The organism is Clostridium sp. DJ247, from assembly GCF_014231265.1.
In genome coordinates this window covers 1-84,905 of sequence record NZ_JABAIW010000015.1, presented here as the reverse complement: position 1 = coordinate 84,905, position 84,905 = coordinate 1, and the positions used below count along the sequence as shown (strand labels likewise).

The following is an 84,905-nucleotide window of genomic DNA, read 5'->3' as shown; positions in this document are numbered from 1 at the left end:
ACTGATAAAAAAGTTTTTAAATGTGCTTCAGTTTTGTCAACATATTCCTACGTATAAGTTAAGTTTCGAGCTAGGAAACCTATAAATATAGATTTTAATATTCATAAAGGGGTGTAAATGCTATATGACTAGTAACATAAATGAACTGATTTCTAAAAACGTTGAAAGTATAGAAATATCAGGAATAAGAAAGTTTTTTAATAAAGTAGTAAAATACCCAAATGCCATATCCTTAACTTTAGGGCAGCCTGACTTTAATGTTCCAGAGGAAATAAAGTCAGCTATGATTAAAGCTATAGAGGATAACAAAACTACATATACATCAAATGCTGGTATTTTAGAACTTAGAAGAGAAATATCAAATTACTTGAAAACTCAGCAAATAACATATAGTGAAGATGAAATATGCATTACAGTAGGCGGCAGCGAGGGGCTAATGGATGTATTTACAGCATTATTAAACCCTAATGATAAGGTGCTTATACCTACACCAGCTTACCCAGCCTATGAAAGTTGTGTAAAATTATTAGGCGGTGAAGTAGTAAATTATAAATTAAATAATGACTTTTCCATTGATTTTAATGAACTACAAGAGGTTATAAAAAGAGAAAATCCAAAAGTACTTGTAGTATCATATCCATCCAATCCAACAGGAGCAGTACTTTCAAAAGAAGATAGTGAAAAGCTCCACAACATAGTTAAAGAAAGCAATGTAATTGTTATTTCAGATGAAATGTATAGCGCTCTTTGCTTTGAAGCTAACTATTATTCTATAGGACAATATGAAGATATAAGAGACAGAGTAATACTAGTAGGTGGATTCTCTAAAATGTTTTCTATGACTGGACTTAGAATTGGATATGTATGTGCAAATAATTTATTCATGAATGCTGTTATGAAGGTACATCAATACAACGTATCCTGTGCACCTTCTATTGTACAATGGGGAGCTTATGAGGGACTAAGAAGCTGCATGAAAGATGTAGAACTAATGAAGAAAGAATTCATAGCTAGAAGGGATTACCTTTATAACAGACTTATAAATATGGGATTCAAATCTAACTTGCCCATGGGAGCTTTTTATATATTTCCTTCCATAGAAAGCTTTAACATGAAAAGTGAAGAATTCTGTGAAAGACTGCTAAAAGAAGCAGGCGTAGCAGCAGTACCAGGAGATGCCTTTGGAGTAGGTGGAGAAGGCTACATAAGAATATCCTATGCCTACAGCATGGAGCAACTAAAAGAAGCAGCTGATAGAATAGAAAAGTGGATAAAAACATTGTAATATGTTTCTAGGGATTCGGAGAGAGAATTCAACTTATACTCCAGGAGATGTTGCCAAACTTCAGCACGTTAAAAACTTTTAATCAGTCTAAAGTTCGTGTTTAAGCAGAGAGCCAAAATCTGTGATTTTGTGCGAATCGCTTACTACTCTGACGAAAGGAAGAGTAGTTTCATAATAGATTTAAAAGAACCTTATATAAACTCGCTACGCTCAAACATATATAAGGCTCTAAGATTTTCTAAAACACTTCACTAAGACTGATAAAAAAGTTTTTAAATGTGCTTTCAGTTTTGGCAACATCTCCCTACGTATAAGTTGAATTCCCTCTCTAGAACTCTACAATATAGGATAAAAAGTGGAAACTTAACTTATGTTAGAAATATGCTAGTTTACAATGAAGAATCCTATATAGATACCAACAGCTTAAATTTAACTTATGCGTAGGGATATATTACCAATGCTGAAGTCACATTTAAATATTTTTTATTAGTCTTAGCGAAAATTTGATAAAAAATCTTAGAACTTTTGATATGTTTGAGGTACGAGTTTATCAAAGTTCTTAGATTTTTATCAAATTTGAGCTTTAGACTAATTAAAAATATTTAACGTGACGAAGCATGGTAATATATACCGGAGTATAAGTTAAATTTCGGGCATGGTTATCTATATTACTTAAGTACGTCATCCATTGTGTAAAGACCATTTTCTTTTTTATACATAAACTCGGCAGCTCTAAGTGATCCTACTGCAAAGACTTCTCTGGATATTGCAGAGTGTCTGATTTCTATAACTTCACCTTGACCAGCAAAAATAACATCGTGATCACCAACTATGCCGCCGCCTCTTACAGCGTGTATACCTATTTCCTTAGAATCTCTTTTTGCTATTCCTTCTCTGCCATAAACAAATTCAGTTTCTTCAGCAATTGAATCCTTTATAGTATTTGCTAAAAGAAGAGCGGTACCACTTGGTGAATCTACTTTTTGATTATGGTGCTTTTCTACTATTTCTATATCAAAATCCTTATATAATAAAGCACTTATATTTCTTAGAATCTTATTTACTATGTTTATACCAATTGACAAGTTTGCTGTACGGAATACAGGTAATTCTTTTGAAGCATCATGGATCTTTTCTAATTGTTCCTTTGTATATCCAGTTGTACATAAAACAATGCCTAGATTTTTTTCTTTTGCATAGCTTAGCAAGCTTTCTAGGATATCTGGTCTTGAAAAGTCTATAATTACATCTGCATTAACAGTACATTCACTAATACTTGAGAATACAGGAAAACCAGATTGCTCAGTATTTCTATCTATACCAGCAACAATACTTAAGTTAGGGAAGTTTGATGAGATGCTTGAAATAACCTTCCCCATTTTGCCGTTACATCCGCTTAATATAACTCTAACCATTACTAATACCTCCTATAGGTAAAATTTATATTAATTATATACAGAAGGGTGTTTTAAGTTCAAGCAGTCAGAAGTCTATAATTCCAGTACATAGACTTCTGATACTTAAATCTGACAAACACCCTTAACATTAGTACTCATTCATAAATATATTATATAGCTATTTTAAAAGACCATAATTTATCAATTCTTGTTTTAGAACTTCTAAGTTTTCCACACTCATATCACATAGAGGAAGTCTTAGATTTCCAACTTTCATTCCAAGAAGATTCATAGCTGTTTTTAATGGTATAGGATTTGTTTCAATAAATAGTGCATTAGTTAAAGCTAAGGATTCTAGTTGTAGTTTTAAAGCTTCTTTAACTTTTCCAGATAGGAATAATTCACATATATCATGAATATCCTTTGGGATAATATTTGCAACTACAGATATAACTCCTATGCCTCCTAAAGAAAGTATTGGAATTATTTGATCATCATTACCAGAATAAATATCAAGTCTGTCACCACATAAAGCTTTTATCTGTGCTATCTGACTTATATTTCCACTAGCTTCTTTTACAGCTACTATATTGTCAAGTTCACATAACTGTTTTAAGGTCTTTGGTAGAATATTCATACCAGTTCTTCCAGGAACATTGTATACAACTATAGGAGTCTTTACGTTTGTTGCTATAGCCTTAAAATGTTCTATAAGTCCTCTTTGTGTAGTTTTATTGTAATAAGGAGTTATTATTAAAAGTCCATCAACACCTATGCTTTCAGCCCATTTGCTCATATTTATAGAAGCTGCGGTATTATTAGTTCCAGTACCGGCTATTACAGGAATTCTTTTATTTATTTTATCTACTGTAAATTTAATTGTATCTTTTTTCTCTTGTTCTGTCATAGTAGATGCTTCGCCGGTGGTTCCGCATACTATAATGGCGTTTGTTCCAGATTTTATGTGCCACTCAAGTAATTCTTCTAATTTTTCAAAGTCTATTCCTTGTTCATTAAATGGGGTAACGATAGCAACTCCTGAACCTTTAAATAAGCTCATAGAAACACCTCATTTTATATTTTTATTTTAAATAGCTAGCATATAGATAACTATTTATTTTTTATAATATATTCTGCAATCTGGATTGCATTTGAAGCAGCACCTTTTCTTATATTGTCTGCAACAACCCATAGGTTTAGACCATTGTCTAAGCTGAAGTCTCTTCTAATTCTTCCAACATAAACTTCATCATGTCCAGCTGCATCTATAGGAAGTGGATATACAAGATTCTTAGTATCATCTTTTAGAATTACTCCTTCAGCATTTTCGTATAACTTAAATATATCGTCTATTTCAAAAGAATTTTTAAGCTCTACGTTTATGCTTTCACTATGTCCATATACTACAGGAACTCTAACTGTAGTAGCTGTAACTCTTAAGTCATTGTCGTGTAATATTTTTCTAGTTTCTTTAATCATTTTTTCTTCTTCTTTTGTATAGCCATTTTCTAAGAAAACATCTATATGAGGTAATACGTTCCCTGCAATTGCATAAGGGAATTTTTTAGGTGCATTACCCTTATATCCTTCTATTAAGTCATCATATCCACTCATACCAGCACCGGATACCGCTTGATATGTGGAATATACTATTCTATTTACTCCGTACTTGTCGTATAAAGGTTTTAGAGCAACTACAGCTTGAATTGTAGAGCAGTTAGGATTTGCTATTATACCTTTGTTCCATTCAATATCCTCAGGATTTACTTCAGGAACAACTAGTGGTACTTCAGGATCCATTCTCCAAGCACTACTGTTATCTATAACTGTTGCTCCATATCTTGCAAAAATAGGAGCGTATTCCTTACTTACATCTCCACCAGCGGAAAATAAAGCAAAGTCAATTTTTTTATCTTTTATGTTATCCTCTTTCAATTCTTCTACTACAAAATCAGCATTTTTAAATTTTAATGTTGTACCAGCAGATCTTGCAGATGCATAAAAATAGATGTTATCAACAGGAAAATTTCTTTGCTCTAACACCTCAATAAACTTTCTTCCAACCATTCCAGTACAGCCAACTACTGCCACATTATAATTCATTTCAATCCCTCCAAAAAATATTCTTATTATATTATATAGCTGTACAACATAAAAGTATATACTTTTTTTGAAATGTATAAATAATGCATATATATGTTGAATAAAAAATAATTATACAAATTAACGTAAAAAATTGTAGATTAAGAAGTCTAATTATATTTTGTTATAGTTATTTAAAGTAGCCTATAAAGTGTATGTATTTTGTTTTATAATATCTATATTAACATTATATGCATAAGTTTCATTATTGAACAAAATTTAGTATAAAAGATAAAAATATTTATGTGTGGAAAATATGGTAAAATAATATTTATATAATTGTAGAAATATTATCTAATTTTTGTAGGGGGTTTTTTCATGAAAAGCAAGAAATTTATAGGTATATTGTCAATGCTTTTCTTAAGTTGTTCTGTATTTTTATCAGCATGTAGCGAAAGTGAGCAAAAAAAAGTAACTGTTGAAGATGATAAACAACAATATTTAAATATAATCTTAGATGGAGAGCCTCAAACTCTAGATCAGTCTAAAGCAGTAGATTCTTATTCAACACAGGTTTTAGCTGAAGTAAATGAAGCCTTGACAAGAATAGAGCAAGACGGTAAAGGCAAGGATATAGTCAAGCCAGCAGGGGCAGAAAAATGGGATATTTCTGAAGATGGATTAAAGTGGACATTCTATTTAAGAGATAATCAATGGTCTGATGGAAAAAAAGTAACAGCTGAAGATTATGTATATGGAATAAAAAGAACACTTGACCCAAAAGTTCAATCTCAATATGCATTTTTATTGTATCCTATAAAGGGAGCTAAAGAATATAATAGTTCAAAAAATAATATAGGAAAAAAATTATCTTCAGATATATTAGGTGTAAAAGCTTTAGATGATAGAACTCTAGAAATAACTCTGGAAAGCCCTTGTTCATATTTTCTAAATTTAACAAGCTTTAAGGCAATGCAGCCACAGAGAAAAGATTTAGTAGAGAAATATGCAGATAAGTATGGGACAGACGCGTCAACTATGTTATATTGTGGCCCTTTCATAATAAAACAATGGATACATAACAATAAAGTAGAGCTGGTTAAAAATGATAATTACTGGGATTCTAAATCTGTTAAGCTTGAAAAAGTAAATATGAAAATACAAAAATCTGATTCAACAATATTGAACAGACTTAAGAATGGATCAGTAGATATAGTTAAGGTTGTAAAACCTGAATGGAAGGATAAGATTGATAAGTCTGAAAAGTTAAATGTAGTTAGAATACCAGAACCAGCTACTAATTTTCAATTCTATAATCAGAAGAACCGCTTATTTAGTAATGATAAGGTAAGAAAGGCATTTTCTTTAGCCATTGATAGAGAGGAAGTATCTAAAACTTTATGGAAGGGGTTATATACTCCTGCCTATGGATGGGTACCACCCTCATTGCAGATTGATGGTGAAGATTTCAGGGAGAAACTAAACTTTGAACCTATAAAAAAGCTGAAGGATGACTATCCAAATCCAAAGGTACTCTTAGTAGAGGGTTTAAAAGAGTTAGGAATGTACACTGATCCCAGCAAGGTTACAGTTAACTACTTGCAGCCAGGTACAGATTCAGATCAGAAAGAAATAGCTGAATATTTTCAGAATATGTATTATAGAAATCTTGGAGTACATATAAAAATAGATTATGTAGACTATACAACATACGTAAATAGGATACAATCAGGGGACTATCAAATGTCATCTTCAGTATGGTCAGCTGATTATAATGATCCTATGACAGAATTTGATCTTTGGGTAACTGGCGTTAACCTAATAAATACTGGATGGTCAAATAAAACATATGATTCGCTTATAGGGGAAGTATCTACCCTAGGAGTAGATAAAAAAGAAGAAAGGTTTCAGATTTTTAAAGAGGTCGAAACTATTTTAATTGAAGAAGATGCAGTAATAGCGCCAACTGTATACAGAAATAAGCAAATTTATAAACATGATTATGTTAAAGGTGTAATGATTCCATTATTTGGACCACAGTTAGAATTAAAATATGCATATACCCAAGGAAGATAGAGTTGGATTTTATCCCTCTATGATAAGCCAAATACACAAGTTGTTTAGCTATAGATACCCACAGCTTAAATTTAACTTATACGTAGGCATATGTTGCCAAAACTGAAGCACATTTAAAAACTTTTTTATCAGTCTTAGTGAAGTGTTTTAGAAAATCTTAGAACCTTATATACGTTTGAGTGCAGCGAGTTTATATAAGGCTCTTAGATTTTCTTAAACACGAACTTTAGACTGATTAAAAGTTTTTAACGTGCTGAAGTTTGGCAACATATGCGGTCGTATAAGTTAAATTTCGGGCGTGGTTATCTATATAGTTAGGACTATAGCTAATATATAAAAAGATTTATTATTAGGAGTTAGTAAAACTTCTATAATAGATCTTTTTTTATTTTAGCTTGTTTTTTAACAATATAAAAAGAAGTAATAGGTATAATTAATTCCTTTAGTGTAAAAAATAACATATAGAAAACGGGAGGGTAATGCATATGGGAAAGACACCATTAAAGAAAGTGATAAAAGCTAAGTTAAAATCACATAGAGAGCTAACGGATGCGGAAAAACTAAGAGAAAGACTTAAGTATGAAATAGCTGAAGAATTAGGGCTCAGAGATAAGGTAGATAAACTTGGATGGAGTGGTCTTACTGCCGAAGAAACTGGAAGAATAGGTGGAATAATGACCAAAAGAAAAAAAGAGCTTAATTTACCTAAAAATGAGGTTATACTAAATAATCAAAAGATATTTTAAAGGAATATAATCATATAGACAAGAACTTTTTCTATATTAATATATATTATTGACTTATATATTAAAAGTATATAATATTAATTGATGAATAAATAGGATAATTAAGTACTTAAGATTTGAGAGGAAGTCAATATGGAGTGTTATAAAGAATTTGCTCACATTTATGATGAACTTATAAACAGTGATATAGACTATAATAAATGGGGAAAAGTAGTATTAGATATATGTAATGAATTTAATGTGAATCAAGTAGATTATCTTGATCTTTGTTGTGGTACAGGTAATATTACTACAGAAATAGCGCCGAGCTTCACTAACTCTTGGGCAGTAGATTTGTCTTATGAAATGCTTACAAAAGCAGAGCAGAAGCTTCGTAGTAAAGGCTTAAAGGTAAAATTCGTCTGTCAAAATATGTGTGAGTTAAACTTAAATAAAAAATTTGATCTTATAACCTGCTGTTTAGATTCTACAAATTACATAATTGAAACTAGTGATATTAAAAAGTATTTTTTAGCTATAAATAATCATCTTAAAGATAACGGTATTTTTATATTTGATATTAACTCTTATCATAAGTTAGCAAATATTTTAGGAAATAATGTATATAATTATGATGATGAAAATGTAACTTATATATGGGAAAATACCTTTGAAAATAGAATTGTAGACATGTATCTTACTTTTTTTGTTAAGCAAGGAGAACTATATAGAAGATTCGATGAAGAACACAGAGAGAGGGCTTATGAACATAAAGAAATTGAAGTGTTATTAAAAGAGTCATCACTTCAAATTGTAAAAGTTATGGACAACTATGAAACTAATATAATAAGTAATGACACTGAGAGAATAGTTTATGTAGTTAAAAAGAAAGATATATAGGTAAATTAATATTTTTATTATAGATTCAGGGAGGAATATTATTGTGAAAGATAAATTAGTTCATGCTACAGCACAAAATGGAGAAATTAGGATAGTAGCGGCTATAACTACTGAGCTAGTAGATGAAGGAGTTAGAATTCATCAATGCGCGCCAACAGCAGCTGCAGCTCTTGGTAGAATGCTTACAGCAGGAAGCCTTATGGGAGCTATGTTGAAATCTCCGAAAGACGTAATTACCTTGCAGATTTCAGGAGGTGGATTGGCAAAAGGAGTAGTAGTAACAGCGTATGCCGATGCAAGTGTAAAAGGATATATAGGTAATCCAACTGTAGATTTGCCTGAAAATGATAAGGGAAAACTTGATGTTGGAGGAGCTATAGGTAAGAATGGAAATCTAGTGATTATAAGGGATATGGGATTAAGAGAGCCTTATGTTGGTCAGGTTCCTATTTATACAGGAGAAATAGGAGATGATTTAGCATATTATTTTACTGTATCAGAACAGACTCCTTCAGCTGTGGGGTTAGGTGTTCTTGTAGATACAGATTTGAGTATTAAAGCAGCAGGTGGTTTTATAGTACAAATGATGCCAGGAGCTAATGAGCTTGTAGCAGATCTTTTAACCTACAGATTAAATGAAATACCTTCAATTACAGACATGATAACAAAAGGCATGAGTATAGAAGAAATTCTTAACTATATATTTGAAGATATGGATTTAAAGATATTAGAGGATACAACACCTAATTATAAATGTGATTGTACAAGGGAAAAGGTTGAGAGAGCTTTATTAAGTATAGGACAAAAGGATTTACAAGAGTTATATGATGAAGGAAAAGAAGAAGAACTAAAATGTCATTTTTGTAATAAATCCTATATGTTTACTAATGATGATATAGGAGAAATGATTGCATATAGTAAAAATAATAAATAGATGATATAGATAACCATGCCCGAAATTTAACTTATACGACCGCATATGTTACCATACTTCGTCACGTTAAATATTTTATTAGCAAGTCTTGGCCTCAAATTAGTAGAAAAGCTTAGCACTTTGATACTGTTTGAGCGTAAGCGAGTTTATCAAAGTCCTTAGCTTTTCTGCTAATTTGAGGCTTAGACTTGCTTAAACTATTTATTAGTGGCATAATCTAGTAATATGCTATGTGGAATAAATTAAATTTAAAAGTTTCACATCTATATAAGGAAATTACAGTATTATATAGAAACTAGAAGTTGTGTTAAAATAAATTCGCTTAATGGCGTGTTATAGTCTTGACTACTGAGTGTTTTTTTTATATTATATTCTGCGTGGAGACAATAACTTTCACTGAAAAATAATTTTGTGAAAATGAGAAAAATAAATGTTGACAATATTGAATCTAACGTTTATAATATTAATTGTCTTTGCGACATGCATTTGGGCGCATAGCTCAGCTGGGAGAGCATCTGCCTTACAAGCAGAGGGTCACAGGTTCGAGCCCTGTTGTGCCCACCAAATGCGGCCCAGTGGCTCAGTTGGTTAGAGTGCCGGCCTGTCACGCCGGAGGTCGAGGGTTCGAGTCCCTTCTGGGTCGCCACATGGCCAGATAGCTCAGTCGGTAGAGCAGAGGACTGAAAATCCTCGTGTCCCTGGTTCGATTCCTGGTCTGGCCACCAGGTATGCGGGAGTGGCTCAGTGGTAGAGCGTCACCTTGCCAAGGTGAACGTCGTGGGTTCGAATCCCATCTTCCGCTCCAATATGGCGCTATAGCCAAGTGGTAAGGCAGAGGTCTGCAAAACCTTTATCCCCAGTTCAAATCTGGGTGGCGCCTCCATAAAAAAGAATTGCTTTTAAGCAATTCTTTTTTATTTTTATTTTTATTCACACTTCAATTATAAATAAACTCCCTCTATCTATTAATTTTCCTTGTCGTAAAAAGACTGGTTTTACACTATGTTTTTTCAAAAAATTAATAACATCATTTCCGTATTTATAATAATTAAGATCTCCATAGAATGCTAAAGTGTTTCTATCTAATAAGCCGCAGCATCCTCCAATAAATCCATAGTTTAAACCAGGAAGCAGTATATCTCCAGAAGGAAGCAACAACACATCTATATTTTCTTTGCCAAGAGCAGATGCTATTGTGTTATCGCTAGTTATAACTGCATTCTCATTAACTATTGCAGTAGAACATTTTGTATATCCTTGCTTTACAGATATAAGTTTTTTATATGATACATAACGTAGTAGCTTAGGATCAGTAAACTTCAAATTATGTACAAATAAATTAGAAAAATTTAAACTGTTCAGCATAATATCGTAGGGATAGTTGGATTTTAAGCTGTGTTTAGACAAAATTACATTTAAATTTAATGAGCGTAATGACTCAATAAACTCTTTATTCATATCCTTATGCACTATTATATTTTTGTTATCAATTATGTGTAGAAGTATATCGGGGTGTCCACAAATAGCATCATAAAGTAAATTGGATGGTGGACAAACTAATACCTGACATCCTAATTGCTGTAGCATTTTTTTTTCTTCAACATCTATTCTAAAATCCACTATAGCATATTTCATGATACCATCCTTTCATATTTACATTCTCTGTAATATTTTATAGCCTTAATCCTTAAGTTTCAACTAGAGTTTTAGATATAAGTTTTACATGCATACATTAGTTAAAATCTTCCTATATCTTACTTTAGATATAAAGGTGGCAAATTGACATTATGATAAACTAATTTTTAGGGTTAATTATCTATAACCACAGCTTAAATTTAACTTATGCGTAGGTATATATTACCAATGTTGAAGTCACATTTAAATATTTTTTTATTAGTCTTAGCGAAAATTTGAGAAAGACCTTAGAACTTTAGATATGTTTGAGGTACGAGTTTATCAAAGTTCTTAGGTATTTCTCAAATTTGAGCTTTAGACTAATTAAAAATATTTAACGTGACGAAACATGGTAATATATACCGTAGTATAAGTTAAATTTCGGTCAGGGAGTTCATAATGTATTGTCGACATTTGACAAAAAGAATTTGCATATACAATCCATTTAAACACATACTATTTTAAGAAGGGAGTGTGAATAATGCTATTGTTAACTGTGGTATACGACAATGATAGAGAAGATGTAATAAGTGGAATAAGTAATACAAGAGAGTATTTTAAAAATAAAAATGTAATTATAGGAATTTCAGAAAGCATAGAAAATAATACTCACTTCGTAAAGATTTTTTGTGATGAAACAATTAGTGAAAGACTACACAATCTATTTAACTTACATGTAGCCAATATACTGTACAGCGTAGTTATTGATGAATTTTACAAGAAAGACATGGTTAACTTTTTATCTGATACATACTTTTTTTTGAAACATGATGAAATTAGTGAAATTAAAAATGTAGTATTAGAGGTTTTAAGAGGAAAAGACGCTTTAATTGATGAAGGTTCAATATATTGTATGAATAAAAAGAATACTATTATAGATAAAATAGTTAAATGTATAAATGAAAATAAAGAAATAAATATAAATGGATTTATAACTTTTAGAATGAAAGAAATTAAGGAAGATTTAGAAAGTATAATTGACAAAGTCGTAGAGAGATACATGGTGGAAAAAGAATATAATGAATTTATTAAACTACTAAAATATTTTGTAGAAGTACAAGAAAGTAAGATTGACTTGGTAAATATAGTAGTTAACAATGATGGAACTTATTTAATACAAGATAAGGAAGGTAGAGATATATCTAAAGAATTATTTAGCGATTTAAATGATTTAAAATATAAAGATAACACAAATACAGAAGATATGCTTATCAGTGTATTAATTACTAATGCTCCTGAAAAAATAGTTATTCATTGTGTTGATAACTGCAAAAATGTAGAATTGATAGATACGGTTAAAAAAGTGTTTACTGATAGAGTGAATTTTTGTGAAGATTGCAAAACTTGTAAAAAAATAAAACATAGCATACATAAAGTATGAATATAAATATAGTGATTAATATAAATTACTAAATATATGGTCATCTACAGCATAGTATATGAACAATGATATATAAGGCATATAAGTATTAAATTTGTATATTGACATATATATATATAAATAATATAATGAAATCTATAGAAGAAAGATGATGACAAGGAAGAGTAAATAACAGGCTGCTCTAAGAGAGAAGAACCCATTGGCTGTAAAGTTCTTCGAGTAAGTATTATTGAAAACCACCTTTGAGTTGTATACTGAACTATAGTAAGTATTTCCGTTAGCCGCGTTAAGGTCTCAGAGATAACAGTAATTATATTTGTTGTGATATTAATTAAGTATTACAATATTATTATATATTAACTGTTGAATTTGGGTGGAACCACGATAACTACTCGTCCCATGTATGGGAGGGGTTTTTTGTTTTTATATTAAAATATAAAATAATAAAAATTATGACAAGGAAGAGTAAATAATAGGCTATTCTAAGAGAGAAGAACTCGTTGGCTGTAAAGTTCTTTGAGTAAGCATTATTGAAAACCACCTTTGAGTTGTATACTGAACTATAGTAAGTATTTCCGTTAGCCGCGTTAAGGTCTCAGAGATAACAGTAAATATATTTGTTGTAATATTAATTAAACATTACAATATTATTATATATTAACTGTTGAATTTGGGTGGAACCACGATAACTACTCGTCCCATATACGGGAGGGGTTTTTTGTTTTTACAAATAATTAATTTTCAATAAAGATTATATAATTATAGGAGGAGAGTACTATGTTAAAGATCACTTTAAAAGATGGAAATGTAATTGAAGTGGAAAAAGGAACAAAAGTTGTAGAAGTTGCAGCTAAACTAAGTAAATCCTTAGCTAAAAAGGCCTTAGGTGCTAAAGTAAATGGTGAAACAGTAGAACTAATGCAAGAAATTAATGATGATTGTAAGCTTGAAATATTAACTTTTGAAGATGAAGACGGAAGAAAAATATTAAGGCATACGTCATCTCACATACTAGCTCAAGCAGTAAAAAAACTATATCCAAAGGTTAAGTTAGCTATAGGACCAGCAATAGACACAGGATTTTATTATGATTTTGATGCTGATTTTTCATTTACACCAGAAATGCTTGAAAAAATAGAAGCAGAAATGAATAAGATAGTAAAAGAAGATTTAAAACTAGAAAAATTTGAGTTATCAAGAGAAGAAGCTTTAAAATTGATGGAGGAAAAAGGTGAGTCCTATAAAGTTGAATTAATAAATGACTTGCCAGAAGATGAAATTATTTCTTTCTATAAGCAAGGCGATTTTGTAGACTTATGTGCAGGTCCTCATGTACCTTCCACTGGAAAATCTAAAGCTATGAAGTTGTTATCAATAGCTGGTGCATATTGGAGAGGCGATGAAAAGAATAAAATGCTTCAAAGAATATATGGTACTTCCTTTGAAAAAAAAGCTGAGCTAGAAGAATATATTCATATGATGGAAGAAGCAAAAAGAAGAGATCATAGAAAGCTAGGTAAGGAATTAGATCTATTTAGTATCCATGAAGAAGGTCCGGGATTTCCATTCTTCCACCCAAAAGGAATGGTAGTAAGAAACACACTTCAAAACTTCTGGAGAGAAATGCATAGAAAAGCTGGATATGATGAGATAATGACACCTATTATACTAAACGAAGCATTATGGCATCAATCAGGACACTGGGACCATTATAAAGAGAATATGTATTTTACTAAAATTGATGAGGGAGACTATGCTATAAAGCCTATGAATTGTCCTGGATCAATACTTGTTTATAGAAACCAAATTCACTCATATAGGGAGCTTCCTTTAAGATATGCTGAAATGGGAGTTGTTCACAGACATGAGAAATCAGGTGCGTTACATGGTTTAATGAGAGTGAGATGTTTTACTCAAGATGATGCTCATATATTTATGGCTAGAGAAAACACAAAAGACGAAATATTGAATGTTATAAGACTTATAGATAGTTTCTACAAGGTATTTGGATTTGAATATTCTGTTGAACTTTCAACAAGACCAGAGGATTCCATGGGAAGTGATGAAGATTGGGATATAGCAACTAATGGATTAAGAGATGCATTGGAAGCTATTGGACTTAAATACAAAGTTAATGAAGGTGATGGTGCCTTCTACGGTCCTAAGATAGATTTCCACTTAAAAGATTGCATAGGAAGAACATGGCAGTGTGGAACTATACAACTTGATTTTCAATTGCCAGAAAGGTTTGATTTAAATTATATAGGTGCAGATGGAGAAAAGCACAGACCTGTTATGGTTCACAGAGTTGTGTTTGGTTCTGTAGAAAGATTTATAGGAATATTAACTGAGCATTATGCAGGGGCCTTCCCAGCTTGGCTTGCACCAGTACAGATTAAAATTATGAATATAACTGATGCGCAAATAGATTACGTAAACAAAATTGCAGGTGAACTAAAGGAAAATGATATAAGAGTAGAAATAGATGTAAGAAATGAAAAAATCGGATACAAGATTAGAGAAGCTCAACTTCAAAAGGTTCCTTATATGCTAGTTATTGGTGATAAGGAAGCAAAGGATGGAAATGTAGCTGTTAGAAGCAGAAAACAAGGTGATCTTGGAACTATGAGTTTAGAGGAATTTATTTCAAAAATTAGTGATGAAATTAGTAAAAAAATAAGTTATGTTGATTAAATAAATAGTTGACAATATATTATATAGGTGGTAAAATATCATTTGTTAAGAAGAAACAGCCGTTTCTCACCTTACAGCAAAGCTAGTAAGGTATTAGAATTTACTGTAGTATTGTATTCTAAGGACGGCTTATGCCGTCCTTTTTTATGTATATAGAAATATATATTGTTAAATCCACCTAGGAGGTGAAAATCATAAATAAAGATTTTCTTGTAAATGAGGAAATAAGAGAAAAAGAGTTAAGAGTTATTGGAGACGACGGTTCACAATTAGGGGTAATATCGTCTAGAGAAGCTCTAAGAATTGCTGAAGAAAAAGAATTAGATTTGGTTATGATATCTCCAAATGCTAATCCACCCGTATGTAAAATAATGGACTTTGGCAAGTTTATTTATGAGCAATCTAAGAAAGATAAAGAAGCTAAAAAGAAACAAAAAGTTGTTAACATAAAAGAAGTTAGACTAAGCCCTACAATTGAAGAGCATGATGTTTCCATTAAAGCAAACAATGCAAGAAAGTTTTTACTTGCAGGTGATAAGGTTAAAGTAACAGTTAGATTTAGAGGAAGAGAAGCTGATTACTCATTTACTGGTAAGAAGATACTAGATGCTTTTTTTACCAAGTTAGAAGATGTTTGTATAAAGGAAAAAGAAGCAAAACTAGAAGGAAAAAATATGACAATGGTTTTATCACCAAAGAAAGCATAGTTGAGAGGAGGAATTTATTATGCCAAAAATGAAAACTAAAAAAAGTGTAGCAAAAAGATTTAAAGTTACAGGTACAGGTAAACTTAAAAGAGCAAAAGCTTTCAAAAGCCATATATTAACAAAGAAGAGCGCAAAGACTAAGAGAAATCTTAGAAAGACAGCATACGTTTCAGAAACTCAAGAAAAAGTAATGAAGAAATTAATGCCTTATGTATAATATACTGGCGATAGAAGGAGGTTTTTTTAGATGGCAAGAGTAAAAAGAGCTGTAAACGCTCGTAAATATCATAAAAAAATATTAAAGCTTGCAAAAGGCTACTATGGTGGAAAGAGCAAGTTATTCAAGACTGCTAATGAAACAGTTATAAGAGCATTAAGAAATGCTTACGTAGGAAGAAGATTAAAGAAAAGAGATTTCAGAAAGCTTTGGATAGCAAGAATAAATGCTGCTTCAAGATTAAGTGGACTTTCATATTCAAGATTCATGAATGGAATCAAGAATGCAGGTATTGATATCAATAGAAAAATGCTTTCAGAAATAGCTATAAATGATCCAAAAGCATTCGCTGAATTAGTTGAAGTAGCTAAGAAACAATTGAACGCTTAATATAGATTTCATAAAAAATGCAGCGGCTTAGCTGCATTTTTTCTATTATGTATATTTTAAAATTAGTTCTTATAAATAATTAATTTTAAAATATACATAATATATGATAAATTAATATATTATAGATAAAATGAAACTTGATTATAAGCTACTAAAGTAGAGGAGGCTTTTAGATGCAATTAAGAGTTAACAGGTGGTTTAAAATTAATGAAATTCAAGTGTTAACATTGGGATTTGTTATAATCATCTTAATTGGGGCAGTGTTGCTTTGGCTACCTATATCCTCAAATAATGGACAATATACAAATTTTATAGATTGTATATTTATATCGACCTCAGCAACCTGCGTTACTGGTCTTGTAACCTTAGATACAGGTACTCACTGGAATAGATTTGGACAAATTGTAATCTTATTCCTTATACAAATTGGTGGTCTAGGGTTTATGTCTATATCTACTTTGTTTGCACTAATTATGGGTAGAAGGGTAACACTTAAAGAAAGGTTAGTTATACAGCAAGCACTAAATTCATCTAAATTACAGGGACTTGTAGCACTGTCTAAGTATTTGTTAATATTTACATTTTTAACAGAAGCTATAGGTGCCATACTATTATCAACACAGTTTATTCCGCAGTTTGGTTTGAAAAAAGGTATATTCTACAGTATTTTTCACTCAATATCAGCTTTTTGTAATGCTGGTATAGATATAATTGGTGGATTTAGAAGTTTAACTCCTTATCACGGAAATACCATAATAATAATGACAATAAGTATGCTTATTGTTGTTGGGGGATTAGGTTTTTTTGTTTGGCAAGAGATATATTACTTTAGACAAAGAAAGAGAATATCTTTACATTCTAAAATAGTAATTGTTTCTACAGTATTTTTAATTTTTATAGGAGCAATTTTAATGTTTTTATTCGAAATGAATAATCAGAGTACCATAGGACCTATGTCAATAAAGGATAAAGTGGTATCATCGCTATTTGCTTCTATTGTTCCAAGAACTGCGGGATTCAATTCTATTTCTACTTCAGATATGACTGGAGAGGGAAAGCTCTTAACTATTATATTTATGTTTATAGGAGGATCTCCAGGTTCAACTGCTGGTGGAATAAAGACTACTACTGCAGCGTTGCTTATTATAACAGTTATATCAGTTATAAGAGGTAGAGAGGAAACAGAAATATATGAGAGGAGAATAGGGAAAGATCTTGTATATAGGGCATTAGCTATTACTGTTATGGGAATGGGCATTGTAGTATTAGCAACATTTATATTATGTATCACTGAGGCACAAGATTCTTTAGAATATATACTCTATGAGGTAGTATCAGCTTTTGGAACTGTAGGATTAAGCCTTGGATTAACACCAAATTTAAGTACTTTAGGAAAGATAATCTTATGTTTTATCATGTATTGTGGAAGACTTGGTCCTTTAACAGTAGCTTTGGCTCTTGCAAAAAAGACTGTTCCCAGCTCTATAAGATATCCTGAAGATAAGATTTTAATTGGATAGGAGTTGAACTTTATGGATAACAAACAATTTATTGTAATTGGATTAGGTCGATTTGGAACCGCTGTTGCAAAAACTTTGTATCAGTTAGGTAATGATGTATTAGCGGTGGATACTGATGAAAAAAGGGTTCAGGAAATATCAGAATATGTAACACATGCAGTTCATACAAATGCTACAGATGAGGAAAACTTAAAATCTCTAGGAATAAATAATTTTGATGTAGCAATTATAGGAATAGGTGTAAATATGGAAGATAGTATAATGATAACTCTTCTAGCAAAGGAGTTAGGAGTAAAGTATGTAATTGCTAAGGCTAATACTGAAATTCATGCAAGAATATTATATAAAACAGGAGCGGATAAAGTGGTTTTTCCTGAAAGAGATACAGGTGCACGAGTAGCTCATGATATTGTATCAAGAAGTGTGCTAGACTACATAGAGTTGTCATCAGAATATAGTATTTCAGAAATTATGGCTGATAAAGAATGGCATAACAAAACACTGGGACAATTGGATATGAGAGCAAAGTATGGAATCAATGTAGTAGCAGTTAAGAGAAAAGATAATATAGATATATCGCCTAATTCTGAATATAAAATTCTTAAAGGAGATATAATCGTAGCTATTGGTAAAGATAAGCACATAAATAAATTTGAGACTACAGAAGTGTAAGGATGAGATATAAGTGGAAAGTATTCAAAGTAAGGATAACTCCTTTATTAAAGATATAAAAAAATTAAAAGATAAGAAATATAGAACAGAGAATAATAAGTTTTTGATTGAAGGATTTAGATTTGTTAGTGAGGCTTTGCAGTCTAATTTTAATGTTTCTTTTATTTTTATAAGTGATAAGGCTTTAGATAAGTATGATAACTTTCATATTAAAAATAAACTTCAAAAAAACACACAGGTATATAAAGTAACGGAACAAATACTAAAGGGTATAAGCAGTACTGATACTCCACAAGGGATTGTAGCTGTTGTAGATAACAAAAATATTAAGATAGAAAACAAACAAGGATTTTATGTACTAGTTGACAAAGTGCAAGATCCAGGAAATATGGGCACAATAATAAGAACTGCTCATGCTGCTGGGTCTTTAGGTATTATAGTAACTAAAGGAACTGTGGACATATATAACGAAAAAACACTTAGATCTACTATGGGATCTATATTTCATATTCCAATAATACAAGATGATAACTTAGAAAAACTAGAAGTTCTGAAAACTAATGGATTTAAATTAGTAGTAAGTTCATTAGATACAGAAAATAATTTTTTTGATGTAAATTTAAAAGATAGAGTAATAATAGCTGTTGGAAATGAAGGAAATGGTGTAAGTGAGGAAATTTTTCATAGAGCTGATTATAAGATAAAAATACCTATGCCGGGTGATGCAGAGTCTCTGAATGTATCTATTGCAGCTGCAGTTATGATGTTTGAAGTGGTAAGGCAAAGTACATTATAAATAAACACGTGCGAAATTTAACTTATACTCCGGAATATGCTGCCAAACTTCGGCACGTTAAAAACTTTTAATCAGTCTAAAGCTCGTGTTTTTAAAAATCTAAGAAGCTTTGATAAACTCGTACCTCAAACATATCAAAGCTCCTAAGATTTTTTAAAAACACTTCACTAAGACTGACAAAAAAGTTTTTAAATGTGCCTTCAGTTTTGGCATCATATTCCTACGTATAAGTTAAATTTTCAGTTTTGAACCATAAAGGATATAAAATTATCACAGTTTAACATTGACAATTTAGAATTGTATATGTAAAATTATAAAATGTGAAAGTAAAACTGCATATTGATACTTTGATGGAGAGAGTAAATATATAAGATTTTTGAAGAGAGAGAGGGTCAGGGCTGTAAGCCTTCTTAAAAGTTTGTATGTTGAAGTTCGCTCTGGAGTTCTAGCTGTGAAAGATATAGTAGCGGTTGGCGGGTAAAACCGATAAGTTTGCAAAGAGAATATTACTTAATATTTTAGTAATATTAATTTGGGTGGTAACGCGGATATAAGTTCGTCCCTTGTGAAGGGATGGACTTTTTTGTTTATTAGTATATTAATAGTAGATGAAAGGAGTAAGCAATATGAAAGAAAAACTAGAAGCTATAAAAAATGAAGCTATTGCAGAGTTAGAAAAGATTAAAACTAGCTCCGACATAGAGAATATCAGGGTAAAATATTTAGGAAAAAAAGGTGAGCTAACACAAATATTAAGGGGGATGGGAGCCTTATCTTCTGAAGAAAGACCTGTAGTAGGTAAACTTGCTAACGAAGTAAGAGCTGCTGTAGAAAATGCTATTGAGGAAGCTTCTCAAGATATAAAAAATAAAGAAAAGAAACTACGTCTTGAAAGTGAAGTAATAGATATATCAATGCCAGGTGTAAAGCAAACTTTAGGAAAGAGACACCCACTTGAACAAACATTAGATAAAATGAAAGAAATTTTTATATCTATGGGATTCACAATTGAAGAAGGTCCAGAAGTAGAACTTGATTATTATAATTTTGAAGCATTAAATATACCTAAAAATCATCCGGCTAGAGGAGAGCAAGACACTTTTTATGTAAATGATAGTTTAGTTTTAAGAACTCAAACATCACCTATTCAAATAAGAACTATGGAAAATCAAGAACCTCCAATAAAGATGATTGCTCCAGGAAAAGTTTATCGTTCTGATGCAGTTGATGCTACGCATTCACCAATATTCTATCAGATGGAAGGTTTGGTTGTAGATAAAGGCATAACTTTTGCTGATTTAAAAGGAACTCTGGAGTTATTTGCAAAGAAAATGTTTGGAGATGAACTAAAGACAAAATTTAGACCACACCATTTCCCATTTACTGAGCCTTCAGCAGAAATGGATGCTACTTGTTTCGTATGTAATGGAGAAGGCTGTAGAGTATGTAAGGGTGAAGGTTGGATTGAGCTTTTAGGCTGCGGTATGGTTCATCCTCAGGTTTTAAGAAACTGTGGAATAGATCCAGAAGTATATAGTGGATTTGCTTTTGGATTTGGAGTAGATAGAATGGTTATGCTAAAGTATGGATTAGATGATATCAGACAATTATATGAGAGTGATATGAGATTTTTAAAGCAATTTTAATAATTATATTGCCCGGAAACTTAACTTATACCACCGAATATGTTGCCAAACTTCAGCACGTTAAAAACTTTTAATCAGTCTAAAGTTCGTGTTTTAAGCAGAGAGCCAAAATCTGTGATTTTGTGCGAATCGCTTACTCATCTGACGTTAGGAAGATGAGTTTCCTAATAAAATAAGAACCTTATATAAACTCGTTGCACTCAAACATATATAAGATTCTAAGATTTTCTAAAACACTTCACTAAGACTGATAAAAAAGTTTTTAAATGTGCCTTCAGTTTTGACAACATATTCCTACATATAAGTTAAGTTTCAAGTCTGAAACCTTATAAAAAATTAATTAAGAATAAAATGATTAAAAGTCAAGGAGGAATACCTATGAAGGTTCCAGTTAAATGGTTAAAAGATTATGTTGATATAGATATTGCACCAAAAGAACTAGGAGATAGGTTGACGCTAAGTGGATCTAAAGTTGAGGAAGTTATAACTACTGGTGATGAAATAGAAAATGTTGTTACAGGAAAATTAGTTAAGATAGAACAACATCCTGATGCTGATAAACTTTCTGTTTGTCAAGCTGATATAGGAGAAAAAGAACTTCTACAAATTGTTACAGGTGCTAATAATATGAAAGAACAAGATATTGTACCTGTGGCACTTCATGGCTCAACAATTAATGGTGGAGTGAAGATAAAGAAGGGTAAGCTAAGAGGAGTTGTATCTAATGGAATGTTCTGTTCAGAAGAAGAACTTGGAATAGCAGGAGATGAACCAGTACATGGTCTTATGATACTACCTGAGAATACGCCAATAGGTAAAGATATAAAAGAAGTATTAAACATGACAAGTTCAATAATAGACTTAGAAATAACTTCAAATAGACCAGATTGCTTAAGTGTAATAGGAATAGCAAGAGAAACAGCTGCAACCTTAGATAAAACTTACAAAATGCCACCTTTAGATTTTAAAGTAACATGCAAAGATAATATAAAAGAAGAGTTAAAAGTAGAATTAAAAGACAAACTTTGTAGAAGATATATGGCTAGAGGTATAAAGAATATAAAAATACAACCATCACCTGCATGGATTCAAGATAGATTATTAGAAGCAGGGGTTAGACCTATAAACAATATTGTAGACATAACAAACTTTGTTATGTTAGAGCTTGGTCAACCAATGCATGCTTTTGATGTAAGAGAAATAACTTCAAAAACTATAGTGGTAGAAAGAGCAAAGAATGGAGAGAAATTCACTACTCTAGATGGGACAGAAAGAACTTTAACTTCAGATGCACTTAATATAAAGGATGGAGAGAAAACCATTGGTCTTGCTGGTATAATGGGAGGACTAAATTCGGAAGTAAAAGAAGATACTACATACATAATTTTTGAGTGTGCTAACTTTGATGGTACAAATATAAGAGTTTCTTCTCAAAAGTTAGGGTTAAGAACTGAAGCTTCTTCAAGATTTGAAAAAGATTTAGATCCTAATTTAATTGACATTGCTATGGACAGAGCCTGCCATCTAGCAGAAGAGTTAGGTGTAGGAGAAATCATGGAAGGTACTATAGACATATATCCTGAAAAACTTGAAGCTCATAGTGTAGAAGTAGATTATAATTGGGTAAATAAATTCTTAGGAACAGAACTTTCTAAAGAAGAAATGAAAAATTATTTAGATAGACTGGATTTAACTACTGAATTAAAAGATGACACATTAGTTGTAAAGGTACCTACTTTTAGATGCGATGTAAATATAAAAGAAGATATAGCTGAAGAAATAGCAAGAATATATGGATATGACAAAATTCCCACTACATTAATAAAAAGTGTAAGTACAAGGGGAGGAAAAAATAAGAAACAACATCTAGATGATAAAGTAATAGAGGCTTTGATAGCTAGCGGACTTAATCAGTCTATAAGTTACTCATTTGTCAGCCCTAAGGTATTTGATAAAATACTTTTACCACAGGATAGTAGTTTAAGAAAAGTTGTAACTATTAAAAATCCTTTAGGTGAAGATTATAGCATAATGAGAACTACTACAATTCCATCTATGATGGAGGCTCTTGCTAGAAACTATGCAAGAAACAATGAATATGCAGCCTTATTTGAAATTGGTAAAGTATATTTACCAAATGAGGACACTAATAAGCTTCCAAAGGAAAGAAACCTAGTAACAATAGGTTTATATGGTGATGTTAGTTATTTCCACTTAAAAGGAATTATTGAAAATATATTAGAAACATTAGGAATAGATAAATTCTCATTTAAGAGAGAAAGCGAAAATCCAAGCTTCCATCCAGGAAAAACTGCAGTACTTAATATCAAAAAAGATGAAGTGGGAGTTCTTGGAGAAATGCATCCAGATGTAGCAGATAACTATGGAGTAGAAGAAAGATGCTATATTGCGGAATTGAATTTAGATGTATTGTATAGTTATGCTAATTTAGATAGAAAATATAAAGCTCTTCCTAAATTTCCAGCAGTAACAAGAGATATGGCCATATTAGTAGATGATGAAATACTTGTACAGGATATAGAAGAAATAATGTGGAAGCAGGGTGGAAATATACTAGAAAGTATTAAGTTATTTGACGTTTATAAAGGAGAACAAATACCTTCCGGTAAAAAGAGCATAGCTTATGCTATAGTTTATAGAGCTGAAAATAAGACGTTAAAAGATGAAGATGTAAATAAGGTACATGATAAGATAGTTAGAACACTTGAAAATAGACTTGGAGCACAGCTTAGATAAAGTGAAACTTGAATCAGATGGGGTTTTGATCCCACATGATTCTTAGTTGAACGAATCTAGGGACGTAGCCGCTCTTTACTCCCAGTTAAGCAGAGAGCCAAAATCTGTGATTTTGTGCGAATCGCTTACTCCTCTGAAGAGGAGTTTCCTATAAAGATGGGAGTATTAGAGCGGGTAGTCATCGGATAAAAAATCTATGAGCAGCATGGTGATGCGTAAAATCACTATGCTGCTTTTATAATATACTTTACTAAAATAAAGTATTTAATATATACCAATTTTATGGTAGAATAGTCATATGGAAGCTGAAATAGAGTAATTATCTAAGAGGGTGTTTATATGAATAGAGTAACAGTTAAGATAAATGGTATTGAATACAATCTTAAAGGGGAAGAACACGAAGAATATTTACATAAAGTAGCAGGTTATGTTGATAAAAAGGTAAAAAACATACTTGACAATAATACAATGTTAAGTACTTCCTCAGCAGCTATCCTCTCTGCTGTAAACATAGTAGATGATATGTTTAAAAAACAAATACAATTTGAAGAAACATTGAAGAAAGTTGAACAACTTGAAAAAAGACAAGCCATTTACGAAGAACAGATAGAATCTTTAAAAAACCAGCTTAAACATATGGAAGCATATAACTCAGAGCTTCAAGAGAAGCTAAAAAATAATATAAACATACAGGAACTACAGAAGAAAGAAGAAGAGACTAAAAACTTGCTTAATCAGATGGTAGCAATGAAAGATGAAGCTGAAAGATATATGAGAGAAAACTCAGAACTTAAATCTATAAACAAGGAAATGAAGTTCCAACTTCAATCTGCTAAATATAAAGCAATGGACTTACAGAATAAGCTAATGGAAAATCAGATTAATTTAGCAAAAGAGAGAAAACAAAATAACCCATTCTTAAGGGAGAAAAAGTAGAAAACCGAACTAATTTGAAAGACAAATTAGTTCGGTTTTTGTTGTAGACAAACCTCATCTGATTCAAGTTTTATTTTATGTAGTACTTTACTGTATAGCTGCATAACAATAGTAGTATGATAAAATAATTTCTCTAGGAGGAAATTAAATGATATATTTAGATAATGCTGCTACCTCTTTTCCAAAGCCTAGCGAAGTTTATGATGAAGTTATGCAGTGTATGAAGAATTATGCTGCTAATCCAGGAAGAGCATCTCATGTTATGGCACTGCAAGCCTCATCTAAGATAATGGAGACTCGTCAATGTATAGGTAAGCTATTTAATATTGGAAACCCCCTTAATATCATTTTCACTAGCAATGCTACAGAGGGACTTAATGTAGGAATAAAAGGAGTACTGAAAATTGGAGATCATGTTATAAGTACAAGTATCGAACACAATTCTGTATTAAGACCTTTAAATTATTTATCAAATATAGGAGTTGAAGTTACATTATTAGGAGTAGACCAAAATGGATATATAAATATTGAAGATTTAAAAAAGGAAATTAGAAAGAATACAAAAGCATTTATAATAAACCATGCATCTAACGTGTTAGGTACAGTTCAACATATTAAAGAAATAGGCTATATAGCTAGAAAATTAGGTATATTATTTATAGTAGATGCTTCCCAAAGTGCAGGAAGTATACCTATAGATGTAGAGGAAGATAATATTGATATTTTAGTATTTCCAGGGCATAAGGGATTACTTGGTCCCCAAGGTACAGGCGCAGTGTATATAAGAGATGGTATAGAGTTAAGTGAATTTAAGCAGGGTGGTACTGGTAGTAACTCTAACTCAATGAGCCAGCCAGATTTTTTGCCTGATAAATTTGAAAGCGGCACTTTAAATACACCAGGAATTGCCGGGCTATGTGCTGGATTAAAGTTTATAGAGAAAATAGGTATAAAAAATATACAAAAACATGAAGAAGAACTAATAGGTCACTTAATCACAGATTTAAAAAAATTTAGTTTTGTAAAAATATATGGGGTAGATAACCAAGAAAATAGAAGTGCAGTAGTATCTATAAATATAGAAAATGTAGATAGTTCACAAGTTGGATATTTACTAAATAAAAAAGGTATTGCAGTCAGAACTGGATTTCATTGTGCACCTCTAATTCATAAAATAATAGAGACCTCTAAGACAGGTACTGTTAGAATAAGTCCTGGGTATTTTAATACTCATGAGGATATTAATAATATAGTTAAAGCTATAGAGGAAATAGAGAATAATAAGTAGTCTAAGAAAGAGTATGGATTCGATTTATATGTCTGAGTCCATATTTTTTATAAAATAATATATGAAATAAACATAATATTTAAAAAAAGACTATATATTTAGAATAAAGTTAGTACTCATAAAATGGAGGAGAAGATATGTCTTACAATAAAAAAAGGTATATTGTAAGAGATTCTAAAAATAATTTTTATAAAATATGTATAAATGAAAATAAACTAATATTAGAAAATAATAATATTGGACAACTTGTTTTTAAAGAAAATATATTAGAATATTCAATAGACATAGATAAAAATGATAGAATCCATATAACTTACTTTACTAATAGAGGTGAGTTAAGTTATGCTACTTATTTTAAAAAAGAGTTTGAGGAAAAAAATATACTTTTAGTAAGTGGTGAATACATATTAAAATCGTTAAATATAAAAATTATTAGTTCAAAAGTACACGTATTTTATCAAATTGAAAACCTGCAAAAGAAAAGCAAATTTATATATCATAACTATTTTTGTAAAGGTCGGTGGATAGATACTAAAATATGTGAAATAGATTGTCCTATATATGTATCTGCTTATTGTATAGATTATTATAATAATGATATATATGTTTTTTATCCTACAGATTATGAGCTTGGAGAGTACAATATAAAGAAACTTGATACTAAAAGTAATATATGGGAGAATTTTGATAACAGTATAATTATAAAAGGAGCTACTAATGTAGATTTTTTTATCACACCTAATAATACTGCAATAGTTTGTTTTAATAAACTTATCAAAAGTAATCTTCAAGTTATAGTTGGATACAAAGATTTTAATATATCGAACCCATTATGGAATTTTGATATAAATTTATCTGATAATAATATAAATAATTTTAAGCCAATAGTTTTCTATAGAAAAGATAATATTTATGTAATGTGGAAGCAGGGAAATGGTATTGTATATAAAAAATCTAGTGATATGTTGCACTGGAGTGAGGCATATGTGTTAGATATAAAGTCAGAAGATGTATATAATTCTTTATATTTAAGTAGTAATTTTAAGGATTTAGATTTTAAAATTAATAGTATCTATATAACTTCAACTGAATTTCTATACTCAATGATAGATTTTAAATCAGATTGTTCTTATGAGAGCTTAAGTATAGATGATGCAAACAATAATATTTGTTGTGAAGCAAATGTTTATTTAAATAATGAGTCTATGTCTTCCCAACGAATAAATTATAATAAAATTATTGAAGAGAAAGACGATTATATAACAATGCTTCTTAATCAAATAGTATCAAAAGATGCAACAATAGATTATCTTAATGAAGTAAATTTACATTTAAGAGAGGATATAAACATTCTTAAAAATTTGGTTAACGAGTATGAGGATAAATTACAAAATATTAAAATTGAACAAATTTTAGATAGACAAAAGTGTTCGGAAACTATTTATAAGTTTCAAAATGAAATAAGAGATTTAGAAGAAGAAAAGAATAAATTATCCTTAGATATAAATGGAAAGGTAGAATCTCTGTTGAAAATTATAGAAGAGAAGGAGAATATAATACAAAAATTATATGAGGTATTAAAGAGTAAGATTTAAAAAATAATAAAACTGTGATGCATTGAAAATAGTACATCACAATTTTTGCATTGCTAGCTTATTAAGTTACTTAGATGGTATTGCTAGAATTTGTTCAACATATATAAGATCTGCAGGCGTATCATTATAGTCTTTAGTGTCAATTGTCCATAGTATTGTCCAAGAGTATCCCATAGAACCAACAACATCTAATACAGTAGAGTTATAATCCTTATAGCTTTTGAGCTTACAGTTAGATTATTTAAAAACCCAGTACTAAAATAAGTTGTACTGGGTTAAATTATATCTTTTATCTTCTTTAAAAGTATTTACTGTAGATTATTCTTATATTGTTACAAAGGGGATAAAATTTGTTGTAGCTAGAAATTTATCACAGAAACTCCTAATGTCCTGTGAGTGTACTCTCCAGGTATGCTCTTGTAAATCTTTATGCCTGATACAAACATAATTAAATTTATCAGCAGCAAATATTTTAATTCCCGCCATACCACAATCTATTAAAAATTGAGTGTCTTCACCAAGAGAAAAATTTTTGAATTTTACTTTTTCAAAGACTTCTTTCTTTGCTAAAATAGTACTACCTGTTATAACGTCTACATATTTATATTGATTATAGTGATCTCTAATATATAAAGTATTGTTATCTTCAAAATATACAAATGAAGAAGCCTTACCCACAACCTTAGCATCAGTATATTTAAATGCATTCATAAGATCAAGAAGATAATTAGGTCCATAATAATCGTCATCATCTATTTTAGATATATAATTATACCTTGATTGTTCTATTCCAAAGTTTAAACATTCACCGAGGGTGCAGCTCTCATCTAATTGAAATATTCGCACATCTTTTAGGTTGCTAGCTCTTATTTTATAATCATTTATATCTAAATTATTATTGTTTAAGATAACTATTAATTCTTTATAAGGGTAGCTTAATTTTATATAATTCATAAATATATTATCTATATACTTCAGTTTATTAGTAGAAATAATTACAGAGACTTCTGGCTGAGAAGTTTTGTTACATTTTTCTCTAATCTTTTTTAGCAAAACTCGTTCTTTTGCTATTTGTTCCAGCATACTTTACCTCCAATCAAATTCTCTAATTATGATATATCATATAAAATTTAAAGTTTCTCAGTCACTAAGTTGGTAACAATGGTATCATTGTATCAATGAAATATACTTAATATGATTAAACTAAAATTTGCATGAATTACTGCCATATTTTAGTTTAATATATTCATATAAATACTTATTGTGATAAAAAGTAAAGTTAACAATTTAAAAGATCATCCCATATACTAGATTAGTGTAAGTTTAAATATCAAATATAAAAAGGAGCAAATATGAGAGATGCATTTAAAACAAAAAGTTCAATAGATGTTTCTGTAGTTATCCCATGTAAAAATGAGATAACTACTTTGAAATCAACAGTAAATTCTATAATAGAATCTACTAATGATCTAAATTATGAAATTATTATAGTAGATGATGCTTCAGAAGATCTAAGTACAGAGTTTTTAAAATATGATTTAAACAGAGAAATTTATAAAGATATTATATTAGTAAAAACGAATAACTTGGGTGTTGCAGGATCAAGAAATGCTGGCGCTAAAGCTTCCAAGGGAAAGTACTTATTTTTTTGTGATGCTCATATAAAAGTACCAGATCGATGGCTGAATAACTTAGTGAATACATTAAAAGAGGCAGATGCTGATATAGTTGCTCCTTGTATTGTTAATATGTCAGATATTTCAGCAGCAGGTTATGGTATGACATGGGATGAGCAACTTAAACCTATATGGTTAGTGAATCGGCCTAATGGAGTAGTTGAAATTCCTTTTGTCAGTGGATGTACTTTTGGAATAACTAATGAACTATTTAAAAAAGTGAATGGCTTTGATCACTTTTTTCAAGTTTATGGCAGTGAAGATTTTGAAATATGCCTTAAAGCCTGGCTTTACGGTTATAGAGTTGTACTCAATCCACACGTTAAAGTGCAACATCTTTTCAAAACAGTACATTCATATAGAATAAATACATCTAATGTTATCTTTAATATACTATGTCTTGCGTATTCACACTTTGGAAAAGAACGTCTTTCTAAAACTATTAATATTTTAAAAAATGAATACTCTTTTTCTACTGCAGCGTCAGATATAAAGTTAAATTCAGAATTAATATTAAAGCAAAGGGAAAAGTATTTTAATGAGCGTATATATAATGATGATTTTTTCTTTAAAAAATTTAATATTCCTTTCTAAATTATTTAGAAAGGAATATTATATAATTTTTAAGTCTATAATTCTTAGAATTATAGACTTTATTTTTCACAGTTATCCAATAAAGCCTAACTATATGTTATACAAATCATTCTAATTTAATGCATTTTGATGAATCATTGTTTTAATAAAGATAGCAAATTTATAAGTTAATCATATACTGAATTAGTATAGAGTAAAAATATGAAGAGGAGAATGTGATCCTATGAGAAAGATCAATGAAATTTTGAACTCTAATAATTTATTTAGACAAAAAATAGAAACTGATACTAATAAAATGGAAGAAAATCGATTTCTAAAAGAAACAAAAGCTGAATCTAAAACAATAGATTCAATTGATGTTTCTGTTATTATTCCTTGTAAGAACGAAGTAACTACATTGAAAGAAACAGTGGACTCTATAATGAAGTCTGACAACTCTCTCAGCTTTGAAATCATAGTAGTAGATGATGGTTCCACAGATTTAAGTATTGAATTTTTGTTATCAAATCTAGACAAAGATGTTTACAAGGATGTTGTTTTAGTAAGAACCAACAATATAGGAGCTGCACAGGCAAGAAACTCTGGTGCAAGAATTGCTAAGGGAAAATACCTATTTTTTTGTGATGCCCACGTAAAGGTGCCAGATAGATGGTTAGATGATTTGGTAAGTACATTAAAAAGTTTTGGTGGACACTTAGTTGCACCTTGCATAACAGATATGTTTAATGTTGCAGCAGCTGGATACGGTCAGACTTGGGATGACCATCTTAAAATTACTTGGTTAACCAACAAGCCTAAAGATATTGTTGAAATTCCTATTGCATGTGGATGTGCTTTCGGTATTACCAAAGAGGCATTTGAAAAGGTAAATGGATTTGATAACTTTTTTCAGGTATGGGGTAAAGAAGATGAGGAACTATGTTTTAAGGCATGGTCTTATGGTTACAAAATCTTAGTTAACCCAGAGGTAAAAGTACAACATCTTTTTAGAGCTAGTCATCCATATAAAGTTACTGCCGCTAATGTCACTTATAATATGTTATGTCTTGCATATTCTCATTTTGGAAGGAAACGTATATATAATACAATCCAAATTGCAAAAAATGATTTGTTTTTTTCTACTGCAGTAGAAAATATAAAATCAAATTCGGATTTAATCTTTAAGCAAAGGGAAAAGTATCTTAGAGAACGTATATATAATGACGATTTTTTCTTTGATAAATTTTCTATTTCATTTTAATTTAATATTAAATTTTAAACTAATATTTATATTGATGTGTAAAAGTTTGTATAGCATACAAGAATGTATTCAAAATATTGAATTATACAAAGCTATTAAATAAAAAAACTATGTATAGGAAAAACCATACATAGTTTTGAGAGCAAGGGAATGAAGTTTTCATTCCCTAACTCAACATACTTTACAATATCTATTGTATACATTCTTCACAGGTAAATGTAAGGGTTCCGGTAATTTGCCATACTTGTTGACGGCCGCCGCAAGCTGTATCTATCTTGGTAGCACTTAAATTCATGATATTAAACTTAATCTTATCTGCATCAGGTAAACCGCAACATACAATATTTTTTTTGCATAAACATACGAAATCTGTGCAACATACAAAACTTCGATTTCCGCATCTATCCATAACACCTAAACTTAGAAATACTTCAGCGCAGCCGTTTATTTTTGCTTTGTCTAATGTTATTACACAGTTACCAATGGTAAAGTTAAATTTACCATCAGGTTCAACAGTCAAATCCTTTGGTACTACAGCAGCATGCACTTGATTAGTTAAAACTGTAAGATCCTTCGGGAAAGCAACTACACAACAAAATGATTGAGTAGGACATGGTGTAGGTGTTGGTGTAGGTGTAGGTGTTGGCGTAGGTGTAGGTGTTGGTGTTGGCGTAGGTGTAGGTGTAGGTGTTGGTGTTGGCGTAGGTGTAGGCGTTATACCAACAGGATCATCATCGCAATCTGCAACAGGAATATTAATTAAATTAAGTAGTTCTTCTTTTTCATCATCACTTAAATCAGCAGATATTTGTTCCTTAGTTAAATTACCCATTTCCATCATTATTTCTTGAATATCTTTCATTTATTACCCCCCTTTATAAAAGGATATTTTTTTTTCTACAATAATATTTTATGTAAAGAAGTAGAAAGTGTTACAGTAAAAAAATTTTTGTTATAATATTTAGACTGTTAATCATATTTTATATAAAGAATAATTCTTCAGAGAGGAATATGGAAGTTGTGTTAAATGAAAGAGATTATTATGTTATAAAACAGTCCAATGGTGTTATATGGAACTTTACTTATGAAGAGGATAAGGGAATCATATATAGATATCTAAAGGAAGGAAAATGGTGTGATAACCACGTACTTACGGATAAGGGGAATAAAAATTTTTCAGCGGCTTTATTTCCAAACGATAACATATGTATTTTATATCAAGATGCGAAGGGACATATAAACTTAAGTAATTATGATGGAAATGAATGGCGTGAACAACAAATTCTTAAAAATGAAAAGAGTGAAATCTTTCATATATGTTTCAAAGCAGTAGTTTTCGAAAAACAAATTCATGTTGTTTATAGCATTCTGGATAAAACAACAGGTATTACAACACTTTTTCATCAAACTCTTGATGAAAAAAATAATCTATCTAGCCCAATGAAAATAAATATAATTAAATTTCACTATCAAATTCCTTTTAACCTTTACTCTATAGGTAACGAAGAATTATGCATCATGTATCAGAATTTAACATATAATCATCAACTTGGTTATAAAGTATTTAGTAAGGATACCAATAATTGGTCAAATTTTTATTTAGTAGATATTAGCGAATATCCTTTCAAGGATTATTCTATACTTATGCTTAAAGGTAAAATTTATACCTCATATATAAAGAGTGAAGAAAACATAAATAGTTTAATTCATGCATATGGCAATAACAGCAATCTTAAATACAATAAACTATGTGAAGGTATTAATATAGATTCATGTTCACTTTCTATATTGTTTAATCAAGTGTGGTGTTTCTGGATACAAGATAATAGATTATATAGCAGTTTTTCAATGGATAACGGTAATAACTTTGTTAACCCTCCTCACTGTAAACCATTGACATCATCAAGTATAACTAAGTCTATATATAGATCTAATTATGATAAAGATATAAAATACCTAGTTGCTAATGAAGTATATGTTATAAATGAAAATTGTTTAGAGTATTTAATCATTTCCAAAATTTATTCTAACATTACTGGTAGCGAAAATAATAACTATGGTTCGTCCTATATAATATATTTCATAGATAAACTTTGTGAAAAAGTTTCACTTTATGAAATAATGCTTAAGCAGAAAGAGCAATTTATTACTCAAATAAAAAACATGCATGGAGAACAAGAAATAAAATCTCTATCTTATGAAAGAAAATTAAAAGAGATAAATGAATTATATGCTAAATTTAGAGAAGGAAAAGAAATGTTAAATAAAAACATAGATTTCCTTCAAAAAAGTTTGATTGATAGGGAAAAAAAAATTAATGATATAGAAAACATCAACATAGAAAAAGAAAATGAAATTTACTATCTTAGAAATGAAATTAAAAGCTTAAAAGAGCAAATAGAAGGGTTAAATTTACAGCTAACTTTAGCTAACTCAAAAATGAACAAATCTCTCTTTAGACGAATATTTAGTAATAAATAAAAGTTCTTGAATATACATTTTAGGAACTATACACTTTAACGGTCTATTACTCATAGTATATACTAAATAAGATCATAGCTCTACAAAATTATACTTAGTTATTTTGTATGTAGTACCTGTATGAATTTAGGGGTGATATTATGAGTCATAGAGAGAACAGCTATATTATAGTTTTTGAGTCATATAATCAAGCTATTCTTTTATACAATGAGCTTTTAAAAAAAGGTTGTAGTGTAGAATTAGTTTCAACACCATGTAGTATTTCTAAGGGATGTAGTCAATCAATAATATTTAGATCAAGAGATAGTAAAGAAATTATAAAAGAGTCGAAAAATAATAAGATTATAATTAAAGGTATCTATAGAATAATTCACAATGATGGTATTCACGCTTATATTCATATTTAAAAAAGAATTTAAATAGTAGAGAAGTGGTGAATTTAAATTATATAATATAAGATTATTATTATGAAAAGTGCATAATAACAAGTGTTTGAAAGCAATGTAAAAATAGAAGTAGTATATGTACTATTTAAGTATATAAATCAGGTAGCCTGAACTAGAGGGGTGCCTGATTTTTTGTACTCAAAGATAAATTAATAAAAAATAATGATATAAGTCAATAGTAAAATAGAAGGCAATTAAAATGAGTTTACAAACAATAAAAGAAATAACGGTTACCTTTAATATATTCTCTCATATAATGCAGTGAAAAGATTTAAGGGGGGAACTTTATGAAGGTTTTTGCTTTATGTAGCACAGATTTAATATATACTTTACCTTTAGGATTTAAGGAAGCTGGGCATGAGGTTATGAAATCAGGTCCAATTTCAGAAGATAAAATCACAAGACAAATTAAACAATTTAAACCGGACTTAATTATAAGTATGGGGTGGAATGCGGATCAATTTCTAGAACCACAATTAATAACTAGAAGAGTAGTAGAAGCTTCAGGAATACCTCATGTTTATTGGTCTATTGAAGATCCTTCTTTTACAGAAGAGTTTTGTATACCTTTTATGGAAAGAGTTAAACCAGATTTTGTATTTAGTATTTGTCCTGAAACAGTAGAGCAATATAAAAGAATGGGAATTAAATGTGCTCATTTAGATTTTGGATACAGTGATTTAATACATCATCCTGTTCCAAAAAAAGAGGATTATAAGTATTATATATCTGTAGTTGCGAACCTTTATCCTAAAGGACTTTTTAACAATGAAAAATTTAAAAGATACGATTCCATTGAAACACTAATACTTCCTTTATTAAAAGAAAACATTAGAATAGATTTCTGGGGAAGAGATTGGGTACAATCAAAGATTTTTTTAGGGTATGATATACCTAAAAAATGGATTCATGGATATTTACCTTATTTAGAAACAAATGACGTTTATAATTCATCACTTATTAATATTGGATTACAAAATACGGATCATTTACTCACTATAAGGACGTATGAGATTTTAGCCGCAGGAGGTTTTCTTTTAACCAAAGCTACAACTAGAGTAAAAAATTCTTTTAAGTTAGGTGAACAATTAGTAGCATCATCTTCGCCGGAGGAAACTTTAAAACTTGTTAAATATTATTTGAGTCACCCTGAAGAACGTAGAAAAATAGCTATGCAAGCACCTACTGCTACAGTAGGGAGGACTTACAAGGAAAGAGCTGAATATGCAATCGAAGTATTACGCAGAGAAGGGATACTAAAAAATGCAATTTATTAAGATTTTAAGGAGGAGCACAATGAAAGTTTTTGTTTTATGTAGTACTGATTGGATATACACGTTGCCATTAGGTTTTAAAGAAGCTGGACATGAAGTAAGGAAATCAGGGGTAATTTCGGAAGAAGGAATTACAAATCAAATAGCTCGTTTCAAACCAGATTTTATTCTAAGTCTTGGATGGACTGAAGATCAAAGCATAGAAAGACAATTAGCAGCTAGAAGAGTGGTAGAGAAGTTTGGAATACCACATGTTTATTGGAATGTTGAAGATCCAGCATATACTTTGAGATTTTCATTACCCTTTATAGAAAGAGTTAAACCAGATTTTATATTTACTATTTGTCCTAAAACCGTAGAACAGTATAAAGCAATGGGAATTAAATCTGCTTATATGGATTTTGGATATAGTGAAACAGTTCATAAATCTGTAATGCCACGAGAAGAATATAAGCATTCTATAGCCATAGTTGCTAATGCTTATCCTGAACTATTACAGATTTATCCAAAACACTATAGAAACCAATCAATTAAAACACTTATAACCCCATTATTAAAAGAAAATATAAGAATAGATTTTTGGGGAGATGAATGGGACAAGTCAGAAGTTTTATTGGGCCACAGTATTCCAAAAGAATGGATTCATGGAAAGTTGCCCTATATAGAAGCTAATAAAGTATATAGTTCATGTGATATTATGATTGGACCACAAAACTATACCAATATGGTAACTCAAAGAACTTATGAAATTTTAGCTTCAGGAGGAGTTCTTTTAACATCTGATACAGACGGAGTAAGGGCATTATTTAAACCAGGTGAACACTTAATAACCTCATCTTCTCCAGAAGAAACAGTGAGATTGGTTAAGCATTATCTAAGTAATAAAGACCACCGTAGAAAAATAGCTTTACAAGCTCCAGGCGCTGTATTAGGGAACAGTTATAGAGAAAGAGCAGAATATATGATTGGTGTATTGAATAGAGAAGGAATATTAAAAAAGTATAGTTAGTTAATAAAAAAGAGCGTCTATAGCTTAATACTGAAAAGATGCTCTTTAAATTATTTTTGTAAGAATAATTGCACTAAACAGTATAGTGCAGAATAAAGTAGTATAGAACAGAGATACCTATACTAGTTAACAATACAAAGATTTAATAAGTTTAGTTCTAGGAGGTGATTCTTTGGAAGAAAATTTGCCTTTAGTGAGTATTTTAATTCCTGCATATAATCAAGTACACTACTTAGAAAAGGCATTAATAAGTGTCTTGAGTCAAACTTATACTAATATAGAAATAATTATATGTGATGATAGTACTAATAATAAGGTAGAAAAGCTAATAAAGAATTATATTCAACACAATAAGAATATAAAATATTATAATAATGGAGGTCCTTTAGGTGAAAAGGGTGCATTAAATATGCAAAGGTGCTTTGATGTTAGCCGTGGAGAATATATTAATTATTTAATGCATGATGATTTATTTTTCCCAAATAAAATAAAAAGTATGTTGAAATATTTGATTAGTAATGAAGATGTTACTTTAGTTACATCGCATAAAAGATTTATAAATGAAAATGGTGAGTTTTTTGATGATACAAAACCACTTTTAGATAAGAATTGCAAAATAAATGGAGAAAATTTAGGATTATATGTACTTAATAGTATGACAAATGTAATTGGAGAACCAACTACAGTAATGTTTAGAAAAAAGGATATCGATGATAAAATTCTTGATTATAAAGGATGGAGCGCAAGAGGATTTGGGGATATAGCAATATGGTTAAAACTTTTGAGTAAAGGACATGCTGTATACATTAGAGAGCCTTTAAGTTGTTTTAGATTACATTATGAGCAGAATACTTATGATCCTATAATTGAACTCTGGGGTGTTATAGATTGGTATTATTTTACAACTAATTCATATTTAAATAAGAGTTTTATAAAAACCAAAAAGCAATATTTAATTATTCTTGAAAAATGGTTTAATAAATATATATCAAAAATAAAACTTGCACAAAATTATTCGAAAAGTGAAGATGAAGATTTATATAAAGTAAAAAAAGATTTATATTGTTGTTACAATGAAGCCATAAAAACTTTATTAAAGTTATAAATAATATTAAAAAGGTCGGGTGTATGTGATGAAAACCGTAATGTATACCTTTGATGAAATATTTGATAACAGGGGAGTACTGGTAGCTATAGAACAAATAAAAAATATCCCTTTTGACATAAGAAGAATTTATTATATGTATAATGTGGATAAAAATATAAGCAGGGGATTTCATGCTCATAAGACACTTGAACAGGTGCTTATATGTATTAATGGAAGATGCAAAATTTTATTAGATAACGGTAGAGAAAAAGAAACCTTGGTTTTAGATAAAAAAAACTTAGGTTTACACATTGGTCCGGGTATTTGGAGAGAAATGTTTCAGTTTTCAAAGGATGCTATTTTATTAGTATTGGCATCAGATTATTATGATGAAAATGATTATATAAGAAATTATGAGGAGTTTCTAAAATTTGTATGTAAGCAAGGTGAAAAAATTTGAAAATTTTATTTAATAACTTTGAACCAATGCATAAAGAAATAGAGGATGAAATTTATAGTGAGTTTAAGAAAGTATATAAAAATAATTATTTTATACTAGGGGAAGAAGTTAAAAAATTTGAGGAAAATTTTTTAAAATTTTGTGGAGTTAAATATTGTATTAGCTGTGGAAATGGGTTAGATGCGTTATATTTGATTTTAAGAGGCTATAATATTGGAGTTGGAGATGAGGTTATAGTTCCTTGCAATACGTATATAGCAACGGCATTAGCAGTTTCTTATACTGGTGCAAAACCTGTATTGGTTGAACCTGATATAAAAACCTATAATATAGATTCCAGTGTTATAGAAAGTTATATAACTAAAAAAACAAAAGCCATAATACCTGTTCACCTATATGGTCAACCAGCAGAAATGGATACAATATTAGTTTTAGCTAAAAAATATAATCTTAAGATTATTGAAGATTGTGCTCAGGCTCATGGAGCAGAGTTTAATAAAATAAAAGTTGGAAGTTTGGGAAATGCAGCGGGTTTTAGTTTTTATCCAGGAAAAAATCTAGGTGCTTTAGGAGATGGGGGAGCTGTAGTGACAGAGGATGAGAGCTTGGCACTTAAGGTTAAATCTATTAGGGATTATGGTTCTTATGGAAAGTACTATAATAAGTATAAAGGAATCAACTCTAGATTAGATGAAATTCAAGCAGCCTTTTTATCTATAAAATTAAAGTACATTAATAAATGGAATGAATATAGAAGATATATTGCTCAAATGTATTTGGGAGGCATAGACAATAAAAAAATTGTAAAACCATATATTACTGCAAATACTAATCCAGTATGGCACATATTTGCAATAATGTGTGAAGATAGAGATAGATTAAAAAAATACCTTGAAGAGAAATCTATTAATACGTTAATTCATTATCCTATACCTATACATTTACAAGAAGCTTATAAGGATTTAGGATATAGGAGAGATTCATTCCCAATAGGTGAAAAAATAGCTTCTCAGGTTCTTAGTTTACCTATATGGTATGGAATGAAAAAAAATGAAATTGAGTATGTAATAGATGCTATAAACAAATTTTAATATATAGATACCAATAACTTAAATTTAGCTTATACTACAGAAGATGCTGCGAAACTTGGGCACATTAAAAACTTTTAATCAGTCTAAAGTTGGTGTTTTTGAAAATCTAAAAATTTTTGATAAACTTGTACCTCAGTACGGACCAACTTATTAATTACTATTGATAAGTTGGTCGTTGAAAGCCTCTAAGATTTTCAAAAATACTTCACTAAGACTGATAAAAAAGTTTTTAAATGTGCTATCAGTTTTGGAATCATATTCCTACGTATAAATTAAATTTAAGTTGAGGTTATCTATACATTGTAATTTATTGATAGAAATTTTCCCGCTGGTTCCAAGGATATGCACTCTTATAAATCATAGCATTACAGGGTATTTTTTCTAATTCGCATATTTTTTTTGCAGGCTGTCCACCATATAAATAACCTGATTTTAAGTTCTTACTTACAAGGCTTCCAGAGGAAACAACTACATTTTCTTCTATTTCTATTGCGGGTATACATGTAGTTCCAGCACCTATAACTGAGTTGTCACCAATAGTAATTCCTTTATCGCATAAACCACAAGGGGGATGAATATCTGTAGAAGTAGTTACATTAGAAAATATCCATACGTTATTACCAATTTTGGATTTATCAGTTATAAGAACGTGGGTGTGAATCTTACTGTTTGCACCAATAGTAACATTATTTGCAATTGTACTATATGTGCCTACGGAACAGTTATCGTCTATTATAACATCTTCTCTTATTACTGTAAAATGTCCTGTGTTAAAACCAATTCCTAGGTTTGCACCTGAATAAATCACACTATAAGAACGAATTAAGCTATTTTCTCCTATAACTGCTTTAGGATTAGTATAGCATTGATTTTTATAATACTCTTTTTGATATTCTCCTATAATACAATTATCACCTATAAATGAACCTTTTTTAATAACAACATTTTCTTTTATAATTACATTATTACCTAGGGTTACGCCATCCTCTATTATGGCACTATTATCAATAATACAGTTAGCACCTTTTTTTATCAATGATATCACCTACTAAATTATTTTAATATAATTAGGATATTCCATTTTGTTGTTATTTATATCAAATAAATAATAGTTATCTTCACCTTTAGTAAATCCGAGATTCTTATAAAAATCTTTAATTGATTGGTTTTTCTTAGTAGGAATATATTCTCCAATTAATTTTTTTATATTGTTCTCCTTTGCTTTATTATAAATAAAGGCCATAAATGCATTTTCTATGGTTCTTCCCATAACTCTACAGCTTAATAGAAAAGTATCTATATACAGTGTATATTTATCTATACTATTTAAAATACAAAAACCTGTAATACCATTATCTCCAAATTTATCAATTACTCTTATATAATATAGTTTATACTCTTTATTCTGGAGCATTTCTTTTATATCTTTTTCAGAATATCTTTTTGTAGTTAGATTAAATTGATTTGTTTTTTGAGTAAGCTGAGCAATTCTTGGTACAGAAAAGTCATCAACTTCTTTTATTTCAACTTTCATTTTTAAGCTTTTATAATAATCATCTAGATTACTATAACTATTTTTTAAGGTCATTCTTTCCGCTTGTGCTTTATAAATATCAGTTTTGTGAAAATCTTCTTCTGTTAAACTAATTGTATTGAAGTAATTTAAATTATAAATTAGATCTGGGTACTCCAGAGGGTTTTTAGGAAGTGTTATAACTGTAACTTCCGGTATTTTTTGTTTTATAAGCTCACATTCTATTGGGCTATCATCAATAAATACCAAACTATCTAGTCCAATGTTTAACTCTTGTGAAATAGCATTTATATTAGAATATTTATTGTCCCAGTTGGCTTTAATGCAAGCAAAATCTTCTTTTTTCAATACCATATCAGGATGTTTTTTTAAAACTTCATCTACATCTTCAGAGTTGTTTTTACTACATATAGCTAAAAGAACACCTCTATTCTTTAGATTTAACAGTTGCTGTTGAAAATCCTTATAGCATTTTCCAGGATATGATTCTCCAAGTTTAATTCCATCTAAGCCATCTTCTCCTATAACGCCGCCCCATAGGGTGTTATCTAAATCTAATATAATACATTTCTTTTTGAATCCATAAATAGCTTTTATATACTTTACATATTCATTAGATAAAGATATATAAAACTCATATTTATAAGGATTTTTAGCTATATACCACATCTTTTTGTCCTCAGTATTTAATTTGCCAATTAGGTTTGAAATATTATCTGCATCAACTAAATATACTCCTGTATACTTATTAACTAAGTTAACTAGTTCATAGTTAACTTTTCTTAAAAAATTAATTTGTCCATTTATATTTTGAAAGTCATAGAGACTTGTGTAGTTATTATAAGGTAATACAAAATTATGAAGAATTATATTACAATTAGAAATACTTTTTATTTTTTCGATCATACTTCCAAATTCATTTATTATATAACTTGTAATTTGTGATAAGTTATTTTTTATACCTAAAAAATTATTAAATAGTTCAGGATAAAACTCCTCTAGTCTTATAGCAATAATAATTATATCAGGATTAAATTTATATAAATTACTATTGGTATTGAATATTTCTTGATGATATTGATTATATTCTCCTATAAAAAAGTTACCATATATGTTTTCTTTGTATAATTGTACTTTTAATATAGGGATAATTGTATCAATAGTAAAGGATCTAAGAATACCAACATTAATTTTTTTAAAATCGCTATTAATAGAGTTAGTATCAATATAATTACTTTTAGTTACGTAGTCTAAATATTTAATATTTTCATTCATGAACCTCACCTGTTTCTAAAAATTCCACAATAGTATCATTTTTTAAATATACGAAAATTACCATTTTATTATTAAAGGCAGGTGCTATTATTTTGTTAGTAAAAACTATGCCTAGTTTATTCTTTCTAAATTCTTTTATATAGTTATCTATATCTTCAACTTCATAACAAATATGATGATATCCACATTTAGAGTTAAAAACAGTAGATTTTTCATTAATAGGCTGTATTAGTTCTATTTTTTCACCAGTTAATACATTTTTTAGAAAAACTAACTTATTATTTTGTATATTGTCTATAATTATATCTGTAATTAATATATAACCCATTTTTTTATATAAAACTAAGCTCTTTTCCATATTTTTTATTACAATTCCAATATGATTAAGTTTCATTTTAATTTACTCCGTGTTTTATTAAAGTATCAATAATATACTTAAGGCCCCTATTCATGTGTATAATTTCTTCAGGGCTTAGTATAATATTAAATTCATCTTCTAAAGCTGTTATAAGAGATAAATGTTTAAGTGAATCCCAATTTTCTAACTTGTCAGGAATAATATCATCATCTTTTAGATGAGTAATATTTTCATTTAATACTTGTTCCAAGATTTTCAATATCTTATCTTTCATTTATACCAACTCCAGAATTTTTATTTTAAATATTTTATAGATTAAATTTTGTAAAACTATATAAAAATTAGTTTTACATTTTTATAATATTCACAACAGTAAGTTATGTGTAAGGTTTACTAAATTTTTTAATTGTTTTGTTATCACTAAATAGAGTATCTTCGAATAGAATATAGTGCCTACAAATAAATGAAAAAATTATGATATAAAATTCTATGAAAATTTTGGATGATATAACAGGGGGCGTTAGATTTGAAAGGAATTATATTAGCAGGGGGAACGGGTTCGAGATTATTTCCGCTGACACAGGTAACAAATAAACATTTACTACCTGTTGGTAAATATCCTATGATAGATCATTCAATAGCTAAAATGAAACAAGCCGGAATAAAAGATATAATGGTTATTTTAGATAAGGAATATATTGGGCCTGTAGTTAAACGATTAGGAAGCGGTTATGAATATGGGGTAAACTTTACTTACAGAACTCAGGATCAACCTGATGGAATCGCTCATGCATTGGGATTATGCAAGTCATTTGTAGGTAAAGATAAATCAGTGGTAATATTAGGAGATAATATATTTAATGATAATATAAAGGATTATGTACGTGATTTTGAAAGACAAGATAAAGGTGCCAAGATATTAATAAAACAAGTTAAAGACCCAGAGAGATATGGAGTGGCAGAAATTAGTCAAAATAAAATAGTAAATATAGAAGAAAAGCCTAAGTTTTTTAAAAGCAATTATTGTGTTACTGGTATATATATGTATGATTTTAGAGTTTTTGATATTATAAAGAAACTAAAACCTTCTAGTAGAGGAGAACTTGAAATAACTGATGTTAATAATTGGTATATAAAAGATGGAACTTTAACTTATAGTGTTCTCAAGGATTGGTGGATAGATGCTGGAACTTTTCAGGCTTTATACCATGCAAATGAGTTATCTAAAGATATAGATTTAAACTATATTTTAAGTAAAGAATATCAATCAACTTAACATTAAAGTATTATGTATACGAAAATATAAAAAGTGCTCTAATTTTCTAATATAAGAAATGTAGAGCACTTTTGTTAAATAAATTAAAAAAGTATTAATATAGAAATTGGGAGGGTATTATGAAGACTTATTTAATTACAGGTGGAGCTGGTTTTATTGGAGCTAACTTTATTATATATATGCTTAATAGGTATGAAAATATAATGATAATAAACTTAGATAAGCTTACTTATGCAGGAAACTTAGATAATCTAAAGGAAGTTGATAATAAATATAACTATACATTCATTCAAGGAGATATATGTGATAGTAAATTATTACAAGGTTTATTTAAAAAATATGATATAGATTATGTAGTAAATTTTGCTGCAGAATCTCATGTTGATAGGAGTATAAAGGAACCAGAAGTTTTTGTGAATACAAATGTTCTAGGAACTATTACTTTAATAAATGAAGCAAAAAAAGTATGGGAAGAAAAAACTGGTTTTAGAGAAGGTAAGAAGTATATTCAAATATCTACAGATGAGGTATATGGATCACTTGGACAGTATGGTTATTTTACAGAGACAACTCCATTAAATCCCCGTAGTCCATATTCATCAAGTAAAGCTAGTGCAGATTTAATAGTTAAATCATATTTCTATACCTATAAGATGCCCATAAATATAACAAGATGTTCAAATAACTATGGACCATTTCAGTTTCCTGAGAAACTAGTACCATTATTGGTAACTAATTGTATAAATCATAAGAAATTACCTATTTATGGTGATGGGCTAAATATAAGAGACTGGTTATATGTAGAAGATCATTGTAAGGCAATAGATATGGTTATAAATAAAGGTAAACTAGGAGAAATTTACAATATAGGAGGGCATAATGAAAGAACTAATATTGAAATAGCTAAGACAGTAATAAATTACTTAAGTAAAAGTTTAAATGAAAGTATAGGGGAAGATTTAATAGAGTACGTAGGAGATAGAAAAGGACATGATAGAAGATATGGAATAGATCCAGCTAAGATAAAAAATGAACTAGGATGGTATCCGGAGACTACATTTGATATTGGAATAGAAAAAACTATACAGTGGTATTTAAATAATAAAGGTTGGATAAATAATGTTATTTCAGGTCAATATCAAAAGTACTTTAAAGATATGTACGAAAATAGAGTTAAAACTGATATTTAGTTAAGATTTTTATTATAGGGCTTCTCTGTGCAAACTTTATTTATACTAAGGGATATGTTACTAATAATTCATGAAAAGTTATTTAGAAGTTTAATCTAATCTAAATTTTTAAGATTTATTGAAAATATTTAAGTGTAAATTCTTAACTGGTAACATATCCTTAGATTTTAATAAAATACTTATAGTATAGAATAATTTTGAGTATAGTATCATGTAAATATAAAGCTTTATATTTACAATATTTATAGTAGAATTACTTCGAAAAAATAACAATGAATATAACATTTTAAATATGCTTAATCTATTGTATAATGAAGTTTGAGTAAATTTTATAGGAGATGAACAAATGAATAATATAGAACTACTAGCACCAGCTGGAAGCATGGAAAGTTTACATGCAGCAGTGCAAGCAGGAGCGGATGCAGTTTATCTAGGGGGAAACAAGTTTTCTGCTAGAGCTTATGCATCAAATTTTGATGATGAAAATATGGCAAAGGCCGTTAACTACTGCCATTTATATAATGTAAAAGTATATGTAACTATAAATACAATCATGAAGGAAAATGAACTAGAAGAAGCATTAAGTTATGCTAAGTTTTTATATAGTATAGGCGTGGATGCTCTTATAATACAAGATGTTGGTTTGGCTGAATTAATACAAATACATTTGCCTAAATTTGAACTACATGCTTCTACGCAAATGACTGTACATAATGCAGAAGGAGCTTTGCTTTTAAAAAAACTTGGCTTTGAGAGAATAGTCCTATCTAGGGAGTTATCTTTAAAAGAAATTAAATATATATCAAAAGAATTAAATATAGAAACAGAAATATTTATTCACGGTGCTCTTTGTGTATGCTATTCAGGTCAATGTCTTATGAGCAGTATGATTGGAGGAAGAAGTGGAAACAGGGGAAGATGTGCTCAGCCGTGTAGACTTCCTTATACTATAATAAATAGAAAAAACTCAGAAGAGAAAAAAGGATATCTTTTAAGTCCAAAGGATATATGTACTATAGAAAATATAAAAGATATAATATATAGCGGAACTACGTCTTTGAAAATAGAAGGTAGAATGAAAAGACCAGAATACGTGGCTGGTGTTGTTCAATCATATAGAAAAGCAATAGATGATATATTAAAGAAAGATTTGGCAGATGGTATATTGAGTAGCACTGAAGATTTTGATATAAAAAGTGAAAAGAAGAAACTGATGCAATTATTCAATAGAGAAGGATTTTCTAAAGCTTATTTGTTTGGTAATGTGGGTAGAGATATGATGGCTTATTCTTTTCCTAAAAATATGGGATTAGAGCTTGGAAAAGTTCAAAAAGATTTCATAATAGAACTGAAGGAAAATATAGCACTAAAAGATGGAATTAGAAGTGGTGAAAGTGGCTTTACAGTTTCTAAAATAATTAAAGATGGCAAAGAGGTTGAAACTGCTTATGTAGGAGAACGTGTAAAATTACTACCTACAAACTATAAAAAGGGAGATATACTTTATAAAACTTCAGATTTAGAATTACTTAATAAACTGGAAAGGTTTTATAAAAACCCTTATGAAAGAAAAATTGACATAAATCTTTTAGTTAAATTTAAAGTTAATGAACCTATAGAATTGAAAATAGAGTATAAAAATAGGAGTTTTCAAGTTAAAGGAGAAATAGTTCAGACTGCATTAAAGAAACCACTTGATAAAGAAAGAATAAAAGAGAGTTTAGGTAAAACTGGAGATGTTCCTTTTAAGTTTAGTGATATAGAGTTCCAAGCATTCCAACAGGGTTTTTTACCTGTTTCAGCTATAAATGAAGTAAGAAGAAAATTAATAGAGGAGATTGAGAGTTACGTAATAACACTTAGAAATACTGAAAAGCTTAAAGTTTCAGAGAGTATTAAGAATAATAAAGAGGATAACATTGATAACAAATTAATTAAAGAGCATAATGAAATGCCAGAAACTATAATATTTATAAATGACGAAGAACAGCTAAAGGCATTTCTTGAATTTGATTTTTCTTATGTCGCTGTAAACCCATTTGGAGAACTAGGATTTAAATGTTTAGATAAATTAAAAGGAAGAAAAGTGTTTTTTAAACTAACTAATATAATAAGAAGTGAATTCGAACAATTATGTGATGCAATTGAAAAAGAAATAGATAATATAGAAGGTATCATAACAGCAAACCTAGGGTTAATAAGTAGATTTAGTAAGAAGACAAATATAATTGGAGACTATAAGCTAAATGTATTTAATAGTAAAGCTTTAGATTTTTATAAAAGCTTTATGAATGGAAGCTGTTTAAGTTCAGAATTGAATAGAAAAGAACTGAAAGAATTAGTGAAAAATACACAAGTTCCTGTACAAATTCTTATTTATGGAAAAACCGAGCTCATGGTCAGTGAGTATTGTGCTGTTGGAAGTACTTTTGGTGGAAAAACAGCTTGTGATAATTGTAATAGAGCTTGTAGAAAAGGAGATTTTATAATAAAGGATAGAAAAGGTGAAGAATTTATAATAAGGACGGATAAATTCTGTAGAAGCTATATTTATAATAGTGTGCCTATTAATTTGATACCTAATTTTGAAGATTTACAATCTATAAGAATAAAGTCTTATAGAGCAGATTTCATAGATGAAAATTACGATGAAACAAAAAGAATATTAAATGCATTAAGGCATAAGAAATGGGAAAGTGATTTTAGCAATTTTACTAGAGGACATTATAAAAGAGGAGTGGAATAGATGAACCAAAGGTCTTTGAGGATATTAGAATTTAACAAAATAAAAGATAAACTAAAAAAATATACTAATACTGGTGCGGCAAAGGATTTAATAGAGGATTTAAAACCCTACGACAATGTTTATGAAGTTAAAGAACATTTAGAAGAGACTCGAGAAGCACTAAAACTACTATTTACAAAAGGTTCACCCCCTTTTGAAGGTGTGTACGATGTTAGAGAGGGAATAAGTAGAGCGGAGAAGGGATCTATACTTGTACCAGGGCAACTTTTAAAAATAGCAGCATTACTTAGGTGTGCTAGAAGATTTAAGGAGTATGTATTTCATAAGGAAGATGAAGAATCTTTTCGTGTTATAGAAGACATATGCGAAGGTATAAGACCTATAAAAAAACTAGAAGATGAGATATTTATGGCTATAGTTGGTGAGGATGAAATATCCGATAGAGCAAGTAGTACTCTTTATAATATTAGAAAATCATTGAAGGATAAAAATTCATCTATAAGAGATAAGGTAAATTCTCTTATAAGGACTTATTCTCAATACCTTCAAGAAAATTTATATACTATGAGAGGGGATAGGTATGTACTCCCTGTAAAGGCTGAGTATAAGGGAGCTGTAGATGGACTTGTTCACGACCAAAGTTCTAGTGGGGCTACTTTATTTATTGAGCCTATGAGTCTTGTAAATTTAAATAATGAAATTAAAGAATTAATGCTCAAAGAGAGAGCTGAAATAGAAAGAATACTTGCAGAACTGTCCGCTAAAGTTCATAGTGAAATAACTATAGTAAAAAATAATGCTAATATTGTGTGGGAATTGGACTTTATTTTTTCTAAAGCAAAATATGCTAGTGAATACAATTGTACCTGTCCTAATATTGATGATAATGGAATTATCGATATTATAGAAGGTAAACATCCTCTTATAGATCCTAAAATTGTAGTGCCAACCAGTGTGTATTTAGGAAAAGATTTTACCTCACTAGTTATAACAGGACCTAATACTGGTGGTAAGACTGTAGCATTAAAAACTATAGGACTGCTGCATATTATGGCTATGAGTGGAATTATGATACCAGCAAAAGAAAATTCAACTGTAGGTTTCTTTAAGGAGATATTTGCTGATATAGGAGATGAGCAAAGTATAGAGCAAAGCTTATCAACTTTTTCATCTCATATGACTAATATAGTGCAAATTATTAATGAGTCCGATGATAAGTCTCTTGCTCTATTTGATGAATTAGGCGCAGGAACAGACCCTACAGAAGGTGCGGCCTTAGCAGTTTCTATATTAGAAAGCTTGAAAAAAAGAGGAGTAAAGATAGTAGCTACAACTCATTATAGTGAACTTAAAGCATATGCACTTAAAACCGAAGGAGTAGAAAATGCATCTGTAGAATTTAATGTGGAAACCTTAAAACCAACCCATAGACTTTTAGTGGGGGTTCCAGGCAAGTCTAATGCTTTTGAAATTTCTAGAAGGCTTGGACTTCCAGATTATATAATTAGTGATGCTAAGGAAAGCATTGCTAGTGAAACATTACAATTTGAAGATTTAATTCAAAGCCTTCAAGAAAAGAAAATAAAGGCTGAAAATGATGCTAGAGAAGCATCAAGTTTAAAAAATGAAGTACTTAAAGTTAAAGAGAAATATGAGGAAAAGTTATATAGCTTACAAAATGTAAGAGATAAGGCTATAATTGAAGCTCAAAGAGAAGCAAAGAAAATTATAAAAGAAGCAAAAGAAGAGGCTGATAGTATTCTTAAAAACATCAGAGATCTTGAAAGAATGGGTTACAGTTCAGATGTAAGACAGAAGCTTGAAGAGGAAAGAAGAAGACTAAAAGACAAACTTAATAAAGCAGAAGAAAAAGCCAACTTAGTGAAGAAGGATGAGGGTGAAGAATTAAAAACTGTAAAAGAAGGTCAGGAAGTTTTTCTTCCATCGTTAAATCAGAAGGTTATAGTATTATCTAAACCAGATAACAAAGGCGAAGTACAAGTTCAGGCTGGAATAATGAAGATAAGTGTAAAGCTGAAAGATTTAAGAGCATCTAAAGGTGTAAGTGCCGAAACTAAAAAGAAGGTTAAAAGAGAAGCAAAACTGAATTTAAGATCTGTACCTACATCAATAGATTTAAGAGGTATGGATTCCATGGAAGCTGTATATAGTACTGATAAATATTTGGATGATGCTTATATGGCTGGACTTAACGAAGTAACAGTTATTCACGGAAAGGGTACAGGTGTTTTAAGAAACGCTATTACTGATATGTTAAAAAGACATTCACATGTAAAGGACTATAGATTAGGAGAGTATGGTGAAGGTGGTACTGGAGTTACAGTAGTTGTATTAAGGTAATAAGAGGTGATAATATGATAATCGTTAGTGCTTGTTTGTGTGGGATAAATTCTAGGTATGATGGGGATAGTAACAAAAATGAGAAAGTATTTAATTTGTTGAAGGAAGGAAAAGCTATTCCAGTGTGTCCTGAGCAACTTGGTGGGATGTGTACTCCGAGACCAGCTCATGAAATATATAAGGGTACTGGAAAGGATGTAATTGAAGGTAGAGCTAAGGTCATAAGTAAAGAGGGTGGCGATGGTACCGAGTATTTTATAAGGGGAGCTTATGAAACACTTAAAATAGCAAAAGAATGTGGAGTTAAGGTTACTATTTTAAAAGCTAAAAGTCCTTCTTGTGGATATGGAAAGATATACGATGGAAGTTTTACAGGAAACAAAATAGATGGAAACGGGGTAACTGCAGAACTTTTAGAGTCAAATGGAATTAAAGTTTATACAGAGAATGACATTTAGGGTGTTAGATAGAAACTTAACTTATTACTACGGAATATATTATAGGGTTCCAGACTTGAAACTTAACTTATACTTAGGAATATGTTGACAAAACTGAAAGCACATTTAAAAACTTTTTTATCAGTCTTAGTCAAGTGTTTTAGAAAATCTTAGAACCTTAGATTGGTTAAAAGCCTAAATGGCTTTTAACGAGCGACTTATCAATGGTAATTGATAAGTTGGTCCGACAGAGTGAAGCGAGTTTATAGAAGGTTCTTATTTCATTATGAAACTCATCTTCCTTACGTCAGATGAGTAAGCGATTCGCACAAAATCACAGATTTTGGCTCTCTGCTTAAAACACGAACTTTAGACTGATTAAAAGTTTTTAACATGCTGAAGTTTGGCAACATATTCTGGAGTATAAGTTGAGTTTCAGTGCACGAACCCTATAAGTTTCTATCTAAATCAATACTTTAAAATTGCATATATAATAAAAAGGTGGAGAAATATTTAAATTTTCGCCACCTCTTGATTTTAGTCTATTTAACTACTTTGATATATTCAACTTCTGGATCTTCTGTACCTTGAACATATAATCCAGTTTCCTTAAGTTTTTGAACATAGTTAACTATTTCTTCGGTAATTTCTTCGCCAGGGCATAGTACAGGTATGCCTGGTGGATAAGCCATTAGGAACTCTCCACTTACCATTCCAATACTTTCTTTTAAAAGTACTGAAACTCGAGAACTATTAAAGGCTTCTCGTGGTATTTTAATCTGAGCAGGAATTGCAGGCACATCAATAAAGTCTGATTTTCTACTGCCCTTTCCATAGTAATCTTTACTAATTTCTTTTAACGCATGTATTAGAGCATCTATACTTTCCTTAGTATCTCCAAAAGAGCCTACTGCTAATACATTATATAGATCTGAAAGCTCAACTTGAATATGATACTTATTGCATAGTATCATATCTAAGTCATAACCAGTAATGCCTAAATCTCTACAAGTTACTGTAATTTTAGTTGGATCAAGAGCATGAACGCCCTCATTTCCTAAAATTTCCTCACCGAAGCAATAAAAACCAGGAATTTTATTAATTTCTTCTCTAGCATAATTGCTTAATTCTAAAGTTTTATCTAAAAGCTCTTTTCCATTAAGAGCAATTTGTCTTCTTGCACAGTCTAGTGATGCCATCAATATATATGAAGGTGATGTAGTCTGTAACAAAGATAAAAGTTGCTGAACTCTATTAACATCTACACGTTCAGAATTTACTTGCAATAGAGAACATTGTGTTAGTGCTCCTATTATTTTGTGTGTGCTTTGAGCGCAAATATCTGCTCCAGCCTGCATAGCTGATGTTGGTAATTTATCATTAAAACCAAGGTGCGGTCCATGAGCCTCATCTACGATTAAAGGAATATCATATGAATGAACTATATTAGCTATTCGTTTTATATCTGTTGCTACCCCATAATAGGTAGGATTTATAATTAAAACTGCCTTAGCATCAGGATTTTCCTTCAAAGTTTTCTCAACAGTTTCTGGGGTAACTCCGTGTGCTATACCAACCTTTTTATCGAAGGCAGGCTGCATATAAACAGGTATTGCACCACTTAGTATGATTCCTGCAGTAACTGATTTATGAACGTTTCTTGGGATTATTATTTTTTCTCCAGCTTTTACTACAGACATTATCATAGCCTGTATCGCGCCAGATGTACCATGTATAGAAAAAAATGCTGCATCTGAACCGTATGCATCAGCAGCTAATTGCTGAGCTTTTTTTATTGGTCCAGTAGGATGATGAAGGCTATCAACTAATTTAAAGACAGTAACATCTATTTTAAAAGGATTTTCACCGATGAAATTTTTATATTCTTCATCTATACCTATTCCTTTTTTATGTCCAGGAACGTGAAAAGGAATAGTTTCTCTATCTACATATTCCATCAATGCGTCAAATAAAGGAGTTTCATTTTGATCTAATCTATACACCTTGGTAAAGCACCTTCTTTCATAAAAATATCCCCTCAAACACTGATAGTTCAAGGGTTGGCATGTATTTTCTTATAAACCAATATAATTATATGTTAAATGAATTATAAATGCAACAATAAGAGGAAATTTTATAAAATAAATATTTGAACATCATAATTTATGAATAATGTAGAAAACTTTGTAAATAATAAATAGTAGATATGCACATAACTAGGAGGAATATAAGAATGGAAAATTTAGTATTACATAAGAGAGAAAAAGGTACAGGACATGGAGCAAGGAGACAGAGAAGAAAAGGAGTTATACCAGGTGTATTATATGGAAAGACAATAAATAATTTCATGTTTGAGATTGGGGAAATTGAATTACATAAGGAAGTATATAAGAATGGTGAACATGGTATATTAGATGTAGAAATTGATGGACAAAAACATAAAACTTTAATTAAGGAAGTACAAAGGGATCCTGTGAAACGTAAAATTATGCATATAGACTTAGAAGAATTGCCTGAAAATGAGACAATTAGAGCAGAAGTGCCTATTGTGTTTAAAGGTGAGGACTTGGTAATGAAAAGAGGGGAAGCTGTGCAAAAAGAAATAAATACTGTAAGAGTTCAGTGTAAAGCTGAAATACTGCCTAAGTTTATAAGTGTAGATATTTCTTCATTAAATGCAGGGGAAACCTATAGAATAGCAGACATAGAGCTAGCTGAAGATATATCAATTATAGAGAATGCAAATACTCTAATAGCTTTAATAACTAAAAATAATAAACCATCAGATATTCCAGTAGAAGATTAATATTAATATTTAACCTAAATTTAAAATTTAAAATTTAATTTTAAATTTAATTTAATGTTAGTATTAAATTAAAACTCTGATTAAATATCATTTAATGTCGATTAACGCCAAAAAACAATGTAAATTATTGTTTTTTGGCGTTTTGTATACATAAATAGAGTATTTTTAAGAGTGCTTTTATTTAATAACTTATAGTATAATATTAATTGTTAAATATTACATGGGGTGGAGGTAAAAAATGTTATACAAAGAAAAATACAATTTATGGTTAGAATCAGAATTAATAGATGAAACCGCTAAACAGGAATTGGTAAACATAACGGATGAAAAAGAAATAGAGGATAGATTCTATAAGGATTTAGAATTTGGAACAGGTGGACTTAGAGGTATTATTGGTATGGGAACCAACAGAATGAATATATATACTGTTGGAAAGACTACTCAAGGAATGGCAGAGTATTTAATAAAAAGATATGAGAAAGATATATCTGTAAGCATAGCATACGACTCTAGGATAATGTCTAAAGAATTTGCAGAAGCAGCTGCATCAACATTATGTGCTAATGGCATAAAAGTAAATTTATTCGAATCCTTAAGACCAACACCAATGTTATCTTATACCGTAAGACATTTGAAGAGTAAAGCAGGAATTGTTATTACGGCTTCACATAATCCAAAACAATATAATGGATATAAGGTATATGGAGAAGATGGTGGACAGGTTACTGATGCAGCAGCAAAAGAAATACTCTCTTACATAGAAGGCATACGTGATTTTGCTGAATTAAAAAGTGTAGATTTAAATGAAGCAAAGAAAAAGGGTCTTTTAAATATAATAGGTGAAGAGGTTGACAAGGCTTATATTGAAAAGGTAAAAGACCTAACTATAAGAAAAGACCTTGTAAGTCAGTATGCGAAGGATTTAAATATAATTTATACTCCTATACATGGATCAGGGAATATGCCTATAAGAAGAGTATTAAGTGAATTAGGATATAATAATGTAGCTATAGTAAAAGAACAAGAACAGCCTGATGGAAACTTCCCTACAGCAGCATATCCTAACCCTGAAGATCCAAAGGTATTTAATATTGCTTTAAGTATGGCTGAACGAGTTCAACCTGATATAATATTTGGAACAGATCCAGATTGTGATAGAATAGGAATGGTTGTGAAAGACAACAATGGCGAGTATAAGGTACTTACAGGTAACCAGACTGGGGTTCTTTTAACACATTATATACTATCATCATTAAAAGAATTAAATAAACTACCTAACAATGGTGTTGTAATCAAGACGATAGTTACTACTGAAATGGCTGCAAATATAGCAAAAGAATACGATATAGAATTAATAGATGTGCTAACTGGATTTAAGTATATAGGAGAAAAAATAAAAGAGTTTGAAGAAAATAATGATAAACAATACTTATTTGGTTTTGAAGAAAGTTATGGATATCTTGCAGGAAACTTTGTAAGAGATAAAGATGCAGTTATAGCTGCAGAGCTAATATGTGAAATGACTCTTTATTATAAGAATAAGGGGATAAGCTTATATGATGCTCTAATGGAACTTTATAAAGAATATGGATTTTATAAAGAAAAATTAATTTCAATAGAATTACAAGGGAAAGAAGGACAAGAAAAAATAGAAAAGGCTCTTCAGTATTTAAGACATTCTATGAGTTACAGCGTAGGAAATACTAAAATAACGAAAAAGATGGACTATAAGCTTAGTATAGAAAAAGACTTAGTTAACATATCAGAAAATAACATAAACTTACCAAAATCTAATGTACTTAAATTTATACTTGAAGATAACTCTTGGTTTGTAGTAAGACCATCTGGAACTGAGCCTAAGATGAAAATTTATTTATCTGTTACTGGAGAAAGTATTGAAGATGCAAAATTAAGAATGGATGAATTTGAAAAGCAGATTAGTGAGATTATAGATAAAGCTTGCAATCAGTAAGTATATAGATACCCGTGCCCGAAATTTAACTTATACTCCGGGATATATTACCATGTTTCGTCACGTTAAATATTTTTAATTAGTCTAAAGTTCAAATTTGAGAAAAATCTAAGAACTTTGATAAACTCGTACCTCAAACATATCTAAAGTTCTAAGATTTTTTCTCAAATTTTCACTAAGACTAATAAAAAAATATTTAAATGTGACTTCAACATTGGTAATATACCCCTACGTATAAGTTAAATTTTTTATGTTTTGATTATTTATTTATAATGTAGTAAAATTCATATAGAAAAAATGGTACTATAATTATGTAGAAAAGAAGGTGCTTAATGTAATATGGATATAAAATCATACTTTGCTGATAAATTGTCTAAATTATTATTCTTAGAAATATCAAAAGAAAATATAAAGAAGATATTTAATGTAGAACTATCAGAAGAGATATATATACCAGTAAAATCTGATAGCATAGTAAATCAGGTAAAGGCAGAAGAAAGTGTAGATCAAATTCCTTTAAGCTTTTTTATAGAAGGAATTATTTATGTATTAGGAGCAGATAAATCCTTTCGCTTTAATGAAGAGTATAAAAATATATTAAAGCACATAAATAACAGTGATAAATTTATAAAAGGAAGAATAGCTGAAAAGGTTAAAAATAAAAATTATGAAGATGCATATATACTGCTCAAAGGATTATTAGAAATAGATAGCAGCATTGAAATTTTAGATAAGTTAATATTGATTGTTGATGAATTGAGAAATAAGGATAAAATGTATAAAGAAGAAGAATTAGAAATCATAGAAAAGGCTAAGGATAATGAAAATTATGCAACACCATATTTTTATGAAGCTATTATGAGGAAAGAAGAAAGAGATTATGAAAAAGCTCTTTTCTGCATAAATAATTATATTTCACGAGGTGGAGAAGAAACTATAGAGGTAACAGAACTTAAGGAGTCTCTCAAACTAGTAATAAGTTATGAAGAAGGCAAAAAATTAGTTTATAACCATCCAAAGAATGCTCTAAAAGTATTGTTGCCTTTACTTAGCGAGTTTGGAAATGATGCTGCTTTGTACTATTATATAGCAGTATGTTATAGAATATTAGAAAACTATGAAAAAGCTATATATTATTTAAATGAATCTATGAGTATAGATAATAATATTGTGGAAGTGGTTAACGAATTAGGAATAAATTATGCTTCTATTGGTGATTATAAAAATGCAATAGCATATCTTAGAAAAGCTTTTGAAGTTACTAAGTCTGTTGAGATATGTACAAATCTTATTATGTGTTATTTAAATGATGGTGATATAGAAAATGCAAGAATTCACTTAGATATTGCGAAGAAGCTAGATTCTAAAGATGAAATAGTGGTTCAATTAGAAAACATCTTGGGGAATATTTAGGGTTAAAATTATAGTAAAGGGGAGTTCTATATGAGAGTTAAAAAAGCAATAATACCAGCAGCAGGACTAGGAACAAGGTTTTTACCAGCTACAAAGGCTCAACCTAAAGAAATGCTTCCTATAGTTGATAAACCAACAATACAGTATATTATTGAAGAAGCGGTTGTTTCAGGCATAGAACAGATACTTATAATAACAGGAAGAAACAAGAGAGCCATAGAAGATCACTTTGATAAATCTGTAGAACTAGAAAATGAATTAGAACTTCATGGAAAAAATGATTTGTTAAATATCGTTAAGGATATATCTAATATGGTTGATATTTATTATATAAGACAAAAAGAACCTAAGGGGCTTGGACATGCTATAAGTTGTGCTAAAACCTTTGTAGGTAAGGAGCCATTTGCTGTAATGTTAGGTGATGATGTTGTTGATAGTAAGGTTCCTTGTTTAAAACAACTTATAGATTGCTATAATGAATATAAAACATCAATTATAGGGGTACAAGAGGTTCCAGATAACCAAGTGTATAAATATGGAATAGTAAAAGGAATGTATATAGAGGATAGAGTTTACAAAGTAAAGGATCTAGTAGAAAAACCTAAAATTGAAGAGGCACCTTCTAATATAGCCATTTTAGGAAGATATATAATTACCCCGGCTATATTTGAAATTCTTGATAACACTATACCAGGAAAAGGCGGAGAGATTCAACTTACAGATGCCCTTAGAACTCTCATATCAATTGAAGCCATGTATGCTTATACCTTTGAAGGAAGAAGGTATGATGTAGGTGACAAATTAGGTTTTCTTGAAGCAACAGTTGAATATGCTTTAAAAAGAGAAGAATTAAGGAAACCATTTATGGAATATCTTTTAAATTTGGAAAATAATAAAATGTTTAAAGAAGTATACAATGAACTATGTAATGAAAATAAGTTAGAAAAATAGAATACTTAAGGAAAACCACTTAATTATTTAAGTGGTTTTTTTGTATTTACATATTAATATTTTAAAGTAACAGATATAAGTATAGATAGCCACAACTTAAATTTCGGGCATGGCTATCTATAATAGAAATAAAGTAAAACTCAGTATAACTATTCAATATGTTTACTTTTTATTAAAAAAAATGTATTGAATAATTTTTTCTATGAGGTAAAATAGATAAAGAGAGTTTGAGCCTGGAATTTTTACAATAATTTTTGAGGAAGTGTTAGTATGGAGAAAGATAAAAAGCTTATATTATATGATGTGATTTTTCTTATAGTTTCATTATATTTTGCTTTATTACTTAGATTTGATTTTAATATACCCCAAGAATATACGGTGTTTTTAAAGTTGTCCATAGTTCCAGTAGTGATTATAACGCTAGTGTGTAATAGATTTTTTAATTTATATAATAGTATATGGAAATATGCATCTGTTGAGGAGTTAATATCTATTGTATATTCGCTTTCTGTATCCAATGTAATATTTATAATTTATAGTTATTGCGTAAATTATAAGTTTTTGGAAAATAGATATTACAGATTTCCTTTTACAGTGCATATAATTTTTTGGATTTTATCTGTAGTAGCTTTAGGTGGAACTAGATTTATATATAGAGTAATTGGAGATAGAATAGAAAATAGCGTATCAAGAAAACAAATGAAAAATCTTCTTATTATTGGAGCAGGAGATGCATCTGCATTATTGATAAAGGAAATAAAGAAACATAAAGACTTAAGCTATAATTTAGTTGGTTTAATTGATGATGATTCTGCAAAAAAAGGCCGATTAATCAATGGTATAGAAGTTTTAGGTGGAAGAGACAAGATAATTGAGGTATGTAAAAATAAAAATGTTGAAGAAATAATATTAGCTATACCGTCAACGGATTTGGGGACAAAAAGAGAAATAGTAAATATCTGTAAAAATACTAACTGTAAATTAAAGACTATACCCGGAATATATGAAATAATTAATGAAAAAGTTAGTATAACAAAATTAAGAGATGTTAATATTGAGGATTTACTTGGAAGAGAAGAGGTTAAACTTAATAATGAAAATATAAATAAATATATAAAAGATAAGGTAATACTTGTTACAGGTGGAGGTGGCTCTATAGGTTCAGAGCTATGTAGACAAATAGCAAAATTTAATCCTAAAAAGCTTTTAATATTAGATATATATGAAAATAACGTGTATGATGTACAAATGGAGTTGAACTATAACTATCCAGACATAGATAAAGCAGTAATTATAGCATCCATAAGAGATATGAAGCGTATGAAAGATATATTTCATACATATAAACCAGATGTGGTTTTTCACGCCGCAGCTCATAAGCACGTTCCATTAATGGAAGAAAATCCAGCGGAAGCTATAAAAAACAATATTATTGGAACTTATAATATATTAAGCTGTTGTAATGAATTTAGTGTGAAAAAATTTGTACAAATAAGTACAGATAAGGCTGTTAATCCGACTAATATAATGGGGGCTACAAAAAGATTTTGCGAAATTATGGTTCAAGCTTTTGACAAGGCAAGTGATACTGAATATGTAGCTGTAAGGTTTGGAAACGTGTTAGGCAGCAATGGTTCTGTAATCCCTTTGTTTAAAAAACAAATTGCTCATGGTGGACCAGTAACAGTTACTCATCCAGAAATAAATAGATTTTTTATGACCATTCCTGAGGCTTCTCAATTAGTTATTCAAGCAGGTGCAATAGCTAAGGGCGGTGAAATATTCGTACTTGATATGGGAAAACCAGTTAAAATAGTAGATTTGGCTAGAGATTTAATAAGCTTATCAGGGTATAAGCCAGATGTAGACATAAAGATAGAATATACTGGTCTTAGACCTGGAGAAAAACTATATGAGGAACTATTAATGAATGAAATAGCATTAACCTCCACAGAACACAATAAGATATTTGTTGAAAAACCAAATGAAATAGATATAAACTTTGTACAAGAATCTATAAAAGAATTTGAGGAAGTAACTAATATGGGAAGAGAAGAGATATTTAATCTTATGGAGAAAAAAGTACCAACATATAAACGTAAAAAGAACTAAATTATATTAATAATAACAAAAGGATGAATAGATTAATGAAGAATATACTAGTTATTTCGCACATGTATCCATCATCATCTAATGGTGTATTAGGCATCTTTGTTCATAAACAAGTTCAAAAACTCATAAAAGAAGGTTGTAAGGTTAAAGTAATATGCCCAGTACCGTACGTACCTAAGTTTTTGAAAATAAGTAAAAAGCTTAAAGGTTACATTGATATCCCTGATAATGCAGTAATTGATGGAGTTGAAGTGTTTTATCCTAGGTATATTGAGATTCCAAGAGGTATCTTACTACAATACTCAGGGTTTCTCATGTATCTAGGAATAAAAAAGTTAATAAAGAAAGTTCATAAAGAATTTAAGTTTCATATATTACATGCACATACTGCTATACCAGTAGGATTTTCATCAATGATACTAAGTAGAAGGTATAAGGTTCCTTTTGTAGTTACTATACATGGTCAAGATTTTCAGTACACAATGAGAAAAAATATGGCTTGCAAGAGAAATGTTATGAGAGTTTTATGTAATGCTGATAATGTTATAACTGTAAGTAACAAGCTGAGGAATATGATCGAAGATGAAAAAGTACTAAGTAAAACTGTTGTAATTAATAATGGAATAAATCCAGAAGAATATAAAGATGATGATAGCAATAACATTATAGAACAAAATTCGGAATACACTATTTTAAGTGTTTCTTCGTTAATAAAAACTAAGGGTATTGATTTAAATATAAGGGCTATGTCTCAAATAGTAAAAAAACATCCAAATATAAAATACTATATTATTGGTGGTGGAGAAGAAGATAAAAGCTTAAGAAAGCTTGTAGATGATTTAGCCTTAAATAATAATGTTATATTTTTAGGTAAATTGCCTCACTCTCAAGTAATAAAATATATGGCTAAATGTGATATTTTTACTCTGCCTAGTTGGCAAGAGGGCTTTGGAATAGTATATATTGAAGCGATGAATAATGGGGTTCCAGTAATAGGCGTAAAAGGCCAAGGAATAGAAGATGTTATCATCAATAAAGAAAATGGTTTTTTAGTAGAACCTCATAATGTTGAGGACTTAGTTAAAACTCTAGAATATATATTAGAAAACATAGAAGAAGCTAAGGCCATTGGGGAACAGGGCAGAAAGACTGTTCTTAATGAATATACTTGGTTGAGGAACGCTCAAAAAACAATTGATATTTATAATGATTTATTAAATAATAACGAATAATGATTTCAGTTCGAGGTGATATAAATTTGAATATTGCAATGATTTTAACTAATGGTTTTGATCCTGATCCAAGAGTTTATAAGGAAGCCAAATCACTAACTAAACTAGGACACAGCATAACTATTTTATGCTGGGATAGATCAGGTACTTACATTGATAAGCCAGAGGAAAATATAGATGGAATAAAAATAGTAAGATTTTTTGGAGATGCTCAATATGGGTCAGGATATAAACAAGGATTTAAATTCCTAAAATTTAAAAAAGATGTTTTAAAATATATGAAAATCAAAAAATTTCATGCTATACACTGTCATGATTTTGACGGATTATTTATTGGATATAGTGTAAATAAGAAATTAAAATTAAAATTAGTATATGATGAGCATGATTTATTTTATACGTACTTTCTAGATAGAACAGGGTTTCTAAATAAATTAATTTATAATTTTATTATTATGAAAGAAAAAAGTATGTTAAAGGCTGTTGATACTCACATTGTAGTTACACCTAAAATGGGAGAAGTATACAAAGATATAAGTAAGAAAATTTATATTGTAAATAATGCTCCATATAAAGATTTATTTAATAATATAGAAAAAATACCAAGTAATAAGCTAAGAATAGGGTTTATAGGATCTGTTAGATATTATGATGAAATGAAAGCTCTCATAGATGCATCTCAACCTTATAAAGAACAAGTTGAAATTGTAGTATGCGGAAAAGGAATCTATTCAGAGAAATTGGCTGAATATGCAAAGGAATTCTCAAATGTAAAGATTCAAGGAGCATTCAAAATAAATCAATTAGAAGAATTATATAGAAATATAGATGTTACATACGCATTTTACCCAGGAAATACAGCAACTATTTCTATGCCTAATAAATTTTATGAGAGCATAATAACAGAAACCCCTATAATAGCAAATATAAATACTGAGTTTGGATATGAGGTCCAAAAAAACAAAATAGGCTATGGAATATCTGGAGAAAACTTAACTAAGGAACTTAAAGAAATTATAGGAAACTTAGTAGAAGACAAAAATGAGAAGAAAACTATATTAGAAAATATGAGAAAAATTAAAGATGATTATTTTTGGGAATCAAATGAACAAAGACTTAAAGAAATTTATAGTGTTTAGTTTATAGTTTTACAGAAGGAGATAACTATGGTTTATGATAATACGGTTTCTGTAATAATACCAGTGTTTAATGAAGAAAAACACATAGAAAATTGCTTAAATTCAATACTTAATCAAAGTTACGAAAACATTATAGAGATACTGATAATGGATGGTATGTCCACCGACAAAACTCGAGAACTTATCAATAAGTTTAAAGATGAAAGAATAGTTATAGTTGATAATCATAAAAGAATACAGTCAGCGGGGCTAAATTCAGGAATTAAAATGGCTAAGGGTGATATAGTAGTAAGAATTGATGCTCATGCTGCATATGATAAAAACTATATTAAGGAATGCGTTGAAACTCTTAATACTTTAAAAGATGAAAATGTTGTTAATGTTGGAGGGCCTACTTATTTAGTTACTTCAGGTAATTATATAGAAGACTGTATAGTATTTTTACATGAGAGCAAATTTGGTATAGGAGTTGCCAAGTTTAGACAGAAAGACTATGAAGGCTTTGTTGATACTGTATGGAACGGAGCCTTTTGGAGATGGATATTTGATAAGGTTGGATTTTACAACGAAGAACTTCATAGAAGTGAAGATAACGATATGAACAATAGAATCACTAAAAGTGGTTATAAAATTTATCAAAATAAAAATATAATAGCATATTACAAACCTAGAAGCAGTGTGAAAAAATTATTAGCACAAAACTATTCTAATGGAAAAGCCATAGGAAATTCAATAGTTAACAATAGGGAAATAATAAGAATAAGACATTTAGTACCACTTATTTTTATGTTGACAATAGTTTGTTTTGGGGTACTTTTAAATTTTTCTTATTTGAGTAAAATAATAGAGATTATAGCACTTGGAAGTTATTTTACAATTGATTTTATTGAATGTTTGAGAATTGCTTCACAAAAAGGAATAAAGTATGTACCTTTATTATTTATTTTATTCTTTACACTGCATATATGCTATGGATTTGGAACTCTAATAGGATTTTTTCAACAATTATTTAGAAAAAATAAAGTATAGCTAACTAGAGAGATTGGAGAAACAAAATGGAACAATTTTGTGAAAAAATATCGAATATTTTTAGTAGTGATAGAAAGCAGAATAAACTTATAGCACTAATTTTTTACATACTATTTGTAGCAATTTTATGTGTTGGTTATTGGGTAGCATCAAAACCTTATTTATCTTTTAATTTTTTTATTAATCCAGGTGAGGTTATACGAGCTATTAAAATTCTTCCCGCACTTGTTCTTATAGTAGCTGCATGTGTTTTATTAATACCAGATAGAATCGAAGGTCTTACTAGTTTATACTGGATGTTATTTACATTATTAAGTGCTATTCCGATTTTAGTTGTGTACATATTTAATGGCATTGCAGACAATAAGAACGTATTAATATACATATATACTATTGAGATTTTATGTGTATTGGGTATGTACTTAGTTTCAAGATTTAATATAAATTTCCCTAATTTAAGTCTAAATAAAAGAGTATTTTGGATATTTATGTTTGTATTTATACTTGTTGCATATGGCTATTTGTTTATAACTTTAGGGTTACCTAAAGATATTAAATTGGCGTTTAAGGATGTATATGCTGTACGTTTAAATTATAGGGCTTCTGTAGATCGTTTTGGTGATTACTTTGTCCAATGGATGGGAAATGTAGTTAACCCATTTATGTTAACCTATTGTATATACAAGAAAAAGTATAAGCTTACGCCTTTACCTATTTTTTTAGAACTGATACTTTATATTTACACTGCCTACAAGAGTTTATTCGTTACACTTGTTTTGGCGCCCTTTTTCGGATTAATATTGAACAAAGGAATAAATAAAAGTTTTATACAAAAGTCTATAGTAGGAGTTGCATTAATAGCAATAATAGACGGAACTATATCAATGGTGAAACAATTTCATATGTTTAATTCTAGAATCTTATCTGTACTTAGTTATTACCCAAGTTATTACTCTATATATCTTCCTACTATTGTAAGGGCATTTATATGGCCATCATTAATTGCGTTACAGTATTATGATTTCTTCTGGATGTACCCTAAAGTATACTTATCACATAGTATTTTAGGACACTTTTTTAGTAATGTATATAAGATGGAACCTTCTCTCTACTTAGGCACTCTATATTATGGAAAGCCAGATATGAGATTAAATGTTACTTGGTATGGAGATGCATATATGAACTTTGGGATTATAGGTATGATAGTTTTTGCAGTATTACTTTATTTCATACTATTCTTAGTAAAATATGTAGAAAAGAAAAATGTATGCTTAGTAGCATCACTGCTTTTCGGTGGAATAATGACATTATTTAATGGACCATTATTAACTACTCTGCTTACTAGTGGATTAGGAATTGGTTTATTCTTAGCTTATTTGTTACCAGAAGAGATATGACATATTAGTTTGAGGGATCAACTTATTAATAAGTTTCCCTTTTTTAGTATACAAAGTTTAGGAGTGAACATAATGAAAAAGTATTATAAGGATATGGATATAGCTAGAGGCATAGGCATTTTTTTAGTAGTGCTTGGACATTCTTTTCCGGATGATAAGTTTAATAATAGTTTTGTTTATGAATATTTATATAAATTTATTTATTCGTTTCATATGCCTTTATTCTTTATAATATCAGGATTTTTTGCTTATAAAATATACAATATATCAAGTTTATCTAAATATAAGGAATTTATATCAGGCAAATTTAAAAGGCTTATAATACCTTATTTTGCTGTATCCTTAATTGCTATTCCTATAAAACTATATATGAACAGGTATGCAGCAAGACCTATACTGATAGATAACTTAATTATTGATTTAATATTATACCCTACGGGAAATGGAACAATAAACCATACAGGTACTCCTATACAATACTTTTGGTTTATATATACACTATTTTTCATATTTGCTGTTGCACCGTTGTTGAATAAGATACCTATAAGAATAGTGCTATTAATAACAGCTATTCTAAACCTAATACATTTTAAACAGGTGTCTTTATTTTATGCTTGGGGAATAGTTCATTACTTATTTTATTTTTATCTAGGTATATATTTTAATAGTATTTATAAGAAATATGTTGAATTTAAATATAAGAAGCTTTTAATTGCTACTTCATTTATAGTACTTGTATTAATTAATTTAAAGAATGTATCAGCACAGTTTTATCCTTTATATAGTTTAACTACAGCTTTAATTGGAAGTTTGCTTTTTATAAATGTTTCCTACTTGATTGTTAACAATAAAATTGGCGAAAAGCTTAAGTTTATTGGAAACTATAGTTATGATATATATCTATTTTCTTGGTTTTTTCAAACTGGAGTTAGAGTAATACTTTTTCAAATGTTAAAGCTAAATTACACTTTTGTAACTATAATGATGCTTATTGCAGGATTGTTACCAATAATATTATCTAATTTAATATTAAAAAAGATACCTATATTAGATAAAGTCTTGTTAGGAAATACAAGAATATAGAGTTTTGGAGGAAAATATGAGTAAAAAAACACTTGCAAAAGCTGCAGTAATAATAATGGTTGTTTCTCTTATAAGCAGAGCTACAGGGTTTTTAAGAGATTCTTTAAATGGAGGTGCTTTTGGGGCTACAGATACATATGGTGCTTATTTGTTATCACTAACTGTACCAAATATTCTCTTTGGAATATTTGGGTTAGCAATTACAACTACTTTCATACCAATTTTAAGTGAAACATACAAAGAGAACGGAAAAGAAAAGATGTTTGAATTTGCTAACTCTGTAATGAATATTTTAATGATTGTATCATTAATACTTTGCTTTATAGGGTGGATTTTCACACCAGAAATTGTAGGGGTACTTACATCGGCATCAAAAGATAAAGCTCATAATATAAATTTAGTAATATATTTAACTAAAATAAGTATGATAAATATATTATTTTTAGGGTTAACTAGTGGATATACAGCTATTCTTCAAGCATTAGATGACTTCACTGCTCCAGCTTTAGTAGGCATAGTGGCTAATATTCCAGTGATATTATATGTGCTTATGGGACATAAATATGGAATTGTAGGACTTACGGTTATAACTATGGTAGGTAACGGTCTTCAAATACTTACACAGATACCGTGGCTTTTAAGAAATAAGTATAAATATAGGTTTAAAATAAATTTAAAGGACCCTAAGATAAAGAAAATGTTTCTGCTTATAGCACCTATAATAATTGGAACAGGCGTAAGTCAGATAAATGTAGCTATACAGAACAGTTTAGCATATGGATTACCAGAAGGGAGTTTAGTTGCTCTAGATTTTGCAAACAAATTAAATCAATTGATTTATTTTACCTTTGCATCTGCTATAGTTACAGTGATTTTTCCTTCTTTATCAAGAGAAGGAAGTTCAAAAGGATATGATACTTTTAAAACACATATTACTAATGCAGTAAACAATATTAACTTAGTTACTATACCAGCTTGTGTAGGATTATTAATTCTTAGAATTCCTATAATTAGTGTGTTGTTTATGCATGGAGCTTTCGATGAAAGAGGAGTAAAAATGACCTCTGTTGCTCTTTTCTACTTGGTTTCAGGTATAATATTTTGGGGAGTTAGGGATGTGTTCAATAGGGCTTTCTATGCCATTCAAGATACTAAGACTCCTATGATAAACGGAGCTGTTGGAGTCATAGTAAGTGCTATATGTAGTTTGTTTTTGGTTAAGCTTATGGGTATTGGAGGACTTACTTTAGCTACGACTATATCAGCACTAGTAAGTTGTATTTTGCTTGTAATTGATTTAAAAAGAAAAATTGGTAGTGTAAATGGCATGGAAATGTTTGTAACTGGTTCTAAAATAATAGCAGCTTCAGGAGTTATGGGGTTGGTTATATATTTTATAAATGATTATTTGAAAGTATTTTTAACTGGCACTAAAGGTCAGTTAACTATAATTATATTATGTGCAATTGTAGGAGTTCTAGTATATGTAATTATGCTTCTAATTTTCAGGGTAAAAGAACTTATGACCATATTTAATGTAATAAAGTCTAGAATTAAAGGCTAAGTATTTTGCAGGAGAAGGGGATTTTTTCATGAGAAAGTATTATAAAGTTGTGGCGTTAACATTATTAATGTTAATGTTCTTAGTAAGCTTATCAGGTTGTGAAAATTTACAAAGTAAAAATAACAATGAAATAGTTGTTTGGTGCAATTTATCAAATTATGAAGTACTAGAAGTTGATGCTGCGGCACAGCAGTGGGCAAAAGAAACCGGAAAAAAAGTTAAGGTATACACTGATAAGGGGGACAACAGAGCATTTATAGAAGCTTCAAAAAAAAATATGCAGCCAGATATTGAATTTGGAATTTCACACGATAGAATGGATAAATTAAACCATGAAAAACTGTTAGCAGAACTTCCTAAGGGATTTTTGGATGAGAGCAAGTATACAGCATCTTCTTTGGAAACAGTTACTTTTAACAATAAATTATATGGGGTACCTATATCTGTTGAAACTTATGCATTATATTATAATAAAGATAAAGTAAAGACTCCACCAGAAACATTAGAAGAGCTGATATCACAAGGACAAAAGTTAGGATTTCAATATGATATAAATAATTTTTATTTAAGTTTTCCATTTGTACAGGTTAATGGAGGATACATATTCAAAAAGAATAATGGTAAGTATGATATTAAAGATATAGGATTAAACAGTGATGGCGCTGTTAAAGGATATTCTATAGTTCAAGACATGGTACAAAAATATAAATTGATGCCAGATAATATTGATGGAATTACGGCTAGAAACAAATTTAAAGATGGTAAAATTGCTTTTTATCTTAGTGCATCTTCTGATATAAGCGATATTGACACTTCTAGTGTTAATTATGCGGTAGCTAAGCTTCCTACCTATAATGGTAAACAGATGAGTACTTTTGTTTCCTGTAAAGATGCTTTTGTAACAAGTAAATCGAAGGATAAAAAAGAAGTTTGGGATTTATTTAAATATTTAATAGAAAAAACTCCAGAACCTTTATTTAAGACAGTAGGTAGATTACCAGCTTTAAATCTTGAAAATACGATTCCACAAGTAAAAAATAATGATAAAGAGAAAATGTTTGTTAAACAAGCAGAATATGGAGAATTAATACCTAATGTTACAGAAATACAAGCACTTCAGGACAGCAGTAAGACTTTAATGCTTCTTACATCAGGTAAAATATCTCCTAAAGAATGTGGTAATAAAATAGAAAACTCAATAAAAGAATTTATAAAAAAAGAAAAGCAATAAACTAGAAAAACAAAAGATGACAAAAAAAATTGATTATATTATAATGAAAAACGTAAGAGTGCGTAAAGCTAGGAGGTAAAAAAATGTCACAGTTAAAAGACGAATTAATGTCAAAGTTAAAGAATAGAACAGCTAAACTTGGTGTAGTGGGGTTAGGTTATGTAGGACTTCCACTTGCTGTTGAAAAAGCTAAAGCAGGATATGAGGTCATCGGATTTGATGTTCAAGATAAAAAAGTTCAGTCAGTAAATGAAGGTCACAACTATATAGGTGATATAGTTGATGAGGATTTAAAAGAATTAGTTGCATCAGGAAAATTAAGAGCAACTATGGATTTTAGTTTTGTAAAAGACGTAGATACAGTATGTATATGCGTTCCTACGCCATTAGATAAATATAAGCAGCCTGATATCTCCTATGTTGTAAATTCAACTAAAAGTGTAGCTCAGTACTTACATAGAGGTATGCTTATAGTACTTGAAAGTACAACTTATCCAGGAACTACAGAAGAAGTTTTAAGACCTATATTAGAAGAAACTGGGCTAAAATGTGGAGAGGACTTTTTCTTAGCGTTCTCACCTGAAAGAGTTGACCCAGGTAATAAAGAATTTAAAACTAAGAATACTCCAAAGGTAGTTGGAGGATGTACTCCAGAATGTACTGAAGTAGCAGCTGCACTTTATAAAAGTGTATTAGAAGGAGAAGTATTTACTGTTTCATCTCCTGCTGTAGCTGAAATGGAGAAAATACTTGAAAATACCTTCAGAAATATAAATATAGGCTTAGCTAATGAAATGGCTATATTGTGTAAAAGAATGGGTATAGATGTTTGGGAAGTCATAGATGCTGCCAAAACTAAGCCTTATGGATTTATGGCCTTCTATCCAGGTCCAGGACTTGGCGGACATTGTATACCACTAGATCCATTTTACTTAGCATGGAAAGCTAGAGAATATGATTATCATACAAAACTTATAGAAACCTCTGGAGAAATAAACGACCTTATGCCTGAATTTGTAGTTGATAACGCCATGAAACTTTTAAATGGACACAAAAAGGCAATGAATGGTTCAAAGGTACTTCTTTTAGGTGCAGCTTATAAAAAAGATATAGATGATCCAAGAGAATCACCAACACTTAAGATAATAGAACACTTAGAGAAGAATGGTGCTGAAATAATAATAAACGATCCATATATACCTCAATTCAAACATAATGGTAAATTATACAATACTGTAGATTGGAAGGAAGTAATAGATGAATCTGATATAGTTCTTATTACTACAGATCACAGCTGTTATGAATATGAAGAAATTGTTTCAAGAGCTAAGATAGTGTATGACACAAGAAATGCTACAAAAGATGTTAAAAATAATAGAGAAAAAATCCATAAACTATAAGAGGTTATAGGGTGCTATAGTGAAAATTTAACTTATACGACCGGATATGTTACCAAACTTCAGCACGTTAAAAACTTTTAATCAGTCTAAAGTTCGTGTTTTTGAAAATCTAAGAAGCTTTGATAAACTCGTACCTCAAACATATTAAAGCTCCTAAGATTTTCTAAAAACACTTCACTAAGACTGATAAAAAAGTTTTTAAATGTGCTATCAGTTTTGGTAACATATCCCTACATATAAGTTAAATTTTGACCAAGGAATCCTACGGGTAGTTAAGTTCTATCTTATTACTAAGGTTAAGGAGTGTTTTATATGAAAAAATTAAAGTTTGCTATAATAGGTTGTGGAAGAATTTCATACAAGCATGTAGAAGCATTAATTTTCAACAAAGAAGAAGCTGTATTGGTGGCTACTTGTGATGTAGTTAAGGAATTAGCTGAAAAGAAGAAAGAAGAGTATGTTACAAAGTTAGGTGAGAATGTAGATATAGCTGTATACACAGATTATAAAGAAATGCTTGATAAGGAAGATATAGATGTAGTAACTATAGCTACTGAGAGTGGATACCATCCAGAAATAGCTATATACTGTATGAATAAAATGAAGCATGTTATAGTTGAAAAGCCAATGGCATTATCAATTGAAGACGCTGATAGAATGATAGAATGTGCAAAAGAAAATAATGTAAAAATTTGTGTAAGTCATCAAAATAGATTTAATAAGCCAATTAAACAATTAAGAACTACAGTTGAAGAAAATAGATTCGGAAGATTAATTAATGGTACGGCAAGAATTCTTTGGAATAGAAATATGGGATACTATGAACAAGCTCCTTGGAGAGGTACTTGGAGACTTGATGGTGGTACCTTAATGAATCAGTGTATACATAATATAGACTTGCTTCAATGGATGATGGGTGGAGAAGTTGATACTGTATATGCACAGTGTGATACTTTCATTAGAGATATAGAAGCTGAGGATTTTGGTGCAATAGTTATTAGATTTAAAAATGGTGCCATAGGAATTGTAGAAGGTACTGCTTGTGTTTATCCAAAAAATCTTGAAGAAACATTGAGTATATTTGGAGAAAGCGGAACGGTATGCATTGGAGGACTTGCAGTAAACAAGATAGAAACTTGGAAATTTGCAGATAACAAGGATAGCGAAGATGAGATACTGAAAGCACAAGAAGAAGATCCTGATTCAGTTTATGGATTTGGCCATACACCTTTATTCAAAGATATGATTGATGCTGTAAATGATAACAGAGAACCACTTGTAAATGGTGAAGAAGGCAAAAAAGGAATGGCTATAATTCTTGCGGCATATAAATCTAGACTTACTGGAATGCCTATAAAGTTTCCGTTAGAAAAGTTTTCAACTATGGATATGGTAGATGTAGAAAAGATACATAACTAAGTAATTTTAATATATTTGAATAAAATTTTATATGGTGGACATTTGTTTTATTAAGTATTTAATAAAACAATGACATTTTAATTATAATGAGAACGGAGAGTAATTACATGGAAAACTATGTTTCTGATAAAGCTCATTTGGGAAAAAACACAAGTTTAGGTAAATTTGTAGTTATTGAAGAAGATGTAGTTATAGGAGATAACTGTATTATAGGACATAACGTTGTTATTCATAAGGGAAGTAACATAGGTGACAACGTAAGAATTGATGATAATACAGTGATTGGAAAACAACCTATGAGATCGGTTAACAGTATATTTAAAGATGAAAAGGAGTTTTCTCCTGCGGTAATCGGCGAAGGCTGTTTAGTAGGAGCAGGAGTGATAATATACTGTGGATGTGAAATTGGGGATAAAACTCTTGTTGCAGATTTAGCTACTGTTAGAGAAAATGTTACTATAGGAAGTAAAACTATTATAGGTAGAGGTGCTGCTGTTGAAAACTTTTGTAAGGTAGGATCAAACTGTAAAATAGAAACTAATGTTTATTTAACTGCTTATTCAGAAGTGGAGGATAACGTATTTATAGCACCTGGAGTAGTAACATCTAATGATAACTTTGCAGCACGTTCAAAGGAAAGATATAACCATTTTAAAGGTGTTACCGTTAAAAAAGGTGGAAGAATAGGGGCACAAGCTACTATACTTCCAGGGAAAGTTATATATGAAGATGGTTTTGTTGCTGCAGGAAGTGTAGTAACAAAAGACGTAAATGAAGCAGTAATAGTTGCTGGAAATCCTGCAAAGGAGCTAAAAAAAGTACCAGAAAATCAACTACTTAAAAATCAATAAATAATATTGTAAACACAAATAGGGAGGAAACAAATGAAAGTTTTAACTGTTGTTGGAGCAAGACCTCAGTTTATAAAAGCTGCTGCGGTATCAAATGTTATAAGAAAACAGCATGAAGAAATACTTGTGCACACTGGACAGCATTACGATGAGAATATGTCTAAGGTTTTCTTTGATGAGCTTAAAATTCCAAAACCTAATTATAACTTAGAAGTTGGGTCTGGAAACCATGGAAAGCAAACAGGTACAATGCTTATAAGTTTAGAGGAAATATACTTAAAGGAAAAACCTGATTTAGTATTAGTTTATGGTGATACCAATTCAACTTTGGCAGGAGCACTGTGTGCTAGTAAACTTTTAATTCCTGTAGCACATGTAGAGGCAGGACTTAGAAGCTTTAATAAAGCTATGCCGGAGGAGCAAAACAGAATATTAACAGATCATATTTCAAAACTTCTATTTGTTCCTACAGCTTCAGCTTTAAAAAATTTAGTTGATGAAGGAATTAAAGAAGGGGTATATAATGTTGGAGATGTAATGTTTGATGCTACCCTTAATTTCAAAAAACTTGCTAAAGAAAAAAACAATATTCTTAGCGAACTTGAGGTAGAGGAAGGTAAGTTTATTCTAACAACTATACATAGAGCGGAAAATACTAATGATATATATAGACTTAAAAATATTGTTGAGGCTTTAAATGAGTGCGGTAAGAATGTAATACTGCCACTTCATCCTAGAACAAAAAAATACATAGCTGACTATGGCCTAGTATTTAGTAGTAATATAAAGGTTATTGATCCTGTAGGATATTTAGAAATGATAAGTCTTGAAATGAATTCAGAAAAAATAGTAACAGATAGCGGTGGAGTTCAAAAGGAAGCTTTCTTTATGAATAAGCCATGTATAACTATGAGAGATGAAACTGAATGGGTAGAAACTGTTGAAAATGGGTGGAATGTAGTAGTTGGAACTAATAAAAATAAAATATTAGATAACATAGTAAATTTCTATCCTAATAGATTACAAGAAAATATATTTGGTAACGGTGATGCTGCAGAAAAAATATTAGACATATTGAATTCTATAGTTTAGTATTTTTATCACAAAAACAAAGCATAAATGAAAAATATTTAAGTTTTGTTTTTGTGTTTATTTTTAATATTAACTTTTAAGGGAGGTGTGATATCTAGTGTTTTTAGATAAAATATTGTATTGTTTAATTTGTGTATATATTATAATACCACCATTGTTACTCAATAAATTAGAAATAGGAAAAAAGTTTCCTAATATTATTTTAGGCTTAATTATATTATTATATGGATTAAGAATATTTTTATCATCAATAAATAGGCGTAAATTTATAGCTGGTATAAAAGACTTTTTTACAAGTTATTTAAGTATATTTATGAGTGTACTTGCATTAATGATGTTTGTTTCTATAACTTATGCAGTAGAGAAAAAATTAGCACTAAGTGAAAGTATAAGATTTTTATCTTACATAATAATATTTTTTATTATTAAATATGATTTTAATGACAAAAATTGTACAGATGGTATGATAAGATCCTATATATTTACTACTTTGGTTTTATGTGTATTTGGAATATATCAATACTTTACAGGATATGCTCTTGACCCAGACTTTATTAAAAATTATGGATATGCTAAGGTTAAGGTAGCAGCTACTATGGATAACCCTAATAACTTAGCAGCATTTCTTATATTAGCGATTTTTCCAATAATAATGTTAGCCATATATGAGAAAGTAAAAACAAAAAAAATATTTTATTCTTTATTAAGTATTCTAGCATTTGTTAACTTAATATTGACAGGATCTAGAAATGCTATAATAGGTATTGTAATAGGACTTGTGATGTTAGCCATATTATATAATAGAAAATTGCTAATATTTATATTTGTTTTTGGTATTATGGCTTTATTCATTCCAGAAATAAGATCTAGACTAATAGCTATAACCGATAAAACCCAAAATCAATCTAGAGTGTATTTATGGGAAATAGCAAAAAAAATGATAAAGGATCATCCTTTATTTGGTGTTGGGAATGGTAATTATGTAAGTTTACATGATAAATATACAGAGATATATCCGCAATATAAATTTTATACGGATGTTAAAACCACTCATAATTCATACCTTAAAATAGAAAGCGAGCTAGGCATAATAGGTGGAGTTTCCTTTATAGGAATACTTATATCTGCACTAGTACAAGTTAAACAGTTTATAAATAATACTAAACACAGATTCTACAAATTTTTTTACACAGGTTTCTTAGCCTCAATGGTAGCCTTTTACTTTATGAATTTATCAGATAATTTATTCTTCGTTCCTAAAACAACAGCATACTTTTGGATATTGTTAGCTATATCTCAAGGAAGTATGTTTAGTGCACGTAACAAAAGTATTTTTAAATAAGGTGAAACTTAATTCAGATGGAGCTTAAAAAACATCTGAATTTTAGTTGAGCTAACCCAGCGCGTAGCAGTGGGAGGCTTAGGGTTGGTAGTCGAATGGATAGGTTTCTAATATTGTAAGGTTGTAGAGTGGAAATTTAACTTATACGTAGCGAGATATTACCAATACTGAAGTTACATTTAAATATTTTTTAATTAGTCTTAGCTCAAATTTGAGCTTTAGACTAATTAAAAATATTTAACGTAACGAAGTATGGTAATATCTCGCGAAGTATGAGTTGAATTTCCACTCTACACCACGATATTCATGGAGGTGTTTAATATTAAAGTACTTCAGATAATATCAGGTAATGATGCTGGTGGTGGTGGTAACCACGTTTTAAACTTAAGCTTTTACTCAAAGAATATGTTTGAATGTATAATAGGAGCTATTGGAGAAGGCATTGTTATTGATAAAGCTAAAGAGTTAGGTATAGAAACGGTTTCATTTACTAGTAAAAGTATCTATAATGGTTCGCTTTTAACATACATAAAAGAAAATAATATAGATATAATAAATTTTCATGGAGCTAAAGCTTTTTTTATGCATTACTTTTTGAAAAATAAGCTTGAGATACCTTCTGTGGCTACTATTCATAGTAATTATAAAAAGGATTTTTTAAATAACAAATTTAAACACTTATTATTCACACCTCTAAGTATTAGAGGTATTAGAAGTTTTAGTAATTACATTTGTGTATCTAAATATATAAAAAACTTACTAGAAAATGATAGGGTTAAAGGCAAAAAATTTCTTGTTAATAATGGAATAGAATATAGTAGTGTAAAGATTACAATAGACAAAGATGAAATTAGAGAGAAATATAGTATTGATGCAAATGATTTTGTATTTGTAAATGTAGCTAGAATGCATCCAATAAAAAATCACTCAGCCTTAATTGAAGCCTTTGCGAAACTAAGAAAAGAAACAAAAGGTATAAAGCTACTATTGATAGGTGATGGAGAGCTTGAATATCAATTGAAAGATAAGGTTAGAGATCTTGTTTTAGATAAGGATATAATTTTTACTGGTTTTGTTAACAATACCATAGACTTTGTAAATGCATCAGATATAAGTATATTGACCTCTTTTAGTGAGGGAGGATCTCCTCCTTTAGTTATTTTAGAAAGTGCCGCAGTAAAGAAAACATTTATTTGCTCAAAAGTAGGAGATATTGATGAAACAATAAATAGCGATAATGGATTCTTGGTAAATCCTTATGAAGTTAATGATATATATGAAAAAATGAAGGAAGCTTATAGTCAAAGGGAACATTTAATGATAAAAGGAAAAAACTTATATGAACGTGTAAAAGAAGATTATTCTATGAATGAATTTTGTACTAAATATCATAATGCATATAAAGAAATACTTGTTAGAAGATAACTAATTGGAGTGAAAGTAATGGTCAGTAAAAAAGTAATAAAAAGTTCCATTATAGTAATGTTTTTAATAATTGTAGGAAAAGTACTAGCTTTAATTAGAGATGCGTTAATAGCAGCAAAATTTGGCGCAACTTATATAACTGATGTATATAATTTTGCTTTAGGAATGGTATATCTGCTTACAACTGTAAGTTATGGGTTAACAACAACTTTTATACCTATACATACAGAACATCTCCAAGATAATGATAAAAAAGAAAAAAATAAGTTTGTAAATAATGTAATTAATATATCTAGTATAGTCACAATAATAATTACATTAATACTTGTTATTTTTGCTAAATATATAATATACATTTTTGGTCATGGATTTGTTAGTGATCCGAAGGTATTTGAGATTTCAATTGAAGTTACGAGAATAATGCTACTATCATTAATATTTGTAAGTCTACAAAGTGTTCTAGCAGGGGCACTACAATGTCATAAAAAATTCTTTGAACCAGCAGCTATGGCTATGGTTTCAAATCTAGTTTATATTATATATCTTATATATTTTACAGCTAAATTCGGTATAAAGGGATTTGCAATAGCAACTGTAGTTGCATTTTTTATGCAGTTTATTATAAATATTCCTCAATATAAAAAGTTAGGTTATAAATATAGACTAACAATGAATTTTAAAGATAAAAAAATACATAACATGTTTAAGTTAATGATTCCAGTAGTTATAAGTACTTCTGTAGTACAACTTAATACTTTTGTTAATAGATCCTTTGCCACAAGTATTTTTTTTGGAGCTGTTACAATATTAGATTGTGCTAATAAAATAAATACACTTGCATATGAAGTTTTTGCTATAGGAATAGCAATGATTGTTTATCCAACTCTTTCTGAATTAGCAGCAAAAGAAAATAAAACTGAATACAAAAAAGCTTTAGGAAAGTCAATAAATACTATTATGATTATAATGATACCTGCAGCAGTGGCTATTGGTATACTAAGAGACCCCTTAACTATACTTATATTTAAGAGAGGTGCATTTAGTAATGAGGCGGCTAATTTAACAGCTAGTGCACTGCTTTATTATTGTCCTGCTATGGTTGCATATGGTGTTAGAGACATCTTAAATAAGGCCTTCTATGCAGTTAAGGATACTAGTACACCAATGATAAATAGTTTCATTGGTATATTAATAAATATAGTTATCAATATTCTAATTGTCAAATATATGAAGGTATCAGGACTAACTTTAGCTACAACTATATCTGCTATTATAACCACATTATTAATGATGTATAATTTGAATAAGAAACTTAATGGTATAGAACTTAAAAAGATATTCACTACCTTTTTAAAAATAGTATTTTCATCAATTGTTATGGGTTTTGTATTGATATTAATTAATAAAATAAGTATTGAAAAATTTGGACATGAAATGAAAGGAAGCTTAATATCAATTTTTGTTTCTCTTTTATTTGGAAGTATTACATATTTTACATGTTTATATATAGTTAAAATAGAAGAGTATAAATACTTAGTAGAGCAATTAAAAAATAAGATACATTATAAGAAATAAGAATATTGGGATTTATGTGAGGTGAGAATCATTAGAAAGCATGTTTTAGAAATGGATGTAATGAGGGCAGCTGCTATTGTTGCTGTAATCTTAATACATGTAACTGCAACGGTGTTATATAGAAGTAGTATTGACTCATCTATATATAAGGACTCACTTATAGTTAACCAGTTATCAAGATTCTCTGTACCTATATTCATTTTAATATCAGGAATTGGATTAAGTATAAGCTATAAAAAAGATGAAAATTACTTTAAATTTATTGCTCGTAGATTTAATAAAATTTTGCCAGCATATATTGTTTGGTGTATAATCTATATTTATTTTACTTCAAAAAGTACTGATATTCATAGTATATTAAGCAATATGTTCTATGGTAAGATATTTTATCATTTTTATTACATACCTCTAATTGTTCAATTTTACTTAATATTCCCATTGGTTTATAGGTTTATAGGAAACAAGTTGTTTCTTATAATAAGCTTTTTAATTACAACCAGTATAATATTATATACTCGTTATTATGTTCCTTCTGAGCAGATGCAGTGGTTTTTAGATAAAAAGAACTTGCTTGATTGGATTTTTTACTTTTCTTTAGGATCATTCATAGGAAACAATTTGGATGAGTTTTCTCAAAAAGTTAGATACTATAGAGGTATTATATTTGTATTATTTCCTTTATCAATATACTTATTATTACATGAAGCTTTTGTAACTACCAATATGAAGAAAGATGTGGATTATATTACTACATTCATGAGGCCCTCTGTTCTTATATATACCACCATATTTACATTATTTATATTTAGTATTAACTGGAAAGATAATATAATGATGAAAATTGTACAGACTATTGCTAGAAACTCATATGGCATTTATTTATCTCATGCCCTTATATTATTTTATTACACATTACATTTTACTGATAATGGCATTAAGGTTAACAATTTAACTTTTGAGGTTAAGGCTTTTTTAGTAACTTTTTTTGGATCACTAGGTATAAATAAAGTAAAAAAATTTTTATAGATTCTGTTATGAAACTATGGGGTGCGTTTAATTTAAGTGAAGAAAAATATGGAAAGCTACATTGCGTAGAAGTCTTAGAAGCTCTTAACGCAGTGAAGATAAGGGCAAATCATTGTTTGAGTGTAGCGAGTTTGATTTGACCCTGAGCAAGTTTTAGAGCTTCTTAGGCTTTGAAGCACGTAGCTTGAATATATTTCTTCACTTAAATTAAATGCACCTGAAGCTATGTACCGAACTTGTAAATATAGAATATATCTGATATATTTTATAGTTGAAGATATATTTATTTAAAATAATAGGAGGATATCCATGCAGACCGAAAGTATAAAAATTGATTTGGATAAGCATATAAGAAACAGAAGAATTCATTTTTTTGTTAAAAGATTACTTGATATAGTGTTATCATTAATCGGTATAGTAATATTGTCACCAGTATTTATAATATTAGCTATATGGATTAAGCTAGATTCAGAAGGACCTGCTCTTTTTAAACAGATTAGAGTTGGCAAGAATGGCAAAGATTTTACTATTTACAAGTTTAGAAGTATGGTAGTAAATGCAGAAAAAAAGAAAGAATTAGATATAGATCCAAGTAACTTAGAAAATTTTGTATTCCAAAGTAGGAGTGATAACAGAATTACTAAATCTGGTGCATTTTTAAGAAAAACAAGTTTAGATGAAATTCCGCAATTATTTAATGTTCTTATTGGAAACATGAGCTTAGTAGGACCAAGACCAGAGATTCCTGATGTAGTTAAGTTTTATCCAGAGGCATATAAACAAAGACTTCTAGTACTTCCAGGCATAACAGGACTCGCCCAAGTTAGTGGAAGAGGAGAAATAGAACTAGGTAAAACTGTATATTATGATTTAACATATATAAAAGAATTTTCAATATGGTTGGATATAAAGATTTTATTTAGAACTGTATTCTCTGTAGTTAAAGAAGAAGGAGCTTTTTAATCCTATAACTGTATAACTGCCAGCAACAAGAGGTATACCGATTTCAATATGGAACTTTCAACGATAAGTGAACACTCATGCTGGGTGCACGTAAAAACCCGAATAACAATAAAATAGTTATTCGGGAAATTTTTATGACTATAAATTTTAATTTTGTATATTTAATCTTTTTATATTGTTTTAGCTTATAATTATCTTAGAATCACACTTTCCGCTCCTTTGGAAGGGTATAGCTTGTTTATATGGAGGTGGTGGTAATTGTGCATTACGATTTTCATTTATTGTATGATCAATTTTAACTTCATTACCATCTTTTTGTTCTTCTAAAATATCTACAACTATTTTTCCAATTTGTCGTCCAATTTTTAATCCTTCTGAGCAATCTACTGGAAAATGAACACCAGCAAACACTCTAGATATGGCACATTCCTCTGCTAATTCTTTAAGTCTATCTCTTTCACCTTTAAAGTAATACGATAAAATCTCTTCAGCACATCCTGCTACTGTAGCATGCCCAGCTGGATAGGTTGGATGTTTGGGAGTACAAATAAGAGTAGCTAAGTTTTGATTTAATTGATTTGGTCTCGCAATATCCCATAGAAATTTGAAGTACCAAGTTACAATAAGAGTATCATTAAGAGCACCATGTACATTCGCCAAAATACGTGCCGCTCTTCCTGCGTTAACGTTGTAGGTATCTATTAACCTATCTATAATTGGTGTCCATTGTTTTGTCGGAGGACCTTCTCCCCAATACTTTGCAATGACAATTTGTTCTGGAGTAAGATTTTTTAAAGTTCTTTCAACAATATTTAGTTGTTCACCCTCAAAATCAATACTGCTATTTGGATCTTGAATACAAAAAGCTATGGAATTGCCACTTCCATCTAAAAATCTTCCTTTTTTATCTCTATGCAAAAAAAATGTTGTCCACGTAGATAAACTAGGTTCTTCAGCAGCTGGCACACGCTTTAGTCCTGCGTAAGATAATTGTGACCACTTGCCAGGTATATTTATTTCATTATTATTTATCTTGATCAATTCATTGTTTCTCACTTTATAATCCTCCCTAACTCATATAGTAATCTTTAGTGTTTTCTTAAACAATTGAGAAAATAATTTATTCAAACAAACTATAATTATTGTAATACTATTCTTCTTATAATAATTAATAAGCTTAAATTTCAAATATATTTAAATTATATAACTTATCTATTTTAGTATATGAATAACCTAGATTTTGTGTCTATTCAAACAGTCTTGTTATTACTTAATCTATAATAGTTCTATCTTTTTGCTGTAACATTAAGACGTAATTAGAATAGTATATATTAGAAAGTGAGACAACAAGGAGTGACACGTTATACTTTCGTTTGATAAAAAGGAGGATAACATTATTTATGAATAATGATTACGAAGTAAATCAAAAAAATGAAATATCTACCAATAGCGAACCTAATAGTTTAGCTTGTTGTCAAGATTATGATGAATCTTGTTCAGCTGTTAAATCTAAGACTGAGAATATGTGTGATCAAGTTTGTGTAAATCCCAATGTTATTCCTTGTGGAGATGTATTTGTTAAAATTCCAGTTATACTAGCAGAGACAAGTATAACAATTCCTGTTGAAGCTACTATAACATTAGATAGAGAGGCCATAGAGATAAAACGTATTAAAAAGAATGTGTATTTAACTCAATGCCGTCTTATTCCATTTTCTCAAGACAAGAAGCCTGGTACTGGTATATTATATATATCTGGTTTTGTGAGAAAGAATATTGAGTATGCAACAGGAAGAGGTATAAGCCATGACGGAAAAAATATATGTGGAGATATAAGACACTGTACAGTTAAAGTACCTTTTAATTGTACTACTAGAGTTAAATTCTTTAGAGAACCTTTCTTCTGTAAGAACCCTAATCCACAAGAACTACAATACTTTACAGATGATCTTAAAAGCTGCGATGTTTGTGCAGATCCTGTAATTGGACGTGATCCTTGCGATCAAAGTTTCACTAATACAGAAATATTTAATGAAAAACCTTTCTGTGAATTAGTAAAAACATGTATTACTGAAGTTGATATTCATAAATGTCCAACGCCAATAAATGATGAGTTTTGTGAAAATCCTACAGAGCAAGAATTCCGTAAATTCACTGAAAAAATAGTAATAGATTTAACATTAAAAGTATTACAAAAACAACAAGTAAGACTTGATTCATTAGGAAAACCTGAAGACAAATGTGATAAACCATGTAATAAATATACTATTCCTGCGCCTGAATGTCCTTCATGTGAGCCACCTACTCCATATAATCCATGGACTAAAGAAAAAGATTATTAAATTATATGTTGCAGACCCAAAGCTTACTTAAGAGAGGTTTTGGGTCTGTTTTTAGGAGGAGAATAAATTAGGGGAAGAAGATCTCCTCCTTAAATTTTACCATTGCTTATCTTAAGTCCATATTACAAGTAATAAGCGTGTATTATTGATTTTGTGATTATTTTAGCCATATCCATTACAAAGCTGAGTTTTACTGAATTTAACGACAATATATCATCACTGTTACTTAAGTTTGTAATTCCAATTATTGAACAATTACCAACACTCGGCAACGATCTTCCAACTCCTTTACCAGGATGAATAGAATAGTTTCTAGCTTCAATTTCACCTATGGTTTTTTCACTACCTAAACATGCATCAACTGCTACAATATTGGATTTCGAATGTCTAGACTTGATTTCCAATAGCTTCTTATCTATATTTAAAGCGTGTATAGGATTATTTACTGTTCCATATATAGGTAAAGGCAAGTTTTTGTCTTTAAGCATAGTTCCAACTAAAGGACCTAAAGAATCAACTACATATCTATCAGTTCCTATACAAACTATAACTGAATCTTTATTAATATAATATTTTAAAAAACAAGCAATTTCGTAGTATGCTAATGGATTCTTGTAATTCACTCTTACCTTAGTTAATTTATTCACTTATTTCAGCTCCCTTTTTATCTAAAAGTTTTTATATATACATAAGTTACATTCTTATGTGCTTGTTTGTCTTACGTTCTTGTTCGTAAATTTATATTATTAGTTTTATCTTCATGTTTTTTCACCGATATTCCCACATAGTCAATATATATTAACCTTCATCTGAAGCTTAGAAGTCATTATCAGGGACGTAGTAGCCGCTCTTTACTCCCAGTTAAGCAGAGAGGCAAAATCTGTGATTTTGATATGGTCGCTTACTCTGTGAGTACTCATCTGACGTAAGTAAGATGAGTTTCATATAAAGATGAGAGTATTAGAACGGGTAGTCATCAGATAAAGCTATTTTAGAAGTTTTTCTTAGTTAATTACTCTATCTTAATTCATAACATATGCCTATAATTCTCCATAGTTACATCAAAATATTTATATTTTTATTACTTTTATTAAATTTACTAATATATGGTAAAATACACTAACATATATCAAATTAAGAAACTAAACAAACAAAACTTCTATTGTATATCTATACAAAAAGAAAGTTGTCCATATAGATAAACTAGGCCCTTCATCTGCTAGCCCACGCTTTAGCCACCCATAAGGTTATAATAACTTTATCTTTTTTCTGTAACATAAAGATGTAATTTGAATAGTATATATTAGAAGGTAAAACAACAAGGATTGACATATTATACTTTCGTTTGATAAAAAGGAGGATAACATTATTTATGAATAATGATTATGAAGCAAATCAAGAAAGTCAAGTATCTGCTAATAATGACTCTGATAGTTTAGCTTGTTGTCATGATTATGATGAATCTTGTTCAGCTGTTAAAGCTAAGACTGAAAATATGTGTGACCAAGTTTGTATAAATCCTAACGTTATTCCATATGGAGATGTATATGTTAAAATTCCAGTTATACTAGCAGAGACAAGTATAACAATTCCTGTTGAAGCTACTATTACATTAGACAGAGATGCTATAGAGATAAAACGTATTAAAAAGAATGTGTATTTAACTCAATGCCGTCTTATCCCATTTTCTCAAGATAAGAAGATTGGTACTGGTATATTATATATATCTGGTTTTGTGAGAAAGAATATTGAGTATGCAACAGGAAAATGTTTAAGCCATGACGGAAAAAATATATGTGGAGATATAAGACATTGTACAGTTAAAGTACCTTTTAATTGTACTACTAGAGTTAAATTCTTTAGAGAACCTTTCTTTTGTAAGAACCCTAATCCAGAAGAACTAGAATACTTTACAGATAATCTTAAAAGCTGCGATGCTTGTGCAGATCCTGTAATTGGACGTGATCCTTGCGATCAAAGTTTCACTAATACAGAAATATTTAATGAAAAACCTTTCTGTGAATTAGTAAAAACATGTATTACTGAAGTTGATATTCATAAATGTCCAACGCCAATAAAAGATGAATTCTGTGAAAATCCTACAGAGCAAGAATTTCGTAAATTCACTGAAAAAATAGTAATAGATTTAACATTAAAAGTATTACAAAAACAACAAGTAAGACTTGATTCATTAGGAAAACCTAAAAAACCATGTGAAAAACCATATGAAAAACCATATGAAAAACCATGTGAAAAAGATACTATTCCTGCTCCTAAATGTCCTTCATGTGAGCCACCTACACCATATAATCCATGGCCTAAAGAAAAAGATTGTTAAAAATTAGAAATTTGATATTATAATTATTCTATTTATATATTAATTTATATGTTGCAGACCCAAAGCTTACTTAGGAGAGGTTTTGGGTCTGTTTTTAGGAGGAGATAAATATTGTCACATAAGAAATCACAAACTAGAATTATTACTAGAAAAATAGAAAATGAACATATAAGTATAACTTACCCTCAATTAAAATTAAAACATAAAAAAGTTCAACATAAAATTAATAATCTAATTTTAGATATGCTGCAAAACTTTATAGAAAAAGAAACCAATAAATTTTTAGAGCAGAGGGATATATATGGAGAATATAAGATTACACTGAATAAAAGAAATTTGTTAAGTGTAATTATTGAATTTTATTTATGTATTCCAGGAAAGGATACAGCACTTAATTTATTAAAGGCAATCACTATAAACATAAGAGAAGCCTATATATATAATTTTAAGGAATTATTTTATAAAGAAAGTAATTATGAATATATAATTAATAAAATAATTTTAGAAAACATAAAAGAAAATAACATTCCTATAATTGAGGAATTTGCTAATATAAATAAAAACAGAAGATTTTATCTTACAGAAGATTCCTTAGTAATCTACTATGAACTTAATAAGAATTCCAAGTACTCTTATATTTATTGTGTTCCTCAATTTATTATACCATTTAATTTCATAAAAGATATTATTAATCCCAAAGGACCTATAGCTAAGCTTTTTTTTAAATAATAATATCTTTCAAGTACTTTAATTCAGAATATTTTTAAGAGGGGGATAAATTATGGGGAGAAGACACCATTCAAAAGAATATAACGAAGATTATTATGAAAGAAATTATGATGATGACCATAGAAAAAAACATCATGACGAAGAACATCATAAAAGAGATTATGATGATGACCATAAAAGAAAACATGATAAAAAACACCATAAAAAACATCATGACGAAGAACATGATAAAAGAGATCATGATGATGACCATAAAAGAAAACATGA

70 protein-coding genes, 5 tRNA genes and 4 other annotated features are annotated in these 84,905 nt (G+C 29.5%); of the genes, 62 read left to right on the top strand and 13 right to left on the bottom strand.

The genetic code is table 11. The features are described from left to right. Positions 1 to 124 precede the first annotated feature (124 nt). A complete protein-coding gene (locus HGI79_RS08280; RefSeq protein ID WP_185650246.1) occupies positions 125 to 1,285 on the top strand; it encodes a pyridoxal phosphate-dependent aminotransferase in 1,161 nt (386 codons plus the stop codon). Positions 1,286 to 1,953: 668 nt separating this feature from the next. Here the strand turns inward: HGI79_RS08280 and dapB are convergent. The 3 genes from dapB to HGI79_RS08265 all read right to left on the bottom strand — a co-directional run bounded on the left by dapB (position 1,954) and on the right by HGI79_RS08265 (position 4,785). Beyond that, complete coding sequence (dapB, locus tag HGI79_RS08275) at positions 1,954 to 2,700, bottom strand: 4-hydroxy-tetrahydrodipicolinate reductase (RefSeq protein WP_185650245.1); 747 nt, start codon at positions 2,698 to 2,700, stop codon at positions 1,954 to 1,956. Between the two features lie 160 nt (positions 2,701 to 2,860). Beyond that, positions 2,861 to 3,742, bottom strand: coding sequence for a 4-hydroxy-tetrahydrodipicolinate synthase (gene dapA, locus HGI79_RS08270; protein WP_185650244.1), 882 nt, complete (start codon positions 3,740 to 3,742; stop codon positions 2,861 to 2,863). A gap of 50 nt (positions 3,743 to 3,792) precedes the next feature. Beyond that, positions 3,793 to 4,785 (bottom strand): aspartate-semialdehyde dehydrogenase, encoded by a 993-nt coding sequence (locus HGI79_RS08265; protein ID WP_185650243.1) that lies wholly within the window; start codon positions 4,783 to 4,785, stop codon positions 3,793 to 3,795. Positions 4,786 to 5,142: 357 nt separating this feature from the next. On the opposite strand from HGI79_RS08265, the gene HGI79_RS08260 reads away from it, so the two are divergent. From HGI79_RS08260 to HGI79_RS08220, 9 genes are all read left to right on the top strand, one after another. Then, complete coding sequence (locus HGI79_RS08260; protein ID WP_185650242.1) at positions 5,143 to 6,840, top strand: peptide ABC transporter substrate-binding protein; 1,698 nt, start codon at positions 5,143 to 5,145, stop codon at positions 6,838 to 6,840. 485 nt (positions 6,841 to 7,325) lie between these two features. Beyond that, positions 7,326 to 7,586, top strand: coding sequence for a small, acid-soluble spore protein, alpha/beta type (locus tag HGI79_RS08255; protein ID WP_185650241.1), 261 nt, complete (start codon positions 7,326 to 7,328; stop codon positions 7,584 to 7,586). 132 nt (positions 7,587 to 7,718) lie between these two features. After that, the gene (locus tag HGI79_RS08250) at positions 7,719 to 8,465 is read left to right on the top strand and encodes a class I SAM-dependent methyltransferase (RefSeq protein ID WP_185650240.1); all 747 of its coding nucleotides are present in this window, start codon (positions 7,719 to 7,721) and stop codon (positions 8,463 to 8,465) included. 43 nt (positions 8,466 to 8,508) lie between these two features. After that, entirely contained in the window at positions 8,509 to 9,399 is an 891-nt protein-coding gene (gene hslO / locus HGI79_RS08245) for an Hsp33 family molecular chaperone HslO (protein ID WP_185650239.1), read from the top strand. Positions 9,400 to 9,887: 488 nt separating this feature from the next. Next, positions 9,888 to 9,963 (top strand) — tRNA-Val (locus HGI79_RS08240). Between the two features lie 5 nt (positions 9,964 to 9,968). Beyond that, a tRNA-Asp gene (locus HGI79_RS08235) sits at positions 9,969 to 10,045 on the top strand. Between the two features lie 3 nt (positions 10,046 to 10,048). Next, positions 10,049 to 10,124: transfer RNA gene (locus HGI79_RS08230), tRNA-Phe, on the top strand. Positions 10,125 to 10,129: 5 nt separating this feature from the next. After that, a tRNA-Gly gene (locus HGI79_RS08225) sits at positions 10,130 to 10,204 on the top strand. Between the two features lie 4 nt (positions 10,205 to 10,208). Then, positions 10,209 to 10,282, top strand: a tRNA-Cys gene (locus tag HGI79_RS08220). Positions 10,283 to 10,329: 47 nt separating this feature from the next. Here HGI79_RS08220 and HGI79_RS08215 read toward each other — a convergent pair. Next, positions 10,330 to 11,034 carry a DUF6873 family GME fold protein gene (locus HGI79_RS08215; RefSeq protein ID WP_185650238.1) on the bottom strand — a complete coding sequence of 235 codons (705 nt, stop codon included), beginning with the start codon at positions 11,032 to 11,034 and terminating at the stop codon, positions 10,330 to 10,332. A 520-nt stretch (positions 11,035 to 11,554) separates the two neighbouring features. Here HGI79_RS08215 and ytxC point away from each other — a divergent pair. From ytxC to HGI79_RS08150, 13 genes are all read left to right on the top strand, one after another. Beyond that, complete coding sequence (ytxC, locus tag HGI79_RS08210; protein WP_185650237.1) at positions 11,555 to 12,454, top strand: putative sporulation protein YtxC; 900 nt, start codon at positions 11,555 to 11,557, stop codon at positions 12,452 to 12,454. A gap of 142 nt (positions 12,455 to 12,596) precedes the next feature. After that, positions 12,597 to 12,857 (top strand) — a binding site (T-box leader). 40 nt (positions 12,858 to 12,897) lie between these two features. After that, positions 12,898 to 13,158, top strand: a binding site (T-box leader). A gap of 73 nt (positions 13,159 to 13,231) precedes the next feature. After that, positions 13,232 to 15,148, top strand: coding sequence for a threonine--tRNA ligase (gene thrS, locus HGI79_RS08205; protein WP_185650236.1), 1,917 nt, complete (start codon positions 13,232 to 13,234; stop codon positions 15,146 to 15,148). A 41-nt stretch (positions 15,149 to 15,189) separates the two neighbouring features. After that, positions 15,190 to 15,300: a sequence feature (ribosomal protein L20 leader region), on the top strand. A 33-nt stretch (positions 15,301 to 15,333) separates the two neighbouring features. Then, positions 15,334 to 15,855: a translation initiation factor IF-3 gene (gene infC / locus HGI79_RS08200; RefSeq protein WP_185650235.1), complete on the top strand. Its 522-nt coding sequence runs from the start codon at positions 15,334 to 15,336 to the stop codon at positions 15,853 to 15,855. A gap of 19 nt (positions 15,856 to 15,874) precedes the next feature. Next, entirely contained in the window at positions 15,875 to 16,072 is a 198-nt protein-coding gene (gene rpmI, locus HGI79_RS08195; protein ID WP_185650234.1) for a 50S ribosomal protein L35, read from the top strand. A 30-nt stretch (positions 16,073 to 16,102) separates the two neighbouring features. After that, on the top strand, positions 16,103 to 16,462 hold the full coding sequence (gene rplT / locus HGI79_RS08190) for a 50S ribosomal protein L20 (protein ID WP_185650233.1): 360 nt from the start codon (positions 16,103 to 16,105) through the stop codon (positions 16,460 to 16,462). A gap of 173 nt (positions 16,463 to 16,635) precedes the next feature. Continuing rightward, positions 16,636 to 17,982, top strand: a complete 1,347-nt coding sequence (locus HGI79_RS08185; RefSeq protein WP_185650232.1) for a TrkH family potassium uptake protein — start codon at positions 16,636 to 16,638, stop codon at positions 17,980 to 17,982. 12 nt (positions 17,983 to 17,994) lie between these two features. After that, complete coding sequence (locus HGI79_RS08180; RefSeq protein WP_185650231.1) at positions 17,995 to 18,654, top strand: TrkA family potassium uptake protein; 660 nt, start codon at positions 17,995 to 17,997, stop codon at positions 18,652 to 18,654. Positions 18,655 to 18,667: 13 nt separating this feature from the next. Beyond that, positions 18,668 to 19,450 carry an RNA methyltransferase gene (locus HGI79_RS08175; RefSeq protein ID WP_185650230.1) on the top strand — a complete coding sequence of 261 codons (783 nt, stop codon included), beginning with the start codon at positions 18,668 to 18,670 and terminating at the stop codon, positions 19,448 to 19,450. Between the two features lie 338 nt (positions 19,451 to 19,788). After that, positions 19,789 to 20,017 (top strand) — a binding site (T-box leader). A gap of 59 nt (positions 20,018 to 20,076) precedes the next feature. Next, on the top strand, positions 20,077 to 21,096 hold the full coding sequence (pheS, locus tag HGI79_RS08170; protein WP_185650229.1) for a phenylalanine--tRNA ligase subunit alpha: 1,020 nt from the start codon (positions 20,077 to 20,079) through the stop codon (positions 21,094 to 21,096). Between the two features lie 378 nt (positions 21,097 to 21,474). Further along, a complete protein-coding gene (gene pheT / locus HGI79_RS08165; protein ID WP_185650228.1) occupies positions 21,475 to 23,853 on the top strand; it encodes a phenylalanine--tRNA ligase subunit beta in 2,379 nt (792 codons plus the stop codon). A gap of 339 nt (positions 23,854 to 24,192) precedes the next feature. Beyond that, on the top strand, positions 24,193 to 24,789 hold the full coding sequence (gene zapA / locus HGI79_RS08160) for a cell division protein ZapA (RefSeq protein WP_185650227.1): 597 nt from the start codon (positions 24,193 to 24,195) through the stop codon (positions 24,787 to 24,789). A gap of 148 nt (positions 24,790 to 24,937) precedes the next feature. Further along, positions 24,938 to 26,077, top strand: a complete 1,140-nt coding sequence (locus HGI79_RS08155; protein ID WP_185650226.1) for an aminotransferase class V-fold PLP-dependent enzyme — start codon at positions 24,938 to 24,940, stop codon at positions 26,075 to 26,077. 137 nt (positions 26,078 to 26,214) lie between these two features. Continuing rightward, entirely contained in the window at positions 26,215 to 27,672 is a 1,458-nt protein-coding gene (locus HGI79_RS08150; protein WP_185650225.1) for a hypothetical protein, read from the top strand. A gap of 324 nt (positions 27,673 to 27,996) precedes the next feature. On the opposite strand, the gene HGI79_RS08145 is transcribed toward HGI79_RS08150, so the two are convergent. After that, a complete protein-coding gene (locus HGI79_RS08145) occupies positions 27,997 to 28,755 on the bottom strand; it encodes a glycosyltransferase family 2 protein (protein ID WP_185650224.1) in 759 nt (252 codons plus the stop codon). 269 nt (positions 28,756 to 29,024) lie between these two features. On the opposite strand from HGI79_RS08145, the gene HGI79_RS08140 reads away from it, so the two are divergent. Then, a complete protein-coding gene (locus tag HGI79_RS08140; protein WP_185650223.1) occupies positions 29,025 to 29,942 on the top strand; it encodes a glycosyltransferase in 918 nt (305 codons plus the stop codon). 223 nt (positions 29,943 to 30,165) lie between these two features. Next, entirely contained in the window at positions 30,166 to 31,182 is a 1,017-nt protein-coding gene (locus tag HGI79_RS08135; protein ID WP_185650222.1) for a glycosyltransferase family 2 protein, read from the top strand. Positions 31,183 to 31,372: 190 nt separating this feature from the next. Here the strand turns inward: HGI79_RS08135 and HGI79_RS08130 are convergent, their stop codons facing one another. Continuing rightward, positions 31,373 to 32,044, bottom strand: coding sequence for a hypothetical protein (locus HGI79_RS08130; RefSeq protein ID WP_185650221.1), 672 nt, complete (start codon positions 32,042 to 32,044; stop codon positions 31,373 to 31,375). 149 nt (positions 32,045 to 32,193) lie between these two features. Here HGI79_RS08130 and HGI79_RS08125 point away from each other — a divergent pair, with 149 nt between their 5' ends. The 7 genes from HGI79_RS08125 to HGI79_RS08095 all read left to right on the top strand — a co-directional run bounded on the left by HGI79_RS08125 (position 32,194) and on the right by HGI79_RS08095 (position 39,030). Then, positions 32,194 to 33,663, top strand: a complete 1,470-nt coding sequence (locus tag HGI79_RS08125; RefSeq protein ID WP_185650220.1) for a hypothetical protein — start codon at positions 32,194 to 32,196, stop codon at positions 33,661 to 33,663. 140 nt (positions 33,664 to 33,803) lie between these two features. After that, entirely contained in the window at positions 33,804 to 34,070 is a 267-nt protein-coding gene (locus HGI79_RS08120) for a DUF3343 domain-containing protein (RefSeq protein WP_185650219.1), read from the top strand. A gap of 326 nt (positions 34,071 to 34,396) precedes the next feature. Further along, a complete protein-coding gene (locus tag HGI79_RS08115) occupies positions 34,397 to 35,386 on the top strand; it encodes a glycosyltransferase (RefSeq protein ID WP_185650218.1) in 990 nt (329 codons plus the stop codon). A gap of 19 nt (positions 35,387 to 35,405) precedes the next feature. After that, the gene (locus tag HGI79_RS08110) at positions 35,406 to 36,392 is read left to right on the top strand and encodes a glycosyltransferase (RefSeq protein ID WP_185650217.1); all 987 of its coding nucleotides are present in this window, start codon (positions 35,406 to 35,408) and stop codon (positions 36,390 to 36,392) included. Positions 36,393 to 36,564: 172 nt separating this feature from the next. Then, the gene (locus tag HGI79_RS08105) at positions 36,565 to 37,497 is read left to right on the top strand and encodes a glycosyltransferase (RefSeq protein ID WP_185650216.1); all 933 of its coding nucleotides are present in this window, start codon (positions 36,565 to 36,567) and stop codon (positions 37,495 to 37,497) included. Positions 37,498 to 37,525: 28 nt separating this feature from the next. Beyond that, complete coding sequence (locus tag HGI79_RS08100) at positions 37,526 to 37,939, top strand: FdtA/QdtA family cupin domain-containing protein (protein ID WP_185650214.1); 414 nt, start codon at positions 37,526 to 37,528, stop codon at positions 37,937 to 37,939. Next, entirely contained in the window at positions 37,936 to 39,030 is a 1,095-nt protein-coding gene (locus HGI79_RS08095; RefSeq protein WP_185650211.1) for a DegT/DnrJ/EryC1/StrS aminotransferase family protein, read from the top strand. The genes HGI79_RS08100 and HGI79_RS08095 overlap by 4 nt, the downstream gene beginning before the upstream one ends. 307 nt (positions 39,031 to 39,337) lie before the next feature. Here HGI79_RS08095 and HGI79_RS08090 read toward each other — a convergent pair whose 3' ends face one another. The 4 genes from HGI79_RS08090 to HGI79_RS08075 are packed head-to-tail and all read right to left on the bottom strand — an operon-like array spanning position 39,338 to position 42,471. Next, positions 39,338 to 40,066, bottom strand: coding sequence for a DapH/DapD/GlmU-related protein (locus HGI79_RS08090; protein WP_185650209.1), 729 nt, complete (start codon positions 40,064 to 40,066; stop codon positions 39,338 to 39,340). A 12-nt stretch (positions 40,067 to 40,078) separates the two neighbouring features. After that, entirely contained in the window at positions 40,079 to 41,839 is a 1,761-nt protein-coding gene (locus tag HGI79_RS08085) for an HAD family hydrolase (protein ID WP_185650208.1), read from the bottom strand. Next, entirely contained in the window at positions 41,832 to 42,233 is a 402-nt protein-coding gene (locus HGI79_RS08080) for a VOC family protein (protein ID WP_185650206.1), read from the bottom strand. Before HGI79_RS08080 ends, HGI79_RS08085 begins: the two co-directional genes overlap by 8 nt. Before the next feature lies 1 nt (position 42,234). After that, complete coding sequence (locus HGI79_RS08075) at positions 42,235 to 42,471, bottom strand: acyl carrier protein (RefSeq protein ID WP_185650205.1); 237 nt, start codon at positions 42,469 to 42,471, stop codon at positions 42,235 to 42,237. A 252-nt stretch (positions 42,472 to 42,723) separates the two neighbouring features. On the opposite strand from HGI79_RS08075, the gene HGI79_RS08070 reads away from it, so the two are divergent. The 5 genes from HGI79_RS08070 (at position 42,724) to HGI79_RS08050 (ending at position 50,228) form a co-directional block, all read left to right on the top strand. Continuing rightward, the gene (locus tag HGI79_RS08070; protein WP_185650203.1) at positions 42,724 to 43,473 is read left to right on the top strand and encodes a sugar phosphate nucleotidyltransferase; all 750 of its coding nucleotides are present in this window, start codon (positions 42,724 to 42,726) and stop codon (positions 43,471 to 43,473) included. A 119-nt stretch (positions 43,474 to 43,592) separates the two neighbouring features. Next, positions 43,593 to 44,663 (top strand): dTDP-glucose 4,6-dehydratase, encoded by a 1,071-nt coding sequence (rfbB, locus tag HGI79_RS08065; protein WP_185650202.1) that lies wholly within the window; start codon positions 43,593 to 43,595, stop codon positions 44,661 to 44,663. Between the two features lie 346 nt (positions 44,664 to 45,009). After that, positions 45,010 to 47,409, top strand: coding sequence for a DUF3656 domain-containing protein (locus HGI79_RS08060; protein ID WP_185650201.1), 2,400 nt, complete (start codon positions 45,010 to 45,012; stop codon positions 47,407 to 47,409). Beyond that, positions 47,410 to 49,770 (top strand): endonuclease MutS2, encoded by a 2,361-nt coding sequence (locus tag HGI79_RS08055; protein ID WP_185650199.1) that lies wholly within the window; start codon positions 47,410 to 47,412, stop codon positions 49,768 to 49,770. Between the two features lie 14 nt (positions 49,771 to 49,784). After that, on the top strand, positions 49,785 to 50,228 hold the full coding sequence (locus HGI79_RS08050) for a DUF523 domain-containing protein (protein ID WP_185650197.1): 444 nt from the start codon (positions 49,785 to 49,787) through the stop codon (positions 50,226 to 50,228). Between the two features lie 521 nt (positions 50,229 to 50,749). On the opposite strand, the gene HGI79_RS08045 is transcribed toward HGI79_RS08050, so the two are convergent. Beyond that, positions 50,750 to 52,210, bottom strand: coding sequence for an aminotransferase class I/II-fold pyridoxal phosphate-dependent enzyme (locus HGI79_RS08045; protein WP_185650195.1), 1,461 nt, complete (start codon positions 52,208 to 52,210; stop codon positions 50,750 to 50,752). 230 nt (positions 52,211 to 52,440) lie between these two features. On the opposite strand from HGI79_RS08045, the gene HGI79_RS08040 reads away from it, so the two are divergent. The 21 genes from HGI79_RS08040 (at position 52,441) to HGI79_RS07940 (ending at position 79,229) form a co-directional block, all read left to right on the top strand. Beyond that, complete coding sequence (locus HGI79_RS08040) at positions 52,441 to 53,013, top strand: 50S ribosomal protein L25 (RefSeq protein WP_185650189.1); 573 nt, start codon at positions 52,441 to 52,443, stop codon at positions 53,011 to 53,013. Positions 53,014 to 53,251: 238 nt separating this feature from the next. Then, entirely contained in the window at positions 53,252 to 54,985 is a 1,734-nt protein-coding gene (locus HGI79_RS08035; RefSeq protein WP_185650179.1) for a phospho-sugar mutase, read from the top strand. Positions 54,986 to 55,324: 339 nt separating this feature from the next. Further along, positions 55,325 to 56,398: a M48 family metallopeptidase gene (locus tag HGI79_RS08030; protein WP_185650177.1), complete on the top strand. Its 1,074-nt coding sequence runs from the start codon at positions 55,325 to 55,327 to the stop codon at positions 56,396 to 56,398. Between the two features lie 30 nt (positions 56,399 to 56,428). Next, the gene (galU, locus tag HGI79_RS08025) at positions 56,429 to 57,349 is read left to right on the top strand and encodes a UTP--glucose-1-phosphate uridylyltransferase GalU (RefSeq protein ID WP_185650176.1); all 921 of its coding nucleotides are present in this window, start codon (positions 56,429 to 56,431) and stop codon (positions 57,347 to 57,349) included. 270 nt (positions 57,350 to 57,619) lie between these two features. Then, positions 57,620 to 59,461 carry a nucleoside-diphosphate sugar epimerase/dehydratase gene (locus HGI79_RS08020; RefSeq protein ID WP_185650173.1) on the top strand — a complete coding sequence of 614 codons (1,842 nt, stop codon included), beginning with the start codon at positions 57,620 to 57,622 and terminating at the stop codon, positions 59,459 to 59,461. 35 nt (positions 59,462 to 59,496) lie between these two features. Next, on the top strand, positions 59,497 to 60,693 hold the full coding sequence (locus tag HGI79_RS08015; protein ID WP_185650172.1) for a glycosyltransferase family 4 protein: 1,197 nt from the start codon (positions 59,497 to 59,499) through the stop codon (positions 60,691 to 60,693). 26 nt (positions 60,694 to 60,719) lie between these two features. After that, positions 60,720 to 61,832, top strand: a complete 1,113-nt coding sequence (locus HGI79_RS08010; protein WP_185650170.1) for a glycosyltransferase — start codon at positions 60,720 to 60,722, stop codon at positions 61,830 to 61,832. A gap of 27 nt (positions 61,833 to 61,859) precedes the next feature. Continuing rightward, complete coding sequence (locus tag HGI79_RS08005; RefSeq protein ID WP_185650169.1) at positions 61,860 to 62,861, top strand: glycosyltransferase family 2 protein; 1,002 nt, start codon at positions 61,860 to 61,862, stop codon at positions 62,859 to 62,861. 26 nt (positions 62,862 to 62,887) lie between these two features. After that, on the top strand, positions 62,888 to 64,258 hold the full coding sequence (locus HGI79_RS08000; RefSeq protein ID WP_185650167.1) for an O-antigen polymerase: 1,371 nt from the start codon (positions 62,888 to 62,890) through the stop codon (positions 64,256 to 64,258). A 72-nt stretch (positions 64,259 to 64,330) separates the two neighbouring features. Then, positions 64,331 to 65,341: an acyltransferase family protein gene (locus tag HGI79_RS07995; protein WP_185650166.1), complete on the top strand. Its 1,011-nt coding sequence runs from the start codon at positions 64,331 to 64,333 to the stop codon at positions 65,339 to 65,341. Positions 65,342 to 65,357: 16 nt separating this feature from the next. Next, positions 65,358 to 66,905 (top strand): murein biosynthesis integral membrane protein MurJ, encoded by a 1,548-nt coding sequence (murJ, locus tag HGI79_RS07990; protein ID WP_185650165.1) that lies wholly within the window; start codon positions 65,358 to 65,360, stop codon positions 66,903 to 66,905. A gap of 28 nt (positions 66,906 to 66,933) precedes the next feature. Further along, positions 66,934 to 68,136, top strand: a complete 1,203-nt coding sequence (locus HGI79_RS07985; RefSeq protein WP_185650164.1) for a maltose ABC transporter substrate-binding protein — start codon at positions 66,934 to 66,936, stop codon at positions 68,134 to 68,136. Between the two features lie 83 nt (positions 68,137 to 68,219). After that, positions 68,220 to 69,536, top strand: coding sequence for a nucleotide sugar dehydrogenase (locus HGI79_RS07980; protein WP_185650162.1), 1,317 nt, complete (start codon positions 68,220 to 68,222; stop codon positions 69,534 to 69,536). A gap of 312 nt (positions 69,537 to 69,848) precedes the next feature. Then, positions 69,849 to 70,955 (top strand): Gfo/Idh/MocA family protein, encoded by a 1,107-nt coding sequence (locus HGI79_RS07975; protein ID WP_185650161.1) that lies wholly within the window; start codon positions 69,849 to 69,851, stop codon positions 70,953 to 70,955. A gap of 107 nt (positions 70,956 to 71,062) precedes the next feature. Beyond that, the gene (locus HGI79_RS07970) at positions 71,063 to 71,806 is read left to right on the top strand and encodes an N-acetyltransferase (RefSeq protein WP_185650160.1); all 744 of its coding nucleotides are present in this window, start codon (positions 71,063 to 71,065) and stop codon (positions 71,804 to 71,806) included. Between the two features lie 33 nt (positions 71,807 to 71,839). Then, on the top strand, positions 71,840 to 72,898 hold the full coding sequence (gene wecB, locus HGI79_RS07965) for a non-hydrolyzing UDP-N-acetylglucosamine 2-epimerase (protein ID WP_185650158.1): 1,059 nt from the start codon (positions 71,840 to 71,842) through the stop codon (positions 72,896 to 72,898). A 97-nt stretch (positions 72,899 to 72,995) separates the two neighbouring features. Then, positions 72,996 to 74,240: an O-antigen ligase gene (locus tag HGI79_RS07960; protein ID WP_185650157.1), complete on the top strand. Its 1,245-nt coding sequence runs from the start codon at positions 72,996 to 72,998 to the stop codon at positions 74,238 to 74,240. Between the two features lie 312 nt (positions 74,241 to 74,552). Then, the gene (locus HGI79_RS07955; protein ID WP_185650248.1) at positions 74,553 to 75,665 is read left to right on the top strand and encodes a glycosyltransferase; all 1,113 of its coding nucleotides are present in this window, start codon (positions 74,553 to 74,555) and stop codon (positions 75,663 to 75,665) included. Between the two features lie 18 nt (positions 75,666 to 75,683). After that, positions 75,684 to 77,240 carry a murein biosynthesis integral membrane protein MurJ gene (gene murJ, locus HGI79_RS07950; protein WP_185650155.1) on the top strand — a complete coding sequence of 519 codons (1,557 nt, stop codon included), beginning with the start codon at positions 75,684 to 75,686 and terminating at the stop codon, positions 77,238 to 77,240. A gap of 21 nt (positions 77,241 to 77,261) precedes the next feature. Then, positions 77,262 to 78,266 (top strand): acyltransferase, encoded by a 1,005-nt coding sequence (locus tag HGI79_RS07945; protein WP_313885191.1) that lies wholly within the window; start codon positions 77,262 to 77,264, stop codon positions 78,264 to 78,266. Positions 78,267 to 78,575: 309 nt separating this feature from the next. Further along, on the top strand, positions 78,576 to 79,229 hold the full coding sequence (locus HGI79_RS07940) for a sugar transferase (protein WP_185650153.1): 654 nt from the start codon (positions 78,576 to 78,578) through the stop codon (positions 79,227 to 79,229). Between the two features lie 180 nt (positions 79,230 to 79,409). On the opposite strand, the gene HGI79_RS23480 is transcribed toward HGI79_RS07940, so the two are convergent. Next, positions 79,410 to 80,285 (bottom strand): vanadium-dependent haloperoxidase, encoded by an 876-nt coding sequence (locus HGI79_RS23480; protein WP_185650152.1) that lies wholly within the window; start codon positions 80,283 to 80,285, stop codon positions 79,410 to 79,412. Positions 80,286 to 80,629: 344 nt separating this feature from the next. Here HGI79_RS23480 and HGI79_RS07930 point away from each other — a divergent pair, with 344 nt between their 5' ends. Next, positions 80,630 to 81,571 carry a CsxC family protein gene (locus HGI79_RS07930; RefSeq protein ID WP_185650150.1) on the top strand — a complete coding sequence of 314 codons (942 nt, stop codon included), beginning with the start codon at positions 80,630 to 80,632 and terminating at the stop codon, positions 81,569 to 81,571. Between the two features lie 122 nt (positions 81,572 to 81,693). Here HGI79_RS07930 and yyaC read toward each other — a convergent pair whose 3' ends face one another. Further along, a complete protein-coding gene (gene yyaC / locus HGI79_RS07925) occupies positions 81,694 to 82,218 on the bottom strand; it encodes a spore protease YyaC (RefSeq protein WP_185650148.1) in 525 nt (174 codons plus the stop codon). Between the two features lie 725 nt (positions 82,219 to 82,943). Between yyaC and HGI79_RS07920 the strand changes: the two genes are divergently transcribed. From HGI79_RS07920 to HGI79_RS07910, 3 genes are all read left to right on the top strand, one after another. Continuing rightward, positions 82,944 to 83,909, top strand: coding sequence for a CsxC family protein (locus tag HGI79_RS07920; RefSeq protein ID WP_185650146.1), 966 nt, complete (start codon positions 82,944 to 82,946; stop codon positions 83,907 to 83,909). A 111-nt stretch (positions 83,910 to 84,020) separates the two neighbouring features. After that, complete coding sequence (locus tag HGI79_RS07915) at positions 84,021 to 84,638, top strand: DUF3298 domain-containing protein (RefSeq protein ID WP_185650144.1); 618 nt, start codon at positions 84,021 to 84,023, stop codon at positions 84,636 to 84,638. 52 nt (positions 84,639 to 84,690) lie between these two features. After that, on the top strand, positions 84,691 to 84,905 hold a 215-nt coding region (locus HGI79_RS07910), incomplete at its 3' end, for a hypothetical protein (protein WP_185650142.1).

What these genes read in the sequence shown, in the direction of transcription:
- HGI79_RS08280 (WP_185650246.1), top strand. Translation starts at nt 125, where the DNA reads ATGACTAGTAACATAAATGAACTGATTTCTAAAAACGTTGAAAGTATA.
- dapB (WP_185650245.1), bottom strand. Translation starts at nt 2,700, where the DNA reads ATGGTTAGAGTTATATTAAGCGGATGTAACGGCAAAATGGGGAAGGTT.
- dapA (WP_185650244.1), bottom strand. Translation starts at nt 3,742, where the DNA reads ATGAGCTTATTTAAAGGTTCAGGAGTTGCTATCGTTACCCCATTTAAT.
- HGI79_RS08265 (WP_185650243.1), bottom strand. Translation starts at nt 4,785, where the DNA reads ATGAATTATAATGTGGCAGTAGTTGGCTGTACTGGAATGGTTGGAAGA.
- HGI79_RS08260 (WP_185650242.1), top strand. Translation starts at nt 5,143, where the DNA reads ATGAAAAGCAAGAAATTTATAGGTATATTGTCAATGCTTTTCTTAAGT.
- HGI79_RS08255 (WP_185650241.1), top strand. Translation starts at nt 7,326, where the DNA reads ATGGGAAAGACACCATTAAAGAAAGTGATAAAAGCTAAGTTAAAATCA.
- HGI79_RS08250 (WP_185650240.1), top strand. Translation starts at nt 7,719, where the DNA reads ATGGAGTGTTATAAAGAATTTGCTCACATTTATGATGAACTTATAAAC.
- HGI79_RS08215 (WP_185650238.1), bottom strand. Translation starts at nt 11,034, where the DNA reads ATGAAATATGCTATAGTGGATTTTAGAATAGATGTTGAAGAAAAAAAA.
- ytxC (WP_185650237.1), top strand. Translation starts at nt 11,555, where the DNA reads ATGCTATTGTTAACTGTGGTATACGACAATGATAGAGAAGATGTAATA.
- thrS (WP_185650236.1), top strand. Translation starts at nt 13,232, where the DNA reads ATGTTAAAGATCACTTTAAAAGATGGAAATGTAATTGAAGTGGAAAAA.
- rpmI (WP_185650234.1), top strand. Translation starts at nt 15,875, where the DNA reads ATGCCAAAAATGAAAACTAAAAAAAGTGTAGCAAAAAGATTTAAAGTT.
- rplT (WP_185650233.1), top strand. Translation starts at nt 16,103, where the DNA reads ATGGCAAGAGTAAAAAGAGCTGTAAACGCTCGTAAATATCATAAAAAA.
- HGI79_RS08185 (WP_185650232.1), top strand. Translation starts at nt 16,636, where the DNA reads ATGCAATTAAGAGTTAACAGGTGGTTTAAAATTAATGAAATTCAAGTG.
- HGI79_RS08180 (WP_185650231.1), top strand. Translation starts at nt 17,995, where the DNA reads ATGGATAACAAACAATTTATTGTAATTGGATTAGGTCGATTTGGAACC.
- pheS (WP_185650229.1), top strand. Translation starts at nt 20,077, where the DNA reads ATGAAAGAAAAACTAGAAGCTATAAAAAATGAAGCTATTGCAGAGTTA.
- pheT (WP_185650228.1), top strand. Translation starts at nt 21,475, where the DNA reads ATGAAGGTTCCAGTTAAATGGTTAAAAGATTATGTTGATATAGATATT.
- zapA (WP_185650227.1), top strand. Translation starts at nt 24,193, where the DNA reads ATGAATAGAGTAACAGTTAAGATAAATGGTATTGAATACAATCTTAAA.
- HGI79_RS08155 (WP_185650226.1), top strand. Translation starts at nt 24,938, where the DNA reads ATGATATATTTAGATAATGCTGCTACCTCTTTTCCAAAGCCTAGCGAA.
- HGI79_RS08150 (WP_185650225.1), top strand. Translation starts at nt 26,215, where the DNA reads ATGTCTTACAATAAAAAAAGGTATATTGTAAGAGATTCTAAAAATAAT.
- HGI79_RS08145 (WP_185650224.1), bottom strand. Translation starts at nt 28,755, where the DNA reads ATGCTGGAACAAATAGCAAAAGAACGAGTTTTGCTAAAAAAGATTAGA.
- HGI79_RS08140 (WP_185650223.1), top strand. Translation starts at nt 29,025, where the DNA reads ATGAGAGATGCATTTAAAACAAAAAGTTCAATAGATGTTTCTGTAGTT.
- HGI79_RS08135 (WP_185650222.1), top strand. Translation starts at nt 30,166, where the DNA reads ATGAGAAAGATCAATGAAATTTTGAACTCTAATAATTTATTTAGACAA.
- HGI79_RS08130 (WP_185650221.1), bottom strand. Translation starts at nt 32,044, where the DNA reads ATGAAAGATATTCAAGAAATAATGATGGAAATGGGTAATTTAACTAAG.
- HGI79_RS08125 (WP_185650220.1), top strand. Translation starts at nt 32,194, where the DNA reads ATGGAAGTTGTGTTAAATGAAAGAGATTATTATGTTATAAAACAGTCC.
- HGI79_RS08120 (WP_185650219.1), top strand. Translation starts at nt 33,804, where the DNA reads ATGAGTCATAGAGAGAACAGCTATATTATAGTTTTTGAGTCATATAAT.
- HGI79_RS08115 (WP_185650218.1), top strand. Translation starts at nt 34,397, where the DNA reads ATGAAGGTTTTTGCTTTATGTAGCACAGATTTAATATATACTTTACCT.
- HGI79_RS08110 (WP_185650217.1), top strand. Translation starts at nt 35,406, where the DNA reads ATGAAAGTTTTTGTTTTATGTAGTACTGATTGGATATACACGTTGCCA.
- HGI79_RS08100 (WP_185650214.1), top strand. Translation starts at nt 37,526, where the DNA reads ATGAAAACCGTAATGTATACCTTTGATGAAATATTTGATAACAGGGGA.
- HGI79_RS08085 (WP_185650208.1), bottom strand. Translation starts at nt 41,839, where the DNA reads ATGAATGAAAATATTAAATATTTAGACTACGTAACTAAAAGTAATTAT.
- HGI79_RS08080 (WP_185650206.1), bottom strand. Translation starts at nt 42,233, where the DNA reads ATGAAACTTAATCATATTGGAATTGTAATAAAAAATATGGAAAAGAGC.
- HGI79_RS08075 (WP_185650205.1), bottom strand. Translation starts at nt 42,471, where the DNA reads ATGAAAGATAAGATATTGAAAATCTTGGAACAAGTATTAAATGAAAAT.
- rfbB (WP_185650202.1), top strand. Translation starts at nt 43,593, where the DNA reads ATGAAGACTTATTTAATTACAGGTGGAGCTGGTTTTATTGGAGCTAAC.
- HGI79_RS08060 (WP_185650201.1), top strand. Translation starts at nt 45,010, where the DNA reads ATGAATAATATAGAACTACTAGCACCAGCTGGAAGCATGGAAAGTTTA.
- HGI79_RS08055 (WP_185650199.1), top strand. Translation starts at nt 47,410, where the DNA reads ATGAACCAAAGGTCTTTGAGGATATTAGAATTTAACAAAATAAAAGAT.
- HGI79_RS08050 (WP_185650197.1), top strand. Translation starts at nt 49,785, where the DNA reads ATGATAATCGTTAGTGCTTGTTTGTGTGGGATAAATTCTAGGTATGAT.
- HGI79_RS08040 (WP_185650189.1), top strand. Translation starts at nt 52,441, where the DNA reads ATGGAAAATTTAGTATTACATAAGAGAGAAAAAGGTACAGGACATGGA.
- HGI79_RS08035 (WP_185650179.1), top strand. Translation starts at nt 53,252, where the DNA reads ATGTTATACAAAGAAAAATACAATTTATGGTTAGAATCAGAATTAATA.
- HGI79_RS08030 (WP_185650177.1), top strand. Translation starts at nt 55,325, where the DNA reads ATGGATATAAAATCATACTTTGCTGATAAATTGTCTAAATTATTATTC.
- galU (WP_185650176.1), top strand. Translation starts at nt 56,429, where the DNA reads ATGAGAGTTAAAAAAGCAATAATACCAGCAGCAGGACTAGGAACAAGG.
- HGI79_RS08020 (WP_185650173.1), top strand. Translation starts at nt 57,620, where the DNA reads ATGGAGAAAGATAAAAAGCTTATATTATATGATGTGATTTTTCTTATA.
- HGI79_RS08015 (WP_185650172.1), top strand. Translation starts at nt 59,497, where the DNA reads ATGAAGAATATACTAGTTATTTCGCACATGTATCCATCATCATCTAAT.
- HGI79_RS08005 (WP_185650169.1), top strand. Translation starts at nt 61,860, where the DNA reads ATGGTTTATGATAATACGGTTTCTGTAATAATACCAGTGTTTAATGAA.
- HGI79_RS08000 (WP_185650167.1), top strand. Translation starts at nt 62,888, where the DNA reads ATGGAACAATTTTGTGAAAAAATATCGAATATTTTTAGTAGTGATAGA.
- HGI79_RS07995 (WP_185650166.1), top strand. Translation starts at nt 64,331, where the DNA reads ATGAAAAAGTATTATAAGGATATGGATATAGCTAGAGGCATAGGCATT.
- murJ (WP_185650165.1), top strand. Translation starts at nt 65,358, where the DNA reads ATGAGTAAAAAAACACTTGCAAAAGCTGCAGTAATAATAATGGTTGTT.
- HGI79_RS07985 (WP_185650164.1), top strand. Translation starts at nt 66,934, where the DNA reads ATGAGAAAGTATTATAAAGTTGTGGCGTTAACATTATTAATGTTAATG.
- HGI79_RS07980 (WP_185650162.1), top strand. Translation starts at nt 68,220, where the DNA reads ATGTCACAGTTAAAAGACGAATTAATGTCAAAGTTAAAGAATAGAACA.
- HGI79_RS07975 (WP_185650161.1), top strand. Translation starts at nt 69,849, where the DNA reads ATGAAAAAATTAAAGTTTGCTATAATAGGTTGTGGAAGAATTTCATAC.
- HGI79_RS07970 (WP_185650160.1), top strand. Translation starts at nt 71,063, where the DNA reads ATGGAAAACTATGTTTCTGATAAAGCTCATTTGGGAAAAAACACAAGT.
- wecB (WP_185650158.1), top strand. Translation starts at nt 71,840, where the DNA reads ATGAAAGTTTTAACTGTTGTTGGAGCAAGACCTCAGTTTATAAAAGCT.
- murJ (WP_185650155.1), top strand. Translation starts at nt 75,684, where the DNA reads ATGGTCAGTAAAAAAGTAATAAAAAGTTCCATTATAGTAATGTTTTTA.
- HGI79_RS07940 (WP_185650153.1), top strand. Translation starts at nt 78,576, where the DNA reads ATGCAGACCGAAAGTATAAAAATTGATTTGGATAAGCATATAAGAAAC.
- HGI79_RS07930 (WP_185650150.1), top strand. Translation starts at nt 80,630, where the DNA reads ATGAATAATGATTACGAAGTAAATCAAAAAAATGAAATATCTACCAAT.
- HGI79_RS07920 (WP_185650146.1), top strand. Translation starts at nt 82,944, where the DNA reads ATGAATAATGATTATGAAGCAAATCAAGAAAGTCAAGTATCTGCTAAT.